The following is a 114,219-nucleotide window of genomic DNA, read 5'->3' on the forward strand; positions in this document are numbered from 1 at the left end:
GGGAGAAGGGTCGTACGGTGTGATCGGTGACCCGGGGCGGCCGCTCGGTGACGACTCCCAGCACGTCGGTCTACCCTGAAGGGTGACTTCCGACGATCTTCCCGCCCCGGCCGCGGCTCCCGCAGAGCCCGCCGCGACGACGTTCTCCGACCTCGGCCTCGACGGCGCGGTGCTGAAGGCGCTCGACGACGTCGGCTACGAGACGCCCTCCGCGATCCAGGCGGCGACCATTCCGACGCTCCTCGACGGCCGCGACGTGGTAGGCCTCGCCCAGACCGGCACCGGGAAGACGGCGGCGTTCGCGCTCCCGATCCTCGCCCGGCTCGACACCTCGCAGAAGACCCCGCAAGCCCTCGTGCTCGCGCCCACCCGCGAGCTCGCGCTCCAGGTCTGCGAGGCGTTCGAGCGCTACGCCGCCCACCTGAAGAACGTGCACATCCTCCCCGTCTACGGCGGCCAGGGATACGGCGTGCAGCTCTCGGCGCTGCGTCGCGGCGTGCACATCGTCGTCGGCACGCCCGGCCGCATCATGGACCACCTCGACAAGGGCACGCTCGACCTCTCGGAGCTGAAGTACCTCGTGCTCGACGAGGCCGACGAGATGCTGAAGATGGGCTTCGCCGAAGACGTCGAGACGATCCTCGCCGACACCCCCGACGACAAGCAGGTCGCCCTGTTCTCGGCGACGATGCCGGCCGCGATCCGCCGGATGTCACAGCAGTACCTGCACGACCCCGAAGAGATCACGGTCAAGACGAAGACCCAGACCTCGGCGAACATCACCCAGCGCTACCTGGTCGTGTCGTACCAGCAGAAGGTCGACGCGCTCACCCGCATCCTCGAGGTCGAGAACTTCGAGGGCATGATCATCTTCGTCCGCACGAAGAACGTCACCGAGGAGCTCGCCGAGAAGCTCCGCGCCCGCGGCTACGAGGCCGCCGCGATCAACGGCGACATCGCGCAGGCGCAACGCGAGCGCACCGTGAACCAGCTGAAGTCGGGCAAGCTCGACATCCTGGTGGCCACGGATGTCGCAGCGCGCGGCCTCGACGTGGAGCGCATCAGCCACGTGGTGAACTTCGACATCCCGACCGACAGCGAGCCGTACGTGCACCGCATCGGACGCACGGGCCGGGCCGGCCGCACCGGCGACGCGATCAGCTTCGTCACCCCGCGCGAGCGCGGGCTGCTCGTTCGCATCGAGAAGGCCACGAAGCAACCGCTGACGCAGATGCAGCTGCCGAGCGTCGAGGACGTGAACGTCACCCGGCTCGCCCGCTTCGACGACCGCATCACCGCCGCGCTCGGGCAGTCCGACCGCATCGACGGATTCCGCGACATCATCGCCCACTACGTGCGCAACCACGACGTGCCCGAAACGGATGTCGCGGCCGCGCTCGCGGTCGTGGCCCAGGGCGAGTCGCCGCTGCTGCTCGAACCCGAGCCCGAGCGTCCGAAACGCGAGCGGTTCGACCGCGACGATCGACCGGGCCGGCCCGACCGGCGTGAGCGTGGCGAGGGCCAGGGCCGTGACGACCGGTACGACCGGGGCGATCGCCCCGAGCGTCGACGTCGCCCGGGCGGCATCCCGATGGCGACCTACCGGATCGCGGTGGGCAAGCGCCACAAGGTCGAACCCCGCCAGATAGTCGGCGCGCTCGCCAACGAGGGCGGCCTCAGCCGCGAGGATTTCGGCGCCATCCAGATCCGGCCCGAGTTCTCGCTCGTCGAGCTGCCTGCGGGCCTGCCGCGCGAGACGCTCGAGCGGCTCGACGGCACGCGCATCTCGGGGCGGCTGATCGAGCTGCGCCCCGACACGGGTGGGCCGGCGCGGCGGTCGGGCTCGAGTGCGCGTCAGGGTTCGGGCTCGGGCTCCGGCTCCGGATACGAGGACAGGCCCGCTCGGAAGCCGCGGCACAAGAACTGATCACGTCCGGTCAGGCTCCCTCGAGCGGAACGGGAGGCTGCCGACGCGTTCGGCTTCGTCACATGCCGCGTTCATGACGCGTTCAGACTCGCGTGATCGGCTAGTTTGAGCCCGACGCCCACGGGCGCGCGTCATCACCGAACGATGGGAACCCCAGTGACCATTCGAACGGCCGAGTATCCGCGGCCGGACCACTTCCTCCTCCACATCAGCGACACGCACCTGCTCGGAGGCGGTCGCCTGCTCTACGACCAGGTCGCGAGCGAGCGGCACCTGCGGGCGCTCTTCGACGAGTTCGAGGCATCCGGTACCCGGCCCGAGGCGATCGTCTTCACGGGCGACCTCGCCGATCGGGGCGAGCCCGACGCGTACGACCGCATCCGCCGCATCGTCGACCCCGTCGCCGAGCGCCTCGGCGCGCAGGTGATCTGGGTGATGGGCAACCACGACGACCGGGCGGCGTTCCGGCGCACGCTCCTCGGCGACCGGATGGGCGGGTACCGGCCCGTCGACCGCGTCGACGACGTCAACGGACTGCGGGTCATCACGCTCGACTCGACCGTGCCGGGGCACCACCATGGCGAGGTCGCCCCGGCCCAGCTCGACTGGCTCGCCGAGGAGCTCTCCATCCCCGCGCTGCACGGCACGATCCTCGCGATGCACCACCCGCCCGTGCCGAGCGTGCTCGACCTCGCCGCGTCGGTGGAGCTGCGCGACCAGGCCGGCTTCGCCGAGGTCGTCGAGGGCAGCGACATCCGCTCGATCATCGCCGGGCACCTGCACTACTCGTCGACCGCGATGTTCGCGGGCGTGCCCGTCTCGGTCGCGTCGGCGAGCTGCTACACGCAGGACCTCAATGTGCCGGTCGGCGGCACCCGCGGCCGCGACGGCGCACGCGCGTTCAACCTCGTGCACGTGTACCCGACGACCGTGCTGCACTCGGTCGTGCCGCTCGGGTCATTCCCCGCGCTCGACTGGATCGACGCCGACGAGAGCACGCGCCGCCTCGGCGCCGCCGGCGTCAGGATCGCGGATGCCACGACGCCGCCGGTTCCCAAGGAGCCGCCGTTCACCATGCCGATCCCGGTGCTCGCCTGATCGCCGGGCGGGTGCGTCAGGCGGTGAGATCGGGCATGGATGCCGCAGGCGGCATGAATCCGGGCGCAGTCGCGTCGCCCGCGGCATCCGTCGCCGGCTTCTCCCACGGCGCCGGGAACGGGAAGTAGCGCTCGAGGAAGTCGATGACGGCGGCCGTGCGCTCTTCGACGGAGAGCTCGGGAAAGCTGCCGTCGTTGAGGCAGAACATGTCCTGGTCGCGACGCTTCAGCAGCCGTCTCATCGCGGGCAGCGACGTGCGCAGCGTCGTCTCGATGTACTTGACGCGGGCGTCGGTCTGCACGACGGCCTTGCCGGTCAGCAGCCCGTAGTAGTGGTACAGCGAGTTCGTGACCGAGATGTCGGTGGCGGAGCGGAAGCGGCTCGCGGCCGTGCGGCGGAACTCGTCGGGGAACGCCGCCTCGAGCTCGGCCATGACGCTCGTGCGCAGCGGCGCGGCGCAGTGCTCGAGGTGCCGGGTCGTGACCTTGCCGAAGCGGTCGCGCAGGAGCGCCCGGTTCACCCGCGCCGCGTTCTCGAAGCCCGACCGGCCCGGATGCGTGTCGCCGAAGCCGATGCGGGTCGTCGCCTCGACGAACTTCGTGATGCCGCCGGGGGAGAAGAAGAGGTCGGGCGACACCGGCCGGCCGAAGAACATGTCGTCGTTCGAGTACAGGAAGTGCTCGGCGAGGCCCGGGATGTGGTGCAGCTGGCTCTCGACGGCGTGCGAGTTGTGCGTCGGCAGCACGGACGGGTCGGCGAACATCTGCTCGCTGGGCACGATGGTGACCTTCGGATGCCGCGCCAGCCAGCCGGGCGCCGGGGAGTCAGTGGCGATGAAGATGCGGCGCACCCACGGCGCGAACAGGTGCACCGACCGGAGCGCGTACTTCAGCTCGTCGATCTGGCGATAGCGCGCCTCGGAGTCGTCGCCCTCGCCGACGACGTAGCTCTGCATGCGCTTCGCCCGCTCCCGCACGAACTCGTCGCTCGAGCCGTCGACCCACGAGAAGACCAGGTCGATCTCGAAGTCGACATCGCTCGCGAGTGGGGCGAACATGTGCTCGAGGGTCGGCCAGTCCCGGCCGTGCAGGTGCACCGTGGCGTCGATCGCCTCGCCGCGGGGGAGGGTTCGTCGCATGAGCGCGTTCTCGAGCGGCGCCTCGATCGTGTCGTCGCCGAACCGCCAGAACTCGAGCTGCACGGCGGTCTCGCGGCCGTAGCGGAGTCGTCCGACGGGTTCGACGCGGGGGCGGTAGAGGCGCAGCGCACTCGCCTTGCGGTGCGCGGCGAGGCGCCCGTCGGCGAGCAGCACGGGGTGCGCATCCGCGGCGCGCTCGGGAGCGATCGTGGCCGAGTAGAACGGCTCGTTCGCGAACGTCTCGGCGAACGCCCGGGCCACCGCCTTGCGGTCGGCGCGGTCGACGGCGATCACGAGCCGGTGGTCGTTGCCGCGCACGAGCAGGTAGCCGATCCCGGCGGCGTCGAGCGCGTCGCCGATGGCGAGCAGGTCTTCGACCATCGACTCCTGCGGCGTCATGTGGCCGTTCCGCAGGGCGTACTGGCCCTTGCGAACGACGAGATCGTCGCGATCGAACCGCGCGGTGCGGGGCGGTGCCGCCACCAGCACGAGCTCCGAGGCATCCGCCAGGCGCATCGGCGGGGCCGGCACCGGCTCGCGCCTCGCGAAGGCGTGCCCGGTGTGGTCGTGTCGGTCGGCAGGTCGATCGCGGTCGGGACTCGTCACGGAAGAGTGGCCTCCAGGGGTCGGGGAGAGGGGGCGCCGCGGATGCTGCGACTGCTCCGATTCTACGGCCCGACGCCCTGCCCGACGCCCTGTCCGATGCCCGGTCAGGCGCCGGGCGGCTCGTCGGGCGGCGGCATGCTCCCGCTCGCCTCGGCGACGCCCTCCTCGCGGGCATGCACGAGCTTCAGTCCGATCACGCAACCGATGATGCCGGCCAGGAACAGCAGCTTCAGCACGCTCGCCGACTCGCCGCCGAAGACGATCGCATAGGCGACCGTGAGCACCGCGCCGAGGCCGGTCCACACGGCATAGGCGGTGCCGATCGGGATGCCGCGCATGGCGTAGGCGAGCCCCGCCATGCTGCCGAGAAGCGCGACGAAGAAGACGATCGTCGGCACGGTGACGGCGAAGCCGTCGGAGAGGCCGAGTGCGGTGGCCCAGACCGCCTCGAGCACGGCGCTCAGGATCAGGATCGGCCAGTGCATCACGACTCCCCGACGACCTTGAGCCCGACGACGCAGCCGATGATGCCGACCAGCAGCAGCACCTTCACGAGGCTCGCGCGCTCGCCGCCGAAGATCATGGCGTACGCCACCGTGAGCACGGCGCCGATGCCGACCCAGACCGCGTACGCGGTGCCCACCGGCAGGGTCGTCATCGCGAAGGCGAGCCCCGCCATGCTGAGCACGAGCGCGATCACGAAGATGACGGTCGGCCACAGCCGACGGAAGTTCTTCGACGCACCGAGCGCGGTGGCCCAGATCGCCTCGAGCACACCCGAGGCGATCAGGATGATCCAGTCCATGCGTCCTCCCGCCCCGTGGCGCCGGCCACCTGCCCAATCGTAGGTGCCACGGCGCATGACGCCGTGTGACGGCGGGTTCCGGCGTGTGACAGCGGCGGTCGCGGCATCCGCTCGCCCTTCCTATCGTCGAGGAGCGGGAGGTCGGAATGACACGACTCATCATCGGCGCCATGGTCAGGGCGATCGGCGCCTACCCTTCGGGGTGGCGTTACCCGGGCGCGCATCGCGACCCGCGCCGCGACGCCGTCGTGCTCCGGCGCACCGCGGAAGTAGCCGAAGCCGCCCGGCTCGACTTCCTCTTCTTCGGCGACTGGCTGGCCACCGGGCACGACCTGGAGTTCCGCGACCCCTACCTCGTCGCCCGCATCGACCCGCTGTCGGCCGTCACCTACCTCGCCGGCCTGACGCAGCGCATCGGCCTCATCGCGACCGCGAACACGAGCTACGCCGACCCGTACGCCCTCGCTCGCGCCACCGCCTCGGCCGACCTGCTGTCGGCCGGACGCGCGGGGCTGAACCTCGTGACCGGCGCCGAGCCGCGGGTGGCGGGCAATCACGGGCAGGACTTCCACGCGGTCAACGGGTCGCGCTACGACCGGGCGGTCGAGTTCGAGCACGTGCTGCGCCGTCTCTGGGACTCCTTCGAAGACGAGGCCATCGTCGCGGATGCCGCGGCCGGCGTCTACCTCGACCCGGCCCGCCTGCACGCCACCGACTTCCACGGCGCGCACCTCAGCGTGTCGGGCCCGCTCAACGTGCCGCGACCGGTGCAGGGACACCTCCCGCTCGTGCACGCGGGAACCTCTCCGCGCTCCCGCCTGTTCGCCGCCCAGAGCGCCGACCTCGCGCTCGTCGCCGTGAACGGTCTCGAGCACGCCGTGGCCATCCGCGAGGAGCTGCGATCGCTCGCGTTCGAGTCGGGCCGCGACGACCGAACCCTCAAGGTCATCGTGCCGGTGCTGCCGATCGTCGGGGAGACGCGCGAGCACGCCCAGTCGATCGCCGACGAGCTCAGCGAGCTCGTGCAGATCGCCGAGGACTGGCCCGACGGCCCGCCCGCCGCGTTCCCCGAGAACCGGTCGCTCACGCAGCTGTCGACGCTCGTGGGGCTGGATGTCTCCGGGCTCTCGCCCGACCGCGCCGTCACGCCGTCGCTCGTCCCCCGGTTCAGCGCCGCCGGCCAGGAGCTCGTCGAGATCGTCGCCGAGCGCACCGGCCGGAGCCCCGCGGGCGAGCGTCCGCCGACGCTGCGGCATCTCGTGGTCGCGGCATCCGTGAACGCATCGATGGTCGTGGGGTCGGCGGTCGAGGTGGCCGCCGAGTTCGAGGCGTGGGGCGAGGCCGGCGCGGTCGACGGATTCAACGTGCTCTCCGCGGTGCAGCCCGCCCAGTTCGAGGCCTTCGCGCGCGGGGTCGTACCCGAGCTGCAGCGCCGCGGCGTGTTCCCCACGGCGTACGAGGGCGAGACGCTGCGCGACCACCTCGGGCTCGGGCGCCCCGAGAACGTGCACGCGGGCTCGCGGATCGCGGAGGCCACCTCGTGACGCGCGTGCTCGCGGCGGCGGGCGCGCAGCAGGCGGATGCCGCGGCCGCACCCGCGGGGCCGGGCGCCCCGCTCGCCCTGTGCGCCCCGCTCGCCGCCCTCGCCGACGCGGGACTCGAGGTGCCCGTGCTGGGCGGCGGCGTCGTGCGGCACGTGAACCTCGACGTCGCGGCATCCGCGCCGGCGCTCGACTCGGTCGTCGCGCACGTCGCCCGCCTGCTCCCGTACTACGCGAGCGTGCATCGCGGCAGCGGATACCCGTCGCAGGCGATCACCGCCCTCGTCGACGAGGCCCGTGCCACGGTCGCCGGGCATGTGGGCGCCCGCGACGACGACCTCGTCGTGTTCACCCGCAACACGACCGATGCGCTCAACCTGCTCGCGAGCGCCGTGCCCGGCGAGACGGTGGTGCTCGACATCGAGCACCACGCCAACCTGCTGCCGTGGCGGGAACGCCGCGTGGTCGCCGGCCGGGCGACGATCGCCGCGACCCTCGAGGCGCTCGATGCCGAGCTCGCCGCCCGGCCCGCGGCGCTCCTCTCGGTGACGGGTGCGTCCAACGTGACGGGCGAGGTGCTCCCGATCGACCGGATCGCCCGTCTCGCGCACGCGCACGGCGCACGGATCGCGGTGGATGCCGCACAGCTCCTGCCGCACCGGCGCGTCGACCTCGCGGCATCCGATCTCGACTACCTCGCGTTCTCGGGGCACAAGGCGTACGCGCCGTTCGGCGCCGGCGCCCTCGTCGGGCGCGCGGACTGGCTCGACGAGGCACCGCCCCACCTGGCCGGCGGGGGAGCCGTCGGGGCCGTGGGGATCGGCGGGGTCGACTGGAAGCGCGGCGCCGACCGCCACGAGGCCGGCACCCCGAACGTCGTCGGCATCGCCGCGCTCGCCCGCGCCCTCGCCGAGCTCGAGCGCCTCGGCGACGAGTGCCGGCGCGAGCACGAGCGGGCGCTCACCGAGCGGCTGCACCGAGGGCTCGCCGCCCTGCGTGGCGTTCGTGTCATCCGTGGATTCGATGACGCGGACGACCGGCTGGGCATCGCGACCGTCGAGCTCGAGCGAGGCTCCGTCGGGCTCCTTGCCGCAGCGCTCGCCGCCGAGCACGGCATCTCGGTGCGGGCCGGGCGGTTCTGCGCGCACCCGTTCTTCGATCGCGTCGCGCGACGGTCGAACGGCCTCCGTGCGAGCCTGGGCGCCGGATCCTCCGCCGACGATGTCGACCGCTTCCTCGACGCGCTCGCGCGACTCGTCGCCGACGGCCCGGCTCACGCCTACGAGCGCACGCCTGGCGGCTGGTGTCCGCGCGTCGACGACCGGCCCCGGCCGGAGATCGACTGACGAGGCCGGCGGGCCGTTCGCTACCATGGCGGTCATGCGCGTGCGGAGACTCGCCCTCACGATCACCGCCCTCGCGGCAGCATCCGGTCTGCTCGGCGGCTGCGCGGTCAACGAGCAGGGTCAGGGGCAGAGCAACCTGAAGGGCACGCTCGACGGCGCGGGCTCTTCGGCCCAGGGTGCGGCGCAGGACGCGTGGATCGCCGGGTTCCAGCGCGCGAACGGCAGCGTCACCGTGAACTACGATCCGGCCGGCTCCGGTGCCGGCCGCGAGCAGTTCATCGTGGGCGCGGTCGGCTACGCGGGCAGCGACACGGCGCTCAGCATCGAGGAGACGAGCGGCACCCTCGCCCGCTGCACCGAAGGCTCCGGCGCGATCGACCTGCCCGTCTACCTCTCGCCGATCGTGCTCGCGTTCAACGTCGACGGCGTCGACCGGCTGCAGCTCGACGCGGCATCCGTCGCCGGCATCTTCTCGGGTGCGATCGAGCGCTGGAACGACCCAGGCCTCGTGCGCCTCAACCCCGGCGCGAGCCTGCCCGACGCCCGGATCACCCCCGTGCACCGTTCCGACGACTCGGGCACGACCGAGAACTTCACCGAGTACCTCGCCGAGGCGGCGCCCGAGCGGTGGCCGACCGAGCCCGACGACGCGTTCCCGTTCGAGGGCGAGGCGGCACAGGGCAACTCCGGCGTCGCCGCGGTCATCCGCGACGGGGTGAACGTGATCGGCTACCTCGACGGCTCGCGTTCCGAAGGGCTCGACGTCGCGGCCCTCGTCGTGGGCGACGACGTGGTCGAGCCCGACGCGCAGTCGGCGGCGGCAGTCGTCGACGTCTCGCCGATGGAGCCGGACCGTGCCGACGACGACCTCGTCATCGACATCGACCGGGCGACGCGCGAGCCCGGTGTCTACCCGCTCGTGCTCGTCAGCTACCTCATCACATGCCGCGAGTACGCGAACCCGGGCGAGGGCGAGCTCGTGCGCGGCTACCTGCAGTGGGTCGCGAGCGCCGAGGGGCAGGATGCCGCGGCCGAAGACGCCGGGTCCGCGCCGATCTCCGACTCGCTGCGCGAGCGGGTGCAGGCCGCCGTCGACGGCATCGGCTGAGCGGCATCCGATCGGACGCGACCATTCCCATGGGGGCGCGCATGCGCGACACTTGGCGCATGGGATCAGCGTCGATGGCCACCGGATCGCGGGTCGCCCGACCATAGGTCAGCCCGTGACCGACGAGATCGAACTCGAAGCCAGGGCCGCCGAGCTCCGGCGACTGGTCTACGGCACCCCGCACGGTCACGAGTCGGATGCCGTGGCCGAACTGGTCGCCGTCGAGCTGGAGCTCGCGCGGCTTCGGGCGACGCCCGAGACCGCGGCGGAACCTTCGGAGGATGCGCGTGCCGCGGCGGACACGGTCGATGCCGAGTTCGCCGTCGATGCGGCGATTCCGGGGCGGCTCCGACGACGTCGACGGCTCGCCCTCGCCGGGGGTGCGCTCCTCCTGGTCGGCGCCGCAGTCGCCGTCGCGCTCGGCCGCACGTCCGAGCTCATCGACCCGCCGCGAGGCCTCGAGGTGTTCGAGCGTGCCCGCGGCGACGCCGATGCGGGCCCGCGTGGATTCGTGGCTGTGCTGGACACGGACGCCGTCGCGACCCTCCGCAGCATCGGACGCGCGGTCGGACACGACGTGTGGGTCTTCCGCGACGACGGCGATGTCTGCATGATCGCACAGCGCCGGAACTGGAGCGGCTGGGGCGCGAACTGCGTGAGCGAGACGGAGTTCGGCGACGGCGGCATCCGTCAGTTCATCCCCTACGACGAGTTCGACGGTCGCGAGCGGCCCGCCGACCTCGACCCGGCGAGCGCCGTCGAGTTGACCTGGGACGACGGCTCCGCCGAGGTCGAGTGGTCGGTCGTGCCACTGTCGAACGCTTCGATCGACGACGTCCGGGTGTGGGGGCCGACATCCGCCGAGGGAGGGTTGGCGCCCATGACCTATGAGGAGTGGTCGTCGACCCGCCTCGCCGAGCGCCCCGACGGTTCGTAGACTGGGGGAGTCGCACACGGGAGGGGATGCATGCAGCCGATGGTGGAGAGCGACATCCGTGCGTCATTCGGCAATGCGAGCGACACCGAGCTCGCGCAGCTGTCGCTGCCCCACGATTTCGCGCTCACCGAGTGGCTGTACCTCGACGCGTTCGCCTGGCGTGATCCCCGCATCGCGGCTCGCGGCTACCTCGTGACCGAACTCGGGGGCGAGCCCACCGGCGTCGTGCTGCGGGCAGCCGGTGCGAACGGTTCGCGCCACCGCGCGGCGATCTGCAACCTCTGCCACACCCAGCAGCCGGGCGATCAGGTGGTGCTGTTCTCGGCGCGACGGGCGGGCCCTGCCGGCGACCGCGGCGACAGCGTCGGCACCTACATGTGCAGTGATCTCGCGTGCCAGGAGACCGTGCGGCTCGGGCGGCCCGCGGCGCCGTCGGAGGTGCTGCCGAGCGTGCACGAGCTCGAGCGCATCGAGGGGCTCGCGCGTCGAACGAAGGCGTTCGTCGTCGATGTGCTCGGCGGGGCCTGAGCGAGCGGATGTCCCGGGGTGCGCGCCAGCGCACGGCCGCGGGTGCGCGTCAGCGCGCGGCATCCGGCGCGAGCGGCTCCAGTGTCGGTCGTTTCGCGGTGCGGCCGTCGCCCGACGAGCGGCCGGTGAGGCGCCGCCCGATCCACGGCAGCACGAACTCGCGGTAGTACGCGGCGGTGCTGCGGCTCCGCGTCCCGGCGGGCGCGGCGGCCACCTCGGCGACACCCCACTCGTCGGGCACGTCGACGCCGAGCGCGGTGAGCACGTTGCTCGCGACCCGCGCATGCCCGAGCGAGTTGAGATGCAGCTTGTCGGGCGACCAGTAGCGGATGTCGCGGAGCCCGCGGTCGTTGAAGTTGTCGACGAACGTGACCCCGTCGAGCTCGGCGAGGTCGTCGAGGGCGGCGGTGAGCCGCACCCCGCGCGCGTCGAAGACCCTGCCGAGCGGCAGGTGATCGGTGGGGTTCGCACCGCTCAACATGAGCACGTGGATTCCGGCACCGCGGATGCGGTGCACCGCCTCGCGGAAGCGCTCGGCGACACGAACCTCCGGCATGCGCGGACGCAGCATGTCGTTGCCGCCGCCGTTGAAACTGATCACCTCGGGGCGGAGCGCGATCGCCGCCTCGAGCTGCTCATCGATGATCGGCCCGAGCTTGCGCCCGCGGTTCGCGAGATTCGCATAGCCGATCGGCTCCCTCGCCGCCGCGGCGAGCCCCAGAGCGACGAAGTCCGCCCAGCCGCGCACCGAACCGTTCGGCAGGTCGTCGCCGATTCCCTCGGTGAAGCTGTCTCCGATGGCCGCGTAGGAGTGGAACATCCCTCAACGGTAGCGCGCGCCTCGGCACGGCTGGTGGAGCGACGGAGGCCGCGGCATCCGCTCGGAGACCTACGCCCTCTGGGTCAGCTGGACTCGTGCGCGTGTTCGAGCTCGCAGTCGGCGCCCGGGTAGAGCAGCGTCTCGTGCCCGTCGTCGAAGCGGACGAAGTACGGCGGGCCGCCGTCGGCCCCTCGAACCTCGAGCACCTCTCCGTGCCGGTCGGCTTGGCCGACCTGCTTGCCGTGGATGACCAGTCGATCGCCGACCGCTGCCTGCATCGTGTCCCCTCTCGCCTGCCCCCAGCGTACGCCCGGGGTCGGCGAGGCGGAAGGTCGCGTGATCGGTCGTCGCCCCAGACCGTCGCCCTCGCGCTCAACAACCGCCCTCGCAAGATCCTCGTCTGGCGCACCCCGGCCGAAGTATTCGAATGCGTATACCGCCTCGGTAGGCCGCTCGATCAGGATGCTCAGATGCCGGGACTCGAACGCCGCCACTCGACGGACGTACTGCGTGAGGTGGTTCCGGCTACACCTCGGCCAGCCAGGCCCGGATGACCGAGATGATCGCGTCGCGCTCGCCGTCGAGTTCAGCAGCGGCCGGCAGCGCGAGGCTCGCCCGGATGTTCGAGTGCCACGTCAGCAGGCCGCCGGGGTCGCCTGAGAACGACGGCGCGGCATCCCTGTCTTCCGCGCGCTCGGTGCCGAAGTGCAGGATGAGCCGCACCGGACCTTTGCCGGCTGCGTTGATCGTGAGCCGGTCGACGCCGTCCTGCGTGTAGTCGGGCGAGTTCCATTTGACGATCTCGGTCAGCCCCGGCTCGGCCTCGTGCACGAGCGCGCGCAGCGATTCGACGTCGGCGCGCCGTTGCGGCTGTTGCGCGGTGAGGAACTCGTCGACGGTGGCGAAGCGCTCAGGCATAGGGCGAGACTACTGCGTCACCCTCGCAACGCTCAGGATGATCCTTCGTAGCGCGCGGCGGTCGCGGCGGCACGGTTGCGCAGGGAGGTGCGCAACGACGGCGGCGTCAGGGCTTCCGCGTCCGTGCTGAGCTGCCACAGCGCCCATTCGGCGTGTCGTGAATCTTGGAAGGTCACCTCCAGCCGCAGCCAGCCGTCGGCGTCGGGCGCTTCGGCGCGGACGGCCAGGGCAGTGCTCACCAGCTCCTCCCGCCGTGCCGGGTCCACCCGTACCAGCACGGCGACCTGGTCGCCGCCGGTTCGGAACCGCGTGCTGCGTTCCTGCCAGATCCGGTCGAGGTCGACCGTGTCGGGTCGCTGTGCGGGTTCGGCGAGTTCCTCGGCATCCAGGATTCGGGAGAGCCGGTAGGTGCGATCCGCGCCGGATGTCATGGCCAGCAGGTAGCCCGTGTCGCGCACGGTGACCAGGCCGATCGGGTCCACCGTGCGCCAACTCGGGGCACGGTCCACCGCCGCGTAGTGGATGCGCAGCTTGTTTCCGGCGAGCACCGCGCGCCGGACCTCGATCATGATGGTGTCGGATACGTCCTCGGCGACCCGTCGGCGTGAGAGCAGGTCCGTCTCGGGGTCGACGAGGAATCGCCGGGCCGCGTCACTCGCGGCGGCGCGGTGGTTCTCGGGCAACGCGTCGACCACCTTCCGCACGGCCGAAGCGAGCGCCGAGCCGAGCCCGAATACCTGCTCGCCACGCCCCGATCCGGCGGTCAGCAGGGCAAGGGCCTCGTCGTGGTTCAGTCCGGTGAGCTCGGTGCGGAACCCCGGCAGCAACGCGAACCCGCCATGCCGGCCGCGTTCGGCGTAGACCGGGACGCCTGCCGTGGACAGTGCTTCGATGTCGCGCAGCACGGTGCGCGTGGAAACCTCCAGCTCGCGGGCCAGCGTGTCGGCGGTCAGCCGACCGCGCTGGCGCAGCAGCAGCACCAGCGAGACCAGGCGGTCGGCGCGCATACGAGAACGTTATCGGAATACATGACCAAGGATGTCGTGATTTGTTGGGAGGCTCGTTCATACGACGTCGAAGACGGCCGCTATCGAGCCGATCGACGTACGTGCTCGCAATGATTCGAATGGAGTGGATGTGACAATCGAACGAACGGCGGTCAACCCGGCGACGTGGTCGGTGGAGATGGGATTCAACCAGGGTGAGGTCGTCGCCGGGCACACCCGGACCCTGTACTGCTCCGGGCAGACCGCGATGAGCGACGATGGCAGGCCCCAACACGACGGTGACATGGCGGCGCAGCTGGCGCTCTGCCTCGACAATCTGGAGTCCGTGCTCGGCGAGGCCGGCATGTCGCTGGCCGACCTCGTCCGGCTCAACGTCTACACCACCGATGTCGATGCGCTGTTCCCGCACTACGGCGTGCTGGCGTCGCGGCTCGGTGCCGTCGGGGCGGCTCCGCCCACCACGATGCTCGGGGTGACGCGGTTGGCGATTCCGGGCCAGATGGTCGAACTCGAGGGGACCGCCGTCGCGTAATGCGACCAGCGGGCGTGCGCGCGCGATCTCGATGAGCTGACGGGTCAGCGTTCGGCGGAGACATCCGCAAGACCTGCTGCATGGCACCCGCAGCGTCAGCCCACCGCGAGCAGCGCCGCCCACAGGTCGGCGCGCGCGTGGAAGCCCGAGAGGTCGCGAGCGAGGAGGCGCTCGGCAAGGGCCACCCGGCCGCGCACGGTGTGTCGATGCACGCCCAGGGCCTGCGCGGTCGCGTCGTACTGACCGCCGTGCTCGAGCCAGGCGCGGATCGTCTCGACGAGCGCGGTGCCGTTCGCGGTGTCGTGCTCGGTGAGCGGGGCGAGGGTCGCCAGGGCGACGGCACGCGCGTCGGTGCGGGCGAGGAACGCCAGCACGCCCTGCCGGCTGATCTCGTCGAAGCGCACGACGCCCGCCCCGGTCTCGCGGGCTCGCTCGAGGGCGCGCAGCGCCTGCTCGTGGGCGAGCGGGATGCCGGCTGCCGTCACCGCGTCGGAGAGGCCGACGGGAAGCTCGAACTCGGCGGCGACCTCCTCGGCGAGCGCGGTGTCGGCCTCCTCGAGCACGATCACGACCGTGTCCTCGTCGCGGCCGAAGAAGAGCCGGCCCCCGCGTTCCTCCACCCGGAGTTCGAGCAACTCGGTGAGACGGTCGACGTGGAGGGCAGGGGCATCCGTCACCGCGATGCGAAGCGGAGCAGACGGCAACGGGCCCCACATCTCGCCCGCGACCCGCTCGGCGAGCGAGGTGTCGCCCGAGAGGATGCCGCTGAGCAGGCCGGTGCGCAGGTGCCCGCGTGCACGGTCGAGGTCGCGGTTCTGCTCGAGGGCGAGACCCGCGAGGGCGATGACGGATGTCACGACCTCGCGTCCGGCCTGGTCGAGTTCGGCGGAGTCGCCGATCGCGAGCACCCCGCGCAGCGCGCCGCCCGAGCCGAGCGTCTGCAGGGTGAATCGCTGCGGGCTTCCGACGGATTCGCCGGCGACGAGGGTGCGGCTCGCGCGCTGGCCTCGGCGGAGCATCGACCGCGCCTCGCCGACGACCTCCCCGAGGGCGGGCTGGCCGAGGCCGCCGCCGGGCGCTTCGCGATCGAGCGCGCCCGACGCGTCGACGAGGCCGACCCACGAGCCGATGCGGTGCGAGAGTTCGCCGAGCGTTGCCGAGAGGCCGTCGGGACGAAGCGCGGCGAGCGAGATGGCGCGCTGCGCGGCGAGGGCCCAGGTGTGGCGGGCGTAGGCGTCTTCGGCGAGGAGATCGGCGACCAGGCGCACGATGGCGATGAACGGCACCCGGTACGGCACCTCGAAGAGCGGGAGGCCCTGGCCCGCGCACGCGTCGACGAGCGCGCCCGGCGTGCCCGCCCGGATCACCTCGGTGCCGAAGCCGAGCGCTGCGATGCCCGTCTCGCGCAGTCGCCGCACGTAGTCGGCGGCGAATGCGGGGTCGGCGTCGGGCTCGAACTGCGTGCCGGTCGTGAGCAGCACGTGTCCCGCGTCGAGGAACGGGGTCGGATCGGCGAGGTCGGAGCTGTGCGCCCAGGCGACGTTCGCGGCGAGCGCCCCGTCGGGCATCGCGTCGGCCGGGGTGAGCAGGGTGAGGGCGAGCTCGGGGCGGTCGAGCAGGGTCTGCACGGTGGGCTGCATCTGCGGTCTCCTCTCGCTGAGCCTGGACTCCCCTGAGCCTGTAGAAAGGTCGAGGCGGGCGGGCAACGGGCGATTTCCCTTCGACAGGCTCAGGGAGCGATGCCACTGTACGCGGAGTCGAAGGAGGTGCACCCGAGTGTACACGCGGGCGCTGGGGCATCCGTCGGAGCCGACCTAGCATTGGCGGCATCCGCCACCGTCGTCACCTCGTATCGGAGCAGCCAATGACTCTCGTCGACACCCCGGCCACCCGGGCCACCACCGTCGGAGGCCCCGCCCTCTCCCAGGAGCGCCGCCTCGTCACCGCCATCCCCGGCCCGCGTTCGCAGGAGCTCATGGCGCGCAAGGCCGAGGCCGTCGCCGCGGGCGTCGGCACGACCATTCCCGTCTCGGTCGTCGCAGCGGGCGGCGGCGTCATCGTCGACGCCGACGGCAACTCGCTCATCGACCTCGGTTCGGGCATCGCCGTCACCGGCGTCGGCAACGCCAACCCCCGCGTCGTCGAGGCCGTCACCACGCAGCTGAACGCGTTCACGCACACGTGCTTCACCGTCGCTCCCTACCACTCCTACGTCGACGTGGCCGAGGCGCTGAACCGCCTCACCCCCGGTCACCACGTCAAGCGTTCGGCCCTCTTCAACTCGGGCGCGGAGGCCGTCGAGAACGCGGTGAAGATCGCCCGCCACTTCACGAGGAAGCAGGCCGTCGTCGCGCTCGACCACGCCTACCACGGCCGCACGAACCTGACCATGGGCCTCACCGCGAAGAACATCCCGTACAAGAGCGGGTTCGGCCCGTTCGCCCCCGAGGTCTATCGGGCGCCGCTGAGCTACCCCTTCCGCGACGGCGGCCTGTCCGGCGCCGAAGCGGCGGCCCGCGCCATCACCCAGATCGAGAAGCAGGTCGGCGCCGAGAACCTCGCCGCGATCATCATCGAGCCCATCCAGGGCGAGGGCGGCTTCATCGTGCCGGCGCAGGGCTTCCTCGCCGCGCTCGTCGAGTGGGCCCGCGCCAACGACGTCGTCTTCATCGCCGACGAGGTGCAGACCGGCTTCGGCCGCACCGGCGCCTGGTTCGCGAGCGAGCACGAGGGCATCGTGCCCGACCTCGTCGTCACGGCGAAGGGCATCGCGGGCGGCCTGCCGCTCTCGGCGGTCACCGGCCGTGCCGAGATCATGGACTCGGCCATGGCCGGCGGCCTCGGCGGCACCTACGGCGGCAATCCGCTCGCCTGCGCCGCCGCGCTGGCCGCGATCGAGTCATACGAGGAGGACGGCCTCATCGAGCGCGCGCGCGAGATCGGCGCCGTGCTCATCGGCCGGCTCAACGCGCTGCGCACCGCCGACTCCCGCATCGGCGACGTGCGCGGCCGCGGCGCGATGGTCGCGATCGAGCTCGTCGACCCCGTCACGGGCGCGCCCGACGCGGCGCTCACGGCCGCCGTCGCGAAGCACGCCCACGCGAACGGCGTCGTCGTGCTCACCTGCGGCACCTACGGCAACGTCATCAGGTTCCTGCCGCCCCTCACCATCACCGACGACCTGCTCATCGAGGGCCTCTCGGTCGTCGCCGAAGGACTGAAGCACGCATGACCGACCTCCTCGCGGCGACGACGACGTCGACCGCCCTTCGGCAGGCTCAGCGACCGGCGGATGCCGCGGCATCCGCTGCCCGCACCACCGCGCCCACCCCGCTGCTCGACGCGCGCGCCCAGCTGGCCGAGGCCATCGCGCTGCTCGGCTACACGGACGGCCTGCACCAGATGCTCGCGACCCCGCGCCGTGAGTTGAGCGTCGCCGTGCCGCTGCGCATGGACTCGGGCGAGAGCCGGCTCTACCTCGGCTACCGCGTGCAGCACAACTTCTCGCGCGGCCCCGCGAAGGGCGGCCTGCGCTACGCGCCCAACGTCAACCTCGACGAGGTGCGAGCGCTCGCGATGTGGATGACCTGGAAGTGCGCCCTGCTCGATGTGCCGTACGGCGGCGCGAAGGGCGGACTCGCGATCGACCCCCGCGAGCACTCCGTGGCCGAGCTCGAGCGCGTGACCCGTCGCTACACGAGCGAGATCCTGCCCATCATCGGCCCCGAGCGCGACATCCCCGCGCCCGACATCGGCACCGACGAGCAGACCATGGCGTGGATCATGGACACCTATTCCGTCAATAGCGGTTACACGGTGCCCGGCATCGTGACCGGCAAGCCCATCTCGCTCGGCGGGTCGCTCGGGCGGGCCTCGGCGACGAGCCGGGGCGTCACGCACATCGCGCTCGCCGCGCTCCGGCACGCGGGCCTCGCGCCGCAGCGTTCGACGGCCGCGGTGCAGGGCTTCGGCAAGGTGGGGGCGGATGCCGCGCGGTTCCTCGCCGAGGCGGGCGTGAAGGTCATCGCGGTGAGCGACCAGTACGGTGCGGTGCGGACCGACGGCGGGCTCGACATCGACGCGCTCACCGAGCACGTGCGGGAGACCGGATCGGTCGTCGGCTTCGCCGACGCCGACGCGCTCGACGGCGCGGCGCTGCTCACCGAGGACGTCGACCTGCTCGTGCCCGCCGCCGTGGAGGGCGTGCTCCACGAGGGCAACGCGGCCGAGGTGCGGGCACGCGTGGTCGTCGAGGGCGCGAATGGCCCGACGACCCCCGCCGCCGACCGCATCATGCGCGAGCGCGGCATCCTCGTCGTCCCCGACATCCTCGCGAACGCGGGCGGCGTCATCGTCTCGTACTTCGAATGGGTGCAGGCGAATCAGGCGTACTGGTGGCGGGCCGACGAAGTCGAGTCCAGACTGGAAGAGCGGATGCTCAGTGCCTGGCAGCACGTGCTCGGCTGCGCCCGGGCCCGCGGCCTCTCGCTCCGCACCGCTGCCACCGCGCTCGCCGTCGAACGCGTCGCAGAGGCGCACCGGCTGCGCGGCCTCTACCCCTGATCTCCGAGCCGAGTCGCCCGAATCTCACCAGAATCGGGGCGACTCGGGAACACGATGAAGACACCACCAGCGAACGGAACCCACGAATGACCGACACCCTGCAGGAAACCACCCTCCTCGACCGCGTCGCCGACGGCCTCTTCATCGGCGGCGAGTGGGTCGCGGCCGACGGCGGCAGGACGCTCACGGTCTCCGACCCGGCGACGGGCCAGACCATCAAGGAGATCGCGGATGCCTCGGAGGCCGACGGCATCCGGGCCCTCGACGCCGCCGTGGCCGCGCAGGAGTCGTGGGCCGCGACGCCGCCACGCCAGCGCGGCGAGCTGCTGCGCCGCGCGTTCGACAGGCTGCAGGAGCGCAAGGAGGAGTTCGCGCTCCTCATGACGCTCGAGATGGGCAAGCCGATCGCGGAGGCGCGTGGCGAGGTCGCCTACGGCGGCGAGTTCCTGCGCTGGTTCAGCGAGGAGGCCGTGCGCATCACCGGCCGCTACGGGCTCAACCCCGAGGGCACCGGCCGCATGATCGTGTCGCAGCGCCCCGTCGGCCCGTCGTTCTTCATCACCCCGTGGAACTTCCCGCTCGCGATGGCGACCCGCAAGATCGCGCCCGCCCTGGCCGCCGGATGCACCGTGGTGATCAAGCCCCCGGCCCTGACGCCGCTCACCACGATCGCATTCGCGCAGCTGCTCGAGGAGGTCGGGCTCCCGAAGGGCGTCGTCAACGTCATCGCGACGTCGACGTCGTCGAAGGTCTCGGGGCCGATCATCGCCGACCCGCGCCTGCGCAAGCTGTCGTTCACCGGCTCGACCGACGTGGGGCGCGCCCTCATGAAGCAGGCCGCGCAGGGCATCCTCCGCACGTCGATGGAGCTCGGCGGCAACGCGCCGTTCGTCATCTTCGAGGACGCAGACCTCGACAAGGCGGTCGAGGGCGCCATGGTCGCGAAGTTCCGCAACATCGGCCAGGCCTGCACGGCCGCGAACCGCTTCATCGTGCACGAAGCCGTCGCCGACGAGTTCGCCAAGCGCGTCGCCGAGCGCGTGCAGGCGATGCGGGTGGGCCGCGGCACCGAAGACGGCGTCAACATCGGCCCGCTCATCGACCAGAACGCGGTCGACTCCACCGACGAGCTCGTGCAGGACGCGGTGGGCCGCGGGGCGACCGTGCTCGCGGGCGGCACCCGCATCGACGGCGACGGCTCGTTCTACGCGCCGACGGTGCTCGCGGGCGTCGCGGCGGGCAGCCGCATCCTCAAGGAGGAGATCTTCGGCCCCGTGCTCGGCATCTCGACGTTCGCTGATGAGGACGAAGCCGTGCGGCTCGCGAACGCGACCGAGTACGGCCTCATCTCCTACGTGTACACGCAGGATCTCGCGCGCGGCCACCGCATGATCGAGCGCCTCGCCACCGGCATGATGGGCCTGAACACCGGCCTCGTCTCGAACGCCGCAGCGCCGTTCGGCGGCGTGAAGCAGTCGGGCATCGGCCGCGAGGGCGGCTTCGAGGGCATCCACGAGTACCTCGACACGAAGTACACGCTCATCCCGGTGAGCTGATTCACGCGATCGGATGCCGCAGCGCCGCGCCGCGGCATCCCCTCACCATCTCTCAGAATTCAGGAACGGTTGCGGTGGGCAGCGTGGTCGCCGCGGCGATTCCCGCCAACCTGGACCGGGCATCCGGATCCGTTCCTGAATTCTGAACCGTGTGGGCACAGGAAGACGGGAATCATGGAACGCATCGATTGCGACGTCGTCATCGTGGGGGCCGGGGCATCCGGCCTCACCGCCGCTACCCGCCTGAAGCACGCCGGTCGCTCGGTCGTCGTGCTCGAGGCGCGCGACCGGGTCGGCGGGCGCCTCTGGACCGATGACATCGACGGCGCGATGCTCGAGATCGGCGGCCAGTGGGTCTCGCCCGACCAGGACGCCCTCATCGAGACCCTCGACGAGCTCGGCCTCGAGACGTACGAGCGCTACCGCGAGGGCCAGAACGTCTACATCAGCGAGAACGGCGAGCGTCGGCTCTTCGAGGGCGAGATCTTCCCGGTGCCGGCGAAGACCGAGGGCGAGATCGTCGGGCTCATCGAGAAGCTCGACGAGCTCGTCGCCGAGATCGACCCCGACGCGCCGTGGGCGCACCCGCGGGCGAAGGAGCTCGATGAGATCTCCTTCGCCGAGTGGCTCGGCACCCAGACCGACGACGAAGAGGCGCGCTTGAACATCGGCATGTTCATCGCCGGCGCGATGCTCACCAAGCCCGACCATGCCTTCTCGGCGCTGCAGGCGCTGCTCATGGCCGCATCCGCGGGGTCGTTCTCGCACCTCGTCGATGCGGACTTCATCCTCGACAGGCGCGTCGTCGGCGGCCTGCAGCAGGTGCCGCTCCTGCTCGCCGAGAAGCTCGGCGACGCCGTGCGGCTCGGCCGGCCGGTGCGCACGGTGCGCTGGGACCCGGACGCCCCGGAGCGGGGCGTCGTGGCCGTGACCGACGACCTCGAGGTGCATGCGAAGCACGTCATCCTCGCCGTTCCGCCGGTGCTCATCAGTCGCGTCTCGTACGAGCCGCCGCTGCCGCGCCGCCAGCACCAGCTGCACCAGCACCTCTCGATGGGCTTCGTGATCAAGGTGCACGCCGTCTACGAGACGCCGTTCTGGCGCTCCGCCGGCCTGAGCGGCACCGCGTTCAGCCCCTACGAACTCTGCCACGAGGCGTACGACAACACGAACCACGGCGATTCCCGCGGCACGCTCGTCGGCTTCGTCTCCGACGAGGAGGCCGACGCCGTGTTCACCCTCCCGGCCGAGGAGCGCAAAGCCCGGATCCTCGAGTCGCTGTCGCACTACTACGGCGAGCAGGCGCTGCATCCGGTGGTCTACTACGAGAGCGACTGGGGCTCGGAGGAGTGGACCCGCGGCGCCTACGCCGCGAGCTTCGACATGGGCGGCCTCGCCCGCTACGGCGCCGACCTGCGCACGCCGGTCGGGCCGATCCACTTCTCGTGCAGCGACATGGCCGGCAAGGGGTACCAGCACGTCGACGGGGCGATCCGCGTCGGCCGCGAGGTCGCCGGCGAGGTGCTGGCCGCCTGGTGAGCGGAACGGATGCCACGACCCAGACGGATGCCGCGACCCGGCGCGGCGTCGTCGGGTACACCGCGAACGACGGCGCCGCGGGCGTGAGCCGTCGTCGAGTCGCGATGCGAACGCGGCTCGACCGGCGCCCGCGAGGCGCCCGCTTAGACTGTCGGGGTGCCAGTGAACCCCGAGCTGCAGGGGCGGGTATTCCCGCCGACCGCGCCCTATCTCGTCGGTCGTGAGAAGGTGCGCGAGTTCGCCCGCGCCGTCTTCGCGACGAACCCGATCAACCTCGACCCCGATGCTGCGAAGGCCGCCGGTTACGACGATGTGGTCGCGCCGCCGACGTTCGCGGTCGTCGTGCAGGAGCAGACCCTCGCACAGCTGCTCGCCGAGTCCGACGCGGGCATCGACTTCTCGCGGGTCGTCCACGGCGACCAGCGCTTCACGTCGACCCGGCCGATCGTCGCCGGCGACCTGCTCACGGCGACGCTCACGGTCTCGAGCGTGAAGTCCCTCGGTGGGCACTCGATGGTCACGGCCGAGTCGTCGATCACGGATGCCGCGGGCGACCACGTCGTCACGGCGATCTCGACGCTCGTGGTGCGAGGAGACGAATGATGGCGAACATCCCCGCCCTCGACGGGCTGACCGTCGGCGACATCGTCGCAGAGGCGTCCTTCCCGCTCACGCGCGACTCGCTCGTGCGCTACGCGGGCGCATCCGGTGACTTCAATCCCATCCACTACCGCGACGACGTGGCGCGCGACGTCGGCCTTCCGGGCGTGCTCGCGCACGGCATGCTCACGATGGGCTTCGCCGTGCAGCCGGTCGTCGACTGGGCAGGGGACCCCGGGCGCATCGTCGACTACCAGGTGCGGTTCACCCGGCCCGTCGTCGTCGACCCCGAGATCGGCGCAGTGGTGTCGGTCGTCGCGAAGGTCGGCCGGCTCGACGCAGAGGCGCGCATCGCTCGCATCGACCTCACCGTGAAGGTGGGCGACGAGACGGTGCTCGGCAAGGCGCAGGCGCAGGTCGCGCTCGACTGACATGGCAGGCGTCGCGCGATTCTCCGAGCTCACCACGCTCCGGGTGGGCGGGCCCATCCGTCGGCTCGTGACGGCGGCGACGCAGCGTGATCTCGTCGACCTCGCCGCCGAGGCGTGGACGGCCGGCGAGCCGTGGCTCGCCCTCGGCGGCGGATCGAACCTCCTCGTCGGCGACGAGGGATTCGACGGCACGGTGATCCGCGTCGCGACGCGCGGCATCGAGGTGCTTCCTCCCCGTGGGTCGAGTGGCGCCCTTCGACAGGCTCAGGGACCGGAAGCGAATCGAGACCCGCTGGGTGTCGTTCGCATCCGCGTGCAGGCCGGCGAGAACTGGGACGACCTCGTCGCCTGGGCCGTCGAACACGGCTACTCGGGCATCGAGGCGCTCTCGGGCATCCCGGGCTCCGTCGGCGCCGCACCGGTGCAGAACATCGGCGCCTACGGGCAGGAGCTCTCCTCGACGCTCGTGGCGATCGAGTTCCTCGACGAGGGAGCGGATGCCCCGCGCCGCATGACCGCCGACGAACTCGAACTCGGCTACCGCACGTCGGTGCTGAAGCGGGGGCTGCCGGGCATCGTCGTGTCGGTCGAGCTCGACCTGCACGACACCGCCGCCGAGCAGGAGGTGCTCGGCGAGGCCCTCGGGCAGCCGATCGCCTACGCACAGCTCGCCGACGCCCTGCACGTGAACCTCGGCGACCGCGTGCCGATCGGGAGGGTGCGCGACGCCGTGCTCGCGCTCCGCCGCAGCAAGGGCATGGTGCTCGACCCAGGCGACCCCGACTCGACGAGCGCCGGCTCGTTCTTCACGAATCCCGTCGTCGCCGAGCGCATCTCGCGCACGCTCCCGGGCGACGCTCCGCGCTGGTACCTCGATGAGGAGCAGCCCGACGAGGTCACGCCGCTCGACGGTGGCCTCACGGAGTCGCCGCTCGACGAGTTCCTCGCACATCAGGCGTCGCTCGAGGCATCCGACCCGGTGACGGATGCCGCGCCGTCCGAGCCGCTCGTGAAGCTCTCGGCCGCGTGGCTGATCGAGCGCGCGGGGGTGCGCCGTGGATTCGCCATTCCGGGTTCGCGCGCCGCGATCTCGTCGAAGCACACGCTGGCGCTCACGAATCGCGGCGGCGCGACCGCCGAGGAGGTCGCCCAGCTCGCGCGCTTCGTGCAGAGCCGGGTGCAGGCCGAGTTCGGCATCGTGCTGCACCCCGAGCCCGTGCTGGTGGGCGTCGAGCTGTAGCGACCGCCCTCGGTCGAGCAGGTCGCGCAGCGGCCGTATCGAGTCCCCGTCACGGCCGACCCACTCGCGGATTTCGCAGGATGAGACGTGACTCACGGCCTCTGGGAGGCTCGAGAGGCGGATCATCCTGCGAAATCGAGCGAAGCGCCGGCTCTGCCCCGCACCGACGGTCAGGCGTTCGCCGCAACCCGGCCGCTGCGACTCCGCCGCTACCCGGCTGCCGGGCTCGCCGGGCGGTACACGTCGAGCGATGCCGGCGCGACCGCGATGGTCGTGCGATAGCCCGGAGTCGCGAGCTCGGCGGATGCCGCGGCCGGCGCCTCGAGCGCGACCTCGCCGTCGTGCGCGAACCCCGGTGGCTGACCCTGGCGGGGCCGCACGATCACCTCGAGCGACGTCGCCCGGAACATCTCGATGCGCCGCGGCAGCAACCGGAGCGTGCGGAACACGGCGCTCGTGCGGCGTCCGAACGAGAGCGAGGCCGCAGCCCGCAGGCGCGAATCCGAGTGGAGCATCCGCACGTCGAGCACGCCGCCGTCGAGGCGTCCGCGTCGCAGTGGCGCGACGGTGCCGGGGTCGTTCACGCCCACGCCGACGTAGAGCGTCCACACGCGGGCGCGCCGACCGTCCACCACCACCGTGACCGGCTGGGAGCGACGCAGCACGCGCACGGCCGCCACGACCGCCGCGAGCCACTTGCCGAGGTGCTCCTCGCGCTGCTCGCGCTCGGCGACGAAGTCGGGGTAGACGCCGACCGACGCGGTGTTCAGCACGGTGATCGGCGCATCTTCGCCGAAGGCGAGCTCGGCGACATCCGCCCGCACCCCCTCGCCGCGCTGCAGGGCATCGATCGCAAGGTCGACGGATGCCGCGCCCGCGGCCCGCGCGAAGTGGTTGAACGTGCCGCCGGGCACGACGAAGAGCGGCAGTCCGGCCGCCCGCGCTTCGTGCGCGACCGCGGCCACCGAGCCGTCGCCGCCGCACACGCCGAGGATCGAGGGCGGGTGCTCGCCGGCGAGCGCCGCCCGCACCACGCCGCCCGGCTCCTCGTCGTCGCCGAGGACGTGCACCGCTGCCCGGGGCAGTCGCTCCGCGATCGCCCGCAGCGGGTCGGCGCGCACGACGCTCATGCCCGACGATCGGTTGGCGACGATGAACACGCCCTCCCCGTCGGGTGAGGCGGGCAGAGGCCGGTCGGTGCCGCTCGAGGCAGGGGCAGGCGGCGGCGCTGTGCCCGTGCGGGGCTTCGGGCGCACGACGAGGGCGCCGAGCGCGGCGACGCCCGCACCGAGCGCGAGCCCGCCGACGACGTCGGAGAGCCAGTGCGCCCCCGTGTGCAGTCGCGAATACCCCACGCCGAGCGCGACGGGCGCTATCGCCGCACCGATCGCCGGACGCTCGAGCGCGACGCCCGCCGCGAACGCCGCCGCGCTCGCCGAGTGCCCCGAGGGGAACGACGGCGTGATCGGCGGCTTCGGCAGCTGCCGCGCGATCGGCACGTCGGCGAGCAGCGGGCGGTCGCCGCCGAACACCTCCTTGGCGATGAGGTTCGTGAGCGCGCTCGCCACGAGGAGCGAGACGAGCCCGCGCGCCGCAGCTCGACGACGGCGTGTCACCGCGAGCACGCCCGCCAGCGTCCACCACAGCACTCCGCGATCGGCGAAGCCGGTCACGCGCGACCAGAACCGGTCGACGAGCGGGTGCGCGTGGCGCCCGTTCACGGCCCGCCCGGCCGCGGCATCCGCTCGCCGAACCCACTCGGGGAGGATCCGGGTGCGCTGCACCGCGACGCGAAGGCTCGTGAATGCCACGCCGCCAGCGTAGGCGGGCGGTGCAACCGTGTCAGGGGGTTGCGCCCGGCGGCGATCCGTCCGCCGTGCGTGACCCGGCCCACAGCAGCCCGAGCTACAGCAGCCCGAGCTCCATCGCCCGCGTGACCGCACGGGTGCGATCGCTCACCTCGAGCTTCTCGAACACGTGCAGCAGGTGCGTCTTCACGGTGGCCTCGCCGATGAACAGCGCGCGGGCGATCTCGGGGTTCGAGCGGCCCTCGGCGACGAGGGCGAGCACTTCACGTTCCCGGGGCGACAGCGCGGGTGCCGGTTCGGTGGCGGATGCCGCATCCGCACGCACCCGTGACACGAGCTTCGCCGCGATCGACGGCGAGAGCACGGTCTCGCCCCCCGCGACCGACCGGACGCCGGCGAGGATCTCCGCCTGCGGCGCCGCCTTCAGCAGGTATCCGCTCGCGCCCGCTTCGATCGCCGCGAGGATGTGGTCGTCGGACTCGTACGTCGTGAGCACGAGCACGCGCGTGTCGCGGCCCGCCGCCACGATGCGCTCGGTCGCGGCCGCCCCGTCGATGCCGGGCATCCGCAAGTCCATGAGCACGAGGTCGGGATGCTCCGACTCGGCCAGGGCGACCGCCTCGGCGCCGTCCGCCGCCTCACCGACCACCTCGATGTCGGGCGCGGACTCGAGCAATCCGACGATGCCCGCGCGCACGATCGGATGGTCGTCGGCCACGATGACACGGATGGTCTCGGCGCCGTCCTGAGCTGCGGCGCCGTCCTGAGCTTGCCCTGCCCTGAGCCTGTCGAAGGGTCGACGGGTCATGCGGTTCCTCCTGCCGCGTCCGGTGATGATGCGTCGGACCGATGCGTGGCGCTCGCGGCATCCGCGCGGGGCACGACGACCCGCAGCAGCGACCCGCCGGTCGGCCCGGGTCCGAACGCGAACGACCCGCCCGCCATCGCCGCCCGGTCGCGGATGCCGGCCAGTCCGAACCCGTTCACGCCGGGCTCGGCGTCGCCCGGTCCCACGCCGTCGTCGGCCACGGTGAGCACGACCCCGTCGCCGCCAACCGAAACGTCGATCGACGCCGAGCGCGCCTGCGCGTGCTTGCGCACGTTCGCGAGCGCCTCCTGCGCGGAGCGGAGCAGCACGACCTCGAGCTCGCGGTCGAGCCCTGCGGCATCCGTCGTCACCGCCACGGCGACCCCGGTCTCACGCTCGAACGACGCGCCGAGTCGCCGCAGCGCATCGGCGAGACCCGCGTCGGCCGCGACCGGCGCGAGCGACGCCACGAGCCCTCGGGCCTCGGTCAGCGCCTCGCGCGCCATCTCCTCCATGAGCTCGATGTCGCCCCGAACGGCGTGGTACTGAGCCTGTCGAAGTGATGCCGCGGGCTCGCCCTCGACCGCCTCGAGCCGGTTGCCCGCCCGCTGGGCGACCATGACCATGCCGGTGAGGCTCTGCGCGATCGTGTCGTGGATCTCCTGGGCGAGTCGCCCGCGCTCCTCGGTCACGCCGGCGTCGCGGTGCATCGCCGCGAGCTGACCCTGCGCCGCCTGGAGTTCGTCGAGGAGTCGCGCGCGTTCCTCGCCGTACTCGGCGATGCGCGTGATCCAGAGGCCCAGCGCGATGCTGAAACCGAACGACAGCGCTGCGACCGCGAGACCGGTGACGAGGCCGGCCGGGCCGAACCTGATCCAGTAGCCGGCGACGATCGCGAGGGCGACGAAGCCGTTGGCGATGATCGCGTTGCGCACGCTCGGCGCAGTCGCCCACACGTACGGGTAGACGAACGCCTGCATGATCGCGAACGACGGCTCGAACGCGGCGCCGGCGGCGATGACGGTCGAGAACAGCAGTGCGATGGCGAGGTGATGGCTGACGGGTGCACCCGTCAGGAACCGTCGTCCGTAGGCGACGTAGACGGCGAGGAATGCGCCGGTGGTGGCCCACGTTCCCCAGTCCGACGGGCCGTAGGGCGGGTCGACCAGGGTGAGCAGCACGACGACGGACGCCACGGCGAGCGCCGCGGCATCCCACCATCGCACGTTGTACATGGTGCTACCTTCGCACGCGCGTCACGCGTCGCGCCGGATCCACCGGAACGTGAGGCGGCTCACCACGAGCCCCACGATGAGCCACGCCACGAGCATGATCGCCACCCAGCCGAGATCCCATTCCTGGTTCTGCTCGAGCATCTTGAAGTCATCGGGCAGGAACGCCGCCCGCATCCCCTGCGCCATCCACTTGAGGGGGAAGACGCTCGCGATGTTCTGCATCCACTCCGGCAGCGCCGAGAACTGCAGGTACACGCCCGAGATGAACTGCAGCACGAGCACGATCGGGATGACGACGGCCGTGGCCGACTTGCCGCTGCGGGGCACGGCCGACAGGGCGATGCCGAGCAGCGCCGACGTCGTGATGCCGAGCACGAAGACCCACGAGAAGGTCATCCACGCCTCGGCCGTCGTCGGCAGTGCGATGCCGAACAGGGTCGCGGCCACGAACAGGAGGAGCGCGGCCTGCAGCACGCCCGTCACGAACACCTGGCCGATCTTGCCGAGGAAGTACGAGACGGGCGAGAGCGGCGTGCCGCCCAGGCGCTTCAGCGTGCCGTCGCTCTTCTCCGTCGCGATGTCGACCGCGAGGTTCTGCACACCCGACAACAGGAGGCCCGCCGCGAGCATGCCGGGCAGGTAGTAGGCGCCGACCGAGACGCCCTCGGCGTCCGGACCCGGCTGGATGTCTCCCGCGGCACTGAATGCGGCCGTGAAGATGCCGAGCATGATCACCGGGAAGAGGAACGTGAAGAACACGGCATCCGGCGATCGGAAGTACCCCTTCACCTCGTATCCGATGCGGGTGGCGCCGACGCGCACCAAGCCGGGGCGGCGGCCGGTTCGGGCGCGTCGGGTGGTGACGTGGGCGGTCCGCGTCGGTGCGTCGGGTGTGGTCTGCGCGGTCATGCCGGCGCCTCCTCGTCGTCGTGCACGTCGGCGCCTGCCGCGTGCACCAGTTGCAGGTAGATGTCTTCGAGGCTCGGTCGGATCACCTCGAGCGCGTGGGGTTCGCCGCCCAGTCGGGAGACGACGGATGCCACGAGCTCGGCGGGTCGCTCGGTGCGGGTCTCGCGTGGCGTGCCGTCGGCGTCCCGCCAGCGCACGATCGGCACGCGGGCATCCGGTCCGCCGAGTTCGTGGACGCGACCGACGTCCACGAGGCGCCCGCCGACGATGATGCCCGCCCGGTCGCCGAGCTGGGCGGCCTCGTCGAGGTAGTGGGTGGTGAGGAGGATCGTCGTCCCCTCGCCCTTCAGCGTGCGGATGAGCTGCCAGAACTCGCGGCGTGCCTCGGGGTCGAATCCCGTGGTGGGCTCGTCGAGGAACAGCAGTTCGGGCCGGCCGACGATGCCGAGGGCCACGTCTACGCGTCGGCGCTGTCCGCCCGAGAGCCTGGAGATGCGGGTGCGGGCCTTCGCCTCGAGGCCCACCGCGGCGATGACCTCGTCTGGGTCGCGGGGGTTCGGGTAGAACGAGGCGAAGTGCGCGAGCTGTTCGCGCACCGTGTAGGCGCCCGACTCGGTCACCGACTGCAGCACGATGCCGACCCGGGCCTTCCAGTCGAGGTCGCCGTGTGCCGGGTCGACGCCGAGCACTCGCACCTCACCCGACGTTCGCGCGCGGTACCCCTCGAGGATCTCGACGGTCGTCGACTTGCCCGCGCCGTTGGGTCCGAGCAGGGCGAAGGTCTCGCCGCGGGCGATGTCGAGGTCGATGCCGTCGACGGCGGCCGCCCCGCCGTAGACCTTGCGGAGCCCCCGGATCCGCACCGCGGCATCCGTCTCGATCGTGCCCGCTGAGGGCGCTTGCGTGTCCATGCTCCGAGGATGGCGCGGCACCGTCGGCTTCGGTAGCCGACGGCCGGTCGATTTCGACCTCCACCGATCGGTGGATGCCGCAGTGCCGGGGGCCCGCGACTCAGTGCGGCAGCACGAGCGAGACGCCGAGCACGATCATGACGACGGCGATCACCGCGTCGAGCACTCGCCACGCCCTGGGGCCGGCGAGCAGTCCACCCAGCAGCCGAGCGCCGTAGGCGAGACCGAAGAACCAGGCGATGCTCGCCGCTCCCGCACCGGCAGCGAATGCCCACCGCGCGTCGCCGTGGGTGTTCGCGACCGACCCGAGCAGGAACACGGTGTCGAGGTAGACGTGCGGGTTCAGCCAGGTGAGCGCAAGGCACGTGAGCACGGCCGCCGCGAGCGCGGTGCGACGTGCGGCGGATGCCGTCGCGGGTGCAGAGCCCTCCGCCGGTCGAGTCGCCGCGGAGTGGCGTATCGAGACCCCGGCTGTCGGAACAGGGGTCTCGATACGCGCCTGCGGCGCTCCTCGACCGACACGCTCTCCGTCGTCGACGACGAGCCCCGATTCGCTGCCGCGTATCGCGCGGCGCGCGGCGAGCAATCCGTATCCGACGAGGAAGGCCGCACCCGCCCAGCGGATGACGTCGGCGAGCCACGGCATCGCCTGCAGCACCGCGCCGACGCCCGAGACGCCGACGATGATGAGCGCCAGGTCGCTGAGCGCGCAGATCGCCGCGACCGCGAACACGTGCTCGCGCCGGATGCCCTGCCGCAGCACGAAGAGGTTCTGCGCGCCGATTGCGACGATCAACGAGAAGCCGAGGCCGAGGCCGGCGAGCAGGGAGGAGACGGGCATGGACTCGACGCTAGGCGCAACCGGTCATGCAATCCAGCTCATGATTCTTCAGTGACATTAGCATTGTTTCAGATGGAGATCCCGCTCGACCTCGCACGCACCCTCGCCGTCGTCATCGACGAGGGCACGTTCGACGCGGCCGCCCGGCGACTGCATCTCACCCCGTCGGCGGTCTCGCAGCGGGTCAAGGCGCTCGAGCAGCAGCTCGGCCGCGTGCTCGTCGTGCGCTCGAAGCCGGCGAGGGCGACGGATGCCGGTGCCGCCGTCGTGCGGCTCGCGCGCCAGCTGGCGCTTCTCGAGCACGATGCGCTCGCCGGATTCGGCCTCGACGCGGCATCCGATCGCCCGGTCTCCGTCGCGCTCGCCGTGAACGCGGATTCGCTCGCAACCTGGTTCCTCCCGGCCCTCGCACGCGTCGCCGAGCGGCATCCGGTGGTCTTCGACCTGCACCGCGACGACCAGGACTTCACGGCCGGCCTGCTCGAATCGGGCACGGTGATGGGCGCGGTCACCTCGCAGGCGACGCCGGTCGCCGGATGCCTCGTGCGCCCCCTCGGGGTCATGCGCTACGAGGCCGTGGCCGCCCCTGCCTTCATGGAGCGGTGGTCGCTCGGCGAGGCGTCTTCCGCGGAAGGAGGAGCCGCCGCGCTTGCTGCCGCCCCGCTCGTGGACTTCGACCGCCGTGACGACCTGCAACGCGACCACCTGGTCACGCTCGGCGTGGAGCCCGACCGGCCGCCTCGCCACTACGTGCCGGCATCCAACGACTTCGCGACGGCGATCAAGCTCGGGCTCGGCTGGGGGATGCTCCCCGCGTTCCAGTCCGACGCCGAGCTCGAACGCGGCGAGCTCGTGCGGCTGGGCGGCGCGCCCATCGACGTGCCCTTGTTCTGGCAGCAGTGGAACCTGCGCTCGCCCCTGCTCGACGCCATCGCCGATGGGCTCGCCGCCGAGGCGCGCCGACAGCTCGCACACGACTAGCGCGTCGTGGCCCGCGCGGCAAGCCCCTGTCGAATCGCGCTCATGCGACGTTCACTTGAGGAAGGGCACGGCAGAACGCCGTCGCCCGGGAGGGAGTTCGACGATGGGTGCCGGAGACCGGATGAAGAACGCAGCCGAAGACCTCGGCGGCAAGGCCAAGGAAACCGCAGGCAAGGCGACCGACGACGAGCGTCTCGAGAGAGAGGGCAAGACCGATCAGGCCAAGGCGGACCTGAAGAACGCCGCTGAAGACGTCAAGGACGCCTTCAAGCACTGACCCGGTTCGGGTCGTACGCCGAGACGAACGCCTGCGACGTCGCCGGGGAAGGGGAACCACCCGCGTGCGCCGCGGGCGTTCCCCCTGCCCTCGCTGAACTCCGTCGTCTTCGCACCCTACCCGGGCTCTTCGATCTTGAATCCGAGCTTGAGGGTGACCTGGTAGTGGGCGACGGCGCCGTCCTCGATCTCGCCGCGCACCGAGACGACCTCGAACCAGTCGAGGTTGCGGATGGTCGCCGCCGCGCGGGCGATGCCATTGCTGATCGCCGTGTCGACGCCGTCGGGCGAGGTGCCGACGATCTCGGTGACGCGATAGGTGTGGTTGCTCATCGTGTTCTCCTCCTCGCGGGGAAACGTCGTCGTGCCCGCTGGTGCCGACGTTACGTGCGAGAGGCTCACCGTGTCGAGAGTCGAGACGCAGACGCAGATCTCAGGCGAAGAGGCGCTGCAGGCGCTGGATGCCCTCGAGCAGCGGCGCGTCGCCGAGCGCGTAACTGAAGCGCAGGTAGCCGCTCGGCCCGAACGCCTCTCCGGGAACGGCCGCGACCTCGGCCTGCTCGAGCATGAGGTCGGCGAGCTCGAGCGAGGTGGCGGGCGTGACGCCGCCCCATTCCCGGCCGAGCAGCCCGGTGACATCGGGGTACACGTAGAAGGCACCCTGCGGAATCGGCACCGTGACGCCCTCGATCTTCGACAGCTCGGCGACGATCGTGCGGCGGCGGCGGTCGAAGGCCCGGCGCATCTCCTCGACGGCGTCCTGCGGGCCGGTGAGGGCCGCGATCGCCGCCCGCTGCGAGATGTTCGACACGTTCGACGACAGGTGCGACTGCAGGTTGGCGGCGCCCGTGATCACGTCGGCCGGACCGACCATCCAACCGAGGCGCCAGCCGGTCATCGCGTAGGTCTTCGCGACGCCGTTCACCAGGATCGTCTGGTTCGCGAGCGCAGGCACGGCCTCGACGATCGAGACGGCCCGCGGCGGGGCAGCCGCCTCGCCTGCGCTGGGCTCCGTCGAAGCGTCGGCGTAGGTGAGGTTCTGGTAGATCTCGTCGGACACCACCCAGATGCCGTGCTCGAGCGCCCACTCGCCGATGGCCTTCACCTGCTCGGGCGCGTAGACCGCGCCGGTGGGGTTCGACGGCGAGACGAACAGGAGCACCTTCGTGCGGTCGGTGCGTGCCGCCTCGAGTTGCTCGACCGTGACGAGGTAACCCTGGTCGGCGCCCGCGAACACGTCGACCTGAGCGCCGCCCGCGAGCTTGATGGCCTCGGGGTAGGTGGTCCAGTAGGGCGTGGGCACGAGCACCTCGTCGCCCTCGTCGAGCAGCACCTGGAACGCCTGATAGACCGCCTGCTTGCCGCCGTTGGTCACCACGACCTGCCCGGGCGAGACCTCGAGGCCCGAGTCGCGCAGCGTCTTCGCCGCGATCGCCTCGCGCAGCTCGGGCAGCCCGGCCGCGGGCGTGTAGCGGTGGTTCCTCGGGTCGGCGACGGCCGCGAGTGCGGCCTCGACGATGTGCTCGGGGGTCGGGAAGTCGGGCTCGCCCGCGGCGTAGGAGATGACCGGGCGCCCTTCCGCCTGCAGGGACTTGGCCTTCGCGTCGACCTTCAGGGTCGCGGACTCGGCGATGGCGGCGATTCGGGCGGACAGGCGCGGCTTCTCGGTCACCCTCACAGCCTAGGGCGAGCGGATGCCGCGTGGCACGTCGTCGGCCGGCGCATCCGGGCACATCGCGCCGGCCGGAGAATGGCAGCGCTACCATTCACATTGACAGATGCGGGGACTGTCGGGAAGCCCTGATCGAAAAGGTTGCGCAACATATTGACTGTCCAACCGAGGTCACACTATGTTTGCGTTACCATTTTCACTCACAGCGATGTCGGCTGCCGGGCGTCGTTGCCGGAACGAGAGGTTCTCGTGGAAACCACACCAGACAGTCGGCGATCTCGCCTGCGCCAGGCGCTCGCTGCATCGGGCCTTGCCGCGGTGCTCGCCGCCGCTTCGCTGATCCCCGCCTCGCCCGCATCCGCAGCGGTCTCGCTGCCGGAGGTCATCCCGTCCATCGACGGCTGGGTGGCGGCCGACGGCAGCTTCACCGCCGACACCGACCCGGGCGTCTTCACCGACGGAACGAACGAACGCGTCGATGCGATCGCCGGGATCTTCCGCGACGAACTCGCTGCCTCGCGGCCCGGCGCGACCGACGGCACCGGCGACGCGGCATCCGGCGACATCGAACTGCAACTCGACGAGAGCCGCACCGACCTCGGCCCCGAGGGCTACGAACTCGTCGTCGGCGACGAGATCACCATCACCGCTGCAGAACCCACCGGTGTGCTCTACGGCACCCGCACCGTGCTGCAGATGCTCGGCCAGCAGGACGTGCTGCCGGCCGGGTCGATCGTCGACGTGCCGGAGTACGAGGAGCGCGGCGTCACGCTCTGCGCGTGCGTGATCAACATCTCGCCCGAGTTCATCGACCGGCTCATCGAGGAGATGTCGTACCTCAAGCTCAACACGCTGCTGCTCGAGCTGAAGGTCAAGGTCGACGGGTACCCCGAGACGAACACGTGGTCGTACTACACGAAGGACGACATCCGCACGCTCGTCGAGAAGGCGTCGGCGTACGGCATCGAGGTGATCCCCGAGATCAACTCGCCCGGCCATATGGAGATCTGGCTCGAGAACCTGCCCGAGCTCCAGCTCACGAACGAGGCGACCGGGGAGAAGGACGAAGTCCGCATGGACATCACGAAGGACGCCTCCTTCGAGTTCTACACCGACCTCATCGACGAGTACTCTGAGGTGTTCACCGCCGACAGCTGGCACATGGGCGCTGATGAGTACATGCTCGGCAGCGGGTATGCGAACTACCCGCAGATCAAGCGATTCGCCGAGGAGCGGTTCGGGCCGGGCGCGACCGAGAACGACGTGGTCGCCTGGTACATCAACCGCATCAACGACTACGTGAAGTCGACGGGCAAGGAGCTGCGGATCTGGAACGACGGGGTCATGACCACGAACCGGTTCGAGCAGATCGACACCGACATCGTCGTCGAGCACTGGAACCAGGCCGGCTCCTCGATCCGCCCGCAGCAGTTCCTCGACTGGGGGCACGAGCTCGTCAACAACTCGAACTCGCTGTACATGGTGCGCGGCGGCTACGGCGTGAACAGCCGCGGGCTCTACGACTCCGGGTGGACGCCCGAGGTCTTCTACGGCCAGACGGTCACCACCGGCACCGAGCAGATCCGCGGCGCGCGCCTGAGCGCATGGCCCGACGGCGGCACACCGGCCGAGGCCGAGAACACCACCGAGCAGCGCATGTTCGAACCGCTGCGATTCGTCGCCCAGTCGACCTGGGCAGGCACGCGGCCGTGGGCGAGCTTCGACGCGTTCACGGCGGCGATGGAGACGATCGGGCACACTCCGCTCTGGGAGAACGCCGAGCGTCAGCCGCTGCCCGACGGCGCCTTCGCGATCACCGGTGCGAACGACGAGGGCACCCTGGCGCCCGCCGACGGCGGTGCGCTCGCCCTCGGCGACTCGGGCGAGCCGTTCACCTTCACCCGCACGAACGACGGGTACTACACGATCACCGCACCCGACGGGCGGTGCCTCGACCTGTCGCGCGACGGCACCATGCGGCTCGGTGTGCCCCTCGAGATCGGCGCCGACGCGCAGCTGAGCGCCTGTGCGACGACGACGCTGCAGAAGTGGCAGCTGCGCCGGGTCGACGGCGGCTACACCATCGCGAACGCCGCGAGCCAGCAGTTCCTCTCGGTCTCCGCGGGGCTGGTCGACGTTCCCGTGTCGGGCGAAGCGACGAAGACCGTGCCCGACGGCCTGGTCGTGCAGACTCCGGCCGACTGGGGCAAGACCGTGTGGAAGATCACGGGCGACGTGGCGCTGAACGCCACCCCGGCCGCGATCACGGCCGCTCCGGGCGATGAGGTCGCCGTCACCGTGACGGCGACGAACACCTCCGACACGGATGTCACGGGTGCCACGGTGCGCGTCGCGGCGACGCCCGCCGGCTGGTCGGCTCGGCCCGGCTCGGTCGAGGTCGGCGACCTCGCTCAGGGTGCGGAGGCCGAGGCGGCGTTCACGCTGAACAACGTGTCCGCTGCCACGGGATCGGGCGAGTTCGTCTTCGAACTCGTCGACGGCGCCGGAGCGGTCGTGGCACAGGCGACGGCGACGACGAACGCGATCTGCACCACCGAGCAGCTGACGCCGAGCGCGATCGCCGCGGTCTCGAGCCAGCAGACGTCGGGCGAGCCCGCCCCGAACGGCCCGGCCGCCGCAGCGATCGACGGCAACCCCGCCACCTACTGGCACTCGCAGTGGTCGCCGACCACGGCGCAGTACCCGCACTCGATCGTCGTCGACCTCGGCGCCGAAGAATCGGTGTGCGGCCTCTGGTACACGGGCCGGTCGAGCAGCGGCTCCGGCGGCGCCAACGGCCGTATCGCGAACTACGACGTCTACACCTCGACGACGGTCGCGACCGTCGACGGCGCGTGGGGCGAGCCCGTGGCGAGCGGCACGTTCGTGAACAGCGCCGATGCGCAGCTCGCTCCGTTCGCACCGAAGACCGCGCGCTACGTGAAGCTCGTCGCGAAGAGCGAGGTGAACGGAAACCCGTGGGCGACCATCGGTGAACTCGCCGTCGCGGGGCCCGCGGTGACGGTGCCGGAGGTGCAGATCGACGTCGTGGCCCAGACGCGGTGCCTCGGTTCGAAGGCGTACGTCACCGTCAAGGCGACCAACCGCGAGGACGAGCCGGTCTCGCTCGTGATGACCACGGCGTACGGCGAGAAGTCGTTCGCGAGCGTGGCGGCAGGCAAGAACGCGGTGCACTCGTTCACGACGCGCCTGGCGAGCGTGCCTGCCGGAACGGTCACGGTCGAGGCGAGCGCGACGTTGAACGGGGCTGCGGTCACGTCGACCCTCACGGCGGACTACGACGCACGCTCCTGCGGCTGAATCTCAGCGTGCAACGCTGACGGATGCCCCGGTGCCGACGTGCCGGGGGCATCCGCAGTGACCGTTCCGAGTTGATCGATCGATCGAGCATTCCGGCCGGACGGCCGACGATCAGAGGTTCTGCCCGATCTCCCACAGCCGGTCGGGTCGCCCGTCGATCGCCTCGGAGACCGCGAGCGCCTGGTCGTCGGAGAGCGAAGCGACGTAATCGATCACTCCGCGTCCGATGCCGAGGGAGGACACGTCTGCGAGTTCGGGAACGGGCACGCCGTCCGGCGGCGTCCGGCGCAGGCGGGCGTACCCATCGGTCGCGATCTCGACGAGCTCGCGGAGGCGCTGCGGCACCCGGTGTCCGTCCACCTCATCGGTCACCCACGCCGAGAGGCCCTTGACCGCCCGCGTGAGCACGCGACTGAGTCCGCGCTGGTACATCGTGATGTCGGCGCGGTCGAGGATGAAGTGCCGGTGCACGAACTTCAGGATCTCGACCTCGTGCCACGCCCGTCGGTCGAGGGTGACGAGCCCGGAGCGCAACACCCCCGGCGGCGCGGGCACCACCGATGTCTGGAGATGGCCGATCCAGCGGTTCGTGAACGACGAGAGCGCTCGTTCCGACGTGATCGACCCGTCGAACGTGCTCGCGAGCAGGCCGTCGACGAGGTCGTCGGCGACGACGCCGATCGCATCGGCGAACGCGTCGTCATCGGCGATCCACGGGTCGCTGCGGTGCAGCTTGCGCCGGAGTCCCTCCAGCGCCGCCCCGGGCGGTGCGCTGCGCGCCGCGAGCTCCACGGAGTCGAGAGCGCGCAGCTCGGCCGTCCGGTCGACCCAGCCGCGGAACTCGCGAGCCACGGCGCCGTGGCTGAGGAGCCCCGCCCGATAGAAGTCGTCCACGTCGTGGATCGAATAGGCGATGTCGTCGGCGATGTCCATCACCGAGCACTCGAGGGTCTGCTCCATCGTCGTCAGCGATCCGCGCGCCTGCCCCAGATCCGCGGCGTCGAGGTCGTACGCGGAGAACTTCACGACCTCCACCGCACCGTCGACGCGACGAAGGCCGCGGGGGAGGGCATCACCGAGGTCGTCACCGTCGACGAACCGCGTCCACGGGTACTTCGCGACCGCCGATCGCACCGCGGCGGTGAGGTTGAGTCCCCGCGGTGCGGCCTCGGAGACGTCGAGGGCGGTGATGATGCGGTACGTCTGCGCGTTGCCCTCGAAGCCGTCCGCGAGGCCGAGGCTCTCCCGAGCCAGCCGGTCGAGCACCCGCTCGCCGAGGTGCCCGAACGGCGGATGGCCGAGATCGTGCGCGCTCGCGGCGGCCTGCACGACCACCGCGTCGCAGCCGTGCTCCAGTGCGAACGCGCGGGTCGGCGACGCGGCATCCGTCAGACGCACCGCGATCGCGCGGGCGACCGCGGTGACCTTGATGGAGTGGGTGAGGCGGTTGTGGATGAGCGGGCCGGCGCCTGGCTGCGCGATGACCTGCGTGACCGCGGAGAGCCTGGAGAAGTACGGCGAGAAGCGGATCCGCTCCAGGTCCAGCCGGAACTGCGAGTGCTCGCCCGTGACCTCGACGCTGCTGCGCGGCTCGGCGAAGATGCGGGTCGAGCGTTCGGTCGGCATCGGCGAGCTCCCCTCTCGACCCAATCGCCGGTGACGGATGCCACGGCGCGGCCGTTCCCAATCTACGGGTCCTGCCGGGCGCGCGCCCGGCCGCCCCGACCGCGGTTTGGCGGTGGGGCATCCGTCACCTAAACTTGCTGAGGTTGCGGTTCTCGCTCAAGCTTTCCCCTGCCCGTTTTCGGGTGGGTGATTGCGAGAGAAGGTTGCGACTCCGCGAAGGCGAAAACGTCTTCGTAGGGCGGTGGCTCAATTGGTAGAGCAGCGGTCTCCAAAACCGCAGGTTGCAGGTTCGAGTCCTGTCCGCCCTGCGAGCCGGCAGTGAATGCCGGCCCACGAAAGGTGTACGAGTGGCTCGGAAAATCATCGACGAACCCAGCGAAGACGTCGTTGCCGACGCGAAGCGCGAACGCGCGGCGCGCCGCAACCCGTTCGCGCGGATCGCCTTGTTCATCCGGCAGGTCATGGCCGAACTGAAGAAGGTCGTCACCCCGACCCGCAGGGAGCTGTTCAGCTTCACCGTCGTGGTGCTCGTGTTCGTCATCATCATGATGGCGATCGTGTACGGCCTCGACACGCTGTTCGGATGGCTCGTGCTGCTGGTCTTCGGAACCCCGGGGGTCTGATCGGGCCCGTCGGTCCGATGATCCGGTACGCCGCAGGCGCACGCAACAGAAGGAATTGAGAGAAGTGTCAAAGACTGAGCGCGACGACGTCGACTGGGCCACGGCTGCCGAGCAGTCCGCGGAGGACGACGAGGCCCAGGAGGGCAACTCGCTCGAACACGACGAACAGTCGGTCGAGCCCGCCGAGCACCGCGCCGTGCACATCGTCGACGACGAGGGCAACGACATCGACCTCGACGCCGTGCTCGACGCGATGGCCGAGTCCAGCGACCCCGAGGCCGACGCCGTCATCGACGACGCCCTCCACATCGACTCCGCCGAAGAGGCCGAGGCCGCATTCGACGCCGTCACCGAAGAGGAGGAGGAGCAGGCCGACCCGTATGCGGAGTTCCGGGCCGAGCTCCGGTTCCTCCCCGGCAAGTGGTACGTCATCCACTCGTACGCGGGCTTCGAGCGTCGCGTGAAGGCGAACATCGAGCAGCGCCGCGAGTCCATGGCCATGGCCGACTACATCTACCAGGTCGAAGTGCCGATGGAAGACGTCGTCGAGATCAAGAACGGCCAGCGCAAGATGGTCACTCGCGTGCGCATCCCCGGCTACGTACTCGTGCGCATGGACCTCAACGAGGAGAGCTGGTCGGTCATCCGCCACACTCCGGGCGTCACCGGCTTCGTCGGCAACGCGCACAACCCGACCCCGCTCCGCTTCGAGGAGTCCTTCGGCATGCTGAAGAGCCTCGTCGAGATCAAGGACGTCGCCCCGGCCAAGGGGGCGAAGGCCGGAGCCGCCGCGGGTGCGGCCCGCGCCATCCCCGCGGAGGTCGACTTCGAGATCGGCGAGACCATCACGATCAAGGACGGCTCGTTCGCGGGCCTGCCCGGCACGATCAGCGAGATCAAGCCCGAGAGCGGCAAGCTCACCGTGCTCGTCTCGCTCTTCGAGCGCGAGACCCCGGTCGAGCTCAGCTTCGACCAGGTCACCAAGCTCTAGCCCTCACAGAACGAACGCAGCGACCCTCCGGTACACTCGGAGGGTTGTGCTGCGTCAGGCTCGCCGACACACACCGACCACCGCAACCCGGATCCGCCGGAGCCTGCGGGAGAGTGCCCCGCCCTTCGACAGGCTCAGGGAGCGGGCGTTCGAACAGAAAGAGAGAAATCATGGCACCGAAGAAGAAGGTCACCGGTCTGATCAAGCTTCAGATCAAGGCCGGCGCCGCGAACCCGGCCCCGCCCATCGGCCCGGCCCTGGGTCAGCACGGCGTGAACATCATGGAGTTCTGCAAGGCGTACAACGCGCAGACCGAGTCGCAGCGCGGCAACGTGGTCCCCGTCGAGATCACCGTCTACGAAGACCGCTCGTTCACGTTCATCCTGAAGACCCCGCCCGCCGCAGAGCTCATCAAGAAGGCCGCCGGCGTCGCCAAGGGCTCAGGCGTGCCGCACACCACCAAGGTGGGCAAGCTCACCCAGGCGCAGGTGCGCGAGATCGCCGAGGCGAAGATGGTCGACCTCAACGCGAACGACGTCGACGCCGCATCGAAGATCATCGCGGGCACCGCTCGCTCGATGGGCATCACGGTCGAATAAGGCCGAAGTTCCCTGAGCTCCGTCGAAGGGAACGCTCGCTCGCTTCGACAAAGCTCAGCGAGCTCACCAGAACTGAAGCACCCCGTGGCAGCGCCCGCCAGGCGCAGATGACCACACTCTCTCGAGGAGAAACAACATGGCACAGAAGTCCAAGGCCTACCGGGCCGCGGCCGAGAAGATCGAGGCCGGCAAGTACTACACCCCGAACGAGGCCGTCGCCCTCGCCAAGGAGACCGGCTCGGCGAAGTTCGACTCCACCGTCGAGGTCGCACTGAAGCTCGGCGTCGACCCCCGCAAGGCCGACCAGATGGTGCGCGGCACCGTCATCCTCCCGCACGGCACCGGCAAGACCGCCCGCGTCATCGTATTCGCGACCGGCCCCGCGGCCGAGGCTGCGATCGCCGCAGGCGCCGACGAGGTCGGCGGCGCCGAGCTCATCGAGAAGGTCGCCGGCGGCTACACCGCGTTCGACTCGGCAGTCTCGACCCCCGAGCTCATGGGCCAGGTCGGCCGTCTCGGCAAGGTGCTCGGCCCCCGCGGCCTCATGCCGAACCCGAAGACCGGCACCGTGACGCCCGACCCGGCGAAGGCCGTCTCCGACATCAAGGGCGGCAAGATCGAGTTCCGCGTCGACAAGCACGCCAACGTGCACTTCGTCGTCGGCAAGGCGTCGTTCAGCACCGAACAGCTCGAGGAGAACGCCAAGACCGCCCTCGAAGAGGTCGTGCGCCTGAAGCCCTCGAGCGCCAAGGGCCGCTACATCCAGAAGGGCGCCGTGTCGACCACGTTCGGCCCCGGCATCCCGCTCGACGTCAACGCCATCTGACGCTTCACCGCTCCTGCCCTGAAGCGCGTGGCGAGAGGCCCGCCGGTTCGCCGGCGGGCCTCTCGTGGTTCCTCCTCAGTTCAGTGCGGGATGGCGTCGTGGTGGGCGCGCATGGCCGGACGGATGGCGAGCGCGGCGACGGCCACGACGATCGCGCCGCAGATCCAGGACAACCACGCCGCACCGAAGGTCATGGGGTCGGCATAGCCGCCGACCCACGGCGAGATGATCAGCAGCACGCCGAGGGCGCCTTGCACGTACTCCATCGCAACCATGCCCGGGAATGCGAGGTTGACGAGTCCCGAGACGATGAGCAGCACGCCGAGCACGAGCATGATCGCGACCGAGGCTCCCATCGGGGGCATGAACATCGTCGACAGAGCGACCACGAGACCGGCGGCGATGGCCACCCAGTCTTCCCATCGCGTCCATTTCTTCATAGAAACCAGCCTCCTCAAGGTCGGTGGCTCCCATTCGGGGGTCACTACAACGGTAGAACCGATCGCGCAGATGAGCAATGCTCGCGACGACGAGGTTCAGCTCGTCACGCGGAATCCGCGCTCGCCGGTCGGCTCGCGCCCCGAGACATCCGTACCGCGTACGACGGCGCCCGGAGGTCCGGCCGCGAGCCACTCGAGCATGGCGTCGACGGATGCCTCGTCGCCCTCGACCTCGGCCTCGACCCCGCCGTCGGCGCGATTGCGCACCCAGCCCGAGACGCCCAGCCGGCCGGCTTCGAGGCGCGCCGAGTAGCGGTACCCGACGCCCTGCACGACCCCGTGCACCACGACGTGTCGACGGATCATCCGTCCAGCGTACGACCCCGCAGCAGGCGCCGCGTCACGCCGTTGGTCCAGCCGAATCCGTCTTGCAGCGGGTATTCGCCGCCGCCGCCGCCGACGGTGTCATCGGGGTCGGGAACGAGCGTGTACTTCTCGACGAGTTTCGTCTCGCGCCGGTAGAGCGCGCCGACCGTCTTCAGCCATCGGCCAGTGATCTCGTCGGCGAGGACGGTGAGGTCGGCGAGGTCGTAGGCGCGGAGGCCGCTGATCGTGAGCCACTGCAGCGGCGCCCATCCGTTCGGCTTGTCCCACTGCTCGAGGCTCTCGTGCTCGCTCGTGCCGATGCCGCCCGGGCGGAGGAGCCGGTCGCGGAGCGCGTCGGCGGTGCGGTGCGCCTGGGCTGGGCTCGCCGCGCCCACGAAGAGCGGCATCACCGTCGCGGTGGTCAGCGATTCGCGTGCGGTACCGCGCTGCCAGTCGAAGTCGAGGTACGCGCCGGCCGCGTCATCCCACAACCAGCGGTCGATCGCCGCGCGGCGCTGCTCGGCAAGGGCGTGATACCGGAGCGCCGTCTCGTCGTCTCCGACCGCACGGCTCTGCCGCGCGATGTCGGCTTCGAGACGGTGGAGCAGCCCGTTGAGATCGACCGGCAGGATGGACGTCGTGCGGATGCCGGCGAGGTCGGACGGATCGTCGCACCAGCGCGAGCTGAAGTCCCACCCCGAGGCAGCGCACGCGCGCAACTCGCGGTACACCTCGTGGCGCGGCCGCTCGGAGGCCTGGGCGGTGAGCACGTCGGCGTGGAGCATCTCCTCCCGAGGCGTGTCGCGGTCGTCCCAGTACCGGTTCAGCAGATCGCCGTTCTCGAGTCGGACGCAGTGGCCGTGCACCTCGGCGGGACGCAGTTCGTCGGCACCCCCCATCCACCAGCCGTGCTCGCGGATGAGCTGGGGCAGGAACTCCGTCGCGTCGCATCCGCCGTGCCGGGCGAGGAGCTCGACCATCAACGCGAACACGGGCGGCTGGGAGCGGCTGAGGTAGTAGGTGCGGTTGCCGTTCGGAACGTGTCCGTAGGTGTCGATGAGGTAGGCGAGGTCCTCCACCATCGAACGGGCGAGCTCGAGGCGGCCGCTCTCCATCAGCCCCAACATCGTGAAGTAGGTGTCCCAGTAGTAGATCTCCCGGAAGCGACCTCCCGGCACGACGTAGGGCTCCGGCAGTGGAAGCACCGAGGTCGCCGGGGGATGGGTGCGCGGCTCTCGCGTGAGCACCGGCCAGAGATCGTCGATGTGCTCGCGGAGCGATCGGCCGGGCGACGCGACGTACTCGCTCGACGGCACGGTGGGCGGCGTGAAGTTGGCCTCGACGAATGCCGCGAGGTCGAAACCCGGGCGACGGACGTCGGCCCGGTACCGCTCGAGGATGTCGGCCGGACGATCGCGGGGCGCAGCATCGACGAACGTCTTGCCGTCGTCGAACACGCGTTCCATCTGCACGGCGACGAAGAGCTCCTGGTAGCGGTCGCCGGGCGTCAGCGTGTCGGCCGGGGGGACCTCGGCGAGATGCGCGTCGCGTTGCCCGTTGCTCACTCGCTGTAGTTCCACAGGAGCCCGCCGTCGACCGTGATCGTGGTTCCGGTGATGTACGCCGCGCCGGGGGAGACCGCGTAGCTCACCGCATCGGCGACATCCTCGGGCGAACCCATGCGTCCCGCGGGAATCTCGCTCCGCAGTTCGCGAAGTCTCGCCTCGTCGTCCATGAGCGCGTCGTTCATCTCGGTGCGGATGGCGCCCGGGGCGATGTTGTTCACGGTGATGCCGAGGGGAGCGAGTTCGACGGCGAGATCGCGCGTGAGCATCTGCAGCCCGCCCTTGCTGGCGCAGTAGCTCGCGAACTGCGGGAAGGGAAGCTCTTCGTGCACGGAGCTGATATTGACGATGCGCCCCCCGCCGCCCCGCTCCTCCACGTGGCGCGCGTACGCCTGCGAGAGGAAGTACGGGCCCTTGAGGTTGACGCCGAGCACGAGGTCGTAGTCGGCCTCGCTCGCGTCGAGGAAGCCCGCTCGGCGCTGCACCCCCGCGTTGTTGACCAGCACGTCGACGCGCCCGAAGCGTTCGACGCCGGCCGCCACCAGCCGGCGAACCTCGTCGACGCGACTCACGTCGGTTGGGAGGTAGGCCGCATCGGATCCCGTCGCCTCCAACTGCTCCATCGTGGCGACGGCATCGGGGTGGTCGGGAAGATCCGCGACGATGACTGCGAAGCCGTCGCGCGCCAGGCGCAGCGCGATCGCCTTCCCGATGCCGCGTGCTGCGCCGGTGACGAGCGCGACCGTACGGTGTGATGACATGCTCCTCCGTCCGGATGAGGTCAGATGGACGAGGTCCGGTCAGACGAGCCTAGTCAGGCCTCCGGCGGGTGCCGACCCCTTGCAGGGGGTGACGGATGCCGCAATAATCGGCCGCCCGGCCGAGCCGAATATCATGGCGCCGGGGGAGATGAGCGAATAGCGATGGAGGGCCATATCGGGCTCTCTCAGTCAAGCCCCGACGTCGTGGCGTGCGGTGACTGAATAGAGACTTTGAGATCTATCTAGGGGCGCTTGATAGACTTGTCAAGGGGGACTAGACTAGAATTGTGCCCAAGCCGCAGAAGTACCGAGACGTTATCAAGGTCGTGAGAGCCAATGGATGGGTGTTCCTTCGCGACGCGAAAGGCAGCCACGAACTCTGGGGGCTGCCCGACGAGTCGGCTAAGGAGTCGATCCCGCATCACGGCGAAGTGAGTGCGGGGATCATCGGCCAGCTGATCAAGAAACTGCCAAACACGCCGCAGAGCTGGCGATAGGAGGACACCATGACAGGGCGAAAGACATACGATGCCACGGCGCGCAAGGACGGCCGATGGTGGCTCGTTCAGGTGCCCGAACTCGACACCGTTGGCCAAGCGCGCAGCGCAGCCGAGATCGAGGACGTTGCTCGAGAAGTCATCGGCCTCTGGCTCGACGTCGAGCCCAACGTCTTCGATGTCAACGTTTCGATCGAGATCCCGGGGGAAGCGCGTGCCGCGTGGGAGGAATCGAAGGCCCGCGACGCAGTCGCGCGCCAGGAGAATGCCGCCGCCGCGGCGCTCGCGCGTCGTGCCGTTCAAAGTCTGCGCGCAGACGGTCTCACGTTCAGAGACGCGGGCATAGTCCTCGGTCTATCGCCGCAGCGCGTCCAACAACTCGCGGCGTCGGCCGAGGCAGAATCAGAGCCCGTTCGCGTCGAGGAAGTTTTCGGGGCCGTGCCTTGGATCGCGTCAGCATTGCCGGCGATGGAGTTTCGCGCATACTTCTACTACATCCACGGTGGCCGCAACGACAACAACCGCTACGTATTTCCGAACGCGGAGAACGGGGGGTGGGAGGTAGTGAAGGCAAGTGGCCCTGAACGGACCTCCGCACATTTCGCAACCAAAGATGAGGCGATCACAAATGCGCGAGACATCGTAGAGAATTCCGCTCGCGCCGGGGTCTAGTCCAGTACTCATCGGCTACGCGGCCCGGCCGGACTTGGACTCGCGTCACTCTCCTTGCCTCGAGCTGCTGACCGGGTGCGCCGGCCGCGCGTTCTGAGAACAGGCTCGAGTGGCGAGGCGGGCAGGAAACAGGAGCGGACGGCCGCTTCGGGTCGCCCGCTCCTGTTCTCGCCACCGGTGGTGGTGCGGCGACTGCTCAGCCGATGCGGATCATCTTCTTGTTGACGAACTCGTCGGCGCCGAGGCGGCCCATCTCGCGGCCGGTGCCCGAGCGCTTGACGCCGCCGAAGGGCAGCTCGGCGCCGTCGGCGAGCACGACGTTCACGAACACCATGCCCGCCTCGATGCCATCGGCGACGCGCAGCGCCTGGTCGGGGTCGGTCGTGTACACGTACGAGCCGAGCCCGAACGGGATGTCGTTCGCGATGCGCACGGCGTCGGCCTCGTCGGTCGCGCGGTACACCTGGGCGACCGGGCCGAAGAACTCCTCCTTCGACGCGGGGTTGTCGGCCGTGACATCCGTCAGCACCGTGGTCTGGAAGAAGGCGCCGTCGCGGCTGCCGCCGTGCACCAGCGTCGCACCGTGGGCGACCGCCCGCTCGACCTGCGAGGCGAGGCCTTCGGCGGCCTTCAGCGACGACAGCGGGCCGAGTGCGGACTCGGGCGACGTGGGGTCGGTCGCCTCCACCTCGGCGAGCTTGGCCGTGAACTTCTCGAGGAACGGCTCGTACAGTTCGTCGGCGACAATGAAGCGCTTCGCCGCGTTGCAGGACTGTCCGCTGTTGTCGAGCCGTGCGTCGACCGCGGCCTGCGCGGTGGCGTCGAGGTCGTCGGTCGAGAGCAGGATGAATGGGTCGGAGCCGCCGAGCTCGAGCACGACCTTCTTCAGGTGGCGACCGGCGACTTCGGCGACCGCGGCGCCGGCGCGCTCGGAACCGGTGAGCGACACGCCCTGCACGCGCGGGTCGGCGATGACCTGCTCGATCTGGTCGTGCGTCGCGTAGATGTTCACGTACGCGCCCTCGGGGAAGCCGGCGTCGTGGAAGATCTGCGCGATCGCGGCGGCGGATTCGGGGCACTGCTCCGCGTGCTTCAGGAGGATCGTGTTGCCGATGATGAGGTTGGGGCCGGCGAACCGGGCGACCTGGTAGTAGGGGAAGTTCCACGGCATGACCCCGAGCAGCACGCCGAGGGAGCTGCGGCGGATGAGGGCCGACCCCTCTCCGGCGAGGAGCTTCACCGGCTCGTCCTTCAGGAAGTCGGCGGCGTGGTCGGCGTAGAAGCCGTAGATGTCGCCGGCGAAGTCGGCCTCGCCGAGGGCCTGCTCGATCGGCTTTCCCATCTCGCGGACGATGATCTCGGCGAGCTCCTGACGACGCTCGACGTGCAGTTCGCCGACGCGACGGATGAGCGCGGCGCGCTCCTCGACGGTCGTCGACCTCGACCACGCCCGGTGCGCCTCGTCGGCGGCGGCGATCGCCGCGACGAGCTCGGCGTCGGTGATCGTCGGGAAGGTCTTCAGCGTCTCTCCGGTTGCCGGATTGACCACGGCGTAGCTCATGGGACTCCTCTGTCGATGATGCGGAGGCACTCGCCAGCCGGACGGCGACGACGGTGCACACCTGCGACCAGCCTATGCCGCGATCGGATGCACCGGAATCGACGTGATGGCGGATTCGCCGCGCTCGTTGGACGAGACGTACAGCAGGCGTCTCGCCCGTGCTGGGTATCGTGGCGTGTGGTCGAGCCGAGGAGGGCGAATGGGTCACGGCGTGCTGAGCGGCATCCGCGTCGCCGACTTCTCCCGCGTGCTCGCCGGCCCGTACGCGACGATGATGCTCGCCGACTTCGGCGCCGACGTCGTGAAGATCGAGCCGCCGTCGGGCGACGAGACACGGCACTGGCATCCGCCGGTCGACGCGAGCGGGCAGTCGACCTATTTCGGCGGCGTGAACCGCAACAAGCGGTCGGTCGTGATCGACCTCACGGATGCCGCGGGGCGCGCCGAGGCGCATCGGCTCGCGGCATCCGCCGACGTGGTCGTGGAGAACTTCCGCCCGGGCGTGCTCGACCGCTTCGGCCTCTCGTTCGAGGCGGTGCGCACTGGGAACCCCGGCGTCGTGTACTGCTCGATCACCGGATTCGGCACGGGCGCGGGCGCGCGACTCGCCGGGTACGACCTGCTCGTGCAGGCCGTCGGCGGGCTCATGGGCATCACCGGGGCGCCCGACGGCGAGCCCGCGAAGGCGGGCGTCGCGCTCGTCGACGTGCTCACGGCGCAGAACGCGGTCGCCGGCATCCTGCTCGCCCTGCGCGAGCGCGATCGCACCGGGCTCGGGCAGCGCGTCGAGGTGAACCTGCTGCAGAGCCTGCTCTCCGCGCTCACCAACCAGGCCGCGTCGACCCTCGCCACCGGTGTCTCGCCGCGGCGGCTCGGCAACCGGCACCCGAGCATCGCGCCCTACGCGGTGTTCCCCGCCGCGGACCGCGACCTCGTGATCGCCGTCGGCAACGACAAGCAGTTCGGCGCCCTGGCCGGTGTCATCGGCATGCCCGAGCTGGCCGACGACGTGCGCTTCGCGACGAACGCAGCGCGCGTCGCCCACCGCGACCTGCTCGACGCCGAGCTCGAGGCGGGGCTCGCGACGGCGCCGGCCGCCGACTGGGTCGCGCGGTTCACCGCTGGCGGCGTGCCGGCCGGGATCGTGAACGACGTCGGCGAGGCGATCGCGTTCGCCGAGACGCTCGGGCTGGATCCGGTGGTCGAGATCGAGCGGGCGGATGCCGCGACCGCGACCTCGACCGCGTCCGCGCACCGCTCGATCGCCAACCCGATCGGGCTCGCGGCATCCGCCCCCGAGTACCGCACCCCGCCGCCCGCGCTCGGCGAGCACGGCGGCGCCGACTGGCTTCCCCGATCCTCCTGAACCGCACCTCCTGAAACGAAGGACTCCCGATGACTCCCACCGCCCCGCGCATCGACGCCGTGTTCGACCTCGACCCCCTCCTCACCGAGGAGGAGCGCGGGTGGCAGCTGCGGGCGCGCCGCTTCGCTCAGGAGCGCATCCTCCCGGTCATCGAGGACGACTTCGAGGCGAAGCACTTCCGGCGCGAGTTCGTGCGCGAGCTCGGCGAGCTCGAGCTGCTCGGCATGCACCTGCAGGGCTATGGATGCGCCGGCGCGGGCGCCGTTTCGTACGGCCTCGTGTGCCTCGAGCTCGAGGCCGCCGACAGCGGGTGGCGCACGTTCGTGTCGGTGCAGGGGTCGCTCGCGATGAGCGCCATCCACAGGTACGGCTCGGAGGAGCAGAAGCTCGAGTGGCTTCCGGGCATGGCGAGGGGCGAGGTCATCGGATGCTTCGCGCTCACCGAACCGCACGGCGGCTCCGATCCCGCCGCGATGACCACGACCGCGCGCCGCGACGGCGACGAATGGGTCATCGACGGCGCGAAACGCTGGATCGGACTGGCGTCGCTCGCCGACGTCGCGGTCGTGTGGGCCCGCGTCGACGACCCGACCGGCCCATCGCTCCCCAGCGGCTCGGCCGTCACGTCGCTTCGCGACGCCCCGGAACCGGCCGCCGTGGGCCCAGGCTCAGGGGCCGACGGGCAGGGCGCCGGCGCCGTGCGCGGATTCCTCGTGCCGACCTCGACGCCGGGGTTCACGGCGACCCCGATCGGCGGCAAGCTCTCGATGCGGGCGTCGGTGCAGTGCGACATCGCGTTCGACGGCGTGCGGGTGCCGGTCGACGCGATCCTGCCGGGCGCGAAGGGGCTCTCGGGTCCGTTCGGCTGCCTGAACGAAGCGCGCTACGGCATCGTGTGGGGCGCGATGGGTGCCGCGCGCTCGTGCCTCGAGGCCGCCATCGCCCGGTCGACCTCGCGCGAGGTGTTCGGCAAGCCGATCGGGGCGAACCAGCTCGTCCAGGCGAAGCTCGCCGACATGTTCCTCGAGGTCGAGAAGGGCATCCTGCTCGCCCTGCACCTCGGGCGGCTGAAGGAACGCGGTGCCCTCACGCCCGCCCAGATCTCGGTCGGCAAGCTCAACAGCGTGCGCGAGGCGCTGCACATCGCCCACGAGGCGCGCGCGATCCTCGCGGGCGACGGCATCACGAGCGAGTTCCCCGTGATGCGCCACGCGGCGAACCTCGAGTCGGTGCGCACCTATGAGGGCACCGACGAGATCCACCAGCTCATCCTCGGCCGGGAGCTCACGGGGCTGAACGCGTTCTGACCGGCGGAATGACACGGGAGGTAACCGCGTTTCATTCGCAGGCCGCCCGCGTGATGGACTCGTCGCGTCGGGAGCGACCGAACGAAGCATCCGGCACCCAATGCCACCCCCACGAACGGAGCACCATCCATGTCACGCGCCCGCACCCTGCTCGGCCTCGCCGCCGCATCCGTCGCCGTCGTGGCGCTCGCCGCCTGCTCGAGCGGTGCGCCGGCCGGCTCCGGCGAGACCACGGATGCCGCGGCGGGCGACAGCGAGTTCGGGCTCGTCAGCGCGGGCACCCTCACCGTCGCGACCGAGGGCACCTACCGCCCGTTCAGCTACCACGACGACGGCTCGGGCGACCTCGTGGGCTACGACGTGGAGGTCGCCGACGCGGTCGCCGCCAAGCTCGGTCTCGAGATCGAGTTCCAGGAGACGCAGTGGGACGCGATCTTCGCGGGCCTCGATGCGGGCCGGTTCGACGTCATCGGCAACCAGGTGTCGATCAACCCCGAGCGAGAGGAGCAGTACCTCTTCAGCGAGCCCTACACCGTCTCACCAGGCGTCATCGTGGTGAAGGAGGGCGACTCGTCGATCACGAGCTTCGACGACCTCGCCGGCAAGACCACCGCGCAGTCGCTCACCAGCAACTGGTACGCGCTCGCGCAGGAGTCGGGCGCGAAGGTCGAGGCCGTCGAGGGCTGGGCGCAGGCCGTCGCGCTTCTCGAGCAGGGCCGCGTCGACGCGACCATCAACGACGAGCTGACGTACCTCGACTACGTGAACACCAACGGCCAGTCGGGTCTCGAGGTCGCCGCCGAGACCGAGGACTCCTCGCTCAGCGCGTTCGCCTTCACCAAGGACAAGCAGGCCCTGGTCGACGCGATCGATGAGGCGCTCGCGGAGCTCCGCGAGGAGGGCGTGCTCGCCGAGCTCGGCGAGAAGTACTTCGGGGCCGACGTCTCCGAGTAACGTCGCACCGAGAACCCGGAAGGGGGTGCGGTCGTGAGCTCGGGCTGGCAACTGTTCCTCGAATCGTTCTGGCCGATCGTCTGGGGCGGGGTGAGCGGCACCATCCCGCTCGCCCTCGCCTCGTTCGTGATCGGCCTCGTGCTCGCCCTCGGCGTGGCGCTCGCCCGGCTGTCGAAGAACCGCGTGCTCTCGGGCGCGGCCCGGTTCTACGTCTCGGTGATCCGCGGCACGCCCCTGCTCGTGCAGCTGTTCGTGATCTTCTACGGGCTGCCCGCCATCGGTCTCCTGATCGACCCGTGGCCGAGTGCGATCATCGCGTTCTCGCTCAACGTCGGCGGGTACGCGGCCGAAGTGATCCGCGCGGCCATCCTCTCGGTGCCGAAGGGCCAGTGGGAGGCCGGCTACACGATCGGCATGTCGTCGTCGACGACGCTGCGCCGCATCATCCTGCCGCAGGCCGCGCGGGTCTCGGTGCCACCGCTGTCGAACACCTTCATCTCGCTCGTGAAGGACACCTCGCTCGCCTCGCTGATCCTGGTGACCGAGCTGTTCCGTGTCGCCCAGCAGATCGCGGCGTTCAGCCAGGAGTTCATGCTGCTCTACCTCGAGGCCGCGCTCGTCTACTGGCTCTTCTGCCTCGCGCTCTCGAGTGGGCAGAGTGTCATCGAGAGGAGGCTCGACCGCTATGTCGCACACTGACCCCGACGACGCGGCGAAGCGAGACGACGCGGCGAAGCGAGCGGATGCCGCGAAGCGAGCGGATGCCGCGAAGCGAGCGGATGCCGCGAAGCGAGCGGATGCCGCCGCCGGCGACCCGCTCGCCCCGGCCTGGGCCGCCGACGACTCCGTGCTGCTCAGCGCTCGCGGCATCCGCAAGTCGTTCGGCGACAACGAGGTGCTGCGCTCCATCGACCTCGAGGTGCGACGCGGCGAGGTGGTCGTGCTGATCGGACCGAGCGGGTCGGGCAAGACCACGGTGCTGCGCTCGCTGAACGGCCTCGAGACCCCCGACGGCGGCATCCTCTCGTTCGCGGGCGGGCCGGAGCTCGACTTCACGAAGCCCGTCACGAAGACCGCGCGCGTCGCGATGCGCAACCGCTCGGCGATGGTGTTCCAGCAGCACAACCTCTTCCCGCACATGACCGTGCTCGAGAACGTGATCGAGGGGCCTGTGCGCGTGCAGCGCGTGCCGAAGGGGGAGGCGATCGCCGCGGCATCCGCCCTGCTCGACCGGGTCGGCCTGGCCGAGAAGCGCGACGCCTACCCGTTCCAGCTCTCGGGCGGGCAGCAGCAGCGCGTGGGCATCGTGCGGGCGCTCGCCCTGAAGCCCGACCTGCTGCTCTTCGACGAGCCCACGAGCGCGCTCGACCCCGAACTCGTGGGCGAGGTGCTGCAGGTGATCAAGGAACTCGCCGACGAGGGCTGGACGATGGTCGTCGTCACCCACGAGCTGAGCTTCGCGCGCCAGGCCGCCGACGAGGTGCTCTTCCTCGACGGCGGTGTGGTCGTCGAGCGGGGTGCGCCGGGGCAGATCTTCACGAAGCCGGTCGAGGAGCGCACGCGGCGCTTCCTCGACCGCATCCTGCGGCCGCTCGACTGAGTCGCTCGTCGGGCCCGGGGGGCCATCGCCGGCGTTCGTCGCAGAGAAGGCGGAATTCGCGGCCGACCGGCGCGCCCGTTGTCCGGCAGCTGACCGCGCGCGGGCGTAGCGTTGGGTCATGCCTGCTCGCACCCCCGGGGACGCCCTCGGGGTTCGGCAGGTCAGGCGGTCGCTCGGGGTGTTCCGGTTGCTGCTCGCGGTGGTCGAGATCGTCGCGATCGTCGGCAACTACCAGTACGTGCTCGGGTTCCGGTTCTTCGCCACCACGAACTTCTTCAGCTACTTCACCGTGCAGTCGGCGATGGCCGCGGTCGTGGTGCTCCTGGTGGCCGGCGCGTTCGCGCTCCTCGCACCGCGCGACCCCCCGTGGCTCGGCGTCGTGCGCACGGTCGTCACCGTCTACCTGCTCGTGTCGGGGGTGGTCTTCGCGCTGATCGTCACGCAGGCGTCGACGCGCGACTATCGCGTCGACGTGCCCTGGTCGGACACGCTGCTCCACTTCGTGGTGCCCGCGCTCGCCGTGATCGCGTGGACCGCCGACGGCGTCACGGGCGTCAATCCGCGCGTGCCGTGGTCGACCGTCGGATGGGCGCTCGTCTACCCGGCCGTCTGGCTCGCCTACACGCTCGTGCGCGGCGCCGACGTCGGCTGGTACCCGTACTTCTTCCTCGACGAGGCCCAGGTCGACGGGCCGATCGGCGTGGCGCTCTACTGCGGGCTGGTGCTGCTGATCTTCGTCATCCTGACCGCGGGCCTCGTCGGGGTCAACCGCCGGCTCTGGCGAAGGGCTCGAGCGCAGGAAGCACCGCCATCCGGAACTCCCGTTCGTTCAGCTCCTCGAGTCGTCGAGCCTGCTCGGCAGCGATGATCCCGACGAGCACCGGCTCGCCGGTGCCCCTCGCGACGCCGGCGTCGATCCACATCACCACCGTCGGCACCTCGCCGACGACGCTGAGGAGCACCGGTGCGTCGGATGTCGCGGCATCCGTCGCGGCATCCGCTCTCCAGAACGGCTCCTCGAACGCGATCCACACCGTGTCGACGACGCCCATGCCGAGGCCCGAGATCGCGCGCTGGTGCAGCAGCGGCAGCGCGGGGTCGAAGGCGATCGTGTCGGTCTGCAGCACGCCGAGGGGCACGGTGACGACCACCCGGTCGACCGTGAGCGACTCGCCGGTGCCGAGGCGGAGGCTCACCTGCTCGTCGTCGTAGGCGACGCGCACGACCACGCTCGAGACGACGACATCGACCGTCTCGGCGATCGCGTCGACCCAGTCGGCGAGCTCGCCGGTGACGATGGCACCGGTCGGTCCCGCAGCTTGTCGAAGGGCGAATCGCCCGGGCTCGAACTGCTGCGCCGAGACGCGGGTGGCCGGCGCGCCGGTGTCCGGCTCGACCCCGCTCGCGAGCGCATGGCGGAGCCAGTCGGCGGGACTCAGTCCGTCGGGGCCGGCCTCGGACGAGAGGGGGGCGATGCCCGAGCCCGCGAGCGCGGCCGCGAGCGAGACGTCGGCGGGCTGTTCGAGGGCCCACGCCTGCGCCTCGGCGATCGCCTGCCGGCCGACCGGCGACGGCTCGACCGCTTCGCCCTCGACCGAGCGCACGAGCGTGGTCGGGTCGACGGGTCGCAGGTCGACGGATGCCTCGGCGAGCTCGTCCTCGAGGGCCGGCGCATCGTGCACGAACATGGCGCCGAGCTCCACCGTGCCGCCGAACTCGTCGTCGTCGACGGAGTGGATGCGCCCGCCGATGCGGTCTCGCGCCTCGATCACCACGACCTCGAATCCGTCCTCGACGAGCGCGCGGGCGGCGGTGAGCCCGGCGACGCCCGCGCCGATGACCGCGACGCGCTCGCCCGACTCGCCGAGGCGCATCACGTGGGACGCGGCCACGAGCCCCGACCGCCATGCCCCCTGCAGCGAGCCCGGGGCATCCGTCGAGCAGGCCTCGCCGGCGAACACCAGGCGCTCGCCGACCGGCTCGGCGAGGGCCTCGCGGAGTTCGGGCGTGGACCCCACCGCATCGAAGCTGAACGCACCGCGAGCGAACGGGTCGGTCGCCCACTTCGAACGCCGCATCGCAGTCGGCTCGGGGACCCCCGGCGTCGGCGTGGAGGTGGCGGTGGGCGACGGCGTCGGAGTGCGCGTAGGGCTCGGCTGGGGCCAGATGCAGCTCGAGAGCGAGACGGCGGCGATCCCCGAGAGCGACGCGGCGAGGAAGGTTCGCCGGGCCATGCCGCCGGACGCCGCCCGAGAGTCCATGTGACTCAGGCTAGCCTGCCCCGTTGGTCGAGGAGCTCGCGAAGCGAGCGTATCGAGGCCCCGGCCGGTCGCGACGGGGGGCCGCCGGTCGGAACGCAGGATGAGAGCGTCCTGACCGCTCCATGCGGGGTGAGCCGTCTCTCATCCTTCGTTGCGCCGACTCGTCAGCGGGCGGCCGGCACGCCCGCCGACTCGTCAGCCGGCGGCCGGCACGCCCGCCGACTCGTCAGCCGGCCGCCCGCACACCCGCCGCACGGAACGCCGCCGCGAACCTCGGGATGCCCGCATCGATCGTCTCCATCGTGGCGGTCAGCGAGATGCGGAAGAACCCGGGCGTCTCGAACATCCGCCCGGGGAGCACGAGCACGCCCTCGCGGTCCAGCGCCCGCGTGAACTCGGCGTCGTCGGCGAGCGGCGATTCGGGGAACAGGTAGAACGTGCCCTCGGGCACGGACACTCGATAGCCGATCTCCCGCAGCGCATCCACCATGACATCCCGCTTGCGCTGGAAGAGCGGGATGTCGAACGCGAGTGCCTCGAGTCGCGGCAACGCGTACTGCATCGACACGTTGGGGAAGAGCCATCCGCCCGAGATCTGCATGGTCTCGATCGCGTCCCGGAACGCCTCGCGGCCCGGCATGGTCGGCGGCACGGCGAGGTACCCGATGCGCTCGCCCGGTGACAGCAGCGTCTTGCCGTAGCTGTACGCGAGGAAGCTCCACGGGTAGAACTCGACCGGACTGCGGAACCGCGCGCCGTCGTAGACGATGCGGTTGTACGCCTCGTCGGAGATGAGGAAGATGCGGCGTCCGCTGCGCTCCGACGCCTCGTCGAGGATCGCCGCGAGGCGCTCGAGCGTCGCCGGCGGGTAGATGCGGCCGGTCGGGTTGTTCGGGCTGTTCACGATCACGATGCGCGTGCGCGGCGTGATGGCCGCGGCAATGGCGTCGAGATCGAGATCGAGGGTCTCCCGGTCGATCGACACCTTCACGGGCACCATGCCCGCCTCCAGCACGAGCGGCTCGTAGAGGAACCACGGCGGGAGGCTGTAGACCACCTCGTCGCCCGGATCGCCGACGATCTTCAGCGCGGTCGAGATGGCGGTGAACCCGCCCGTCGTGAGATGCACGTCGTCGGTCTCGAACGGGATGCCGAGGTGACGGCGCAGGGAATCGGTCGCGGCCTCGATCGCGTTCTGGTCGCCGACGTTGTAGGCGAACCACAGCTCGTGCTGCGGAATGAGCGATTCCCGCAGGATCTCGACGTAGGCCTCGGACGGCGGATCGTGCGGGTCGCCGAACGTGAAGTCCAGGACGCCCGGCTCATGCCGTCGCCGCTGGTAGCCGGAGAGCCGGTAGAAGTCGTAGAGCAGCTGGAACGGTGTCGCGCCGGCGACGGTCGCGACCCGATCGGAAGTGAGTCGGGCATCCATGAGCGCTTTCCCCCCGAGGATCTCGGAGACTCCGTAGACATGAGGAGTTCTCGGATTCGGCTCATGGTACTCCGCGACGAGGCCCGGGCATCGGGGCTGTCCCCGAGGCCGGGCCTCATCGCGTCAGGTTGCCGCGTCAGGCGGCGACGACGTATCCGTCGGCGACCGTCAGCGCCTCGTCGATGATGTCGAGCCCGCGCACGAGCTCATCCTCGGTGATCACGAGCGGCGGGGCCACGTGCATCCGGTTGAAGTGCACGAACGGCCAGAGACCGGCCTGCTTGCACGCGGCCGCCACGGCCGCCATCGGCGCGGCATCCGGACCCGAGGCGTTGAACGGCACGAGCGGCTCGCGCGTCGCGGCATCCTTCACCAGTTCGATCGCCCAGAACAGGCCGAGTCCGCGTACCTCTCCGACCGACGGATGCCGCTGCGCCATCGCTCGCAGGCGCGGCTCGACGACCCGCGTGCCGAGGTCGCGCACACGCTCGAGGATGCCGTCGCGCTCGAACACCTCGAACGTCGCGACGCCGGCGGCGCAGGCGAGCGGATGCCCCGAATACGTGAGTCCGCCCGCGAACGCGACCGTGTCGAAGTGCGACGCGATCCGCTGCGATATCACGATGCCGCCCAGCGGCACGTAGCCCGAGTTCACGCCCTTCGCGAACGTGATGAGGTCGGGCACGACGCCGAACCGGTTCACGGCGAACCACTCGCCGACGCGGCCGAAGCCGACCATCACCTCGTCGGCGATGTAGACGATGCCGTACGTGTCGCAGAGCTCGCGCACGCCGGCGAGGTAGCCGGGCGGCGGCACGAGCACGCCGTTCGTGCCGACGACCGTCTCGATGATGATCGCCGCGATCGTGCCGGCACCCTCGAGCGTGATGACCTGTTCGAGGTGCGCGAGCGCACGCTCGGTCTCCTGCTCGGGGCTGTCGGCGTGGAACGAGGAGCGGTACGGGTACGGCCCGAGGAAGTGCGCGACGCTGCCGTCGCTCGGCTCGTTCGCCCAGCGGCGCGGGTCGCCGGTGAGCGAGATCGCCGTCGCGGTGCCGCCGTGGTAGCTGCGGTACATCGAGAGCACCTTGCGACGCCCGGTCACGGCGCGGGCCATGCGCACCGCGTACTCGTTGGCGTCGGCCCCGCCGTTCGTGAAGAACACCTTGTCGAGGTCGCCGGGCGCCACCTCGGCGATGCGGCGGGCGAGCTCGCCGCGCACATCGCTGGCCATCGACGGCTGGATCGTCGCGAGCCGCCCCGCCTGCTGCTGGATCGCCGCGACCAGGTCGGGGTGCTGGTGCCCGAGGTTCAGGTTGACCAGCTGCGACGAGAAGTCGAGGTATCCGTTGCCCTGGTAGTCCCAGAACGTCGACCCCTCGCCCGCCGCGACGGGCAGCGGGTCGATCAGGGCCTGCGCGCTCCACGAGTGGAACACGTGTGCACGGTCGTCGGCGCGCACCTGCGCGTCGCCCGCGGCATCGGGCAGCGGATGCCGCGTGCCGTGCCGGTCGGCGTACGTCGCCGTCGCGGCATCCGCTGCAGTCTCGATCGGGGCGAGTGTGTCAGTCATTCTCAGTCCTTTCGAGGAAGGCGGCGGAAGGTCAGTGGTTCTGGGGGAAGCCGAGGTTGATGCCCCCGTGGGCGGTGTCGCCCCGCGTAGCAGGGTCGAGCCAGCGGCTGGTGATGGCCTTCTCGCGGGTGAAGAAGTCGAACCCGTGGGCGCCGTAGGCCTTGGCGTCGCCGAACAGCGAGTCCTTCCACCCGCCGAACGAGTGGTAGGCGACGGGCACCGGGATCGGCACGTTGATGCCGATCATGCCGACCTGCACCTCGTTCTGGAAGCGGCGGGCGGCGCCGCCGTCGTTCGTGAAGATCGCGGTGCCGTTGCCGAACTGTCCCGAGTTGATGAGGTCGAGCCCCTCGTCGTACGTGTTCACGCGAACGACCGACAGCACCGGCCCGAAGATCTCTTCGGTGTACGCGCGCGACGTGGTCGGCAGGCCGTCGATGAGGGTCGGGCCGAAGAAGAAGCCGTCCTCGTGTCCGTCGACGGTGCAACCGCGACCGTCGACGACGATGGTCGCCCCGTCGGCCTCGGCGATGTCGACGTAGCCTGCGACCTTGCTGCGGTGCACATCGGTGATCAGCGGGCCCAGGTCGGGCTCGACGCCGTCGACGCCGGCGCCGTTGCCGATCCGCAGCCTCGCGATGCGTTCGGTGATCTTGCCGATCAGCTCGTCGGCGACCGGCTCGACGGCCAGCACGACCGAGATCGCCATGCACCGCTCGCCGGCGGCGCCGTATCCCGCGTTCACCGCCTGGTCGGCGACGAGGTCGAGGTCGGCGTCGGGCAGCACGAGCATGTGGTTCTTCGCACCGCCGAGCGCCTGCACCCGCTTGCCGTGCTTCGACGCCGTCTCGTAGATGTACTGCGCGATCGGGGTCGACCCGACGAACGAGATCGACTGCACCACCGGCGAGGTCAGCAGCCCGTCGACGGCGAGCTTGTCGCCCTGCAGTACCGTGAACACGCCGTCGGGCAGGCCGGCTTCCTTCCACAGCTCCGCCAGCCACAGCGAGGCCGACGGGTCCTTCTCGCTCGGCTTGATGACGACCGCGTTGCCGGCCGCGATCGCGACCGGGAAGAACCACAGCGGCACCATCGCCGGAAAGTTGAACGGGCTGATGATGCCCACCACGCCGAGCGGCTGCTTCAGCGAGTACACGTCGACGCCGGTGGACGCGTTCTCGGTGAACGCCCCCTTCGTCAGGGTCGGGAACCCGGTGGCGAGGTCGACCACCTCGAGGCCCCGCGCGATCTCGCCCATCGCGTCGGACAGGACCTTGCCGTGCTCGGCCGTGATGATCGCCGCGAGTTCGCCCTTGCGGGCGTTCAGCAGTTCGCGGAACGCGAACAGCACGGTCTGCCGCTTCGCGACCGAGAAGCGGCTCCACACCTCGAACCCGGCCTGCGCCGACGCGATCGCCGCATCGATCTCGGCCTGATCGGCCAACGCGACCTCGGCCTGCACCACGCCCGTGGCGGGGTTGTACACCGGGGCGGTTCGACCCGAGGTGGATGCGCGCAGCGCGCCGTCGACCCAGTGCCCGATCACCGGCACTTCAGGGGTCGAGGTGGGGGAGGATGCGGTCTGGGTGATGCTCATGGCAGCTCCTTACTCATGACGGCACTGATGGCGGCTTTGATGGCGGCGGCATAGTGCGGCCGAATCGGACAGAATGGCCGACGCTCAGTTATGCTTCTGATTCCCAGTGTGACAGAGGATGTGAGGCGCACCAGATGCCAGATCGTCGGAAAGATCCAGCGAACCGAACGGATCGTCTGACGCCGTTCGCCGCAGAAGACGGCCTCCCCACCGTGCGGGAGATCCTCGCCATCGACGAGGTCGCGCAAGGCGTGCCCGAGGTGCTCTCGGGCGACCGCGCCCTCGACGCCCGGGTTCGCTGGGTGCACGTCTCCGACAGCGCCGGGGTCGCTCGTCTCCTGAACGGCGGCGAACTCCTGCTCTCGACCGGCTCGGGCTGGCCCACCGAACCCGCCGACCTGGAGGCGTTCATGGCGGGCCTCGTCGAGGCGGGCCTCGCCGGCCTGGTGCTCGAACTCGGCGTGCACTATCGGTACGTGCCTGCCGTCGTCGAGGCCGCGGCGACGTCGCGAGGACTGGCGCTCGTCGCCCTCCACCGCGAGGTGAAATTCGTCACGCTCACCGAGGCGGTGCACAGCCGCATCATCTCCGAGCAGACGACTGCCCTGCGTGCGCGCGACGAAGTGCGCGAGCGGTTCACCGCGCTGAGCCTGCGCGGGTCGCCCGCTGACTTCATCGTGCACCAACTGGCACAGACACTCGGCACGGCGGTCGTGCTCGAGAACCTCGCCCACGAGGTGGTCGCCTCCGAGGTGCCCCCGGCCGCCGAGGCGGAGCTCTTCACGAGTTGGGCGGCGCGCTCCCGGCTTGCGCACCGGCACGACGTCGATCGGCGGCAGCGGGCGCTCGCGGCCGGTCACGACGAGTGGGCGATCGTTCCCGTCGAGGCCAGAGGCATCCGGTGGGGTCACCTCATCGCGTTGCCGGGTCCTGCGCATCCGGCCGGCCGCATGAGCGTGCTCGAGCAGGGCGCGATCGCCCTCGCCCTCGGCCGGCTGGCCGACGGTGAGGCCGACGAATGGGCGCGGATCGGCCGGCAGCGACTCGTCGACGGCCTGATCGGCGGCCGGTTCGCCGGACTCGCGGGCGCCTCGGCACGGCTCGAGGCGTCGGGCCTCCCGGTCGAGGGTGCCCGCCTCTACGGTCTCGTCGTCTCGGGTGCGCCGGTCGCGGCCGGGGCGGCGGATGTCGCGGCGCGGTCGCTCGGCGGGCGCGCGATCGACGCGGCGGCACCCGACTCCGTGGCGCACGCCGAGGCCCGCATCGTGCTGCTGTCGTTGCCGGGCGACGTCACGGATGCCGCGGCGGGCACGTTCGCGTCGGCACTCACCGAGGGGGCATCGGGCGACCGCCTCGTGCTGGGCGTCGGCGGCGGGGCCGAGGGCCTCGACGAACTGCTCCGCTCGGTGCAGGAGGCGATCGATCTCGCCCGGGCGCCCAGGCCGCGGGAGGCGCGCGGACCGGTGATCCGGCGGGTCGAAGACCGGCCGCTCATGCGCCTCGTGACGTCGCTGCGCGACGATCATCGGCTGCTGCGGCACAGCGAGCGCATGCTGGCGCCGCTCATCGAGTACGATCTCGCGCGCGGCGGCGACCTGCTGCACGTGCTGGGGGCGATGCTCGCGCATCCGGGCAACCGCACGGCCGCGGCATCCGCGTCGCACCTGTCTCGGTCGGTGTTCTATCAGCGCCTCGCACTCATCGGCAACCTGCTCGGCGTCGACCTCGACGATGGCGAGACGCTCACGGCGCTGCATCTGGCGCTGCTCGTGCGGCGCAGCGCCGTGCGGTGAGACCGCCTCACTGTCGCCACGCCTGCCACGCCACCACGCCGGCCACCCCTTGCCACGCCTGCCACGCCGCCGTGTTTGCATGACTTCGACCGGTTTGCATGACGTGGCCGCGCTCACTTGTCATGCAAACCACGCGAAGTCATGCAAACCAGGCCGAAGTCGGCAACCACCTGCCTACAGGGTGCGAGGGGTGCGAGGGTGCGAGGGGTGCGAGGGCACGGAGGATGCAGCAGAGTGCACTTGCTATTGACAAGTGCACTTGCAAAGAGCAAGCTAGTGATCACAACCGGAACACACGACCGACGATGATCCACCCGGAGGAAACCATGACCGCAACCAGCATCTTCGTGAACCTGCCCACGACCGACCTCGAGCGCTCGAAGGCGTTTTACGAGGCCCTCGGGTGCAGCATCAACCCGGCCTTCACCGATGAGAACGCGGCCTGCGTCGTGTTCGGCGACAACCTGTACTTCATGGTGCTCACCCGCGATTACCTCGGCACGTTCACCGACAAGCAGATCATCGACCCGAAGACCCACGCGCAGACGAGCATCGCGTTCACCCGCGATTCCCGCGACGACGTCGACGAGGTGGTCGCCAAGGGCCTCGCCGCGGGCGGCACCGAGCCCCGCGAGGCGCAGGACTACGGCTTCATGTACTCGCGCGACCTCGAAGATCCCGACGGCAACATCCTCGGGTTCCTCTACATGGAGCCGGCCGCCGCCGAGCAGGGCCCCGAGGCATGGGCCGACGCACAGGGCGCGGCCTCGGCCTGAGACGCGCACCATGGCCACACGCGCCGCACGCGGCTTCGGCCAGTACAGCGGCGTCGCACGCGCCGTCGAGCGGGTTGGCGAACGATGGGCACTGCTCATCGTTCGCGACCTGCTCGGCGGTGCGCGCCGGTACAGCGACCTCAAGGCGTCGCTGCCGCGTATCCCCACGAACATCCTGAGCGACCGGCTGAAGGAGTTGCAGGAGGCCGGCGTCATCCGGCGCGTGCCCACCGTGCGCGGCGGCTACGAGCTCACCGAGCTCGGCCATGGGCTCGAGCCCGTCGTCGCCGCGCTCGAACGGTGGGGCTGGGCCGTGCTCGGCGAGCCGGGCGAGGCCGAGACGGTGAGCAGCGATTCGCTCGCCTTCGCGCTGCGCGCCGCCTTCCGGCCGGATGTCGCGGCCACGCTGCCGCCGACCGAGTACGTGCTGCATGTGGCGGAGGTCTCGCTCTCGGCCATCGTCGTCGGCGCGACGCTCGACGTCGCCCCGGTGGGGCAGGGAGCACTGCCGCAGCCGCGCCGGCGTTCGGCGCTCGAGCCGGTGCCGCAGACGGTGCTCGAGCTCACGGTGGCACCCGCGGCGCTGCGCGACCTGCTCTCGGGCACGGATGCCGCGCGCCCACGTCTCGACGCCGACCCCGAACTCGTCGACCGCTTCACTCGCACGTTCCGCATCGAGCCTGCCGCGCCCACTCCCGGCGCCCTGGAGGTCGGCGTCGCCTGATGGCCCAGGGTGACGCCGGTCAGCCGGCGAACGCCGCCCGCACCTCGTCGTGCGGCAGCGCGAAGCTCGCGTGCCCGTCGCGGCCGTCGAGGTCCCGCGCCGCGACGAGGGCATTCGCGACGGCCTCTTCGACCGCCTCGACGGTGGCCGTGTACAGCGGGTCGATGCGCCCCCACGGCAGGAAGTCGAGCCGTTCGAGCGGCGCGGGGCCTGCGGCATCCGTACGCCCGAGCTGCGAGGTGAGCGCGCCGGGATTCGCGGTGGAGAAGGCCAGGAAGATGTCGCCCGAGAAGTGGCTGCCCGCGGTGCCGGTACGGGCGAGCCCGAGCGGCACGCGGCGGGCGAGCGCCTCGCACTGGCCCGGCAGCAGCGGGGCATCCGTCGCGACGATCACGATCACGCTGCCGGCGCCGCGAGCGACCCTGGCGCGCTCGCCGTCGCGTGCGAACCAGTCGGTGTCCTCGATCGGATTCGGCGCCGCCGACGAGCGGCCGAGCGGCCTGCCCGCGAGCCGCAACTCGGCGCGATCGCCGAAGTTCGCCTGCAGCAGCACGCCGACCGTGTACCGCGTGGCATCCGGGTCCGCGCCGTCTGCGACGATGCGCGATGCCGTGCCGGTGCCGCCCTTGAAGCCATAACAGTTCATGCCGGTGCCGCCGCCGACGTTGCCCTCGGCGATCGGGCCGCCGGCCGCGGCGTCGAGCGCCTGGCCGGCGTGTTCAGGGCGGACGTGCCCGGCGTTGATCTCGTTGAGGTAGCCGTCCCAGGTCTCGCCGACGACGGGCAGCAGCCACTGCGCCGCCAGGTCGGGGCGCGTGCGCTGCAGCCACTCGTCGACGCCCTGGTGCACCGCGCCGACGGCGTGCGAGTTGGTGATCGTGATCGGCAGGGCGAGGGCGCCCGATTCGTCGATCCAGGTGCGGCCGGTGAGCTCGCCGTTGCCGTTCAGCGAGAAGGTGCCCGCCGCGCACGGCACGCCGACGCCGGCCCGGCCGCGGGGGAGGATCGCGGTCACCCCCGTGCGGGCGACGCCGGCGGATGCCTCGCCGGTCGCCGCGCCACCGGCGGACGCCTCGCCGGCCGCCGCGTCCGAGGCATCCGATGCCCCACCGCTGATCAATGTGACGTACCCGACCTCGACGCCGGGCACATCGGTGATCGCGTCGTGCGGTCCGGGCGTGCCGTCGAACGGGACTCCGAGGTCGCGCGCGCGGAGACGGTCGGTCATGGCTCAGGGCGCCAGGTAGACCTTGCGCAGCGTCTGCCGCACCGTCCAGATCGTGCGCATTCCCGCGGTGAGGCGCACCACCGAGCCCGGCGCGAGGATGATCGGGTCTGCGACCGGGTGCTCGAACTCCACGGTCGCGGCGCCCGCGAGCACCACGAAGACCTCGTCGGCCTCGACGTCGCGCATCGCGCCGACCGACATCTCCCACACGCCGACCGTGCGGGAGCCGTCGTCGTCGAGCACGAGGTGCCCTGTGGTGGGCGCGCCGGCGACGATCTGGTCGGGTGCGACGGCTTCATGCTCGATGCGGGCGGATGCGGCATCCGTGATCACGCCCGGATGCAGACGGGAAAGGTCGCTCATGAGTCGAACCCCAGTCCGAGTGCGTCGAGGGTCTTCAGGAGCAGGTTGCGCCTGCCGCGGTTGTGGTCGGCCCGGTCGAGCGACCAGCGGGTCGCGTTGATGCCGAGCGCGGCGGCCGGCTCGGGCGGGAACGGCAGCGGGCGCTTTCGCACCATCTCGAGCGAGGTGCGTTCGTTGTCGCGGCGTTCGAGCAGGTCGAGCATGACCTCGGCGGCGAACCGGGTCGAGCCGACGCCCAGGCCGGTGAATCCCGCCGCGTAGGCGACGCGCTCATCGCGCGCGGTGCCGAAGAAGGCCGTGAACTGGGTGCACGTGTCGATCGCGCCCGCCCATCGGTGGCTGAATCGCAGGCCCTCGAGCTGTGGGAACGTCGTGAAGAAGTGACTGGCGAGCTTCTGCCAGCTCTCGGGGCGGTTCTCGTACTCCTCGCGGACCCGGCGACCGTAGTTGTAGATCGCGTCGTACCCGCCGAAGAGGATGCGATTGTCCTTCGACAGCCGGTAGTAGTGGAACTGGTTCGCCATGTCGCCGATGCCCTGGCGGTGCTTCCAGCCGATCGAGGCCAACTGCTCCGCCGACAGCGGTTCGGTCATGAGCACGTAGTCGTAGACCGGCACGGTCATCAGCCGGTTGCGCTTCAGGAGCGACGGGTACACGTTCGTCGCCAGCGCCGCGTGCTTCGCGTCGACCCGTCCGCCGTCGGTGACGACGCTGACGGCGCCCGTCGAGCCGGGGGTGTCGAGCCGCTTCGCGGGCGAGCCCTCGAAGATCTCGACGCCGCGCTCCTCTGCGACCCGGGCGAGCTCGGCCGCGAGCCGGGCGGGGTGCACCATGGCGTTCGTGCGCTTCTCCCAGACCGCGCCGAGGTACGTCGGCGAGCTGACGGATGCCTGGACCGCCGCCTGGTCGAGGTACACGACGTCGTCGCCGGCCGCGGCCGCTTCGGCGGCCCACTCGTGCAGCCAGTCGAGCTGGTGCTCCTCGATGGCGGGTGTCAACTGGCCGGTGCGCTCGAACTCGAAGTCCATGCCGAACTTCGGCTCGCTCGCCTCGATGGCGTCGAGGTTCTCGAGCCCGAGGCGGTGGAGCAGCGGCATCTCCTTCGGCCAGCGCGCCTCGCCGTTCTCGTGCCCGTGCGTGAGGCTCGCCTCGCAGAAGCCGCCGTTGCGACCCGATGCCGCCCAGCCGATGCGCTTCGCCTCGACGAGCACGACGCGTGCCCCGGGGTTGCGCTCCTTCGCGAGCAGGGCGGTCCAGAGGCCGCAGTATCCGCCGCCGACGACGACGAGGTCGGCGACCTTCGTGCCCGCAAGGCGTGGCCGGGTGGGTTTCAGGTCATCGGGCAGGTCGTCGCGCCAGAACACCGAGTGCCGCGTGTCGGCGAGCGAGTGGTCGATGACGGATGCCGGCGGCCGGCGTCGTTCGAAGACGGTGGTTCCCACGGGGATCACTCCGATGCGGTTGTGGTGCGTCCATCCTCCCGCGGGGGGTCGCCGTGGCGCCAGGGCGTCGTGTCCCGACATCCGCTCGCCGTCGGTCGGTTTGCATGACGACGCGGCCGGAGTGCCTGCCTCCGGCCGGTCGGATTGCATGACTTCGGGCGGTTTGCATGACGCGCGAGCGCGAACACGTCATGCAATCCCCCCGAAGTCATGCAAACCCAAGGTGCGAGCGGGCGCGGGCGGGTGGGGCAGGGGCAGGGAAGCGAGGGTGAGGATCAGGCGCGCGGCGCGTGCGCCTCGAGGAACTGGTACACCTCGGTCTGGTCGACGCCGGGGAACGTGCCCGTCGGGAGCGCCGCGAGCAGCGAGGTGGGCGTGCGGGCGGCCGGCCACGAGGCATCCGCCCACTTCTCGGCCATCGCGCCCGGCGGCCGGCGGCAGCACGACTCGTCGGGGCAGCGCGAGACCGCGCGATGCGGCGTCTCGCGTCCGCGGAACCACTTCACGTGCTCGAACGGCACGCCCACCGACACCGAGTACTCGCCCTCCTTGGCCTTCTCGATGCGCGAGGTGCACCAGAACGTGCCAGACGGGGTGTCGGTGTACTGATACCAGGGGCTGAACCGGTCTTCGACGTCGAACACCGTGCGGGCCGTCCAGCTGCGGCACATCGTCGTGCCCTCGATCGCACCCAGCGCGTCGGACGGGAACCGCACTCTGTCGTTCTCGTACGCCTTGATGATCGTGCCCGACTCGTGAACCTTGGTGAAGTGCACGGGGATGTCGATGCGCGCGGTCGCGAGATTCGTGAACCGGTGCGCGGCCGTCTCGTACGAGACGGCGAAGGCGTCACGGAGCTCCTCCATCGAGATGCGGCGCAGGTTCTTCGCCTCGCTGAGAAAGCGCACCGCCGCCTGCTCGGGTAGCAGGATGGCCGCGGTGAGGTAGTTCGTCTCGATGCGCTGGCGCAGAAATTCGCCGTAGTTTCCCGGCTCCTCGTGCCCGAGCAGGTGCGAGGCGAGGGCCTGCAGGATGGGCGAGCGGGAGTCACGCGACGGCGACTGCTGCGTCGGCAGGTAGACGCGGCCGTTGTGCTTGTCGGTCACGGAGCGGGTCGAATGCGGCAGGTCGCCGACGTAGTGCAGCGAGTAGCCGAGATGGCTGGCCATGTCGGCCACGAGCTGGTGCGACACCGGCCCGCCCGCGTGCCCGACCGCGTCGAGGAGCTCGGCGGCCTTCTGCTCGAGCTCGGGGTAGAAGTTGTCGCGGGCGCGCATCTCGGCGCGCAGTTCGGCGTTCGCGCGCCGCGCCTCCTCTGGCGTTGCGGCGCGCTCGCGGTGCAGCCGGTCGATCTCGTGGTGCAGCGCGAGGATCGTCTCGAGGGTCTGGTCGCTGAACCCCTTGCCGACGCGGAACTGGGGGAGGCCGAGTGCGGCGAACACCGGCCCGCGCTGGGCTCGCTCGACGGCGATCTCGAGCGCCGCGCGCTCCGATGGGGCATCCGTTCGAAGCAGTTCGTCGACGGATGTCCCGAGCGCGAGCGCGATCGTGCGCAGCATCGACAGCCGGGGCTCGCGCTTGCCGTTCTCGATGGCCGAGACCTGCGACGGCGCCCGGTCGACCGCGTTCGCGAGCGCGCCGAGCGTCATGCCACGCGCGGTGCGCCGGTCGCGGATGCGGCGCCCGAGGGTGAGCGCGTCGACCTCGTCGCGCTCGTCGGCGGGCTCGATGGCGGCGGCTGCGAGAGCCGTGCGGGCGGTGCGATCGGCGGTGACCATGCATCGATGGTCACATGGGAGGGCGGTTGCCGCAAACAGAAGAACCGTGAAAGTTCTGCGCCGATCGCCGAAGAGCACGGGAAGCTGCTCATCCGCCGTATCCCTCGGCCGAGAGCTTGTATCCGTATCTCATTCGTCTGCCCTCCCGCTGTCGGACGCTACGCCGGCGGCCGAGCGAGCGGAAGCTGGTTGACGTCTCGGCGGGTGATCGGGACAATGCGAATGGCCGGTGAGGAGCAACCCCCACCGGCCATCCGCCGACCGCTCTCAGGCAGTCGTTTCCGTCACGCGCATTCGAGCTTCGCGTTCCCCCAGTCGGCGTGGTCGTCGCCCGCGTCGTCCGCATTGCGGTCGACGACGAGCTCGACGTGCTCGACGCCCGTGACATCGACGTCGAGCTCGACACCCGGGTCGTTCCACCCGATCACCCCGGTGCGGGTGAGCTCGACGCCGTCGCCCCGCACGATGAAGATCACGTCGCCGTTCTGCTTCGTATCGTGCGAGTCGTCCAGACCGACGGTCGCGGTGAAGGCCGAGCACGCTCCGCCGAGCAGCACCTTCACGCTCGAGTCGGCGTGCGTGCCGAGGCCCTTCGCGAACACCGTGCCGCCGACAGTGAGCGGGAACCCGTCGCCGGCCGCGTCCTCGCCGTTCGACTGGTCGCGCTCGACCGGCCCCCACCCGTTCGTCGACGAGACGAAGGGCAGGTCGCTCACGAACGCCGTGCCGGTGGGCACGACCGGGCCGCCGGGCTCGGTCGGCTCGTCGGAACAGGCGAACTTCGCGTCGGCCCAGTCGGCGTGGTCGTTGCCGTTGCCATCGGGCGTGGTGCCGGCGACGAGCTCGACGTACTGCGCGCCACTGATGTCGGCGTTGATCGGCACGGTCGCCGACGTCGCACCGAGCACCGGCGTGGTCACGACCGTGCGGCCGTCGGCGATCACGCTGAACTGCACCGAGCCGCGCGTCTTCTGCACGTCGTCGATGCCGACCTGCGCGGTGAACGCCGTGCAGTAGCCGCCGACGTAGTAGCGTACGGTGCTCGGTGCGTGGGCGCCGAGCCCCTTCTCGTAGACGATGCCGTTCAGGGTCAGCGCCGGACCGTCGCCCTCACCCTGCTCGCCGTTGGCACGGTCGCGCTCGACCGGCCCCCAGCCGTTCGTCGCGCTCACCCACGGGTGGTCGCTCGCGAACACGTCGGCCTGCGGCGGCGCGGGCAGGGTGCGCACCTCGACCTCGGTCGAGATGCTGCGCTCGCCGAACGGCTCGGTCGTGGTCGTGTACGTGGCGTTCGGGGTGAACGCGTACGCGCCGTCGGCGCTCGCCGGGGCGACCACGCTCCAGTGCGTCACGAGCGAGGCGCCCGGCGCGAGGGTGGCCGCGGTCGCGGCATCCGTCGGCTCGGCCGTCCAGCCCTCGGGCACGTCGAGCGTGACCGCGACATCCGCGATGTCGGCCGGCTCGTCGGAGGTGAGGGTCGTGACGAACTCTGCCGGCACGCCCTGCTGGACGACGTCGGGTGTGAGGTCGCCGCTCAGCTGGGCGCACGCGGGCACGGCATCCGAGACGCCGAGGTCTTTGACGAGCAGGTCGTCGAGGATCACGTCGGCCCCGCCGCCCGAACCGGTGCGCTGCAGGCCCACGAACGTGTCGCCGCAGAAGCTCGCGTCGACGATCTGCTCGAAGCGCGTGGTCTCGGTGGCTTCGCCGATCGTCTGCGACTGGGTCACCACCGGACCGGTCGCGCCGTCATAGCCCGAGACCCAGGCGTACTCCCCCGCCTTCGAACTCTGGTGGTCGAACGAGACCTTGTACCGGTGGCCCGGCTCGAAGGGGATCGTGTACTCCGAGGTGCGGTACACGAGGCTGAGCGAACCGCGGTTCTCCTCGTGCGCCATGAGCGACCAGTCGCCGTTCAGCACCATGTCGATCGCCCGGTCGTTCCAGCCCTTCTGGGTGAACGGCTCGTTGCGCTCCGAGATGTGCGTGCGCGGGTCGGTCGATCCGCCGGCGTCGCCCTTGATGAACGGGCCCCAGCCCTGGTCGACGTCTTCGAAGTCCTCGGCGTAGATCGCGCCCTCGGGCAGGTCGGCACGGCTGGTCTCGATGACGCGCACGTCATCGATGCGAACGGATGCCTCACCGGCCTCGGCGCCGATGGTGAGCGTCGGCTTCGCGCCACCCTTCGGCACGTCGATCAGCACGCGCAGGCGCTGCATGTTGGTGCCGTGCATCTCATCGGCCGCGACGTAGTTGGTCGCGCCCGACGAGTCGATCGTCACGGCCTGCGAACCGCCCTTCGGCAGCTCGACCGAGAGGGTGGTCGGCCTGGTCTGGCCGGGCTCCACCTCGACCCACGCGCTCACCGAGTAGGTGCCCGGCTTCAGCTTGCCGAGCTTCTGGCTGATCGACGACGCGTCGGTGCCGAGGGTCGCGGAACGACGGCCGAGGTCGTCGCGTGCGGCGGTCGCGCCGCCCGTGGGGTTCCACGCGTCGAGGTTTCCCGCGCTGAATCCGGGGTCGACCACGCCGGTTCCGTCGCCGAACTGCGTCTTCTTCGGCAGGTCGCTGCCCGAGGTGGGCTTCGTGCCGGCCGCGAGCACGTACGCCTGAGCGGCATCCGCTTCGATCGTGACCTGGCCGTCGACCACCGGGACAACCGCCACCTTCTCGCGACCGGTGTCGGTGAGCTTGAACAGCTGCAGCGAGCGCTCGCCCGAGAACTCGTCGGTGAGGGTCCACGTCGAGGCGCCGCCCGCGGGGTTGTAGTGGTAGAGCTTGTCGACCTTCGGGTTGTCGCCCTTCTGGCCGTCCTTCGACGCCCACGGCAGCAGGTACGTGTCGCCCTGCAGCACGCTGACACCGTCGACGGTGACGTTGCGCTCGGCCGCGGTCGCGCCCGTGACGCTGACCCCGCCGGTGAAGTCGATCTGCTCGGGCGTCCAGCGCATGATCTCTTCATGCTGCAGGAACTTCGCAGGCAGGTTCGAGACCCACACGTTCTGCAGGAACGCGGTGAAGTCGTTCTGGTTCGTCCAGCCCTCGAACTCCACGAGGTGCGGCGCGCCGAGCTTGGGGTCGGGGTTCCACACGTCGGCCTGCGTGTTGTTCACGAACCGGAGGATCTGCGAGTTGACGCCCTTGTTGTTTGATCCGCCGTACTTCTCGTCGTTCGCCCAGTGCGACCACGTGTTGTTCTCGCTGAGCTTGTCGGCCCACTCGGAGCCCACGCGGAAGCCGTGGTCGGTGAGCGAGTCCTGGATCTTCTGCGCGAGCCAGCCGTACTGGTAGTACACGTCGACGTAGGCGAAGTCGAGGTTGTCGTGGGTCGCGTCGGCGAGCTCGCCGATGCGCTCGTCGAGCGTGCCCGACACGATGTCCTCGCGCTGGTCCATGTAATAGGACTGGTCGAGCCAGTTCCAGCCCTTCGAGTTCTCGTTCGCGAGCCCGTCGGAGAAGGACTTCGCCTCGGGGTAGATCTCGGTCGCGTTGATGTGCACGCCGAACGAGGCGTTCCACTTCTCGCCCTGCTTCGCGAGCGTGTTCAGGTCGTCGAGACCACCCGCACGCTCGTTGAAGTTGTCGCCGTAGTCGGTGTTCGCCGAATCGTGGCCCTCGCTAGTGTAGCCCTTCAGCATCGCGACCTGGCCCAGGCCGTCGGTCGCGAGCGCGACGCGCTTCACGTCGTCGAGGGTGCGCAGGAACGGATGCGTCGCCTGCGAGGCGAAGTTGAACGGGATGTGCGTGACGACGTTGTCGGGCGTCTGGTCGCCCTTGAACGGGGCGACGCGGATGTCGCGCATCGCGATCGCGCCGTCCTGCCAGTCGACCGTGCCGTCGTCGTTCGCGTCGGGCGTGATGGCGACCTTCGCCCACGGCAGCTCTTCGGTCGTGGTCGAGCGGTCGGCGCGGTACAGCCACGGCCCGCTCGAGACGCCGATCTCGACGCCGCCGGCGCCGTCGCTGACGGCCTGGCGGAAGAAGTTGCCCGCGTCATCGTTCGCCGCGCCGCTCGACGTGTCGTAGAGCGCGTTCGTCGCGAACGCCGCGGCGAGCTGCGACGTGTTCGCGATGATCGCGTTCGATCCCTGGGGCGCCGCGTCGAGCGGGGTCTGCGCGGTCACCGGGATGAACGCGTCACCCGAGACGTTGCGGTTCACCGACAGGTTCGCCACGGCGACGGATGCCCCGGCCTCGGCCGACGACACGGTCACGAGGTTCTGCCCCGGGATCTGCAGGGTCTTGACGACCGCCCCGGGGTCAGTGACCTTCGTCACGGCGAACGTGACGACGTTGCCCTTCACGCTGAGCCGCGCCTCGATCACGACGCCGGCGAGGTTCGCGGGCGTGAGCGTGTAGTCGACGCGCTTCGTGTCGTGCTGCGTCGAGGTCACGGTGACGGGCTCGGCCGTGCCGTTGACGAGGAGGCTCGAGAGGATGTCGGGGTTGCCCGAGAGCGAGGCATCCGATTCGCGATCGGTGTAGCCGATGACCTGCGGGAACGCGTTCGACACCGCGACGTCGAGGTCGCCCGAACGGAGCAGGAACTGCCCGTCGGGCACGGTGACGCCCGATGTCGCTGCGGCAGCCGCGTCGGACTCCCCGGCCGAAGCGGGCGCAGCGGAGAGCGGGATCAGGGCGCCGGCCGCGAGCACGCCCGCGAGGCCGATCTTTCCGAATCGGTCGATGAAACTTCGTAAAGGCATCCTGGCTCCAAGTGCTTTGCCCCGCGGGACGTCGGTGTTCCGTCGGCGTTCCGATCGGATGATGCCCGCCGAATGTTAGCGGTATCAACGACGATGATGACGGATGCCTCGGCCAGATGCAAGCGCTTCTGGGCAGCTTGATTCGAAGAGTTGCAGGCTGATGGTTATCGGTATCAACCGGGGGCCCGGCGCGAACGGCGATCTCGGCTCAGGAGCGCGGTGCCGCTTGGGCTGCCGGAGCCGTGCTGGCGCGCACGACGAGATTCGGCACGACGTCGGTCGAACTCGGTGCGGCGTCGGGGTCTTCGATGCGACGCACGAGGTGCTCGACCGCCAATCCGCCGATGGTTCCGAACGGCTGCGCCACCGTCGTCAGGGCAGGGCTGCAGTACGCCGCGAGCGCGATGTTGTCGACGCCGACCACCGAGATCTCCTCGGGCACGCGCCGGCCGAGCTCGTGAAGCGCGCGGATCGCGCCGAACGCCATCTCGTCGCTGGCGACGAACACCGCACTCGCCTCGAGGATGCGACCGAGCACGAGACCGGCCTGGTAGCCGCTCTCGGGTGACCAGTCACCGTGAAGGAGCGGAGGTGTGTCGCGGCCGGCCGCCTCGAGCGCGGTGCGCCAGCCGATGGTGCGGCCGATGGCATCGAGCCAGCCCTCGGGACCGGCGATGTGCCAGACCGTGTCATGGCCGAGTTCGAGCAGATGCTCCGCGGCCAGCCTGCCGACGGCGACCTGATCGATGGCGACGACCTCGGAGGAGACCGTTCGCGATCCGTCGATCGTCACGGTCGGGATGCGTCGTGCGATGGACTCGACCTGGTCTGTGGCGGTGGGCACCGGCACGGCGAGCACGATGCCGTCCACCGACTGGTTGTCGAGGCGCGACATCGCCTCGGCGATCGCCGCCGGATCGAGCGAGCTGCAGGTGGAGATCGTCACGGCATAGCCGGCACCGCGCGCGGCGGCTTCCACACCCTGGGTCAGCGCGGCGCTCGAGTAGTCGACGGTGGGGAGCATGACGACGCCGATCGTGCGGCTGCGTCCGGAGGAGAGGGCTCGTGCCGCGCTGTTCATCCGATAGCCGAGCGCATCGACCGACGCGAGCACTCGAGACCTTGTGGCATCCTGCACGTTCGGGTGTCCGCTCAGGACGCGCGACACCGTCTGTGCCGAGACGCCCGCGTGGGCCGCGACATCCGCCATGCTGGGAGAACGCGACGGTCCGCGGGAGCGGGCCTGGCTCTTCATGCTCATGCGTACTCCTCGGTCGGAACGGCCGGTCTGCCCAGCTAGATGATATCGCTCACTATGCACTGATCGCGGGGAGCGCCCGGACTTGGGCAGACCCACGAATGAGGGGGCGAACAACGTGCTTGGTATCGATAACAATCTGTGCCATGAACGGTCCAGCCCGTCGCGGCAACCCCGCTGAGTGGCGGCATCCCGTTCGACTGATTCACAACCGCCGACACCGTCGGAGCCGATCGCCGAGGACGGCGCGCTCACTGAGAAGAGCCTGGCCGCGGCGGAGACATACGTCGAGACCTTCGACTGACCTGGAATCCGCGTTTCCACGGATGCCGCGTTCACGCCGCCATTCGTAACGTCTCGGCATGTCCACCATCACCGCGCCACGTACCACCGTCTCCTTCACCCGCGCCGCCGGCAGGATCACCATCGCGGCTGCGGCTCTCGGCTTCATGGGGGCCGTCATCCTGGTGCTCGTCCCGCCCGCGGTGCCGCCTGCGGTCTTCAGCCACCCACTGGATGCCACGGGGCACGCGATCGCCCACATGTCGTTCGTCGTCAACCATGCAGGACTCGGCGTCGGGCTCGTCGCTCTGGCCTTGTCACCCGCGACTCGCATGGTTCCAGGCCGGATCGGCACCTGGATCGCCTTCGCCGGCATGGCGTTGCTCACCGCGTGCGAGCTGTGGGCCATCCCATTGGCGGATGCCGTGCACCCGTCGGCCGCGACGGCACCGCTCGATGCGGCCTACGGAATCGCGTCGATGGTGCTCGGTATCGGGCTGGTCATCGCCGGTATCGGCGTCGCTCGCACGCGCTTCTGGACCGAATGGCGGCGCTGGACCGGTGAGCGCGTCCAGCCACGCCTCGATGGCCGGCAGCCGCGCCGGGCGCCGGCCGCGACGTCGGGGCAGGAACGAGGTGGGCAGCCGCCGACGCACGAGGGCGTCGGTGATCGCGTCGAGCGCGCCGGTCGCGAGGGCGGCAGGGCTCTGCGAGGGGCTCGCCGCCCTGAGCGCGGGAGGCATGTCGGCGATGAGAGCGGATGCCGCGGCCGCGTCGGGACCCGTCAGTACGACGCGCCAGTGGGCGTTCGCGCCGTGCTCGTCACCCGCCAGCGTCGGCAACACACGTCCGCGGTCGACGAGTTCCTCGGCGTAGCGGAAGAGCTCGGCGAGGTGGCGCACCGAGGCAGCGGGACGTACGTCGGCGTCGCGCACCGGATCGTCGGAGGCTGCGTTGTCATCGTCGGTGGTTGCGCCGCTGGGATCGGCGAAGCGGGCGAGGGCGTCGCCGGCCCCTGCGAGGTCGAGGAGGGTTACCGGCACGGTCCACTCCAGCGCTGAGGGCGCCGATCCGTTGTGCTGTCTCGGCGAGATGCGGAAGAGCTCGGGCGAGTCGAGCGGGGATCGGCGCAGCGAGGGCAGCAACAGTGTGCTCGTCGACGCCGTCCCGCCCACCAGGGTCGAGAGGGTCCCCGCCGGCACGGCGAAGGGATGCGGGCGCGCTCTGCGCAGCGCCTGGCTCGGGCTGGTCACCGCGAGGTCGGAGTCCTCCGCCCACACACCAGCACCCTCTCCCGGCACCCAGAAGGCATGGAGAACGAGCACGCGGTGAGCCTCCTGGACGTCTTCGGGGTGCTCGCCAGCATACCTCCGTGCGGGTCGGTTTCCGCGGTGTGAAGATCCGGTGCCCGCTATCCTCGCGAGACAGTCAGCGGAACAACCTGCGCGAGTGCATCGAAGTCGGCGTCATTGTGGAGCACCGGTGCGCCGACGCGCAATGCGATCGCAGCGATGAGGCAGTCCACGAGCTTGCGGATCGTCACGCCCCGACGTCTGCCTGCGCGGTAGATGCGGGCCGCGTCATCCCAGTCCGTCGGCATCGTCGGCACGAGTTCGGCCCGAGCGAGAAGGCCACGCAGTTCCACGACATGCTCCTCTGAGCGCCCGCCCGCCAGCACTGCCATGATCACCGGGTCACAGGTCACCAGGCGTGCATCTTCACCGATGCGATTGCGAACGGCCACGTGTGTGACCGAGCCGGTCGCGCGCAGAAACTCGATCCACGCCGACGTATCGACGAGCACGCCTACGCCCGTGTCTCGCGGAGTTCGTCGAGGTCGAGATCCCAGCCGGAGCCCTCCAGCGCCAGCGCGCGAGCGACATCGAGCGGTTCAGAGGCCACCGCTCGCAGCGCATAGTTGACCGCTTCTCGCTTGGTCGTGAAGGAGAACCGCCGCATGACCGCCTCGACCGCGGATTCGTCGAGATCGATGTTGGTGCGTGCCATACACCAACGATACACCTCCTGCCGTCCAGAGGGCGTGAATTCTGTGTGCCAGAAGAACCTGGAAAGTTCACCCTCCGATTCGTCGGTCCGCCCCCTCCGACCGGGCGCAGAGTGGATGCCACAGACCCACGGACGGGCGCCGAAGCAGACGCCCGACGGCCACACCGAAGCATCCGCTCAACACCACTCGGAGGACACCATGAGCACCGCGAACCGCCCCGGCGACCAGACCCAGACCGCTGCCGAGCTGCAGCTCGAATGGGACGCCGACCCCCGCTGGGAGGGCGTCAAGCGCGATTACACCGCCGAAGACGTGATCGCCCTGCGCGGTCCGGTCCGCGAGGAGCGCACCCTTGCCGAGCGGGGCGCCGAGAAGCTCTGGGAGGACATCCAGCGCAACACCGGCACCGCGTTCGAGCGCATGGAGGACCCGGAGTGGTCGGCCGCGCTCGGCGCCCTCACCGGCAACCAGGCCGTGCAGCAGGTGCGCGCGGGCCTGAAGGCCATCTACCTCTCCGGCTGGCAGGTCGCGGCCGACGCCAACCTCAGCGGCCAGACCTACCCCGACCAGTCGCTCTACCCCGCCAACTCGGTTCCGGCCGTCGTGCGCCGCATCAACAACGCGCTGCTGCGGGCGGGCCAGATCGAGCAGGACCCTTCGGCAGGCTCAGGGACCGAACAGAAGGACTGGATGGCCCCCATCGTCGCCGACGCCGAAGCCGGCTTCGGCGGGCCGCTCAACGCCTACGAGCTCATGCACCAGATGATCGAGGCGGGCGCCGCCGGTGTGCACTGGGAGGACCAGCTCGCGAGCGAGAAGAAGTGCGGCCACATGGGCGGCAAGGTGCTCGTGCCGACGTCGCAGCACATCCGCACGATCAACGCGGCCCGTCTGGCGGCGGATGTCGCGGGGGTCCCCTCGATCATCATCGCCCGCACCGACGCGCTCGCCGCGACCCTGCTCACGAGCGACCACGACGAGCGCGACCGCCCGTTCGTGACGGGTGAGCGCACGGCCGAGGGCTTCTACGAGGTGCAGAACGGCATCGAGCCCGTGATCGCCCGCGGCCTCGCCTACGCCGAGTACGCCGACCTGCTCTGGGTCGAGTCGGCCGAGCCCGACCTCGACCTCGCGCGCCGCTTCGCCGAGGCCGTGCACGCGAAGTTCCCGGGCAAGCGCCTCTCGTACAACTGCTCGCCCTCGTTCAACTGGAAGCGCCACCTCGACGACGCCACGATCGCGAAGTTCCAGCGCGAGCTCGCGTCGATGGGCTACGCGTTCCAGTTCATCACCCTCGCGGGCTTCCACTCGCTGAACCACTCGATGTTCGAGCTCGCGAGCGGATACCGCGACCGCCAGATGTCCGCATACGTCGAGCTCCAGGAGGCGGAATTCGCCTCGGAGGCTTCCGGCTACACCGCCACGCGCCACCAGCGCGAGGTCGGCACCGGCTACTTCGACCAGATCGCCACCGCGCTGAACCCTCACAGCGCGACCCTCGCCCTCGTCGGATCGACCGAGGAAGACCAGTTCAACCACTGACCCACCCCCGCCCCCTCCCGGTTTGCATGACTGCGGCGAGTTTGCATGACGAGTTCCGACCAACGCGTCATGCAAACGGCCAAGAGTCATGCAAACGGGGAGGAGCGGGCCGATGACGCAAGGAGTCACGACCATGAACACGACACCCGCCATGACGATCGAGCGCGACCGAACGGATGCCGCGGCATCCGCCCCCCGCTTCGAGCCCGAGCCCGCCGGCAGCTTCCGCACGGTGCAGCCCCGCATCGAGGTCACCGCGCCGCTCGGCGAGCGGTACGACGAGATCCTCACGCCCGAGGCGCTGCGGTTCCTCGCGGAGCTGCACGATCGCTTCGCGCACACACGGCACGAGCTGCTCGCCGTGCGTCTGCAGACACGCGTCGACGCCGCCAACGGCCGTGACCCGAAGTTCCTGCCCGAGACGGAGTGGATCCGGCGCGACTCCTTGTGGCGCGTCGCCATGGCCGCACCCGGCCTCGAGGACCGACGCGTCGAGATCACCGGCCCCACCGACCGCAAGATGGCGATCAACGCGTTGAACTCGGGCGCGAAGGTGTGGCTCGCCGACCAGGAGGATGCCACGAGCCCCACGTGGGCGAACGTGATCGAGGGCCAGCTGACGTTGCGGGACTTCCTGCGCGGCAACCTCGACTACACGAGCCCCGAGGGCAAGGAGTACCGCGTCACCGCAGCCGAGACCCCGACCATTGTGATGCGGCCACGCGGCTGGCACCTCGTCGAGAAGCACCTGAGGTTCCACGACCGGGCGGGGCGCGCGATGCACGCGTCGGGCTCGCTCGTCGACTTCGGGCTGTACTTCTTCCACAACGCGAAGGCCCTCATCGCTGCCGGCCGTGGCCCGTACTTCTACCTGCCGAAGCTCGAGTCGCACCGCGAGGCGAAGCTCTGGAACGACATCTTCGTCTACGCACAGCAGGCGCTCGGCATCCCGCAGGGCACTGTGCGCGCGACCGTGCTGATCGAGACGATTCAGGCCGCATTCCAGATGGACGAGATCCTCTACGAGCTGCGCGACCACTGCTCCGGCCTGAACGCCGGCCGTTGGGACTACATCTTCTCGATCGTGAAGACGTTCCGCTCGCGCGGCCGCCGCTGGGTGATGCCCGACCGCAAGTCGATCACCATGACCGTGCCGTTCATGCGGGCGTACACGGAGCTCCTCGTGCAGACATGCCACAGGCGCGGAGCGCATGCCATCGGCGGCATGAGCGCGTTCATCCCGAACCGCCGCGACCCCGAGGTCACCGAGCGCGCGCTCGCCGCCGTGGCCGCAGACAAGCGTCGCGAGGCATCCGACGGCTTCGACGGCACCTGGGTGGCGCACCCCGACCTCATCCCCACCGCGCGCGCCGAGTTCGACGCCGTGCTCGGCGACCGGCCGAACCAGGTCGACCGGCTGCGCGACGATGTCGAGGTGACGGCGGCGCAGCTGCTCGACATCCCGTCGGTGGGCGGTCAGGTCACCGAGGCCGGCGTGCACGACAACATCTCGATCGCGATCCGCTACCTCGAGTCGTGGCTGCGCGGCACGGGCGCCGCGGCCATCGACAACCTGATGGAGGATGCCGCGACCGCCGAGATCTCGCGCTCCCAGATCTGGCAGTGGCTGCACGACAACACCGTCACCGCCGAAGGCACCCGCATCGACCAGACCTCGATCGTGCGCCTGATGGCGGCCTCGGTGGCCGAGCTGCCGCGGTTCGAGGGCGACCGCTTCGACGACGCGATCTCGGTGTTCCGCACCGTGGCGCTCGAGCCCGAGTTCCCGACGTTCCTCACCGTGGGGGCATACGCGCGATTCCTCTGAGCGAGCCACCTGGTTTCTGCGAACCCGAACCCGAACCCGAACCCTCGATTGCACGACGATGGGCTGTACGCATGACGACTTCCACGAGATGCGTCATGCGAACAGCCCGAAGTCATGCAATCGAGGGGTGGATGCCGCGGGCACAGCCTGCGGCATCCGCTCTCGCGCGCCCAGAGCTCAGCGCAGCGGCACGCCGACGTCGGTGCCGCCCTCGGGCGTGAGCCTCGGGTTCATTTTCACGAGCGAGGGTGTCGGCACGAAGCCGCCGGCGAACAGCGCCTCGCCCTGCCGGAACCACGGCGAACGCTCGATCAGCGCGGCGGGCGCGTAGCCGAAGTAGGTGCCGAGCTCGCCGAGGTCGACGGGCGAGCTCATCTTCATGAGCGCGAGGTTGTCGCACTGGCTGATGATCCCGGGATGCACCTTCGACGGCCGCTGCGTCGACAGCAGCATCCAGAGCCCGAACTTGCGTCCCTCCGCGGCGATCTGCAGGAGCCGCTCGCGCACGGCCACGGCCAGCGCCGAGTCGAGGTTCGGCGAGGCGAGGTTGTGCGCCTCGTCGATGACGAGGAGCACGGGCCGGCGCTCCTCACGGCGCTCCCACAGGTCGTCGAGCAGGGCGAGGGCGACCACGAGCTGCTGCTCGGGCGTCGAGAATCCGCCGAGGTCGAGCACCGTGGCATCCGGACGCTCGCCGACGACGTCGGTGACCGCGGTCGCCTCGCCGGCCCAGACCTCCCACTCGAGCACGGCGAGGTTCTCGATGCGCTGGGCGAGCGGGTGACCCGGCTCGGTCGCACGGTTGCGGAGCATGGGGAGGAGATCTTCGAGCTCGCCCTGGCGCAGCACATCCTGCAGGTGCACGAGCGCGTTGTACTCGGCCCGGTCGGCCACGGGGTCGAGTCGCAGGATCGCCGCCTTCGACGGCAACGGCAGGTCGAGGAAGCGCGCACGCAGCTCACTCCCGGGCCGGCCGTGCGGTCTGAGCACCCGGATGTCGCGCCCCGCGAGCGCCTCGGCGGTCGGGCCCTTCGCATCGGCGTTGAGCTCGCCGAGCCGCACGAAGTCGGAGTTCGGGTCGAAGATCACGATGGGCAGCGCCGTGTGCGCGACGAGCTGCTCGAGCACCACGCCCAGCGCGTAGGTCTTGCCCGAGCCGCTCTGCCCGCACCAGAACGTGTGCCGGTTGAACCGTTTCGGCAGCAGGCGCGCGGGGCCCCCGGGCGGCGTGAGGTTGACGCCCACCTCGAGCTCTGCGCCGGTCGTCGCGTGGAGCTGCTCGACCGTGGCCTCGTCGACCGGGTCGAGCGCCCCCGACTCGAAGGCGTGGCTCGCGCGCGTGTCGATGCCGTCGGCGGCGAGCTCGCCGATGAGCCGCCCGCGAAGTCGCACCGGCGAGGTCTCGGAACGTTCCTCGACCAGTCCCAGCTGCCGGCGTTCGTCGGCGGTGACGATGACGAGCGATCCGGCGACGAAGGCGCTGCCCGAGGCATCCGCGACGACGAACGAACGGCCGTCGTCGGAGCGCGCGGTGACCGGGGCTGAGGTGGTATCCATGGGCCGATCATGCCACCGCCGGCGGGCGCGCGCTCTGGAAGAATCGGTGATCGTGTCAGAGATCACGATCACGATCCGACCGGCCAGATCGTCGGATGCCGCGGCGCTGGCCGATCTCGCGGCCGAGACCTTCCCGCTCGCGTGCCCTCCGTCGACCACCGCTGCGGCGATCGAATCCTTCATCGCCGAGCACTTCACGCCCCAGCGGTTCGCGGAGTACCTCGACGACGCGAATCGCACGCTGCTCGTCGCGGAGGAACCCGGCGGCCGGCTCGCCGGGTACGCCATGCTCGTCGCGGGCGAACCGGGCGAACCGGGCGAAGCGGGCGAACCGGGCGAACCGGGCGAACCGGGCGAACCGGGCGATGCGGATGCCACGGCCGCCGTCGCCGGGCGGCCCGCGATCGAGCTCAGCAAGTTCTACACGCGGGCGGCGGCGCACGGCACGGGCGTCGCGGCGCCGCTCATGACGGCGACCCTCCAGGCCGCGGCGGCGGCGGGTGCGGCGTCGGCGTGGCTCGGCGTGAACGAGCAGAACGGGCGGGCGATCCGCTTCTACGAGAGGCACGGCTTCGCCAAGGTCGGGCGCAAGCACTTCACGCTCGGCGACCGCATCGAGCACGACTGGGTGCTGGAGCATCCGCTCGTCTGAATGCGGTCGAGGCTCCGCGCAACCCCCTGCCCTGATGCCGCCCGCGTCGCTACGCTTGGTCCGCGTACCGGCCCGGCCACGTCGGCGGCCTCATTCCGGGGAGTGGCATGAAGATCAGCTTCTACAAGCAGTGGCGGAACATCCTGACGTCGTTGTGGCTCATCCCGGTCGTGTGCGTCCTGGTCGGGATCGTGATCTCGTTCTCGACGATCGCGATCGACCGGGCGAGCGACTACAAGCTGGTGTCCCCGAACCTCATCGGAGACCCCGAGGCGGCACTCGAGATCCTCACCACGGTGGCCACCTCGATGGTCAACCTCACCGTGCTGGTGCTGACGATCGTCCTGGTCGTGGTGCAACTGGCCATGGGTCAGTTCTCTCCCCGCATCGTGCAGCGCCTGCTGCGCGACCGGCCGAGCCAGTTCGCCATCGGCCTGTTCGTCGCGACGTTCGTGCACACGCTTCTCACCATCCGTGAGGTCAAGCTTCCCAGCCCTGGTGAGCCGGGACAGGTGCCGGGCGTCGCGATACTCACGACGTTCGTGCTCTCCCTGATCAGCATCGCCGTGCTCGTGGTCTACATCCACCACATCGGCCAGGCGCTCCGGGTGTCGGCGCTCGTCGAGATCGCGGGCGACAACACCCGCAAGCTCATCAACAAGGTCTACCCCGACGAGGAGCCCGTGCCCGACATCGCCGACCCGAGCATCGTCACGTCCGAGATCTCCGGGGTCGTCACCCAGATCGGGTACGAACGGCTCGTCGAGACCGCTCGGCAGGCGGGTTGCACCCTGGTGCTCGTGCCCGCCCTCGGGGAGTTCGTCCCGGCCGGGGGCCGGTTGTTCCGCATCGAGGGCGACCCAGCGCGTCTCGACCTCGAGCAGGTGCACGCGGGCATCATCCTCCGCTTCGAGCGCACGCTGGAACAGGACGTCGCCTACGGCATGCGGCTGCTCGTCGACATGGCCGACCGGGCCCTCGCGGACGCGCCATGGCAGGATCCGACGACGTCCGTGCAGGCCATCGACCGGCTGCACGACTGCCTGCGGGAACTGGTTCTGCGGAACTTCCCCGACGGCCGTCACTACGACGAGAACGGCGACCTGCGCCTCATCGAGCAGGTGATGACCTGGGACGACTACGTTCGCCTGGCCTTCACCGAGATCCGGCTCGCCGGCGCCGGCTCACCGCAGGTGGCACGTCGCATCCACGCCGCCCTGAACGACCTGCTCACCGTCGCACCCGAGGATCGGCGCCCCGCGCTGGAGGTCCAACGCGACCTCCTCCTCGCTGCCGTCGAGCGCGCGTACCACGACGACCATGACATCGAAGTCGCCTCGGGCATCGACGGAAGCGGGATCGGTGCGTCCGGCAGCGAGCCCGCGAAGCCGTAACTGTTCGCCGTGCGCCGCTGTGCTGCACGGGGGCTGTGCTGCACAGTGAACGACGCGGACGGGCGGATGCCGCGGGAGACGGTGGATGCGGATGAGACGGCTGTTCGGGGTTCTGCGATTGCTCGCGGCGGCGGCGGCGATCGCGCTCCTCATCGGCGCGTGGTTCGCGTTCACTCGGCAGGCCGACCCCGACCGGGTCAACCTGGTGCGCGCCTGCGTCGTGTCGTACATGGCCACGACGTTCGTCGTCTACAACCTGCTGCTGCGCGACATCTCCCTCGACCAGGCCACGACGGTGCCGTGGTCGAACGAGATCCTGCACGTGTGGGCGCCGCTCTTCGTCGTGCTCGACTGGGTGCTCGCCCCCGGACGTCGCCACGTGCCGTGGGCGCGGCTCTGGACCATCGCGATCTTCCCGATCGCGTGGGCGGCGTACTCGATGGTCCGCGGCGCGGTCGTCGGGTGGTATCCCTACCCGTTCCTGAACCCGGCGCAGGAGGCGGGCTACCGGGGCGTCGCGCTCTACGTCATCGCGATCGCGGCGTTCATCCTGCTCGTCGGCGCCGGCATCATCGCGCTGAGCCGCACGCCGTGGCCGCACGAGCCCGCCGAGGTCGACGAGAGGGAGCGGGCCCTCGCGGCCTGAGCGATCTCAGCCGTTCGGCCGCGGTCGGCCGTGCAGCCCCGGTCAGCGACAGGGCTCGTTCCCGCGCAGCCAGCGGCCGACGCGCTCGCGCAGGGCGGCCGTCTGGGCGGCCGGCCCGTCGTCGCGGCCCGGCACGAGTTCCATGGGGGCGCCGAGTCCGCCGGCCCATCGCTCGGCCACCGGCACCGGGTGCACCGGGTCGCGCAAGGCGCCGACCACGAGCGAGCGGATGCCGCGTGCCGCGAGCTCCCCGAGCTGCGCGTCGGTTTCGAACGCGCGGTTGCGCGGGATCTCGACGAGCCGCATCGCCCGCCTCGCGGCATCCGGAGCCTGGAACTGGGCGAGGAGGGCACGGCCGCCGGCCGGTGACTCCGCTGCGATGCGCCGGTAGAGCGCCCGCTCCGCGAACTCGGCGACGCCGGCGGGCCCGGCGTCGACGAGGACCTGCCCGATCACCGGGAACGGCCGGAGGTGCTCGGGCAGCGACCGGTCGTCGAATGAGGGCCGCACGAAGACGGCGCGCGCGACCGGCAGGCGGCCGGCGAGCGCGATACGCAACGCGATCGCCGCGCCCATCGAGATGCCGATGATCGTCACCGGCTCCGATGTCGCGAGCACGCCTCGGCCGGCCTCCGCGATGACGACGGGCACCTGCGTGCACACCTCGGCGGCGAGCCGGTCGAGCTCGAAGTCGGCCGGTTCGCCGACGGCGAGGAACCCGCCGTGGGCGCGCACGTCTGGAGCGACGATGAGCTCGTCGGGGTCCGACACGTCTTCGACGACGGATTCGAAGAGGCCGAGGGGCTGGCGCCGGTCGGCGCCGAGCCCGTGCAGCAGCACGGTCGTCACGCGAGCGGACCCGGTCGGTAGAACGCCCTCGGCGACGGCTCCTCCGCCGAGGCACCGCTCGGCCGCAAGGCCGCCAGCAGCTCGTCGGCGAGTCGCACGAGAATCGCGATCTGGTCGTCGTCGCGGTTGACCCAGCGGCATCGGGGCTCGTCGGCGACCGGCCGGAAGTCGTCGTGCTGCTCCCACACCACGAGCGTGCGCTCGGCGCCGAGCACGTACTGCTGCCACCACACCTGGCGCAGGTAGCCGCGCGGGATGCCGCGCCACGGGCGCGAGGTCGTCTTGATCTCGCAGAGCTCGGGAGTGCCGTCGGCGGTGACGCGCAGGCCGTCGGGGGTTGCCAGATGACGGCGATCGGATGCCGCGTGGTAGAGCAGCGTCGACGGCTCGATGCCGTGCGTGCGAACCACCCACTCGGCGATCACGGGCTCGCGTGTGCGGCCGTGGTCGGTGAACCGGCTCCCCCCGAATCCGCGGGTGCCGTGCAGCTTCTCCCACGCCGCCGAGCGCACAGCGGCGCGGGATGAGAGCTTCGCGGCATCCGTCGCCGTGATCCCGCGGGAACGCTCGCGGATCCAGGCCACCCGGTCGTTCGAGTCCGCCACGATGCGGGCCTCGTGCGGATACCGTCTCGGCGTCGTCGTGACATGGACCGCCGTGGCAGCACCCTCGAGGTCGAAGAGGGCGAAGGGCGTATCGGGCACGGTTCGAGGGTACTCCCGGGCGCCGTCGCCGACGTGCTGACGAAGCCACTTCGACGACGTGTGTGCCCGCCGATCTGCGATCGAATATCACGATCAGGTAACGGTTCTCCCATTCTCATCCCATCGTGGGGGAGTGTCGAGGAAGTGCCCCCAAAACGGGGGTCGCGATTGTGCTCGAAGAGGAGAGATATCGTGCGAAGAAAAGCGTTGGCCTTGACCGGGCTGATTGCAGTGGCCGTTCTGATCCCGGCGACATCGGCCGTCGCCGCCATCGACGAAGTCAACACCAAGAGGCTGCGCGATGCGGTCACGGTGAACAGCATCCTGAAACACGAGCGCGTGTTCCAGCGGATCGCCAACAACAACGGCGGCACCCGAGCTTCCGGAACTCCCGGATTCGACGCCTCGGCCGCCTATGTCACCGACCAGCTCACGCGGGCCGGGTACGACGTGACGCAGCAGGAGTTCGAGTTCCCGTACTACGAGGAGACGGGGCCGTCGACGCTCAGCCAGGTGTCCCCGAATCCGGCGGACTACGAATCGGCGACCATGGAGTACTCCGGCAGCGGTGAGGTCACGGGCGAGCTCGTGCCGACCACCAACATCGTCATCCCCGCCACGCCGACGCCCAGTTCGACATCCGGATGCCTCCCGACCGACTTCGTGCCCGCGCCCGCCGAGCCGGCCGTGGCGCTCATCCAGCGCGGCGGCTGCACGTTCGAACAGAAGGTCGCCAACGCTGTGGCGGCAGGCTACGACGCAGCGGTCATCTTCAACGAGGGCAACCCGGGTCGCACCGAGCTGCTCTCGGGCGTGACGCTCGGCGGACCCGTCGACGTGCCCGTCGTCGGCATCAGCTATGCCGACGGTGTCGCCCTGTACGAGGCGACCCAGGCGGGGCCGGTGGTCGTCTCGATCGCGACCTCGACGGTCTCCGAGACGCGCACGACCGTCAACGTGCTCGCCGACTCCAAGAAGGGCGATCCGAACAAGGTCGTCGTCGTGGGGGCCCACCTCGACTCGGTGACCGCCGGGCCCGGGATCAATGACAACGGCAGCGGGTCGAGCGTCATCCTCGAAACGGCGATCCAGATGTCGAAGCTCGGCATCAAGCCGCGGCAGCAGCTGCGCTTCGCGTTCTGGGGCGCCGAGGAGAACGGCTTACTCGGGTCGACGTACTACGTCGACAACCTGAGCGACGACGGGTTGTCGACGATCTACGCGAACCTCAACTTCGACATGCTCGGGTCGACCAACTACGTGCGCTTCGTCTATGACGGCGACGGCTCGGCAGACCCCGAGGGTGAGGCCGGTCCTCCCGGATCGGCTCAGATCGAGTCGATCTTCACGGAATACTTCGCCGGACAGGGTCTCGCGAGCGACCCGACCGCGTTCGACGGACGATCCGACTACGGTCCCTTCATCGCCGCGGGCATTCCGGCCGGTGGTCTGTTCAGCGGCGCCGAGGGTCTGAAGACCGAGGAGCAGGCAGCCGTGTACGGCGGAACGGCAGGGGCTCCGTACGACCCCTGCTACCACCAGGCGTGCGACACGGTGAACAACCTGTCGACCGCCGCGCTCTTCGAGCTCGGTGACGCGGCGGCGCACTCCATCATGACGCTGGCGCGCACGCGTTCGGGCTTCTTCGAGGACGGCAGCCGCATGATGCGGAGTGCCGAAATCTCGGTGGAGGACTTCGAGTACTGGGGCAGCCACCTGGTCCGCTGAGCGGATCCGACGGGCCTGACGGCCCGGAGGCACTGACGGCCCGGACGGCGATGCGCCGTCCGGGCCGTTCCCGTGCCCGGGCGGCGATGGGCGCCGTCCGGGCCGTTCCCGTTGCTCGGTCGCGGGCGCCGCCGTCTGGCCAAGGCCGATGCCGCGTCACACTTGCGCGCGCGGAACGATGCCGCCCCTACCTGCACGCCCGTGCGGCTTACGCGGTCGGACGTGCTTCCGCAGGGCGATGTCGCGCGTCGAGCACCACGGGATTCAGTATCTCGGCGCGAGTTTTCGAGCGCATGCGTCTCGGCGTCTGTTCCGGATCAATGGTCGGCGGCGGAATGAGCCAGTACTCGGCACCGTCGCGCCGGATCTCCCACCCCTGGTTGTGATACCTCAGATGATCTCGTCTGCAGAGGAGGATGCCGTCGGCGAGATCGGTGCGCCCGCCGTCGCGAAGCCAGTGATCGATGTGGTGGGCCTCGGTCCACGAGGGCGGTCGATCGCAGCCGGGATCCATGCAGCCGCCGTCGCGCACCGCAAGGGCGATCTTCTGTGCCTTCGAGAAGAGCCGCTTCTCGCGTCCGAGATCAAGACACCGGCCCTCGTCGTCGAATCGCAGCGGGACGTGGCCTTCGCAGAGCGCTCGGTCGATCACCGTCAGCGGGACGGCGCCGTGGTGTCCTTCGAGAGCACCGAAGCCCATGCCGGTGCGAACGGCGTGGTCGTTGACGACCAGGCGTACGCCGGGTCGTACGTCATCGAGAATGCGGTCGGGGTCGACAGAAGCACCCGCACGCACGAGATGAACGAGACCTTCGGCGGCCTCACGTTGGCGTGTGGCCGGATCAGGAGCGAATCGCTCGTCGCGCACGGGACGATCACCGAATGCGCGCGGGCGTCGTGCGCTGCCGACTCGGCGCGGGTGCGCGAGCTGGTCGAAGACGCTCTTCATGAGCATGCCGTTCTCGGGTTCGAGTTCGAACTCGCCTCGAACCATGCCGTCGTCTTTCACCCAGAGCCGCCAGAACTGGCGTTGCCGCTGCACATCGTGGTGCTCGGCGACGCCCTCGAGATCGAGCCGGTCGCGAGCCGCTCGCGCCACGAACCGAGCTCGATCGGCATTCACCGATCGACATTCCTCGATGACGGCGGGGAGTGCGGCGGCGATCGCCTCGGGGGAGACGCGCCCGCTCGGTTCACCGAGGCCCGCGCGAATTGCCTGGACGGCGACGACGGACAGCACGCCCTGTTCGATGGCGTCGGCGAGGGCCGCATACCACGGCCGATCAACGGATGCGGATGCCTGTGCGCCGTCGTGATCATCGGAGCGCAGTACTGCCAGCTCATCGCTCGCCGTGGTCTCGGCGATCATCGTTCCGATCGCTGCGAGTGACCTGGCCTCGCGTTTCGATGTGCCGGTCGAGGCTTGGAGCATCGCCTCGGCACTCAGGTGCCCCTGCCGTTGCGCCAGCCCATGGCCGCCGCACTCCGGACGCGATCGATGCGCGATCTCGGCCGCGGAGAGCGCCGCCCAACGGGACAACTCGTGTTGCAGCGACGCGATTGCGTGCTGCAGGTCGACCACCTCGGCGTCGGCGAGTTGCCGGAACCGACCCGCCGTTGCATTCATGGCGGCGAGGCGCATCGTCATCTCGCTGATGAGCTCGGACGTTGTCGTCATGCTTCCAGTCTGGAGCGACCCACCGACATTCGAACAACACGCAAGATACCTCTCATCTGGGAGTTTCTCTGTGGAGAATCCACTTTGGACGCCGGCTGTGGAGGACAAGTCGTCGTCGCAGCCCTACTCGGGAATGCTCCAGAGGTACGCGGCACCATCCGGGTGGTACCCGGTGATCGCCCAGTCCACCGAGCGGCGGGGATGGCCCGAACGGGCCACGCCGACTGGCCGGAAGTCTCGATGCGCGCGGACGCCGTGCGGGCGTGGAATCGGGACGTCGGCGCCTTCCAGCCCGGCACGAACCAGGGGAGCAGCCATGTCCACCACCACCGCCACCGCGACCACCACCACCGACGTCGCAACCACGACCGACGCCGCCGAACGCCGAACCCGCGGCTCGATCGCGTTCGGCCGAGAACACGGCTTCTACCGCGTGCTGTTCGACGCCGGGCCTGTGGATGCCGCGACCTTCGCCCTGCTCGCAGGCGCAACCGAGCAGGCACAACCGAGCAGCACGCCCGCGCTTGGCTGGCCGAGCAGGTCGAAGCCGGCCTGCTTCGCACGGTGCGCGCGCCCGACGAGGCCCGCGAGGAGCTGCTGCTCCCCGGCGAATTCGTCCCGATCCTGCTCGGCGATGGAGATGGAGGGAACGGCGAACTGTCGGGCGCCCGAGCGCTCCTCGACGAGCACCGCGACGATCTCCCGAACGTGCTCGAAGGGCCTGCGGACGGAGTAGTCCGAGCATCCCTCGCCTTCTAGACTCGGCACGTGGATCTCGAGGACCACGTCGTCCGCTACGCGGAGCACGACGGGGCGTCCATCGCATGGTCGGCCGTCGGCCAGGGGCCGCCGCTCGTCGTCGGCGGCTGGTGGTCGAGCCACCTCGAGTTCGATTGGCGCAACGCGCGGTTCCGGAGATTCACGGAAGCGCTCGCTCACCATCGCACCGTCATCCGGTACGACCGGCCGGGCACGGGGGCGTCCGATCGAGATCACGCGCCCACGCGATCCCTGGAGGAAGAACTCGCCACTCTCGAGACACTCGTCGACAAGGCGGCGCTTGGCCGGATCTCGCTGTTCGGCGCCTCCTCGGGCGCTGGCGTGGCGTCGCTGTACGCGGCCCGCCATCCCGATCGCGTCGAGCGACTCGTGCTGTACGGCGCGTACGCACGCGGCGTCGACGTCGCACCGCCCGCCGCGCGCGAGGCCATGCTCTCCGTCATCGACCGGCACTGGGGTCTCGGGTCGCACGTGCTCGCCGACCTGTTCCTGCCCGACGCGACCGCCGACGAGAGAACCGAGTTCGTCGAGATCCAGCGGCACTCCGCCTCGCGCGAGGTCGCGTTCGCGTCGCTTCGGGCGGTGTACGACTCCGACTCCACCGGGCACCTCGGCGACGTGCTCGCACCGACGCTCGTGCTGCATCGGCGCGACGACCGGGCGATTCCGTTCGCACTCGGCAAGGATGTCGCCGGCCGCGTACGCAACGCCCGCTTCGTCGCGCTCGAAGGCCACGACCACTTCCCGTGGCGCGGCGACACCGACGCGGTCGTGCGCGAGACGCTCGCGTTCCTCGGCGCACCGGTCGAGGCCGCACCGGCGCAGCGTGCGGGCGGTACGGCCCACCTCACCGAACGCGAGCGCGAGGTGCTGCGACTCGTCGCACAGGGCCAGACCGATGCCCAGATCGCCGCGCACTTCGTGCTCTCCGCTCACACGGTTCACCGCCACATCGCGAACATCCGCACGAAGCTCGGCGTGCCGTCGCGCACGGCAGCGGCCGCGTGGGCACTGCGCAACGGGGTGATCTGAGAGCCTGCGGCATCGACCGGATGCCGCGGGGCGGTCGGTTGGCAGATTCCGCCCATCGACCAGCTCGATCTCGATCGAGACCAGACCGGATCCGATCCGAAGACTCACTCGGCTCCGAATCCCGGTCAGTCTTGTTGCCCGAACTTCGGAGGCTCGCCCGTGATACCCGTACCCGATGAATCCCGAATCCCGATCCGCCCCCGGCGATACAGCCGCTTCATTGCCGGCGTGCTCGCCGTGGCGGTCGCATGCGCTGTCGCCCCGGCCGTGCCCGCCGCTGCCGCGGACGACCGCGGATGGACGCGGCTGGCGCATCTCTCGCCCGACACGTCGGCCGTCGACATCCGGGTGACGGATGCCGGCGGGGCCCAGGTGCTTCGCCTGGATGATGTCGCCTACGGCGTCGTGTCGCCCTACGCAGCACTCCCGGCCGGACGCTACCGCGCCGTTCTCGTGCCGGCCGGGGAGCCCTCGTCGTCGGCGCCCGTGCTCGTCGCCGACCTTCGCATCGACTCGGGCGTCGCAGTCTCGGCCATCGTGCACGGCCTGAACTCCGACATCGAGGCGACCGTCATCACCGATGACCTCACACGGCCGCCGGCCGATCACGCCCGGATCCGTATCGTGCAGGCGTCTGCACGCGTTCCCGCCGTGGACGTCAGCACGAGCACGGGCGTCCAGGTCGCGTCGGCCCTCCACCGGGGCGAGGCGACGGCATACCTCGACGTTCCGCCGGGGCCGTGGACCCTGCACCTGACCGGCGGCGGCCAGGCCGCGTCGGTCGATGTCGTCGTCGCCGAAGCGACCGCGAGCACCCTGTTCGTCGTCGACACCGCCGACGGGGGTCTCGCGATGATCCCGGTGCTCGACAGCGCGGCGATCGCCGACGAGCCGACCGGCGGCCTCGGCACGGGCGGAGGCTGGCTCGCCGGTCGGACGGATCGGGCCCGGACGGATGGGCAGGTCGTCGAGCGTGCCGCACCACCCCGGCCCGCCCTGCTCCGGCTCAGGGTGCCGTGGTGACGAGACGCGGCCGCCACGTCACGCCGCGGCGGCTTCCGACGCGGGTCGCTGCCGTGGCGACCGGTGCCGTGATCGCGGCCGCCGTGCTGGTCGGAGCGATCATCTCGACGACGGCCGCCCCGCCCAGGAACACCATGACGAGCGACCCACCCGCGAACACGATGACCAGCGCCGTACCTGAAGACTCCGCCGGCGAGCTCGATCCGGGCGCCGTCGGCCGGCTGCAGGACCCCGAATCCGCACCTGCGCCGGCGACGGTGTCGGCGGATGCCATCCCGACCCGATTCGAGATCCCCGAGCTGGCCGTCAACACCGAACTGGAGGCACTCGCGACCGATCCGGCCGGTGAACTGCAGGCTCCCGTCGACTACGGACGCGCCGGCTGGTACGCCGCCGGTGTCGTTCCTGGCCGCGTCGGTCCGGCGATCATCGCCGGCCACGTCGACTCCGCGGTCGGTCCCGCCGTGTTCGCCCGGCTGGGCGAGCTCGACGTCGGCACCCGCGTGCTCGTCACCCTCTCGACCGGACAGGTGCTCGAGTTCGAGGTCTACGAGATCGGGCAGGCGGTCAAGACACGGTTCCCCTCCAGCGAGGTCTACGGCAGCGTGCCCACGGCCGAACTGCGCATCATCACGTGCGCCGGCCAGTTCGACGCCGCCGCCGGAGGCTACACCGACAACCTCATCCTCTACGCCGCGCTCGTCGGCTGATCACGAGCACGTCAGCGCGCAGCGAGCGCGTCGACGCCTTCGGGCGAGAGCACGTGCTGGATGGCGAGCATGCTCGCGCCGAGCACGCCCGCGTTCTCGGGGGCCGCCGACTGCACGACCTGGAGATGCGCGGTGGCCAGCGGCATCGATCGGGTGTAGACGATCTCGCGGATGCCGGCGATGAGCTGCTCGCCCGCCTGCGCCATCGACCCGCCGATCACGATGACCGACGGGTTCACGAGGCTCACGCAGGCGGTGAGGACCTCGCCGATGTCGCGCCCGGCCTGGCGGACCGCCTGGACCGCGGTGAGGTCGCCCCGCTTCACGAGATCGACGACGTCACGGCCCGTGACGGCGTCGAGCCCCCGTTCGCGCAATGCGCGGGCGATCGCGGGTCCCGAGGCGAGGGCCTCGAGACATCCCCGGTTGCCGCAGTGGCAGGCCGCTTCGGCGCCGCGGGCGACCTGCACGTGACCGATGTCACCCGCGATGCCCTGCGCGCCCCGCTGCAGGGCTCCTCCGGAGACGATGCCCGAGCCGATGCCGGTGGCGACCTTTACGAACATGAGGTGATCGGTCCGCGGCCAGGCGACCTGGCGCTCGCCGAGGGCCATGATGTTGACGTCGTTGTCGACGAGCACGGGCACCTCGAGGTGCTGCTGCACCCAGCCGGGCACGTCGAAGCGGTCCCAGCCGGGCATGATCGGCGGGTTAACCGGCCGCCCGGTGGCGTGCTCGACCGGACCGGGGACGCCGATGCCGATCGCCGCCAGGTCGGTGCGATCACGGCCGATCTCGGCCATCAGCGCACGTCCCGTCTCGACCAGCCAGCCCAGCACGCGGACAGGACCGTCGGCGATGTCGAGGGCCTCGCTGCGCTCGGCCAAAACGGTCCCGGCAAGGTCGGTGACGGCGAGCGATGCGTGCGACGCGCCGAAGTCTGCTGCCAGCACCACCCGTGCGGCGGGGTTGAGGGCGAACTGGGAAGGGGGGCGTCCGCCCGTCGAGACGGCGTCCGCGACGGGGGTGACCAGGCCAAGCTCCATGAGTTCGTCCACCCGGGCGGCGATGGTCGAGCGGGCGAGCCCGGTGGCTTGAGCGAGGGCGGATCGGGTACGCGGTGCGCCGTCGCGGAGGAACTGGAACAGCTCGCTCGCCCCGACGACGCCGAGCGCCGTGGAACGCGTGACTTCGACCATGGATCGAGTAAAGCACAAGACCTTCGACATCGGCCTCACGGCAAGACGAAATCATTCAGGCAACTTTTACCGAAGCGCTAGCAAAAGCCGTGGGATGTGTGCCACTATGTCCGACATGACAACGGACGTCAGCGTACTGCCCCGCACACTCCACGCGGCATTCATCGGCGGCGGCTTCATGGCCGCGGTGCACTCCCGGGCCGCCCGCGCGGCCGGAGCCGAGCTCGTGGGCGCCGCGTCCTCCTCTGCGGAGCGGGCGGCCGATGCCGCGGCACGGCTCGGGCTCGCCGGCTCCTTCGACTCGGTCGACGCCCTGCTCGCCGACCCGACGATCGACGTCGTCCACGTCTGCACGCCGAACGCCACCCACGCACCGATCGCCCGCGCCGCGCTCGAGGCAGGCAAGCACGTCGTCTGCGAGAAGCCGCTCGCGACCGGCGCCGCCGACGCCGCGGCGCTCACCGAGCTCGCCGCCGAACGCAGGCTCGTCGCATCCGTCCCCTTCGTCTACCGCTTCCACCCGATGGCGCGCGAGGCGAGGGCCCGCGTCGCATCCGGCGAGGTCGGCGCCCTCGTGAGCGTGCACGGCGCGTACCTGCAGGACTGGCTCGCGAACCCGGGTGACGACGACTGGCGCGTCGACACGGCGCTCGGCGGCCCGTCACGCGCATTCGCCGACATCGGCTCGCACCTCGTCGACCTGGTCGAGTTCGCCTCGGGCGACCGCATCGTGCGCCTCAGCGCCGCCGCCCGCACCGTGCACCCGAACCGTGCGAACCACGCGGACATCTCGACCGAAGACCTGGCCGCCGTCGTCGTCGAGCTCGCGAGCGGCGCGGTGGGCACCCTGCTGGTGTCGCAGGTCGCCCCCGGGCACAAGAACGCCCTCGTCATCGAGCTCTCGGGCGCCGACGCGACCGTGCGGTTCGAGCAGGAGCGGCCCGACCGGCTCTGGCTCGGTCGCGTGAACGGATCGCGGCTCGTCGATCGCGATCCCGCCGCCCTCGCGCCCGATGCCGCCCGGTTGTCGCGCGTTCCCGCGGGACATCCGATGGGCTATCAGGACGCCTTCAACGCGTTCGTCGCCGACAGCTATGCCGCGATCAGGGGCGAGGCGCCCGACGGGCTGCCGACCTTCGCCGACGGGCTGCGTGCGGTTCGGGTGACCGATGCCGTCCTCGCCTCGGCGGCATCACGAGACTGGGTGGAGGTGCCCGCATGACCGAGCCGATCCTCGTCGCCGAGGGACTCGAGAAGTCCTTCTTCGGCGTTCAGGTGCTCCGGGGCGTCGGACTGACGTTGTACCCCGGCCAGGTGCACGGCCTCATCGGCGAGAACGGCGCCGGCAAGTCGACGTTCATGAAGATCCTCGCGGGCGTGTACGAGCGCGACGCCGGCACGATCCGTCTGGCCGGCGAGGAGGTGGACTTCCAGCACCCCGTGCAGGCCGCCCGGGCGGGGCTCGCGACGGTGTTCCAGGAGTTCAATCTCCTCCCCGAGCGCACCGTCGCCGAGAACGTCTTCGTCGGGCGCGAACCGAAGCGCGGCGGATTCGTCGACCGCAAGGGGATGGTGCGCAGGACCCGTGAGCTGCTCGCCGACCTCGGCATCGATTCGATCGAGGCGGATGCCCCGGTGCGGAGCCTCACCGTGGCCGAGCAGCAGATCGTGGAGATCGTGAAGGCGCTCTCGACCGACGCGCGGGTGATCCAGATGGACGAGCCGACGGCGGCCCTGGCCGACCACGAGGTGGAGCTCCTCTACGCGATCGTCCGGCGGCTGAAGGAGCGCGGCGTCGCGATCATCTACGTGTCGCACCGCCTCAAGGAGATCTTCGACCTCTGCGACACCATCACGGTGCTGAAGGACGGCGCGCTCGTCTCCACCGGGCCGGCGGCCGAGCTCGACACCGACGAGCTGGTGCGCCGCATGGTCGGCCGGCCGATCGAGGCGTACTATCCCGACCCCGAGCCCGGCACCGTGCTCGGCGAACCGCGCCTGGTGCTCCGCGGAGTGGGCAACGCCTATGTGGACGGCGTCGACCTCGAGCTGCGCGCCGGCGAGATCGTCGGCATCGCAGGCCTGCAGGGATCGGGCCGCACCGAGCTCGTCGAGGGCGTGTTCGGCGTCACGCCGTTCACGCGCGGCCGGATGCTGCTCGACGGCGCCGAGGTCACCATCACGAGTGCGAGGCGGGCGGTGCGGAAGGGCTTCGCCCTCATCACCGAGGACCGCAAGGCCCAGGGCCTCGCGCTCAACCAGTCGATCCTCGACAACGCGCTGCTCGTGATCCGTTCCGTGTTCTCCCGCCGCACCCGGAGCGTGCGACGGGACCTCCCGGGCGTGCTGTCCAGTCTCGAGGTGGTCTCCCGCGGTGTCGACCAAGAGGTGCAGTACCTCTCCGGCGGCAACCAGCAGAAGATCGTGCTCGCGAAGTGGCTGGCGACGAAACCGCGCGTCGTCCTGCTCGACGAGCCCACCCGCGGCATCGACGTCGGCGCGAAGGTCGCCGTCTACCGGCTCATGCGCCGCCTGGCGAAGGAAGGGGTTGCGATCCTCATGATCTCCTCGGAACTGCCCGAGGTCATCGGCATGTCCGACCGCATCGTCGTCATGCACGACGGCCGCGCGTCGGCCGAGCTGCCGGCGCGCAGCGACGAGGCCACCATCCTCACCGCCGCAACCGGCGCGGTCTCGGCCATCGACCTCGTGGGAGGTGCGGAATGAGCACCATCGCCCCGGCCGGGCAGGGTCGCCGCCGCCGGCAGCTCGACGCCACCTTCATCGTCGGCATCGCACTGGTCGTGGTCATCGTCGTGGGCGCGATCCTCGTCTCCACCGTCGGCCGCAACTTCTTCAGCCCGGGCAACATCCGCGACATCCTCACCGGGATGAGCGTGCTGGGCTTCGTCGCGATCGGCCAGACGCTCGTGATCCTGTGCGCGTCGCTGGATCTCTCCGTTCCCTACGTGGTCAGCCTCTCGAGCCTGATCGCCGCCGACCTGATGGCTGGGAACCCGGCGAACATCCCGTTCGCGGTGTTCGTCACCCTCGCCGTCGCGGCCGTGATCGGCCTCGCGAACGGGCTGATCGTCACCAAGCTCAAGGTCAACGGCTTCATCGCCACGCTGGGCACCGGACTCATCATCAAGGGCTACCTCGACTCGACCTACAAGGGCACGAGCGGCGACGTCCCGTGGGAGTTCCAGCTGATCGGCGCCACGGGACTCGGCCCGATCCCGGTCTCGACGCTCCTCATGCTCGCAGTGGCGCTGCTCGCCGCGCTGTTCCTCTCGCGAACCCGCACCGGACACCAGATGTTCGCAGTCGGCGGCAGCGAGCAGGTCGCCCGCCTGTCCGGCATCCGCACCGCCCGGCCGCTCATCGCCGCGCACATGCTCTGCTCGATCGCCGCGGCGCTCGCCGGCCTGCTCCTCGCCAGCCGGCTCGGCGTCGGCAGCCCGACCGTCGGCACGCAGGGCGGCTACGACCTGCTGTCGATCGCCGCGGTCGTGCTCGGCGGAACCCTGCTGATGGGGGGCCGCGGTTCGATCTGGGGCACGATCGGCGGTGTCGCGATCTTCGCCGTCATGGACAGCGTGATGAGCGTCATGCAGGTGAACCCGTTCCTCAAGGACGTGGTGCGAGGCGTCGTCATCGTCGCGGCCGTCGCGATCTACACGAGTCGCAACCTCGATCGACGCCGCCCCCGCTTCGGCCCGGGCGGGTCCGTCGCGGCGATCACCGATGCGCGCGCCGCCGAGACGCACTCGATCACGAAGGAAGGAGCGAAGCGATGACCACCGTCACGGATGCCGCGCCCACGACGGGTGAACGGATCGCCGCCTTCGGGCGCAACCTCATCAGCCCGCGCGGGGCCGTGTTCCTCCTGCTCGCGGTGCTGCTGGTCGCGATCACGATCTTCAACCCCTCATTCGCCGAACCGGGCCAGCTCATCCGCTTCATCCAGCGGGTGGCACCGGTCGCGATCGTCGCGATCGGCCAGTACTTCGTCATCGTCGGCGGCGAGTTCGACCTGTCGATGGGGTCGGTCGTGACCGCCCAGGTGGTCATCGCCGGCAACCTCATCGGCGAGGACGACGCGAAGTCGATCCCGGTGCTGCTGCTGATGCTCGTCTTCGGCGCGTTCATCGGGCTGGTCAACGGCCTGATCGTCTCGTTCCTGAAGGTGCCGAGCTTCATCGTCACCCTCGGCATGATGCTCGCCCTGCTCGGCGGGGTGCTCTACTGGACCGGCGGCGCCGCCACCGGCAACCCCGCCGACAGCTTCAGGGAGATCGGGAGGGGCGGCATCCGCGACCTCCCGGTCATCGAGATCCTGCCGTGGTCGGTCGTCGTGCTCGCCGCTGTCCTCGCCTTCGCGATCTGGTTCTCGCGCCGGCCGTTCGGCCGCACGATCATCGCGCTCGGCGACAACGCGACGACCACCGGATTCGCGGGGGCGCGCACCTGGTGGGTGAAGACCTCGACCTTCATCATCTCGTCGCTCTCGGCCACGGTCGCCGGGGTGCTGCTCGTCGGCTACGCCGGCGTGCACCCCAGCGTCGGCCGGGGGTACGAGTTCATCGCGATCACCGCGGTCGTGCTCGGCGGCGTCGTGCTCGGCGGCGGGCGCGGCTGGGTGGTCGCCGCGGCGGCGGGCGCGTTCGCGCTCGAGGCGCTGTTCACGCTGCTGAACTTCGCCGGCATCCCGTCGACCTGGCGCGACGCCGTCCAGGGCGTGATCATCATCCTCGCCGTCGCCTACGCGGCCACGACCTTCCGGGCACGCCGGAAGGGCCACGCACTCGAGGCGCCCGCGGTGCATCCGTCACCTGATGCATCCCAGACTTCGCCCGATACGGCGAACCAGACTTCGCCCGAGACGGCGAACCAGACTTCGCCCGCACCCGGAGCGAAGGAGCCGGATGACCCGTCATCCGCTCGTCCTGCACCCATTCCCTCGTCGCAGAGGGCTGACAACGAAACCAAGGGAGGTTCGTGATGCGACGCAAGTTCACAGTGGCATCCGCCATGGTCGGCGCTCTCGCGCTGATGACGCTCGCCGGTTGTACGACCGATCCGAACGTGGCCGGTCCGGCCGCAGAGGCGGAGGCCACCGAGGAGGCGGTCGAGTGGTTCGACCAGGCGCTCTTCGACAAGCAGGACGCCGAGCGCGACGTCGTGCCCGAGGGCCCCGAAGGCCAGCCGTGGCTCCAGTACATCAACGCGGAGATGGTGGACACGGCATCGTTCGCCAGCCCCGGCGCCAAGAAGGCGTGCTTCGCCAACGCCTCGATCTCCAACCCGTGGCGGCAGACGGGCTGGATCACCATGAACCAGCAGCTGAAGGTGCTCCAGGAGGCCGGGGCGATCTCGGAGATGGAGACCCGCGACGCGCAGGACTCCGATGACACGCAGATCGCCGACATCGACTACTTCATCAACGAGGGCAACTGCGACGTCTTCATCATCTCGCCGAACTCCACCGCCGCGATGACGCCGGCCGTCGAGCGCGCGTGCGACACCGGCAAGCCGGTGATCGTGTTCGACCGCGGCGTGCAGACCGACTGCCCCGTGACCTTCATCCACCCGATCGGCGGCTTCGCCTGGGGCATCGACACCGCTGAGTTCCTGATCGACAACCTCGAAGAGGGCGACAAGGTCGTGGCGCTGCGCATCCTGGCGGGCGTCGACGTGCTCGAGCAGCGCTGGGCCGCGGCCGAGAAGCTGTTCGACGAGGCGGGCATCGAGGCGGTCGACTACTTCACCGGTGCCGACCCCGCCGAGATCAAGAAGATCATCTCCGACGAGCTCGCCAAGGGCGACGTCAAGGGTGTCTGGATGGACGCCGGTGACGGTGCGGTGGCAGCCATCGAGGCGTTCGAGGACGCCGGCGCCGACTACCCGGTGATGACGGGCGAAGACGAGATGAGCTTCCTCCGCAAGTGGAAGGAGACGGGGCTCACGGGTCTCGCACCGGTGTACTCCAACTTCCAGTGGCGCACCCCGCTCCTCGCCGTGCAGAAGATCTTCGCCGGCGAAGAGGTGCCGAAGGAGTGGGTGCTCCCGCAGGAGCCGATCACCGCTGAGGAGGTCGACGAGTACCTCGCGCTGAACGAGAACATGCCCGACGGCCACTACGCGAAGTTCGGCGGCGAGGACCTGCCCGGGTACCCGCAGGTCTGGGAAGAACGCGTGATGCCGTAACGACGCACCACCCGCACGGTCGGGCGGCGGCCGGGCTCCGGCCCGCCGCCCGGCCGCTCGTCTTGGACAAGGAGAATCGCATGCGCCGCACGATCGGTGTGAACACCTGGGTCTGGACCTCGCCGCTGGACGACCGTTCACTGGCCGCGATCGCCGCGAAGGCGGCCGGCATGGGCTTCGGGTCCATCGAGCTGCCGGTCGAGCAGGAGGGGGACTGGTCGCCGGATGCCGCGGCCGACGTGCTCGCCGAGCACGGACTGCTTCCCGTGGTGATCGGAGCGATGGGGCCCGGCCGCAACCTGGTGGCTGCCCCCGGCTCGGAGGTGGTAGCGACGCAGAACTACCTCGTGCACTGCGTGAAGGTCGCGGAGCGCCTCGGCGCCGGCGTCGTGGCCGGCCCGTTCACCGCGTCGACCGGCCGCACGTGGCGGATGGACGACGCGGAACGCACCGCACGGTACGAGGAGCTGCGGACGAGTCTCGCGCCCGTCGTGCGGCAGGCGGCCGAGCGCGGCATCCGTCTCGCGATCGAGCCGTTGAACCGCTACGAGACCAGCCTCGTGAACACCGTCGACCAGGCGCTCGAGGCACTGGGGCCGCTCCTCGGCCCGGGACTCGGGCTCGCGCTCGACAGCTACCACCTGAACATCGAGGAGAAGGACATCGGCGCGGCGATCCGCACGGCGGGGGAGCACATCGCCTACGTGCAGGTGTGCGGCAACGACCGGGGCGCCGTCGGCGACGACCACATCGACTGGCCGGCGTTCCTCGACGCGCTCGACGACGCCGGTTACGCCGGGCCGCTCGGCCTCGAGAGCTTCACGGGCGAGAACGCCACGATCGCGGTCGCCGCGTCGGTGTGGCGCCCGCTCGCCGCATCGCAGGACGAACTCGCGGAGCGGAGCATCCGGTATCTCGACGGAGTCCAGGACGAGCGGGACGCGCGCTGACCCGCCGGCGGCCGCCCTGCCTCCGGCCCGAGGACACGATTTCTCATCAGACCAGCAGGATTCTGCAGGTGCGCCCGCGGCATACTGACGTCGAGCCACAGATCTACGCCACAGACTTACTACTTTTGCTTGACAATCGCTAAAACTCGCCAATATCTTCAGACCGGACTCACTGTGCACGCAGCCGTGCGCACGTGCGGGTCCCGGCATCGGTCACCAACGGAGGTCTCATGCGCATCACAATCCATCGGGCGGTCGCCCGGATGGTCGCCGCCCTGCTCGCGGCGCTTCTCGCCATCGGCGTCGTCGTCGGCGTCGCCGCACCGGCACAGGCGCATGACGGCGCTCACGTGCTCATCTTCACCAAGACGACGCAGTTCCGGCACACGGACGCGATCGACAAGGGCACGCCGCTCATCACCGCCGCCCTCGAGGCCGAGGGGATGGAGGTGACGCACACCGAGGACTCGACGAAGTTCAACGACACCGACCTCGCCGGGTACGACGCCATCATCATGTTCCAGGCCTCGGGCGACCCGTGGAACGCCGACCAGAGGGCAGCCCTCGAGCGCTACCAGCAGGCCGGCGGCGGCATCGTCGCCATCCACAACGCCACCGACATGCGCGGGAACTACCCATGGTGGGACAACCTGGTCGGTTCGCTGATGCCCGGCCACGCCGCAACCGGAACCGACCCGGGTCAGCCGGGCGTCGTACGCATCGAGGACGACACGCACCCGTCGACCGAGCACTTCGACGAGAGCCGCTGGCAGCGGTCCGACGAGTGGTACAACTTCTCCAACAACGTTCGCGGCACCGCGCATGTGCTCGCCTCGATGGATGAGTCGACCTACGCGCCCGGCAGCAACGCGATGGGCTACGACCACCCGATCTCCTGGTGCAAGCCCTACGACGGCGGCCGCGCGTGGGCGACCGCGATGGGCCACTTCGGCTCGCACTACCAGGACGAGAAGTTCATGAAGCACATCGTCGGCGGCGTGAAGTACGCGGCCGGCGTCGAGGAGGGCGACTGCGGCGGAACCGTCTGGGACAGCTTCGAGAAGGTCGCGCTCGACCAGAACTCGTCGGCTCCGTTCGCGATGGACATCGCCGACGACGGTCGCGTCTTCTACACCGAGCTCGTCCGCGGCCAGGTGCGCGTGTGGGACCCGGCGACCGACAACGTCACCACGGCGCTCGAGCTCGACGTGTACTCGGGCGGCGAGGACGGCCTGCTCGGCATCGCCCTCGACCCCGGCTTCACGCAGAACGGCCGGCTGTACCTCTACCGTTCGCCCGATGCCGCAGACAACAGCGATCCGTCGAGCTTCAAGAGCCGCGTCTCGCGGTTCACGATGGTGAACGGCGTCATCGACCCGGCATCCGAGGAGCTCATCATCGAGGTCCCGGCACGCCGGCTGCCCGATGAGCCCGGCCACACCGGCGGCGGCCTCGACTTCGATGCGCAGGGCAACCTCTACCTCGGCGTGGGCGACGACGTGAACCCGCACTCCGAGCCCTCGGGCGGCTACGCTCCGCTGTCGACCCGGCCGAACACCTTCCACGATGCGCGGGCGACGTCGGCGAACACGAACGACCTGCGCGGCAAGCTGCTGCGCATCACCCCGAAGGCCGACGGCCCCGGCTACACGATTCCCGAAGGCAACCTGTTCCCCGAGTCGGCCGACACCGGGAACAAGACGCTGCCCGAGATCTACGCCATGGGCTTCCGCAACCCGTTCCGATTCTCGGTCGACCAGGCGACGGGCGCGATCAGCCTCGCCGACTACTCGCCCGACAACGGCAACGACGCACCCGCGACCCGCGGCCCCGCCGGCATCGCCGAGTGGAACTACATCACCTCGCCCGGCAACTACGGCTGGCCGCTCTGCATGGGCGACAACGAGCCGTTCCGTGATGTCGACTACACCACGAACCCGGTGACGGTCGGCGGCTTCTTCGACTGCGCCAACCCGGTCAACGACTCGCCGCGCAACACCGGCCTCACCGAGCTGCCGGCCGCTCGCGCAGCCGACATGTGGTACGGCTACAATCGCTCGTCGGTCCCCGGGATCATCCCGCAGGGCGGCGGCCTCGCCCCCATGGGCGGCCCGGTCTACAACTACGACGCGAACCTCGAGTCCGACACGAAGTTCCCCGCCTCGTACGACGGCAAGCCCTTCTTCTACGAGTGGGCGCGCAACAAGATGTACTCGATCCAGCTGAAGAACCCCGCAGCATCCAGCGGCACGCAGGTCGAGAAGGTCAACGCGTTCCTGCCGCAGGAGCAGTTCCTGGCGCCCATCGACTCGAAGTTCGGTCCCGACGGATCGCTCTACGTGCTCGATTGGGGCGGCGGGTTCGGGCGCGACAACCCCAACTCGGGACTGCACCGCATCGACTACATCTCGGGCTCCCGCTCGCCGATGGCGAAGATCACGACCGACCAGGAGTCCGGTCCGGCACCGCTGACCGTCGCCTTCGACGGCTCCGCGTCGACCGACCCCGAGGCCGCGCCGCTGGCCTACGCCTGGGACTTCGACGCCGACGGCACCGTCGACGCGACGACTCCGCAGGCCTCGTACACCTATGAGACCGAGGGCGTCTTCGACGCTCGTCTCACGGTGACGGATCCCGACGGCAAGACCGGCACGACGACGACGCCCATCACCGTGGGCAACACCCGTCCGACCGTCGCATTCGACCTGCCCCCGAACGGCTCGTTCTTCGACTTCGGCGACGACCTCTCCTGGGATGTCGCGGTGACCGACCCCGAGGACGGCGAGGTCTCCGGCGGCGACGTCATCATCCAGCCCGCCCTCGGCCATGACGAGCACGCCCACCCGACGACGCCGATGAGCGGCTTCACCGGCACCACCCAGACGAGCCTCGGCGGTCACGCGCCCGATGAGGACATCTTCTTCGCGATCGACGCGCGGTACACCGACGGCGGCGGCGCAGGCGGAGAGAACCCCCTCACCGGTTCGCAGACGACGCTCGTCTACCCGAAGGTGAAGCAGGCGGAGTTCTTCGACTCCGCCGAGGGCATGACCCTCGCGCCCAGCCGCGACGTCGAGGGCATCGACAACGACAAGGTGATAGTGGGCGACGACGGCGCGTGGGCGCACTTCGAGCCGGTGAACTTCTACCGCATCGACCAGCTCGCGCTGCGCGTGTCCGCCCTTTCCGAGGGAACGAGCATCGAGCTCCGCAAGGGCGCCGCCGACGGCGAGCTGCTCGCGACCGCCGCCGTTCCGGCGACCGGAGCGACGCGATTCGCAGATGTCGCGGTCGACACGAGTGCGTTCCCGGCAGAGACGATGGACCTCTACGTCGTCTTCCGCGGTGGGCAGGTCAAGCTCAACTTCCTCGAGGCGATCGGCCAGGGCTCGTCGCCCGCGACGACGCCGACGGTGGCCATCACGGCGCCCGCACAGGACGTGGAGCTCGAGCCCGGTCAGGACGTCACCATCGAGGCGACGGCCGCGGACACGGGAAGCGAGGTCTCGAAGGTCGAGTTCTTCGTCGACGGTGAGTCCATCGGAACGGACGAGACCGCGCCCTACTCCACGACGTGGGCACAGCCCGAGGAGGGACTGTACGAGCTGACCGCTGTCGCGACGAACGCCGACGGGAAGTCGAAGACCTCCCGCATCGTGCTCGCCCAGGTCGGTGAGCTGTTCGGCGACCTCGTGCCGTTCACCAACGCCGACGGCACGTTCGAGCGCATCGGTGACGGAAAGTTCCGCATCAACGGCGCCGGCGCCGATACCTGGCAGGGCGTCGACCAGTACTCGACGCTCTACGCGCCCGCGGGAGGGGATGACAACTGGGAGGCGGTCGTGAAGATCGACGCCCAGGAGAACACCAACGGCGCAGCCAAGGCGGGCATCATCGTGCGCAACGACCTCACGCTGCCCGGTACTTCGCCGGGCTACGCGATGGTCGGCATCCGCCCGAGCGGCGGCGTGGAGTTCCTCGCCGACCCCGACGGCAACGGACAGCTGAACACGTCGGTCCAGGGCGGCACGACGAGCTACCCGACCTGGGTGAAGCTGAAGCGCGACGCATCCGGGTACGCGGCGTTCTTCTCGAAGAACGGCACGTCGTGGACGCAGGTCGGCGGAGCGGTCACGCTCACCGGTGCGGCGACGACCCAGGACGTGGGCATGTTCATGGTGTCGCACGCCGCAGCCGAGGGCACAGTCGACTTCGCGGACTTCGCGATCGACACCGACCCCTCGGGGCCGCAGCCTGTCACACCGTCCGAACCGCTGGTGTGCCCGGCCGGACCGCTCTCCGACGAGTTCGACGCACCCGCGCTGGCTCCGTCGTGGGCGCTGCGCTCCGACCCGGCGAAGCCGATCACCCAGTCGGGCGGAAGCCTGAACTTGCCGGTGGCCACGGGCGACATCAACGAGGCCGCGACCGGTCCGGTGAGCTTCGCGGGCAAGCCGCTGCCCGCCGGCGCCTGGGAGGCGACCACGAAGATCACGCTCGCGCACACGTCGCACTGGCAGTGGGCCGGACTCGTCGTGCACCAGAACGACAACGAGTACAACAAGCTCGCGTTCGTGCGCAACCAGGGCGGTGGTCGGTTCATCGAGTTCCAGAGCGAGACCGGAGGCGTCCGGACGACGCCGGCCGCCCCGGCGCTGCCGGCGGACTTCTCGTCGACCATCCACCTCAAGCTGACGAGCAACGGCACGGTGCTGACGGGCGCGTACTCGGCCGACGGCCAGACGTGGACGGCGCTCACCGGGCAGCTGCAGCTCAAGCAGAACGCGCGCATCGGCGTGATAGCGGCCGGTGACCTGGGCACCACCCCGGTCACCGCCAAGGTGGACTGGTTCCGCTTCAGCCCCGAGCCCGCGCCCGGAGAGCCCGTCGTGCCGAACGACGAGTTCGACGGCACGGCACTCGACGGCTGCCGCTGGGCGCAGAGCGTGCGCTACGACTCGAACAACGCGAAGGTCGCCGACGGACACCTGAAGATCACGACCCAGCCGGGCGACATCAACGGCGCGAACCCCGTCTCGCCGCGCAACTTCATCCTCACCGAGGCGCCCGAGGGCGACTGGGTGGCGACGACGAAGTTCAAGGCACCGCTCGAGCACCGCTGGCAGCTCGCCGGCCTGCTGATGTGGGCCGACGACGACAACTACGTCAAGGCGGATGTCGTGGCCACCAACAACCCCGGCGCCGCACTCGATCTCAAGGCCGAGATGGCCGGCGAGGCGAACGGCGCGGGCTTCGGCAGCCGCAACATCGACATCGCCGAAACCAGCGAGAGCGGGTACTGGTACGTCCGGGTCACGAAGACCGGCGACCAGTACACCTCGGAGGTGAGCGACGGCGGCGTGAACTGGACCCCGATCGGCACGTCGGCGATCACCTTCGACACGCCGCTGCGCGGACTCGGCCTGATGGCCATCGGCCCGCAGCAGGAGGCTCCGGCCGTGGTCGAGTTCGACTACTTCCACCTGGAGGGCGCAACCGTCGATCCTCAGATCACCCTGAGCTCGGAATCGGTTGACGCCGGTGCGGCCCTCACGGTGTCGCTGAGCGACGGAGTGGCCGACGCCGAGTACGTCGTCGAGCTGGTCGGCGAGGCGGGCGCGGTCGTGCTCGGCACGCTGACGGCGGGAGCCGATGGTGTCGGGCAGGCCGAGGTCCAGGTCCCGGCCGACACGGCGGCGGGTGCGTACACCGTCACGGTGACGTCGGGTGACAGCTCGGCCTCTGCTCCGCTCTCGGTGACGGCCGCGCCGCCCGCCCTCGCGGTCGATGTGGTCGCGGAGACGCGTTGCATCGGGTCGAAGACGTACGTGACCGTGAAGGCGACCAACCGAGAGAGCGAGCCGATCTCGGTGAAGGTGACGACCGCCTACGGCGAGAAGTCGTTCGCCTCGGTGGCCGCCGGCAAGAACGCCGTGGCCACGTTCAACTCCCGTGCGGCGAGCGTGCCGGCGGGTGAGGTCACCGTGGAGGCGACCCGCCTCTCCGACGGCGCGGCCATCTCCCGCGTCGCGCAGTACGACGCCCGCACCTGCGGCTGATCGCGCGATCCCGCAATGAATCAACCCCCGAATCCGAGAATGAGGAATCAATGATGAGGACACAGAGAAGCACCACCCCTGCCGCGTTGCGGGTGACCGCTGCCGCGTTCGGCGCGCTCATGCTGACCGCGGCCGGTGCCGCGGCGGCGAACGCGGCCGACCCGGTCGGGCACGGCAACGACGCGGTCGACGTGAACGTCGCGATCTCGGAGCTGACCGAGCCGGGCGTGCTCGCGATGAGCGTCGCCGGCGACGCGGTCAGCCTGACCGAGGGCACCTCGGCCGACCCGCTGCTGCGCGAGTTCACGGGAACGCTGCCCACGGTCACGGTCACCGACACCCGCACCGCCGAGGAGATCCCCGACGGCGCCGCCTGGTACGTGCTGGGCTCCGCGAGCCAGTTCACCGACGACGCCGGGCAGGCGCCGATCTCGGCCGGGCACCTCGGCTGGAAGCCGGCCCTGATCGACGGCGGCGACTCCGGTCTCGTGGCCGAGGGCGGCGAGGTCGTCACCGTCGTCGACGATCCGACCACGCCGCCGACCGCGCCGCCGAACAACGTCGGCCTGGTCGACCAGGAGCTGCTCGCGATGGCGTTCGACTCCGAGGACGTCGCCAGCGAAGGCTCCTGGACCGCGAACGCGAACCTGTTCCTGCGCACCCCCAGCACCACCGCCGCAGGCAACTACACTTCGACACTGACCCTGTCACTGTTCGAGTGATCAGCGACGAACGGGCCCCGGTTCTTCGGAACCGGGGCCCGTTCGTGTGCGTGCGCAGCGGCCGGATGCCGCGACCGCCCTATCGCGCCGGAGCCCCGACGACCATCGCCTCGACGTTCTCGGGCGAGAGCGCGTGATGGATCGCCAGCATGCAGGCGCCGAGCACCGCGGCATCCGACCCGGACTTCGACTGCGTGATCTGCAGGTACTCGGTCGCGAGCGGCATCGATCGCGTGTAGACGATCTCTCGCACGCCGGCGATGAGGTGCTCGCCCGCCTGGGCGAGGTTGCCCCCGATGACGATCACCGACGGGTTGATCAGGCTCACGCAGGTGGTGAGCACCTCGCCGATGTCGCGACCGGCCTGGCGCACCGCCTGGATCGCGTCGATGTTGCCTCGCTTCACGAGGTCGACGACGTCTTGGCTCGACTCCGCCTCGAGTCCGGTCTCCCGCAGCTCGCGCGCGATGGCGGGACCCGAGGCGAGCGCCTCGAGGCATCCGCGATTTCCGCAGGTGCAGGGCACGTCGGCGCCGCGGGCGACGTAGACGTGCCCGATGTCGCCGGCGGTGCCCTGGGCGCCGCGCTGCAGGATGCCGCCCGAGATGACGCCGGAGCCGATGCCGGTGGCGACCTTCACGAACATGAGGTGGTCGACCTCGGGCCACGAGAGCTCGCGCTCGCCGAGCGCCGAGATGTTCACGTCGTTGTCGACGAGCACGGGTGCGTCGAAGACGTCGCTGAACCAGCCCGGCACGTCGAAGCGGTCCCAGCCGGGCATGATCGGCGGGTTGATGGGCCGTCCGGTGCGGTGCTCGACCGGTCCGGGGAGGCCGATGCCGATCGCGAGGAGGTCGCCCGGCCCACGGCCGACGCGCTCCATGAGCGCTCGCGCCGCGGTGGACACCCAGCCGAGCACCGCCTCGGGCCCCTCGGACACCTGGATGCGGTCGTCGCTCTCGCCGAGGATCCGGCCGGTGAGGTCGCTCACGGCGATGCGCACGTGTGAGGCGCCGACATCGACGCCGAGCACCACGCGCTCGCTGGCGGTGATGGCGAACTGGCTCGACGGGCGCCCGCCGGTGGAGACGGCGTCGCCCACGGGGCCGACCAGGCCGAGGTTCATGAGCGCGTCGATGCGGAGGGCGACCGTCGATCGCGCGAGCCCGGTCATCGCCGAGAGCTCGGTGCGCGTGCGAGGCTGCCCATCTCGCAGGATCTGGAAGAGGTCGCTCGCGACCGATGATCCGAGCGCGGTGACATGGGCATCATCGCCCTGCGGGCTTACGTCGTTCATAGTCGTATCTTGTCACGACCTTGGTGAAAGATCGAGTAGTGAAGTCGGATGTCGCGTGAGTTCCGCGAGGCCGGGTGCCGCCAGGAGCCCGCGCCGACGGAACTCCTCTGCCTGCAGCACGCTCCACGGACTGAGCAGGAACGGCGCCTGCGCGGCGACGTCGAGGAACGACGACGGCGCCACCCATGCCCACTCGAGCACTTCGCCGGGGTCGGGAGCGAGCGTGGTCGGCAGGTCGGCGAAGTACACCGGGCACACCTCGTGCTCGACGATTCCATCGGCAGCCACGGCGCGATACCTGAAGTCGGGCAGCACGAGCCGCACGTCGTGCGGCTCGACCCCGAGCTCGCTCCCCACCCGTCGCCGCACCGCGAGCTCGGGATCCTCGCCGGGCGCGGGATGCCCGCAGCACGCGTTGGTCCAGACCCCGGGCCAGGTGCGCTTGGCGAGCGAACGGCGGGTCAGCAGCATCCGCCCGTCGGCTGCGAAGCCGTAGCACGAGAAGGCGAGGTGGAGGGGGGTGTCGGTGTTGTGCACCAGCGCCTTCTCGGTGACGCCGATCGGGGCACCGGTGTCGTCGAGCAGCACGACCTGCTCGATGCCGGCCTCGACCTCGTGGCCGGCCTCGACCCCGTGGTCGGCCTCTATCTCGTGGTCGGCCTCGGCGCCGGGCCGCGTGCTCACGACGCGACCGTCGCTCCGGGCACCTGCGCCGCCTGCAGCACGAGATCGCGCACGCGGGCGGCGGGCACCGTCTCGGCCGCCGCCTCCCAGAAGGGCAGCGTGGCGTCGGAGCAGAGGAGGAGCGGGGTGTCGGCCGACGACTCGGGCAACCGGCCGTGCGTGCCGCGCACGCATGAGGGATCCAGCGGGACGACGTTCATCGTGTACCGCAGTCCCAGGCGTTTGCGCACGAGGTTCATCCCGGCTCGGAGCTTCACCAGCGGGTCGGCCGGGTCGAGGAACAGCTCCGCGGGGTCGTAGCCCGGCTTCTTGTGGATCTCGACGCCCCGCGCGAAGTCGGGCGCGCGCTCGTCATCGAGCCAGTAGTAGTACGTGAACCAGGCACCCGGCTCGGCGATCGCGACGAGCTCGCCCGACCGAGCGTGGTCGAGGCCGTAGCGCGCCTGCTGCTCGCGGTCGATCACCTCGTCGACGCCCACCGCACGCTCGAGCACGTCGCGCACGCGCGGCACGTCGGCGGGATCGGCGACGTACACGTGCGCGACCTGGTGGTCGGCGACGGCGAACGCCCGCGAGGTCAGGGGGTCGAGCAACTCGCGACCGTGCTGCACCTGCACCTCGAGCAGGCCCGCGCCCCGCAGCATCCGATTGATGTCGACGGGGCGGTCGGCCGGCGCGATGCCGTACTCGGCGACGGCGATGACGGATGCCCCGTGCGTCCGTGCGTCGTCGAGCAGCGGCGCGAGCGCGGCGTCGAGGTCGGCGGCGGCACGGTCGGCCTCGGGGGAGTCGGGACCGAACCGCTGCAGGTCGTAGTCGAGGTGCGGGAGGTACGCCATGACGAGGTCGGGGCCCTGCTCGCGCAGGATCGTGCGGGTCGCCTCGATGATCCAGCGACTCGAGCGGATCGACGCGGTCGGGCCCCAGTAGTCGAACAGCGGAAACGTGCCGAGCTCGTCGGTGAGCCGGTCGTGCAGCGCCGGCGGTCGCGTGTAGCAGTCGGGCGACTTGCGGCCGTCGGCGTGGTAGACCGGGCGGGGCGTGACCGTGATGTCGGTGCTCGCGCCCATCGCGTACCACCACCCGATGTTGGCCGCGGTGAAGCCCGGATCCGATCGGCGCGCCGTCTCCCACACCTTCTCGCCGCCGACGAGCGCATTGTGCTGTCGCCAGAGGTTCACCTCGCCGATGTCGCGCAGGAACCAGCCGTTGCCCACGATGCCGTGCTCGGCCGGTGCGAGACCGGTGAGCATCGTCGACTGCACGCTGCACGTGACCGCGGGCAGCACCGTGCCGAGGCGGGTCTGCACACCGCCCGCGGCGAGGGCGCGGAGCCGCGGCATGTGCGCGAGCGCCCGCTCGGTGAGCCCGACGACATCGAGGAGGAGCACGCGGGTCACGATGCGACCTCCTCGAGCACGGCGCTCGCGTTCGCGCCTGCGGCGGGCACGGCGAGCAGCTCGTCGGTCGCCCAGCGCACCTCCGCGGCGATGCCGGCGACGAGGTCGGCCTGGCCGCCCGGGAGCACCGACCACGTGTAGGTCTCGATGTCGAGGTGGGCCTCGTCGCCGTGCCGCGTCTCGCGCACGGCGGCGCACGCGGCCCGCAGCACGTCGGTGGTCGCACGCAGCGGGGGCGTCGGCGCGAGGTGCAGCGGCACGTGGAAGTGCACCCGCCAGGGGCCCTGCGCCGGCAGGGTCGCGAACGCGTCGGGGAGGTCGTCGACCGCGCGCACGGCGCCGTCGGAACCGAGCTCTCGGGTCTGATGCAGGTAGCGCTGCTCGACGAACGCGGCCACGGCCTCGCGGCTCGCCGGGTCGGCCGGGTCGTCCACGTGGAGTGCGGCGGATGCCTGGACCTTCACGATCCGGATGCCCGCCGCCTCGACCGTGCGCACGGTCTCCGTCGGGTCGGCGAACGACACGGCGAGGTGGCACGTGTCGAGGCAGATGCCGACGTGCTCGGGATCGATGCCCGCGCCGGGGTCGGAATCGCGGCCGAGGCGCGGGGCGAGCCATCCGACCACGTCCGCCACGGTGTCGAGCACGCAGCCGGGTTCGGGCTCGATGGCGAGGCGCACCGTGCGACCCGTGCGTGCGCGCAGCTCGCGCAGGCCGTCGGACACCCGCCGGAGCTCCGCCGTCGCCCGCGCGTCGTCGGCGCCGGTCCACGGGGTGCGCCAGCCGAGCGGCAGCGTCGAGATGCTGCCCGCCCCGCCGGGCGGCAGCAGCTCGGCGAGCACGTGCGCGCAGTCGAGGGTGTAGTCGGCGCGCCTCGGATCGGTCCAGTCGGGGCGGTACACGTCGAGCTTCACGACGTCGGCGTGGAACGCCGCATACGGGAACGCGTTGACCGTGCGCACGTCGAGGCCGTTCGCCTCGAGCCCGGCGCGCACCCGCTCGCGTGCGTCGGCGTCGGCGGCGAGGCGCCGTGCGAGGTCGGCCGGCAGCCACAGCCCGACCCCGAGCCGGTCGAGCCCCGCGGCCCGCCGCGCCGGTCCGGCGTAGGCGTCGAGCTGGGCGAGCACGCCGTCGAGGTCCTCCGCGGGGTGCACGTTGGTGCAGTACGACAGCTCCATCAGGCGCGCACTCCCCGCAGGACCGAGTTGCCCTCGAAGGTCGCGCCGGTTTCGGCGAACGAGACGCCCGCGGCATCCGAGTCGCCCGCGGCATCCGTGTCGAAACCGGGAACCGGGTCGAGGTTGAGGCGACCGCTCTGTCCGTAGAAGGCGACCGGGTTCTGCCACAGCACCACGTCGACGTCGTGCTCGGTGAAGCCGGCGTCGAGCATCGCCTCGGCGGTCGCGCGCGTCTTGAGCGGGTCGGAGTGACCCCAGTCCGCGGCGCTGTTCGCCAGCATCCGCTCGGTGCCGTACTCGCGGAGGATCGCGACGAAGCGCCGCTCGTCCATCTTGGTGTCGGGGTAGATGGAGAAGCCCATCCAGCATCCGCTCTCGGCCACCGCGGCGACGGTCATCTCGTTGAGGTGGTCGACGACGACCCGCTCGGGCGCGAGGCCGGACTCGCGCACGACGTCGAGCGTGCGCAGCGTGCCCGCCGCCTTGTCGCGGTGCGGGGTGTGCACGAGCGCCGGGAGCCCGTGGCGCAGGGCGAGCTCGAGCTGTGCGGCGAACACCTCGTCCTCGGCCGGCGTCATCGAGTCGTAGCCGGTCTCGCCGACGGCGACGACCCCGTCCTTCGCGAGGTAGCGGGGGAGGAGGCCGAGCACCTCGCGGCATCGCGGGTTGTTCGCCTCCTTCGGGTTCAGGCCGATCGTGGCGTGGTGGCGGATGCCGTACTGCGCCGCGCGGAACCGCTCCCAGCCGATGAGCGCGTCGAAGTAGTCGGCGAAGCTGCCGGGATTGGTTCGCGGCTGTCCGAGCCAGAACGACGGCTCCACCACCGCCCGCACGCCCGCGTCGTACATCGCGAGGTAGTCGGTCGTGGTGCGCGAACTCATGTGGATGTGCGGGTCGAAGATGCGCATGGTCATTCCCCCTCGGGGTCGGTCGCGGTCGCGAGTCGGGTCATGTCGTCGGTGATGGGACGGGATGCCGCGCGTCGCTCGGCCACGAGGGCGGCCACCATGCGGGCGAGCTCGCCGTCGGCGCGGCGCTCGAGGCCCGAGACCGCCGCGAGCGGGATGCCCATGAACAGCGCCTTGAGCACGCCGTGCCGCCACGAGTGCTGGTCGAGGTGACGCGCCGCGAACGGGCCGAGGGCGGCGGCGACCAGGCGCGGGTCGTTCGTGCGGAGTGCGTCGGCGACGAGGTCGAGCCCGACGGCAACGATCGGCGCAGCTTCGGGGCCGGCGGGGCCGGCGGCGCCGGCGGCGCCCAGGCCTCGCAGCACACCGCGACGTTCCGCGTCGTCGCCGAACCGGTACAGCTCGTCGATCGCTCGTGCGGCGTCCTGCGGCGGGAGGGCCGCGAGCGTCGCGCGGAGCAGCTCCTCTCGCGCTCGATCGTCGAGGGTGCCGTGCACGAGGCCGAGCGGGTCGTCGTCGGGAGCGAGGGGGTCGCGGCCGACGGCGCGTCCGGCCGCCGGGAACAGCTCGGCGACGCGCGCCGGCTCGGCGGCGATCGCCAGCACGCTCTCGTGGATCCATCCGTCGTTCATCGTGCCTCCCAGGCGTGGTGCAGTGCGGTCATGCAGCGCGCGGCGACGGCCGGCGCGTCGTGCGCGTGTCGCGGCAGCTCGACGGCCGCGACGCCGCGGTAGTCGAGTTCCTCGAGGGTGCGGAGCGCGACCGCCAGGTCGAGTGCGCCGTGCCCGAGCTCGAGGTGCTCGTGCGCGGACGGCAGCATGTCGTCGACCTGCACGTTGCGCAGCAGGGGTCCGGCCGCGCGGAGGGCGCCCGCCACGCCGCCCGGCTCCACCACGACACAGTGACCGAGGTCGACCGTGAGGCCGAGCACGGCCGGGTCGCCGAGGTCGGCCCGCAGCCGGAGCGCATCGGCGACCGTCTCCACGAGCATGCCCGGCTCGGGCTCGAGGGCGAGGGCGACACCGGATGCCGCGGCGTGGGCCACGAGGCCGGCGAGTCGCTCGCGCAGCCGGTCGCCGCCCTGCTCGGCGGCGACCCCTTCGGGCAGCACCCCCGACCACAGCGACACGCACTCCGCGCCGAGGACGCCGGCGAGGTCGACGGCACGCCGGAGGAACGCCTCGCGCAGGCTCGCGTCGTCGTCGAGGAGCGTCGGCCGGTGCTTGCGGAACGGATCCAGCGTGTAGCGCGCGCCCGTCTCGACCACGACCCGCCACCCCAGGTCGTCGAACCGCCGGCGCAGCCGGGACGCGGTGCGATCGGCGTCGCTCGCGAAGGGGTCGACGTGCGGATGCCCCAGGGTGAGCGCCAGGGCGCGGTAGCCGAGCCGGTCGAGCACGAGCAGCGCGTCGTCGAGCGTGTGGTCGACGAACCCGTTCGTGCCGTACCCCAGCGTGAACGCCGCCCCAGGCAGGGCGGATGGGGCGATAGTGCCGGTGGGCTCCGCGCTGC

General features: G+C 70.5%; 99 protein-coding genes and 1 tRNA gene (1 of these 100 cut by a window edge). 51 read left to right on the plus strand and 49 right to left on the minus strand.

The annotated features are described in order from the left end of the window. The first annotated feature begins 82 nt into the window (after positions 1-82). A complete protein-coding gene (locus tag ACFWN7_RS05815; RefSeq protein ID WP_376937794.1) occupies positions 83-1,927 on the plus strand; it encodes a DEAD/DEAH box helicase in 1,845 nt (614 codons plus the stop codon). 156 nt (positions 1,928-2,083) lie between these two features. Further along, a complete protein-coding gene (locus ACFWN7_RS05820; RefSeq protein WP_376937795.1) occupies positions 2,084-3,025 on the plus strand; it encodes a phosphodiesterase in 942 nt (313 codons plus the stop codon). Between the two features lie 16 nt (positions 3,026-3,041). On the opposite strand, the gene ACFWN7_RS05825 is transcribed toward ACFWN7_RS05820, so the two are convergent. The 3 genes from ACFWN7_RS05825 to ACFWN7_RS05835 all read right to left on the minus strand — a co-directional run bounded on the left by ACFWN7_RS05825 (position 3,042) and on the right by ACFWN7_RS05835 (position 5,574). After that, positions 3,042-4,679: a stealth family protein gene (locus tag ACFWN7_RS05825; protein ID WP_376937921.1), complete on the minus strand. Its 1,638-nt coding sequence runs from the start codon at positions 4,677-4,679 to the stop codon at positions 3,042-3,044. Between the two features lie 194 nt (positions 4,680-4,873). Further along, a complete protein-coding gene (locus ACFWN7_RS05830; RefSeq protein WP_376937796.1) occupies positions 4,874-5,254 on the minus strand; it encodes a DMT family transporter in 381 nt (126 codons plus the stop codon). After that, a complete protein-coding gene (locus tag ACFWN7_RS05835) occupies positions 5,254-5,574 on the minus strand; it encodes a DMT family transporter (protein ID WP_376937797.1) in 321 nt (106 codons plus the stop codon). Before ACFWN7_RS05835 ends, ACFWN7_RS05830 begins: the two co-directional genes overlap by 1 nt. Positions 5,575-5,720: 146 nt before the next feature. Between ACFWN7_RS05835 and ACFWN7_RS05840 the strand changes: the two genes are divergently transcribed. The 5 genes from ACFWN7_RS05840 to ACFWN7_RS05860 all read left to right on the plus strand — a co-directional run bounded on the left by ACFWN7_RS05840 (position 5,721) and on the right by ACFWN7_RS05860 (position 11,034). Then, complete coding sequence (locus ACFWN7_RS05840; protein ID WP_376937798.1) at positions 5,721-7,118, plus strand: NtaA/DmoA family FMN-dependent monooxygenase; 1,398 nt, start codon at positions 5,721-5,723, stop codon at positions 7,116-7,118. Next, positions 7,115-8,461: an aminotransferase class V-fold PLP-dependent enzyme gene (locus tag ACFWN7_RS05845; protein ID WP_376937799.1), complete on the plus strand. Its 1,347-nt coding sequence runs from the start codon at positions 7,115-7,117 to the stop codon at positions 8,459-8,461. Before ACFWN7_RS05840 ends, ACFWN7_RS05845 begins: the two co-directional genes overlap by 4 nt. A gap of 34 nt (positions 8,462-8,495) precedes the next feature. Continuing rightward, positions 8,496-9,569, plus strand: coding sequence for a phosphate ABC transporter substrate-binding protein PstS (locus ACFWN7_RS05850; RefSeq protein WP_376937800.1), 1,074 nt, complete (start codon positions 8,496-8,498; stop codon positions 9,567-9,569). A gap of 115 nt (positions 9,570-9,684) precedes the next feature. After that, positions 9,685-10,506 (plus strand): hypothetical protein, encoded by an 822-nt coding sequence (locus tag ACFWN7_RS05855; protein ID WP_376937801.1) that lies wholly within the window; start codon positions 9,685-9,687, stop codon positions 10,504-10,506. A 30-nt stretch (positions 10,507-10,536) separates the two neighbouring features. After that, positions 10,537-11,034 carry an FBP domain-containing protein gene (locus ACFWN7_RS05860; protein WP_376937802.1) on the plus strand — a complete coding sequence of 166 codons (498 nt, stop codon included), beginning with the start codon at positions 10,537-10,539 and terminating at the stop codon, positions 11,032-11,034. Positions 11,035-11,083: 49 nt separating this feature from the next. On the opposite strand, the gene ACFWN7_RS05865 is transcribed toward ACFWN7_RS05860, so the two are convergent. From ACFWN7_RS05865 to ACFWN7_RS05880, 4 genes are all read right to left on the minus strand, one after another. Further along, positions 11,084-11,854 carry an SGNH/GDSL hydrolase family protein gene (locus tag ACFWN7_RS05865; protein WP_376937803.1) on the minus strand — a complete coding sequence of 257 codons (771 nt, stop codon included), beginning with the start codon at positions 11,852-11,854 and terminating at the stop codon, positions 11,084-11,086. A gap of 83 nt (positions 11,855-11,937) precedes the next feature. Then, on the minus strand, positions 11,938-12,132 hold the full coding sequence (locus tag ACFWN7_RS05870; protein WP_376937804.1) for a DUF1918 domain-containing protein: 195 nt from the start codon (positions 12,130-12,132) through the stop codon (positions 11,938-11,940). A gap of 247 nt (positions 12,133-12,379) precedes the next feature. Next, on the minus strand, positions 12,380-12,772 hold the full coding sequence (locus ACFWN7_RS05875) for a DUF1801 domain-containing protein (protein WP_376937806.1): 393 nt from the start codon (positions 12,770-12,772) through the stop codon (positions 12,380-12,382). Positions 12,773-12,804: 32 nt separating this feature from the next. Next, positions 12,805-13,779: a helix-turn-helix transcriptional regulator gene (locus ACFWN7_RS05880; RefSeq protein WP_376937807.1), complete on the minus strand. Its 975-nt coding sequence runs from the start codon at positions 13,777-13,779 to the stop codon at positions 12,805-12,807. 136 nt (positions 13,780-13,915) lie between these two features. Here ACFWN7_RS05880 and ACFWN7_RS05885 point away from each other — a divergent pair, with 136 nt between their 5' ends. Next, positions 13,916-14,311 carry a RidA family protein gene (locus tag ACFWN7_RS05885; protein ID WP_376937922.1) on the plus strand — a complete coding sequence of 132 codons (396 nt, stop codon included), beginning with the start codon at positions 13,916-13,918 and terminating at the stop codon, positions 14,309-14,311. 95 nt (positions 14,312-14,406) lie between these two features. On the opposite strand, the gene ACFWN7_RS05890 is transcribed toward ACFWN7_RS05885, so the two are convergent. Then, positions 14,407-15,951: a PucR family transcriptional regulator gene (locus tag ACFWN7_RS05890; protein WP_376937808.1), complete on the minus strand. Its 1,545-nt coding sequence runs from the start codon at positions 15,949-15,951 to the stop codon at positions 14,407-14,409. Positions 15,952-16,175: 224 nt separating this feature from the next. Between ACFWN7_RS05890 and gabT the strand changes: the two genes are divergently transcribed. From gabT to ACFWN7_RS05925, 7 genes are all read left to right on the plus strand, one after another. Further along, positions 16,176-17,543, plus strand: coding sequence for a 4-aminobutyrate--2-oxoglutarate transaminase (gene gabT, locus ACFWN7_RS05895; protein WP_376937809.1), 1,368 nt, complete (start codon positions 16,176-16,178; stop codon positions 17,541-17,543). Next, on the plus strand, positions 17,540-18,874 hold the full coding sequence (locus tag ACFWN7_RS05900) for a Glu/Leu/Phe/Val dehydrogenase (RefSeq protein WP_376937810.1): 1,335 nt from the start codon (positions 17,540-17,542) through the stop codon (positions 18,872-18,874). Before gabT ends, ACFWN7_RS05900 begins: the two co-directional genes overlap by 4 nt. Before the next feature lie 86 nt (positions 18,875-18,960). Beyond that, positions 18,961-20,430 (plus strand): NAD-dependent succinate-semialdehyde dehydrogenase, encoded by a 1,470-nt coding sequence (locus ACFWN7_RS05905; protein ID WP_376937811.1) that lies wholly within the window; start codon positions 18,961-18,963, stop codon positions 20,428-20,430. A gap of 174 nt (positions 20,431-20,604) precedes the next feature. Further along, positions 20,605-21,969 (plus strand): flavin monoamine oxidase family protein, encoded by a 1,365-nt coding sequence (locus ACFWN7_RS05910; protein ID WP_376937812.1) that lies wholly within the window; start codon positions 20,605-20,607, stop codon positions 21,967-21,969. A gap of 156 nt (positions 21,970-22,125) precedes the next feature. Continuing rightward, complete coding sequence (locus ACFWN7_RS05915) at positions 22,126-22,572, plus strand: MaoC family dehydratase N-terminal domain-containing protein (protein ID WP_376937813.1); 447 nt, start codon at positions 22,126-22,128, stop codon at positions 22,570-22,572. After that, the gene (locus tag ACFWN7_RS05920; protein ID WP_376937923.1) at positions 22,572-23,000 is read left to right on the plus strand and encodes a MaoC family dehydratase; all 429 of its coding nucleotides are present in this window, start codon (positions 22,572-22,574) and stop codon (positions 22,998-23,000) included. The genes ACFWN7_RS05915 and ACFWN7_RS05920 overlap by 1 nt, the downstream gene beginning before the upstream one ends. 1 nt (position 23,001) lies before the next feature. Continuing rightward, a complete protein-coding gene (locus tag ACFWN7_RS05925) occupies positions 23,002-24,240 on the plus strand; it encodes a UDP-N-acetylmuramate dehydrogenase (protein ID WP_376937815.1) in 1,239 nt (412 codons plus the stop codon). Positions 24,241-24,449: 209 nt separating this feature from the next. Here ACFWN7_RS05925 and ACFWN7_RS05930 read toward each other — a convergent pair whose 3' ends face one another. From ACFWN7_RS05930 to ACFWN7_RS05955, 6 genes are all read right to left on the minus strand, one after another. Continuing rightward, on the minus strand, positions 24,450-26,051 hold the full coding sequence (locus tag ACFWN7_RS05930; RefSeq protein WP_376937816.1) for a phosphatase PAP2 family protein: 1,602 nt from the start codon (positions 26,049-26,051) through the stop codon (positions 24,450-24,452). A 94-nt stretch (positions 26,052-26,145) separates the two neighbouring features. Next, complete coding sequence (locus tag ACFWN7_RS05935; RefSeq protein WP_376937817.1) at positions 26,146-26,856, minus strand: response regulator; 711 nt, start codon at positions 26,854-26,856, stop codon at positions 26,146-26,148. Then, the gene (locus ACFWN7_RS05940; protein WP_376937818.1) at positions 26,853-28,091 is read right to left on the minus strand and encodes a sensor histidine kinase; all 1,239 of its coding nucleotides are present in this window, start codon (positions 28,089-28,091) and stop codon (positions 26,853-26,855) included. The genes ACFWN7_RS05935 and ACFWN7_RS05940 overlap by 4 nt, the downstream gene beginning before the upstream one ends. 21 nt (positions 28,092-28,112) lie before the next feature. Further along, entirely contained in the window at positions 28,113-29,000 is an 888-nt protein-coding gene (locus ACFWN7_RS05945) for an ABC transporter permease (protein WP_376937819.1), read from the minus strand. Then, positions 28,997-29,911: an ABC transporter ATP-binding protein gene (locus ACFWN7_RS05950; protein ID WP_376937820.1), complete on the minus strand. Its 915-nt coding sequence runs from the start codon at positions 29,909-29,911 to the stop codon at positions 28,997-28,999. The genes ACFWN7_RS05945 and ACFWN7_RS05950 overlap by 4 nt, the downstream gene beginning before the upstream one ends. Before the next feature lie 100 nt (positions 29,912-30,011). Beyond that, positions 30,012-30,752 (minus strand): LysE/ArgO family amino acid transporter, encoded by a 741-nt coding sequence (locus ACFWN7_RS05955; RefSeq protein ID WP_376937821.1) that lies wholly within the window; start codon positions 30,750-30,752, stop codon positions 30,012-30,014. A gap of 72 nt (positions 30,753-30,824) precedes the next feature. Between ACFWN7_RS05955 and ACFWN7_RS05960 the strand changes: the two genes are divergently transcribed. Continuing rightward, complete coding sequence (locus ACFWN7_RS05960) at positions 30,825-31,733, plus strand: LysR family transcriptional regulator ArgP (protein WP_376937822.1); 909 nt, start codon at positions 30,825-30,827, stop codon at positions 31,731-31,733. A 103-nt stretch (positions 31,734-31,836) separates the two neighbouring features. Next, positions 31,837-32,010, plus strand: coding sequence for a CsbD family protein (locus ACFWN7_RS05965; protein WP_376937823.1), 174 nt, complete (start codon positions 31,837-31,839; stop codon positions 32,008-32,010). A 116-nt stretch (positions 32,011-32,126) separates the two neighbouring features. Here the strand turns inward: ACFWN7_RS05965 and ACFWN7_RS05970 are convergent, their stop codons facing one another. Both ACFWN7_RS05970 and ACFWN7_RS05975 read right to left on the minus strand, forming a co-directional pair. Further along, positions 32,127-32,342: a dodecin gene (locus ACFWN7_RS05970; RefSeq protein WP_376937825.1), complete on the minus strand. Its 216-nt coding sequence runs from the start codon at positions 32,340-32,342 to the stop codon at positions 32,127-32,129. 100 nt (positions 32,343-32,442) lie between these two features. Next, entirely contained in the window at positions 32,443-33,681 is a 1,239-nt protein-coding gene (locus ACFWN7_RS05975; RefSeq protein WP_376937826.1) for a pyridoxal phosphate-dependent aminotransferase, read from the minus strand. 249 nt (positions 33,682-33,930) lie between these two features. Here ACFWN7_RS05975 and ACFWN7_RS05980 point away from each other — a divergent pair, with 249 nt between their 5' ends. After that, complete coding sequence (locus ACFWN7_RS05980) at positions 33,931-37,002, plus strand: family 20 glycosylhydrolase (RefSeq protein WP_376937827.1); 3,072 nt, start codon at positions 33,931-33,933, stop codon at positions 37,000-37,002. 111 nt (positions 37,003-37,113) lie between these two features. Here the strand turns inward: ACFWN7_RS05980 and ACFWN7_RS05985 are convergent, their stop codons facing one another. After that, positions 37,114-38,628 carry a deoxyguanosinetriphosphate triphosphohydrolase family protein gene (locus tag ACFWN7_RS05985; RefSeq protein ID WP_376937828.1) on the minus strand — a complete coding sequence of 505 codons (1,515 nt, stop codon included), beginning with the start codon at positions 38,626-38,628 and terminating at the stop codon, positions 37,114-37,116. Positions 38,629-38,863: 235 nt separating this feature from the next. Between ACFWN7_RS05985 and ACFWN7_RS05990 the strand changes: the two genes are divergently transcribed. The 5 genes from ACFWN7_RS05990 (at position 38,864) to rplA (ending at position 41,667) form a co-directional block, all read left to right on the plus strand. Then, a tRNA-Trp gene (locus tag ACFWN7_RS05990) sits at positions 38,864-38,936 on the plus strand. Positions 38,937-38,975: 39 nt separating this feature from the next. After that, entirely contained in the window at positions 38,976-39,251 is a 276-nt protein-coding gene (gene secE / locus ACFWN7_RS05995; protein ID WP_376937829.1) for a preprotein translocase subunit SecE, read from the plus strand. A 64-nt stretch (positions 39,252-39,315) separates the two neighbouring features. Beyond that, positions 39,316-40,242 carry a transcription termination/antitermination protein NusG gene (nusG, locus tag ACFWN7_RS06000; RefSeq protein ID WP_376937830.1) on the plus strand — a complete coding sequence of 309 codons (927 nt, stop codon included), beginning with the start codon at positions 39,316-39,318 and terminating at the stop codon, positions 40,240-40,242. A 170-nt stretch (positions 40,243-40,412) separates the two neighbouring features. Beyond that, complete coding sequence (gene rplK / locus ACFWN7_RS06005; protein WP_376937831.1) at positions 40,413-40,841, plus strand: 50S ribosomal protein L11; 429 nt, start codon at positions 40,413-40,415, stop codon at positions 40,839-40,841. A gap of 136 nt (positions 40,842-40,977) precedes the next feature. Then, a complete protein-coding gene (rplA, locus tag ACFWN7_RS06010) occupies positions 40,978-41,667 on the plus strand; it encodes a 50S ribosomal protein L1 (RefSeq protein WP_376937832.1) in 690 nt (229 codons plus the stop codon). A gap of 80 nt (positions 41,668-41,747) precedes the next feature. On the opposite strand, the gene ACFWN7_RS06015 is transcribed toward rplA, so the two are convergent. The 4 genes from ACFWN7_RS06015 to ACFWN7_RS06030 form a co-directional block, all read right to left on the minus strand. Beyond that, positions 41,748-42,107, minus strand: a complete 360-nt coding sequence (locus ACFWN7_RS06015; protein WP_376937833.1) for an SPW repeat protein — start codon at positions 42,105-42,107, stop codon at positions 41,748-41,750. Positions 42,108-42,203: 96 nt separating this feature from the next. Continuing rightward, entirely contained in the window at positions 42,204-42,473 is a 270-nt protein-coding gene (locus tag ACFWN7_RS06020; RefSeq protein ID WP_376937834.1) for an acylphosphatase, read from the minus strand. Further along, on the minus strand, positions 42,470-44,038 hold the full coding sequence (gene treF / locus ACFWN7_RS06025) for an alpha,alpha-trehalase TreF (RefSeq protein ID WP_376937835.1): 1,569 nt from the start codon (positions 44,036-44,038) through the stop codon (positions 42,470-42,472). The genes ACFWN7_RS06020 and treF overlap by 4 nt, the downstream gene beginning before the upstream one ends. Next, entirely contained in the window at positions 44,035-44,799 is a 765-nt protein-coding gene (locus ACFWN7_RS06030; RefSeq protein WP_376937836.1) for an SDR family NAD(P)-dependent oxidoreductase, read from the minus strand. The genes treF and ACFWN7_RS06030 overlap by 4 nt, the downstream gene beginning before the upstream one ends. Positions 44,800-45,086: 287 nt before the next feature. On the opposite strand from ACFWN7_RS06030, the gene ACFWN7_RS06035 reads away from it, so the two are divergent. Both ACFWN7_RS06035 and ACFWN7_RS06040 read left to right on the plus strand, forming a co-directional pair. Then, entirely contained in the window at positions 45,087-45,296 is a 210-nt protein-coding gene (locus ACFWN7_RS06035) for a type II toxin-antitoxin system HicA family toxin (protein WP_376937837.1), read from the plus strand. A gap of 9 nt (positions 45,297-45,305) precedes the next feature. Then, positions 45,306-45,968: a DUF2188 domain-containing protein gene (locus tag ACFWN7_RS06040; RefSeq protein ID WP_376937838.1), complete on the plus strand. Its 663-nt coding sequence runs from the start codon at positions 45,306-45,308 to the stop codon at positions 45,966-45,968. A gap of 196 nt (positions 45,969-46,164) precedes the next feature. Here the strand turns inward: ACFWN7_RS06040 and ACFWN7_RS06045 are convergent, their stop codons facing one another. Continuing rightward, on the minus strand, positions 46,165-47,529 hold the full coding sequence (locus ACFWN7_RS06045) for an NAD-dependent succinate-semialdehyde dehydrogenase (protein ID WP_376937839.1): 1,365 nt from the start codon (positions 47,527-47,529) through the stop codon (positions 46,165-46,167). A gap of 199 nt (positions 47,530-47,728) precedes the next feature. Here ACFWN7_RS06045 and ACFWN7_RS06050 point away from each other — a divergent pair, with 199 nt between their 5' ends. The 6 genes from ACFWN7_RS06050 to ACFWN7_RS06075 all read left to right on the plus strand — a co-directional run bounded on the left by ACFWN7_RS06050 (position 47,729) and on the right by ACFWN7_RS06075 (position 53,624). After that, positions 47,729-48,895, plus strand: a complete 1,167-nt coding sequence (locus tag ACFWN7_RS06050; protein ID WP_376937840.1) for a CaiB/BaiF CoA transferase family protein — start codon at positions 47,729-47,731, stop codon at positions 48,893-48,895. A gap of 29 nt (positions 48,896-48,924) precedes the next feature. Further along, positions 48,925-50,202 (plus strand): acyl-CoA dehydrogenase family protein, encoded by a 1,278-nt coding sequence (locus tag ACFWN7_RS06055; protein WP_376937841.1) that lies wholly within the window; start codon positions 48,925-48,927, stop codon positions 50,200-50,202. Between the two features lie 129 nt (positions 50,203-50,331). Next, positions 50,332-51,156 (plus strand): amino acid ABC transporter substrate-binding protein, encoded by an 825-nt coding sequence (locus tag ACFWN7_RS06060; RefSeq protein WP_376937842.1) that lies wholly within the window; start codon positions 50,332-50,334, stop codon positions 51,154-51,156. A gap of 33 nt (positions 51,157-51,189) precedes the next feature. Then, entirely contained in the window at positions 51,190-51,855 is a 666-nt protein-coding gene (locus tag ACFWN7_RS06065; RefSeq protein ID WP_376937843.1) for an amino acid ABC transporter permease, read from the plus strand. After that, the gene (locus ACFWN7_RS06070; protein ID WP_376937844.1) at positions 51,842-52,756 is read left to right on the plus strand and encodes an amino acid ABC transporter ATP-binding protein; all 915 of its coding nucleotides are present in this window, start codon (positions 51,842-51,844) and stop codon (positions 52,754-52,756) included. Before ACFWN7_RS06065 ends, ACFWN7_RS06070 begins: the two co-directional genes overlap by 14 nt. Positions 52,757-52,874: 118 nt before the next feature. Then, positions 52,875-53,624: a Pr6Pr family membrane protein gene (locus ACFWN7_RS06075; RefSeq protein WP_376937845.1), complete on the plus strand. Its 750-nt coding sequence runs from the start codon at positions 52,875-52,877 to the stop codon at positions 53,622-53,624. On the opposite strand, the gene ACFWN7_RS06080 is transcribed toward ACFWN7_RS06075, so the two are convergent. The 4 genes from ACFWN7_RS06080 to ACFWN7_RS06095 form a co-directional block, all read right to left on the minus strand. Then, the gene (locus ACFWN7_RS06080) at positions 53,521-55,017 is read right to left on the minus strand and encodes an FAD-dependent oxidoreductase (RefSeq protein ID WP_376937846.1); all 1,497 of its coding nucleotides are present in this window, start codon (positions 55,015-55,017) and stop codon (positions 53,521-53,523) included. The two genes, ACFWN7_RS06075 and ACFWN7_RS06080, sit on opposite strands and share 104 nt — an antisense overlap. A 226-nt stretch (positions 55,018-55,243) precedes the next feature. Beyond that, positions 55,244-56,449: an aminotransferase class I/II-fold pyridoxal phosphate-dependent enzyme gene (locus ACFWN7_RS06085; protein ID WP_376937847.1), complete on the minus strand. Its 1,206-nt coding sequence runs from the start codon at positions 56,447-56,449 to the stop codon at positions 55,244-55,246. Positions 56,450-56,585: 136 nt separating this feature from the next. Further along, complete coding sequence (locus ACFWN7_RS06090; RefSeq protein WP_376937848.1) at positions 56,586-58,022, minus strand: aspartate aminotransferase family protein; 1,437 nt, start codon at positions 58,020-58,022, stop codon at positions 56,586-56,588. A 31-nt stretch (positions 58,023-58,053) separates the two neighbouring features. Further along, positions 58,054-59,619 (minus strand): CoA-acylating methylmalonate-semialdehyde dehydrogenase, encoded by a 1,566-nt coding sequence (locus ACFWN7_RS06095; protein ID WP_376937849.1) that lies wholly within the window; start codon positions 59,617-59,619, stop codon positions 58,054-58,056. 134 nt (positions 59,620-59,753) lie between these two features. Between ACFWN7_RS06095 and ACFWN7_RS06100 the strand changes: the two genes are divergently transcribed. The 3 genes from ACFWN7_RS06100 (at position 59,754) to ACFWN7_RS06110 (ending at position 62,912) form a co-directional block, all read left to right on the plus strand. Then, positions 59,754-61,412 carry a PucR family transcriptional regulator gene (locus ACFWN7_RS06100; RefSeq protein WP_376937850.1) on the plus strand — a complete coding sequence of 553 codons (1,659 nt, stop codon included), beginning with the start codon at positions 59,754-59,756 and terminating at the stop codon, positions 61,410-61,412. Between the two features lie 326 nt (positions 61,413-61,738). After that, positions 61,739-62,188 (plus strand): VOC family protein, encoded by a 450-nt coding sequence (locus tag ACFWN7_RS06105; protein WP_376937851.1) that lies wholly within the window; start codon positions 61,739-61,741, stop codon positions 62,186-62,188. 10 nt (positions 62,189-62,198) lie between these two features. Beyond that, positions 62,199-62,912 carry a winged helix-turn-helix transcriptional regulator gene (locus ACFWN7_RS06110; RefSeq protein WP_376937853.1) on the plus strand — a complete coding sequence of 238 codons (714 nt, stop codon included), beginning with the start codon at positions 62,199-62,201 and terminating at the stop codon, positions 62,910-62,912. Positions 62,913-62,931: 19 nt separating this feature from the next. Here the strand turns inward: ACFWN7_RS06110 and ACFWN7_RS06115 are convergent, their stop codons facing one another. The 9 genes from ACFWN7_RS06115 to ACFWN7_RS06155 all read right to left on the minus strand — a co-directional run bounded on the left by ACFWN7_RS06115 (position 62,932) and on the right by ACFWN7_RS06155 (position 75,976). Then, positions 62,932-64,140 carry a P1 family peptidase gene (locus ACFWN7_RS06115; protein ID WP_376937855.1) on the minus strand — a complete coding sequence of 403 codons (1,209 nt, stop codon included), beginning with the start codon at positions 64,138-64,140 and terminating at the stop codon, positions 62,932-62,934. A gap of 3 nt (positions 64,141-64,143) precedes the next feature. Beyond that, positions 64,144-64,503: a cupin domain-containing protein gene (locus ACFWN7_RS06120; protein ID WP_376937857.1), complete on the minus strand. Its 360-nt coding sequence runs from the start codon at positions 64,501-64,503 to the stop codon at positions 64,144-64,146. Beyond that, on the minus strand, positions 64,500-65,945 hold the full coding sequence (locus tag ACFWN7_RS06125; RefSeq protein ID WP_376937858.1) for an NAD(P)/FAD-dependent oxidoreductase: 1,446 nt from the start codon (positions 65,943-65,945) through the stop codon (positions 64,500-64,502). Before ACFWN7_RS06125 ends, ACFWN7_RS06120 begins: the two co-directional genes overlap by 4 nt. 275 nt (positions 65,946-66,220) lie before the next feature. Then, positions 66,221-67,723, minus strand: coding sequence for a helix-turn-helix domain-containing protein (locus ACFWN7_RS06130; protein ID WP_376937859.1), 1,503 nt, complete (start codon positions 67,721-67,723; stop codon positions 66,221-66,223). A gap of 284 nt (positions 67,724-68,007) precedes the next feature. Further along, complete coding sequence (locus tag ACFWN7_RS06135) at positions 68,008-72,429, minus strand: endo-alpha-N-acetylgalactosaminidase family protein (protein WP_376937860.1); 4,422 nt, start codon at positions 72,427-72,429, stop codon at positions 68,008-68,010. 208 nt (positions 72,430-72,637) lie between these two features. Next, complete coding sequence (locus ACFWN7_RS06140) at positions 72,638-73,690, minus strand: LacI family DNA-binding transcriptional regulator (protein ID WP_376937861.1); 1,053 nt, start codon at positions 73,688-73,690, stop codon at positions 72,638-72,640. A 596-nt stretch (positions 73,691-74,286) separates the two neighbouring features. Continuing rightward, positions 74,287-75,294: a hypothetical protein gene (locus ACFWN7_RS06145; protein ID WP_376937862.1), complete on the minus strand. Its 1,008-nt coding sequence runs from the start codon at positions 75,292-75,294 to the stop codon at positions 74,287-74,289. A gap of 86 nt (positions 75,295-75,380) precedes the next feature. Beyond that, complete coding sequence (locus tag ACFWN7_RS06150; protein WP_376937863.1) at positions 75,381-75,773, minus strand: PIN domain nuclease; 393 nt, start codon at positions 75,771-75,773, stop codon at positions 75,381-75,383. 2 nt (positions 75,774-75,775) lie between these two features. Continuing rightward, entirely contained in the window at positions 75,776-75,976 is a 201-nt protein-coding gene (locus tag ACFWN7_RS06155) for a type II toxin-antitoxin system VapB family antitoxin (protein WP_376937864.1), read from the minus strand. Positions 75,977-76,175: 199 nt separating this feature from the next. Between ACFWN7_RS06155 and aceA the strand changes: the two genes are divergently transcribed. Continuing rightward, positions 76,176-77,519 carry an isocitrate lyase gene (gene aceA / locus ACFWN7_RS06160; protein ID WP_376937865.1) on the plus strand — a complete coding sequence of 448 codons (1,344 nt, stop codon included), beginning with the start codon at positions 76,176-76,178 and terminating at the stop codon, positions 77,517-77,519. Positions 77,520-77,652: 133 nt separating this feature from the next. Then, positions 77,653-79,347, plus strand: coding sequence for a malate synthase A (aceB, locus tag ACFWN7_RS06165; RefSeq protein WP_376937866.1), 1,695 nt, complete (start codon positions 77,653-77,655; stop codon positions 79,345-79,347). Positions 79,348-79,524: 177 nt separating this feature from the next. On the opposite strand, the gene ACFWN7_RS06170 is transcribed toward aceB, so the two are convergent. Next, complete coding sequence (locus ACFWN7_RS06170) at positions 79,525-80,904, minus strand: ATP-binding protein (protein ID WP_376937867.1); 1,380 nt, start codon at positions 80,902-80,904, stop codon at positions 79,525-79,527. A 52-nt stretch (positions 80,905-80,956) separates the two neighbouring features. On the opposite strand from ACFWN7_RS06170, the gene ACFWN7_RS06175 reads away from it, so the two are divergent. The 3 genes from ACFWN7_RS06175 to ACFWN7_RS06185 all read left to right on the plus strand — a co-directional run bounded on the left by ACFWN7_RS06175 (position 80,957) and on the right by ACFWN7_RS06185 (position 83,596). Beyond that, positions 80,957-81,556 (plus strand): GNAT family N-acetyltransferase, encoded by a 600-nt coding sequence (locus tag ACFWN7_RS06175; protein WP_376937868.1) that lies wholly within the window; start codon positions 80,957-80,959, stop codon positions 81,554-81,556. 107 nt (positions 81,557-81,663) lie between these two features. After that, positions 81,664-82,950 carry a DUF2254 domain-containing protein gene (locus ACFWN7_RS06180; RefSeq protein ID WP_376937869.1) on the plus strand — a complete coding sequence of 429 codons (1,287 nt, stop codon included), beginning with the start codon at positions 81,664-81,666 and terminating at the stop codon, positions 82,948-82,950. Positions 82,951-83,041: 91 nt separating this feature from the next. Next, a complete protein-coding gene (locus tag ACFWN7_RS06185; RefSeq protein WP_376937870.1) occupies positions 83,042-83,596 on the plus strand; it encodes a Pr6Pr family membrane protein in 555 nt (184 codons plus the stop codon). Between the two features lie 42 nt (positions 83,597-83,638). Here the strand turns inward: ACFWN7_RS06185 and ACFWN7_RS06190 are convergent, their stop codons facing one another. Continuing rightward, entirely contained in the window at positions 83,639-84,445 is an 807-nt protein-coding gene (locus tag ACFWN7_RS06190; RefSeq protein WP_376937871.1) for an alpha/beta fold hydrolase, read from the minus strand. Next, on the minus strand, positions 84,442-85,149 hold the full coding sequence (locus tag ACFWN7_RS06195; RefSeq protein WP_376937872.1) for a YqaJ viral recombinase family protein: 708 nt from the start codon (positions 85,147-85,149) through the stop codon (positions 84,442-84,444). The genes ACFWN7_RS06190 and ACFWN7_RS06195 overlap by 4 nt, the downstream gene beginning before the upstream one ends. Positions 85,150-85,380: 231 nt before the next feature. On the opposite strand from ACFWN7_RS06195, the gene ACFWN7_RS06200 reads away from it, so the two are divergent. Continuing rightward, positions 85,381-86,877 carry a M28 family metallopeptidase gene (locus ACFWN7_RS06200; protein WP_376937873.1) on the plus strand — a complete coding sequence of 499 codons (1,497 nt, stop codon included), beginning with the start codon at positions 85,381-85,383 and terminating at the stop codon, positions 86,875-86,877. Positions 86,878-87,085: 208 nt separating this feature from the next. On the opposite strand, the gene ACFWN7_RS06205 is transcribed toward ACFWN7_RS06200, so the two are convergent. The 3 genes from ACFWN7_RS06205 to ACFWN7_RS06215 all read right to left on the minus strand — a co-directional run bounded on the left by ACFWN7_RS06205 (position 87,086) and on the right by ACFWN7_RS06215 (position 89,341). Further along, positions 87,086-88,555 (minus strand): DUF222 domain-containing protein, encoded by a 1,470-nt coding sequence (locus ACFWN7_RS06205; protein ID WP_376937874.1) that lies wholly within the window; start codon positions 88,553-88,555, stop codon positions 87,086-87,088. Positions 88,556-88,678: 123 nt separating this feature from the next. Beyond that, positions 88,679-88,921, minus strand: a complete 243-nt coding sequence (locus ACFWN7_RS06210) for a hypothetical protein (protein WP_376937875.1) — start codon at positions 88,919-88,921, stop codon at positions 88,679-88,681. A gap of 60 nt (positions 88,922-88,981) precedes the next feature. After that, entirely contained in the window at positions 88,982-89,341 is a 360-nt protein-coding gene (locus tag ACFWN7_RS06215; protein WP_376937876.1) for a hypothetical protein, read from the minus strand. Between ACFWN7_RS06215 and ACFWN7_RS06220 the strand changes: the two genes are divergently transcribed. The 3 genes from ACFWN7_RS06220 to ACFWN7_RS06230 all read left to right on the plus strand — a co-directional run bounded on the left by ACFWN7_RS06220 (position 89,324) and on the right by ACFWN7_RS06230 (position 92,100). Continuing rightward, positions 89,324-90,367: an alpha/beta fold hydrolase gene (locus ACFWN7_RS06220; RefSeq protein ID WP_376937877.1), complete on the plus strand. Its 1,044-nt coding sequence runs from the start codon at positions 89,324-89,326 to the stop codon at positions 90,365-90,367. The two genes, ACFWN7_RS06215 and ACFWN7_RS06220, sit on opposite strands and share 18 nt — an antisense overlap. A gap of 228 nt (positions 90,368-90,595) precedes the next feature. Beyond that, positions 90,596-91,390: a DUF4397 domain-containing protein gene (locus ACFWN7_RS06225; RefSeq protein WP_376937878.1), complete on the plus strand. Its 795-nt coding sequence runs from the start codon at positions 90,596-90,598 to the stop codon at positions 91,388-91,390. After that, positions 91,387-92,100: a sortase domain-bontaining protein gene (locus ACFWN7_RS06230; RefSeq protein ID WP_376937879.1), complete on the plus strand. Its 714-nt coding sequence runs from the start codon at positions 91,387-91,389 to the stop codon at positions 92,098-92,100. Before ACFWN7_RS06225 ends, ACFWN7_RS06230 begins: the two co-directional genes overlap by 4 nt. Before the next feature lie 11 nt (positions 92,101-92,111). On the opposite strand, the gene ACFWN7_RS06235 is transcribed toward ACFWN7_RS06230, so the two are convergent. Continuing rightward, positions 92,112-93,299: an ROK family protein gene (locus tag ACFWN7_RS06235; RefSeq protein ID WP_376937880.1), complete on the minus strand. Its 1,188-nt coding sequence runs from the start codon at positions 93,297-93,299 to the stop codon at positions 92,112-92,114. 115 nt (positions 93,300-93,414) lie between these two features. Here ACFWN7_RS06235 and ACFWN7_RS06240 point away from each other — a divergent pair, with 115 nt between their 5' ends. From ACFWN7_RS06240 to ACFWN7_RS06275, 8 genes are all read left to right on the plus strand, one after another. Further along, positions 93,415-94,521 carry a Gfo/Idh/MocA family protein gene (locus ACFWN7_RS06240; protein ID WP_376937882.1) on the plus strand — a complete coding sequence of 369 codons (1,107 nt, stop codon included), beginning with the start codon at positions 93,415-93,417 and terminating at the stop codon, positions 94,519-94,521. After that, positions 94,518-96,026 carry a sugar ABC transporter ATP-binding protein gene (locus ACFWN7_RS06245; protein WP_376937883.1) on the plus strand — a complete coding sequence of 503 codons (1,509 nt, stop codon included), beginning with the start codon at positions 94,518-94,520 and terminating at the stop codon, positions 96,024-96,026. Before ACFWN7_RS06240 ends, ACFWN7_RS06245 begins: the two co-directional genes overlap by 4 nt. After that, on the plus strand, positions 96,023-97,099 hold the full coding sequence (locus tag ACFWN7_RS06250) for an ABC transporter permease (protein WP_376937884.1): 1,077 nt from the start codon (positions 96,023-96,025) through the stop codon (positions 97,097-97,099). The genes ACFWN7_RS06245 and ACFWN7_RS06250 overlap by 4 nt, the downstream gene beginning before the upstream one ends. Continuing rightward, a complete protein-coding gene (locus ACFWN7_RS06255; protein ID WP_376937885.1) occupies positions 97,096-98,304 on the plus strand; it encodes an ABC transporter permease in 1,209 nt (402 codons plus the stop codon). Before ACFWN7_RS06250 ends, ACFWN7_RS06255 begins: the two co-directional genes overlap by 4 nt. After that, positions 98,304-99,509 carry a substrate-binding domain-containing protein gene (locus ACFWN7_RS06260; protein WP_376937886.1) on the plus strand — a complete coding sequence of 402 codons (1,206 nt, stop codon included), beginning with the start codon at positions 98,304-98,306 and terminating at the stop codon, positions 99,507-99,509. The genes ACFWN7_RS06255 and ACFWN7_RS06260 overlap by 1 nt, the downstream gene beginning before the upstream one ends. Before the next feature lie 80 nt (positions 99,510-99,589). Then, the gene (locus ACFWN7_RS06265; protein ID WP_376937887.1) at positions 99,590-100,459 is read left to right on the plus strand and encodes a sugar phosphate isomerase/epimerase family protein; all 870 of its coding nucleotides are present in this window, start codon (positions 99,590-99,592) and stop codon (positions 100,457-100,459) included. 230 nt (positions 100,460-100,689) lie between these two features. Next, on the plus strand, positions 100,690-106,518 hold the full coding sequence (locus ACFWN7_RS06270) for a ThuA domain-containing protein (RefSeq protein WP_376937888.1): 5,829 nt from the start codon (positions 100,690-100,692) through the stop codon (positions 106,516-106,518). Positions 106,519-106,571: 53 nt separating this feature from the next. Beyond that, positions 106,572-107,240: a hypothetical protein gene (locus ACFWN7_RS06275; RefSeq protein WP_376937889.1), complete on the plus strand. Its 669-nt coding sequence runs from the start codon at positions 106,572-106,574 to the stop codon at positions 107,238-107,240. A 79-nt stretch (positions 107,241-107,319) separates the two neighbouring features. On the opposite strand, the gene ACFWN7_RS06280 is transcribed toward ACFWN7_RS06275, so the two are convergent. From ACFWN7_RS06280 to ACFWN7_RS06310, 7 genes are all read right to left on the minus strand, one after another. Beyond that, entirely contained in the window at positions 107,320-108,537 is a 1,218-nt protein-coding gene (locus ACFWN7_RS06280) for an ROK family protein (protein ID WP_376937890.1), read from the minus strand. Positions 108,538-108,549: 12 nt separating this feature from the next. After that, positions 108,550-109,137 (minus strand): isopentenyl-diphosphate Delta-isomerase, encoded by a 588-nt coding sequence (idi, locus tag ACFWN7_RS06285; protein ID WP_376937924.1) that lies wholly within the window; start codon positions 109,135-109,137, stop codon positions 108,550-108,552. A gap of 80 nt (positions 109,138-109,217) precedes the next feature. After that, positions 109,218-110,621, minus strand: coding sequence for an alkaline phosphatase family protein (locus tag ACFWN7_RS06290; RefSeq protein ID WP_376937891.1), 1,404 nt, complete (start codon positions 110,619-110,621; stop codon positions 109,218-109,220). Then, positions 110,618-111,799, minus strand: a complete 1,182-nt coding sequence (gene eboE, locus ACFWN7_RS06295) for a metabolite traffic protein EboE (protein ID WP_376937892.1) — start codon at positions 111,797-111,799, stop codon at positions 110,618-110,620. The genes ACFWN7_RS06290 and eboE overlap by 4 nt, the downstream gene beginning before the upstream one ends. Continuing rightward, positions 111,799-112,713 (minus strand): TatD family hydrolase, encoded by a 915-nt coding sequence (locus ACFWN7_RS06300; RefSeq protein ID WP_376937893.1) that lies wholly within the window; start codon positions 112,711-112,713, stop codon positions 111,799-111,801. Before ACFWN7_RS06300 ends, eboE begins: the two co-directional genes overlap by 1 nt. Further along, complete coding sequence (locus ACFWN7_RS06305; protein ID WP_376937894.1) at positions 112,710-113,339, minus strand: EboA domain-containing protein; 630 nt, start codon at positions 113,337-113,339, stop codon at positions 112,710-112,712. The genes ACFWN7_RS06300 and ACFWN7_RS06305 overlap by 4 nt, the downstream gene beginning before the upstream one ends. Beyond that, positions 113,336-114,219: the 3' portion of a sugar phosphate isomerase/epimerase family protein gene (locus tag ACFWN7_RS06310; protein WP_376937895.1), read on the minus strand. 4 nt of this gene lie beyond the right edge of the window; 884 of the gene's 888 nt are visible here — the last part of the coding sequence; its start codon lies beyond the right edge, outside the window; its stop codon occupies positions 113,336-113,338. Before ACFWN7_RS06310 ends, ACFWN7_RS06305 begins: the two co-directional genes overlap by 4 nt.

The organism is Agromyces sp. NPDC058484, assembly GCF_042720415.1.
In the GTDB taxonomy this organism is placed as follows: Bacteria; Actinomycetota; Actinomycetes; order Actinomycetales; family Microbacteriaceae; genus Agromyces.

Bases quoted from the DNA above. Each gene is read 5' to 3' on its own strand.
- ACFWN7_RS05875 (WP_376937806.1), bottom strand. From the start codon at position 12,772: ATGCCTGAGCGCTTCGCCACCGTCGACGAGTTCCTCACCGCGCAACAG.
- ACFWN7_RS06250 (WP_376937884.1), top strand. From the start codon at position 96,023: ATGAGCACCATCGCCCCGGCCGGGCAGGGTCGCCGCCGCCGGCAGCTC.
- ACFWN7_RS06140 (WP_376937861.1), bottom strand. From the start codon at position 73,690: ATGAGCATGAAGAGCCAGGCCCGCTCCCGCGGACCGTCGCGTTCTCCC.
- ACFWN7_RS06050 (WP_376937840.1), top strand. From the start codon at position 47,729: ATGGGTCACGGCGTGCTGAGCGGCATCCGCGTCGCCGACTTCTCCCGC.
- ACFWN7_RS06120 (WP_376937857.1), bottom strand. From the start codon at position 64,503: ATGAGCGACCTTTCCCGTCTGCATCCGGGCGTGATCACGGATGCCGCA.
- ACFWN7_RS06280 (WP_376937890.1), bottom strand. From the start codon at position 108,537: ATGAACGACGTAAGCCCGCAGGGCGATGATGCCCATGTCACCGCGCTC.
- ACFWN7_RS05850 (WP_376937800.1), top strand. From the start codon at position 8,496: ATGCGCGTGCGGAGACTCGCCCTCACGATCACCGCCCTCGCGGCAGCA.
- aceB (WP_376937866.1), top strand. From the start codon at position 77,653: ATGAACACGACACCCGCCATGACGATCGAGCGCGACCGAACGGATGCC.
- ACFWN7_RS06060 (WP_376937842.1), top strand. From the start codon at position 50,332: ATGTCACGCGCCCGCACCCTGCTCGGCCTCGCCGCCGCATCCGTCGCC.
- ACFWN7_RS05910 (WP_376937812.1), top strand. From the start codon at position 20,605: ATGGAACGCATCGATTGCGACGTCGTCATCGTGGGGGCCGGGGCATCC.
- ACFWN7_RS05825 (WP_376937921.1), bottom strand. From the start codon at position 4,679: ATGCGCCTGGCGGATGCCTCGGAGCTCGTGCTGGTGGCGGCACCGCCC.
- ACFWN7_RS06135 (WP_376937860.1), bottom strand. From the start codon at position 72,429: ATGCCTTTACGAAGTTTCATCGACCGATTCGGAAAGATCGGCCTCGCG.
- ACFWN7_RS05955 (WP_376937821.1), bottom strand. From the start codon at position 30,752: ATGCCCGTCTCCTCCCTGCTCGCCGGCCTCGGCCTCGGCTTCTCGTTG.
- rplK (WP_376937831.1), top strand. From the start codon at position 40,413: ATGGCACCGAAGAAGAAGGTCACCGGTCTGATCAAGCTTCAGATCAAG.
- ACFWN7_RS05925 (WP_376937815.1), top strand. From the start codon at position 23,002: ATGGCAGGCGTCGCGCGATTCTCCGAGCTCACCACGCTCCGGGTGGGC.
- ACFWN7_RS05890 (WP_376937808.1), bottom strand. From the start codon at position 15,951: ATGCAGCCCACCGTGCAGACCCTGCTCGACCGCCCCGAGCTCGCCCTC.
- ACFWN7_RS06030 (WP_376937836.1), bottom strand. From the start codon at position 44,799: ATGTCATCACACCGTACGGTCGCGCTCGTCACCGGCGCAGCACGCGGC.
- ACFWN7_RS05900 (WP_376937810.1), top strand. From the start codon at position 17,540: ATGACCGACCTCCTCGCGGCGACGACGACGTCGACCGCCCTTCGGCAG.
- ACFWN7_RS06015 (WP_376937833.1), bottom strand. From the start codon at position 42,107: ATGAAGAAATGGACGCGATGGGAAGACTGGGTGGCCATCGCCGCCGGT.
- ACFWN7_RS06110 (WP_376937853.1), top strand. From the start codon at position 62,199: ATGGCCACACGCGCCGCACGCGGCTTCGGCCAGTACAGCGGCGTCGCA.
- ACFWN7_RS05970 (WP_376937825.1), bottom strand. From the start codon at position 32,342: ATGAGCAACCACACCTATCGCGTCACCGAGATCGTCGGCACCTCGCCC.
- ACFWN7_RS05965 (WP_376937823.1), top strand. From the start codon at position 31,837: ATGGGTGCCGGAGACCGGATGAAGAACGCAGCCGAAGACCTCGGCGGC.
- ACFWN7_RS06045 (WP_376937839.1), bottom strand. From the start codon at position 47,529: ATGAGCTACGCCGTGGTCAATCCGGCAACCGGAGAGACGCTGAAGACC.
- ACFWN7_RS06260 (WP_376937886.1), top strand. From the start codon at position 98,304: ATGCGACGCAAGTTCACAGTGGCATCCGCCATGGTCGGCGCTCTCGCG.
- ACFWN7_RS05865 (WP_376937803.1), bottom strand. From the start codon at position 11,854: ATGTTCCACTCCTACGCGGCCATCGGAGACAGCTTCACCGAGGGAATC.
- ACFWN7_RS06185 (WP_376937870.1), top strand. From the start codon at position 83,042: ATGAGACGGCTGTTCGGGGTTCTGCGATTGCTCGCGGCGGCGGCGGCG.
- ACFWN7_RS06180 (WP_376937869.1), top strand. From the start codon at position 81,664: ATGAAGATCAGCTTCTACAAGCAGTGGCGGAACATCCTGACGTCGTTG.
- ACFWN7_RS06100 (WP_376937850.1), top strand. From the start codon at position 59,754: ATGCCAGATCGTCGGAAAGATCCAGCGAACCGAACGGATCGTCTGACG.
- eboE (WP_376937892.1), bottom strand. From the start codon at position 111,799: ATGGAGCTGTCGTACTGCACCAACGTGCACCCCGCGGAGGACCTCGAC.
- ACFWN7_RS06075 (WP_376937845.1), top strand. From the start codon at position 52,875: ATGCCTGCTCGCACCCCCGGGGACGCCCTCGGGGTTCGGCAGGTCAGG.
- ACFWN7_RS05870 (WP_376937804.1), bottom strand. From the start codon at position 12,132: ATGCAGGCAGCGGTCGGCGATCGACTGGTCATCCACGGCAAGCAGGTC.
- ACFWN7_RS06205 (WP_376937874.1), bottom strand. From the start codon at position 88,555: ATGACGACAACGTCCGAGCTCATCAGCGAGATGACGATGCGCCTCGCC.
- ACFWN7_RS06085 (WP_376937847.1), bottom strand. From the start codon at position 56,449: ATGGATGCCCGACTCACTTCCGATCGGGTCGCGACCGTCGCCGGCGCG.
- ACFWN7_RS05985 (WP_376937828.1), bottom strand. From the start codon at position 38,628: ATGCCGACCGAACGCTCGACCCGCATCTTCGCCGAGCCGCGCAGCAGC.
- ACFWN7_RS06255 (WP_376937885.1), top strand. From the start codon at position 97,096: ATGACCACCGTCACGGATGCCGCGCCCACGACGGGTGAACGGATCGCC.
- ACFWN7_RS06055 (WP_376937841.1), top strand. From the start codon at position 48,925: ATGACTCCCACCGCCCCGCGCATCGACGCCGTGTTCGACCTCGACCCC.
- ACFWN7_RS06155 (WP_376937864.1), bottom strand. From the start codon at position 75,976: ATGGCACGCACCAACATCGATCTCGACGAATCCGCGGTCGAGGCGGTC.
- ACFWN7_RS06300 (WP_376937893.1), bottom strand. From the start codon at position 112,713: ATGACCATGCGCATCTTCGACCCGCACATCCACATGAGTTCGCGCACC.
- ACFWN7_RS06090 (WP_376937848.1), bottom strand. From the start codon at position 58,022: ATGACTGACACACTCGCCCCGATCGAGACTGCAGCGGATGCCGCGACG.
- ACFWN7_RS05960 (WP_376937822.1), top strand. From the start codon at position 30,825: ATGGAGATCCCGCTCGACCTCGCACGCACCCTCGCCGTCGTCATCGAC.
- ACFWN7_RS06170 (WP_376937867.1), bottom strand. From the start codon at position 80,904: ATGGATACCACCTCAGCCCCGGTCACCGCGCGCTCCGACGACGGCCGT.
- ACFWN7_RS06265 (WP_376937887.1), top strand. From the start codon at position 99,590: ATGCGCCGCACGATCGGTGTGAACACCTGGGTCTGGACCTCGCCGCTG.
- gabT (WP_376937809.1), top strand. From the start codon at position 16,176: ATGACTCTCGTCGACACCCCGGCCACCCGGGCCACCACCGTCGGAGGC.
- ACFWN7_RS05950 (WP_376937820.1), bottom strand. From the start codon at position 29,911: ATGGACACGCAAGCGCCCTCAGCGGGCACGATCGAGACGGATGCCGCG.
- ACFWN7_RS06105 (WP_376937851.1), top strand. From the start codon at position 61,739: ATGACCGCAACCAGCATCTTCGTGAACCTGCCCACGACCGACCTCGAG.
- ACFWN7_RS05880 (WP_376937807.1), bottom strand. From the start codon at position 13,779: ATGCGCGCCGACCGCCTGGTCTCGCTGGTGCTGCTGCTGCGCCAGCGC.
- ACFWN7_RS06275 (WP_376937889.1), top strand. From the start codon at position 106,572: ATGAGGACACAGAGAAGCACCACCCCTGCCGCGTTGCGGGTGACCGCT.
- ACFWN7_RS06020 (WP_376937834.1), bottom strand. From the start codon at position 42,473: ATGATCCGTCGACACGTCGTGGTGCACGGGGTCGTGCAGGGCGTCGGG.
- ACFWN7_RS06305 (WP_376937894.1), bottom strand. From the start codon at position 113,339: ATGAACGACGGATGGATCCACGAGAGCGTGCTGGCGATCGCCGCCGAG.
- ACFWN7_RS06095 (WP_376937849.1), bottom strand. From the start codon at position 59,619: ATGAGCATCACCCAGACCGCATCCTCCCCCACCTCGACCCCTGAAGTG.
- ACFWN7_RS05920 (WP_376937923.1), top strand. From the start codon at position 22,572: ATGGCGAACATCCCCGCCCTCGACGGGCTGACCGTCGGCGACATCGTC.
- ACFWN7_RS06270 (WP_376937888.1), top strand. From the start codon at position 100,690: ATGCGCATCACAATCCATCGGGCGGTCGCCCGGATGGTCGCCGCCCTG.
- ACFWN7_RS06040 (WP_376937838.1), top strand. From the start codon at position 45,306: ATGACAGGGCGAAAGACATACGATGCCACGGCGCGCAAGGACGGCCGA.
- aceA (WP_376937865.1), top strand. From the start codon at position 76,176: ATGAGCACCGCGAACCGCCCCGGCGACCAGACCCAGACCGCTGCCGAG.
- ACFWN7_RS06115 (WP_376937855.1), bottom strand. From the start codon at position 64,140: ATGACCGACCGTCTCCGCGCGCGCGACCTCGGAGTCCCGTTCGACGGC.
- ACFWN7_RS05945 (WP_376937819.1), bottom strand. From the start codon at position 29,000: ATGACCGCGCAGACCACACCCGACGCACCGACGCGGACCGCCCACGTC.
- ACFWN7_RS06240 (WP_376937882.1), top strand. From the start codon at position 93,415: ATGACAACGGACGTCAGCGTACTGCCCCGCACACTCCACGCGGCATTC.
- ACFWN7_RS05830 (WP_376937796.1), bottom strand. From the start codon at position 5,254: ATGCACTGGCCGATCCTGATCCTGAGCGCCGTGCTCGAGGCGGTCTGG.
- ACFWN7_RS06080 (WP_376937846.1), bottom strand. From the start codon at position 55,017: ATGGACTCTCGGGCGGCGTCCGGCGGCATGGCCCGGCGAACCTTCCTC.
- ACFWN7_RS05940 (WP_376937818.1), bottom strand. From the start codon at position 28,091: ATGTACAACGTGCGATGGTGGGATGCCGCGGCGCTCGCCGTGGCGTCC.
- ACFWN7_RS06070 (WP_376937844.1), top strand. From the start codon at position 51,842: ATGTCGCACACTGACCCCGACGACGCGGCGAAGCGAGACGACGCGGCG.
- ACFWN7_RS05835 (WP_376937797.1), bottom strand. From the start codon at position 5,574: ATGGACTGGATCATCCTGATCGCCTCGGGTGTGCTCGAGGCGATCTGG.
- ACFWN7_RS05905 (WP_376937811.1), top strand. From the start codon at position 18,961: ATGACCGACACCCTGCAGGAAACCACCCTCCTCGACCGCGTCGCCGAC.
- ACFWN7_RS05860 (WP_376937802.1), top strand. From the start codon at position 10,537: ATGCAGCCGATGGTGGAGAGCGACATCCGTGCGTCATTCGGCAATGCG.
- ACFWN7_RS05840 (WP_376937798.1), top strand. From the start codon at position 5,721: ATGACACGACTCATCATCGGCGCCATGGTCAGGGCGATCGGCGCCTAC.
- ACFWN7_RS05935 (WP_376937817.1), bottom strand. From the start codon at position 26,856: ATGACCCGTCGACCCTTCGACAGGCTCAGGGCAGGGCAAGCTCAGGAC.
- ACFWN7_RS06130 (WP_376937859.1), bottom strand. From the start codon at position 67,723: ATGGTCACCGCCGATCGCACCGCCCGCACGGCTCTCGCAGCCGCCGCC.
- rplA (WP_376937832.1), top strand. From the start codon at position 40,978: ATGGCACAGAAGTCCAAGGCCTACCGGGCCGCGGCCGAGAAGATCGAG.
- ACFWN7_RS06245 (WP_376937883.1), top strand. From the start codon at position 94,518: ATGACCGAGCCGATCCTCGTCGCCGAGGGACTCGAGAAGTCCTTCTTC.
- ACFWN7_RS06235 (WP_376937880.1), bottom strand. From the start codon at position 93,299: ATGGTCGAAGTCACGCGTTCCACGGCGCTCGGCGTCGTCGGGGCGAGC.